Source organism: Bartonella sp. AA1HLJMS, from assembly GCF_042197445.1.
Taxonomy (GTDB): Bacteria; Pseudomonadota; Alphaproteobacteria; order Rhizobiales; family Rhizobiaceae; genus Bartonella.
This window is the reverse complement of record NZ_JBHIRW010000002.1, coordinates 1-115,343: the sequence shown is the minus strand read 5'-3', so window position 1 is coordinate 115,343 and position 115,343 is coordinate 1. Positions and strand designations below refer to the sequence as shown.

At 37.7% G+C, this 115,343-nt stretch carries 95 protein-coding genes, 1 other RNA gene and 2 pseudogenes (1 of these 98 running past the window's edge); 47 read left to right on the top strand and 51 right to left on the bottom strand.

Going from position 1 to position 115,343, the window contains the following annotated elements; all coding sequences use genetic code 11:
• Positions 1-310 (top strand): annotated as a pseudogene (locus ACFIQE_RS01665) (integrase); its annotated part reaches 133 nt to the left of the window's first position; the annotation flags it as partial.
• Between the two features lie 250 nt (positions 311-560).
• On the opposite strand, the gene ACFIQE_RS01660 reads toward ACFIQE_RS01665, so the two are convergent.
• From ACFIQE_RS01660 to gshB, 11 genes are all read right to left on the bottom strand, one after another.
• Complete coding sequence (locus ACFIQE_RS01660; protein ID WP_375632307.1) at positions 561-1,181, bottom strand: ribonuclease D; 621 nt, start codon at positions 1,179-1,181, stop codon at positions 561-563.
• Positions 1,174-2,568, bottom strand: coding sequence for a M20/M25/M40 family metallo-hydrolase (locus ACFIQE_RS01655; RefSeq protein ID WP_375611787.1), 1,395 nt, complete (start codon positions 2,566-2,568; stop codon positions 1,174-1,176). Before ACFIQE_RS01655 ends, ACFIQE_RS01660 begins: the two co-directional genes overlap by 8 nt.
• Before the next feature lie 83 nt (positions 2,569-2,651).
• Positions 2,652-3,527 carry a bifunctional DNA-formamidopyrimidine glycosylase/DNA-(apurinic or apyrimidinic site) lyase gene (gene mutM, locus ACFIQE_RS01650; RefSeq protein WP_375613328.1) on the bottom strand — a complete coding sequence of 292 codons (876 nt, stop codon included), beginning with the start codon at positions 3,525-3,527 and terminating at the stop codon, positions 2,652-2,654.
• Positions 3,528-3,798: 271 nt separating this feature from the next.
• Positions 3,799-5,046 carry an aminopeptidase gene (locus tag ACFIQE_RS01645; RefSeq protein WP_375707213.1) on the bottom strand — a complete coding sequence of 416 codons (1,248 nt, stop codon included), beginning with the start codon at positions 5,044-5,046 and terminating at the stop codon, positions 3,799-3,801.
• 177 nt (positions 5,047-5,223) lie between these two features.
• Positions 5,224-6,057 carry a cell wall hydrolase gene (locus ACFIQE_RS01640; protein WP_375621211.1) on the bottom strand — a complete coding sequence of 278 codons (834 nt, stop codon included), beginning with the start codon at positions 6,055-6,057 and terminating at the stop codon, positions 5,224-5,226.
• Positions 6,058-6,606: 549 nt separating this feature from the next.
• Positions 6,607-7,329 (bottom strand): phosphate signaling complex protein PhoU, encoded by a 723-nt coding sequence (phoU, locus tag ACFIQE_RS01635; RefSeq protein WP_375611791.1) that lies wholly within the window; start codon positions 7,327-7,329, stop codon positions 6,607-6,609.
• A 21-nt stretch (positions 7,330-7,350) separates the two neighbouring features.
• Positions 7,351-8,109 carry a phosphate ABC transporter ATP-binding protein PstB gene (pstB, locus tag ACFIQE_RS01630; protein WP_375611792.1) on the bottom strand — a complete coding sequence of 253 codons (759 nt, stop codon included), beginning with the start codon at positions 8,107-8,109 and terminating at the stop codon, positions 7,351-7,353.
• 51 nt (positions 8,110-8,160) lie between these two features.
• Positions 8,161-9,450 (bottom strand): phosphate ABC transporter permease PstA, encoded by a 1,290-nt coding sequence (gene pstA, locus ACFIQE_RS01625; protein ID WP_375611793.1) that lies wholly within the window; start codon positions 9,448-9,450, stop codon positions 8,161-8,163.
• The gene (pstC, locus tag ACFIQE_RS01620; protein WP_375611794.1) at positions 9,447-10,907 is read right to left on the bottom strand and encodes a phosphate ABC transporter permease subunit PstC; all 1,461 of its coding nucleotides are present in this window, start codon (positions 10,905-10,907) and stop codon (positions 9,447-9,449) included. Before pstC ends, pstA begins: the two co-directional genes overlap by 4 nt.
• Positions 10,908-10,982: 75 nt before the next feature.
• Positions 10,983-12,029, bottom strand: a complete 1,047-nt coding sequence (locus tag ACFIQE_RS01615; protein WP_375613323.1) for a substrate-binding domain-containing protein — start codon at positions 12,027-12,029, stop codon at positions 10,983-10,985.
• A 133-nt stretch (positions 12,030-12,162) separates the two neighbouring features.
• A complete protein-coding gene (gene gshB, locus ACFIQE_RS01610; RefSeq protein ID WP_375621206.1) occupies positions 12,163-13,110 on the bottom strand; it encodes a glutathione synthase in 948 nt (315 codons plus the stop codon).
• A gap of 87 nt (positions 13,111-13,197) precedes the next feature.
• On the opposite strand from gshB, the gene ACFIQE_RS01605 reads away from it, so the two are divergent.
• Entirely contained in the window at positions 13,198-13,992 is a 795-nt protein-coding gene (locus tag ACFIQE_RS01605; protein ID WP_375621205.1) for a molybdopterin-synthase adenylyltransferase MoeB, read from the top strand.
• 924 nt (positions 13,993-14,916) lie between these two features.
• On the opposite strand, the gene ACFIQE_RS01600 is transcribed toward ACFIQE_RS01605, so the two are convergent.
• On the bottom strand, positions 14,917-15,480 hold the full coding sequence (locus ACFIQE_RS01600; protein WP_375611798.1) for a c-type cytochrome: 564 nt from the start codon (positions 15,478-15,480) through the stop codon (positions 14,917-14,919).
• A 125-nt stretch (positions 15,481-15,605) separates the two neighbouring features.
• Here ACFIQE_RS01600 and ACFIQE_RS01595 point away from each other — a divergent pair, with 125 nt between their 5' ends.
• The 24 genes from ACFIQE_RS01595 (at position 15,606) to truB (ending at position 41,626) form a co-directional block, all read left to right on the top strand.
• On the top strand, positions 15,606-16,337 hold the full coding sequence (locus ACFIQE_RS01595) for a 3-deoxy-manno-octulosonate cytidylyltransferase (protein WP_375611799.1): 732 nt from the start codon (positions 15,606-15,608) through the stop codon (positions 16,335-16,337).
• Positions 16,334-17,197, top strand: coding sequence for a prephenate dehydratase (locus tag ACFIQE_RS01590; RefSeq protein WP_375611800.1), 864 nt, complete (start codon positions 16,334-16,336; stop codon positions 17,195-17,197). The genes ACFIQE_RS01595 and ACFIQE_RS01590 overlap by 4 nt, the downstream gene beginning before the upstream one ends.
• A 537-nt stretch (positions 17,198-17,734) precedes the next feature.
• A complete protein-coding gene (locus ACFIQE_RS01585; protein ID WP_375621204.1) occupies positions 17,735-18,142 on the top strand; it encodes a hypothetical protein in 408 nt (135 codons plus the stop codon).
• 1,584 nt (positions 18,143-19,726) lie between these two features.
• An RNA gene (gene ffs / locus ACFIQE_RS01580) (signal recognition particle sRNA small type) lies at positions 19,727-19,824 on the top strand.
• A 223-nt stretch (positions 19,825-20,047) separates the two neighbouring features.
• Complete coding sequence (locus tag ACFIQE_RS01575) at positions 20,048-21,988, top strand: DNA polymerase III subunit gamma/tau (protein ID WP_375707212.1); 1,941 nt, start codon at positions 20,048-20,050, stop codon at positions 21,986-21,988.
• A 14-nt stretch (positions 21,989-22,002) separates the two neighbouring features.
• The gene (locus ACFIQE_RS01570) at positions 22,003-22,326 is read left to right on the top strand and encodes a YbaB/EbfC family nucleoid-associated protein (RefSeq protein WP_375621202.1); all 324 of its coding nucleotides are present in this window, start codon (positions 22,003-22,005) and stop codon (positions 22,324-22,326) included.
• A gap of 30 nt (positions 22,327-22,356) precedes the next feature.
• Positions 22,357-22,962, top strand: coding sequence for a recombination mediator RecR (gene recR, locus ACFIQE_RS01565; RefSeq protein ID WP_375673811.1), 606 nt, complete (start codon positions 22,357-22,359; stop codon positions 22,960-22,962).
• Positions 22,963-23,031: 69 nt separating this feature from the next.
• Positions 23,032-24,060, top strand: coding sequence for a YeiH family protein (locus ACFIQE_RS01560; protein ID WP_375621200.1), 1,029 nt, complete (start codon positions 23,032-23,034; stop codon positions 24,058-24,060).
• 735 nt (positions 24,061-24,795) lie between these two features.
• Entirely contained in the window at positions 24,796-25,482 is a 687-nt protein-coding gene (gene tsaB, locus ACFIQE_RS01555; protein ID WP_375621199.1) for a tRNA (adenosine(37)-N6)-threonylcarbamoyltransferase complex dimerization subunit type 1 TsaB, read from the top strand.
• On the top strand, positions 25,482-25,973 hold the full coding sequence (gene rimI, locus ACFIQE_RS01550; protein ID WP_375611805.1) for a ribosomal protein S18-alanine N-acetyltransferase: 492 nt from the start codon (positions 25,482-25,484) through the stop codon (positions 25,971-25,973). Before tsaB ends, rimI begins: the two co-directional genes overlap by 1 nt.
• A gap of 31 nt (positions 25,974-26,004) precedes the next feature.
• Positions 26,005-27,381, top strand: coding sequence for a tRNA (N6-isopentenyl adenosine(37)-C2)-methylthiotransferase MiaB (gene miaB / locus ACFIQE_RS01545; protein WP_375621198.1), 1,377 nt, complete (start codon positions 26,005-26,007; stop codon positions 27,379-27,381).
• 160 nt (positions 27,382-27,541) lie between these two features.
• Complete coding sequence (locus ACFIQE_RS01540; RefSeq protein ID WP_375639981.1) at positions 27,542-28,666, top strand: PhoH family protein; 1,125 nt, start codon at positions 27,542-27,544, stop codon at positions 28,664-28,666.
• Positions 28,663-29,130, top strand: coding sequence for an rRNA maturation RNase YbeY (ybeY, locus tag ACFIQE_RS01535; protein ID WP_375611807.1), 468 nt, complete (start codon positions 28,663-28,665; stop codon positions 29,128-29,130). Before ACFIQE_RS01540 ends, ybeY begins: the two co-directional genes overlap by 4 nt.
• A 109-nt stretch (positions 29,131-29,239) precedes the next feature.
• Entirely contained in the window at positions 29,240-30,265 is a 1,026-nt protein-coding gene (locus ACFIQE_RS01530) for a hemolysin family protein (RefSeq protein ID WP_375630012.1), read from the top strand.
• Positions 30,228-31,862: an apolipoprotein N-acyltransferase gene (lnt, locus tag ACFIQE_RS01525; RefSeq protein WP_375707211.1), complete on the top strand. Its 1,635-nt coding sequence runs from the start codon at positions 30,228-30,230 to the stop codon at positions 31,860-31,862. The genes ACFIQE_RS01530 and lnt overlap by 38 nt, the downstream gene beginning before the upstream one ends.
• Before the next feature lie 148 nt (positions 31,863-32,010).
• Positions 32,011-32,424 carry a helix-turn-helix domain-containing protein gene (locus ACFIQE_RS01520; protein WP_375611810.1) on the top strand — a complete coding sequence of 138 codons (414 nt, stop codon included), beginning with the start codon at positions 32,011-32,013 and terminating at the stop codon, positions 32,422-32,424.
• A 130-nt stretch (positions 32,425-32,554) separates the two neighbouring features.
• On the top strand, positions 32,555-33,823 hold the full coding sequence (metK, locus tag ACFIQE_RS01515; protein ID WP_375613312.1) for a methionine adenosyltransferase: 1,269 nt from the start codon (positions 32,555-32,557) through the stop codon (positions 33,821-33,823).
• On the top strand, positions 33,820-34,521 hold the full coding sequence (locus ACFIQE_RS01510) for a tRNA (guanine(46)-N(7))-methyltransferase TrmB (RefSeq protein WP_375611812.1): 702 nt from the start codon (positions 33,820-33,822) through the stop codon (positions 34,519-34,521). Before metK ends, ACFIQE_RS01510 begins: the two co-directional genes overlap by 4 nt.
• Before the next feature lie 127 nt (positions 34,522-34,648).
• Positions 34,649-35,299, top strand: a complete 651-nt coding sequence (gene rimP / locus ACFIQE_RS01505) for a ribosome maturation factor RimP (RefSeq protein ID WP_375611870.1) — start codon at positions 34,649-34,651, stop codon at positions 35,297-35,299.
• Between the two features lie 47 nt (positions 35,300-35,346).
• The gene (nusA, locus tag ACFIQE_RS01500) at positions 35,347-36,978 is read left to right on the top strand and encodes a transcription termination factor NusA (RefSeq protein ID WP_375639482.1); all 1,632 of its coding nucleotides are present in this window, start codon (positions 35,347-35,349) and stop codon (positions 36,976-36,978) included.
• Entirely contained in the window at positions 36,979-37,614 is a 636-nt protein-coding gene (locus ACFIQE_RS01495; RefSeq protein ID WP_375630008.1) for an RNA-binding protein, read from the top strand.
• A complete protein-coding gene (gene infB, locus ACFIQE_RS01490; RefSeq protein WP_375630007.1) occupies positions 37,611-40,130 on the top strand; it encodes a translation initiation factor IF-2 in 2,520 nt (839 codons plus the stop codon). Before ACFIQE_RS01495 ends, infB begins: the two co-directional genes overlap by 4 nt.
• A 121-nt stretch (positions 40,131-40,251) precedes the next feature.
• Entirely contained in the window at positions 40,252-40,659 is a 408-nt protein-coding gene (gene rbfA, locus ACFIQE_RS01485; RefSeq protein ID WP_375639986.1) for a 30S ribosome-binding factor RbfA, read from the top strand.
• 4 nt (positions 40,660-40,663) lie between these two features.
• Complete coding sequence (gene truB / locus ACFIQE_RS01480; protein ID WP_375707210.1) at positions 40,664-41,626, top strand: tRNA pseudouridine(55) synthase TruB; 963 nt, start codon at positions 40,664-40,666, stop codon at positions 41,624-41,626.
• Positions 41,627-42,086: 460 nt separating this feature from the next.
• Here truB and ACFIQE_RS01475 read toward each other — a convergent pair whose 3' ends face one another.
• The gene (locus ACFIQE_RS01475; protein ID WP_375639495.1) at positions 42,087-43,715 is read right to left on the bottom strand and encodes an MFS transporter; all 1,629 of its coding nucleotides are present in this window, start codon (positions 43,713-43,715) and stop codon (positions 42,087-42,089) included.
• A gap of 312 nt (positions 43,716-44,027) precedes the next feature.
• On the opposite strand from ACFIQE_RS01475, the gene rpsO reads away from it, so the two are divergent.
• The 3 genes from rpsO (at position 44,028) to ACFIQE_RS01460 (ending at position 47,806) form a co-directional block, all read left to right on the top strand.
• Positions 44,028-44,297, top strand: coding sequence for a 30S ribosomal protein S15 (gene rpsO / locus ACFIQE_RS01470; protein ID WP_375611819.1), 270 nt, complete (start codon positions 44,028-44,030; stop codon positions 44,295-44,297).
• Positions 44,298-44,545: 248 nt separating this feature from the next.
• Positions 44,546-46,738, top strand: a complete 2,193-nt coding sequence (gene pnp, locus ACFIQE_RS01465) for a polyribonucleotide nucleotidyltransferase (protein ID WP_375707209.1) — start codon at positions 44,546-44,548, stop codon at positions 46,736-46,738.
• A gap of 72 nt (positions 46,739-46,810) precedes the next feature.
• Complete coding sequence (locus ACFIQE_RS01460; RefSeq protein WP_375630005.1) at positions 46,811-47,806, top strand: class I SAM-dependent methyltransferase; 996 nt, start codon at positions 46,811-46,813, stop codon at positions 47,804-47,806.
• A gap of 19 nt (positions 47,807-47,825) precedes the next feature.
• Here ACFIQE_RS01460 and hslU read toward each other — a convergent pair whose 3' ends face one another.
• Positions 47,826-49,136, bottom strand: coding sequence for an ATP-dependent protease ATPase subunit HslU (gene hslU / locus ACFIQE_RS01455; protein WP_375611822.1), 1,311 nt, complete (start codon positions 49,134-49,136; stop codon positions 47,826-47,828).
• Positions 49,137-49,718 carry an ATP-dependent protease subunit HslV gene (hslV, locus tag ACFIQE_RS01450; protein WP_375611823.1) on the bottom strand — a complete coding sequence of 194 codons (582 nt, stop codon included), beginning with the start codon at positions 49,716-49,718 and terminating at the stop codon, positions 49,137-49,139.
• Between the two features lie 221 nt (positions 49,719-49,939).
• Here hslV and ACFIQE_RS01445 point away from each other — a divergent pair, with 221 nt between their 5' ends.
• The 4 genes from ACFIQE_RS01445 to ACFIQE_RS01430 all read left to right on the top strand — a co-directional run bounded on the left by ACFIQE_RS01445 (position 49,940) and on the right by ACFIQE_RS01430 (position 54,474).
• Complete coding sequence (locus tag ACFIQE_RS01445) at positions 49,940-50,929, top strand: asparaginase (RefSeq protein ID WP_375637596.1); 990 nt, start codon at positions 49,940-49,942, stop codon at positions 50,927-50,929.
• Between the two features lie 122 nt (positions 50,930-51,051).
• Positions 51,052-52,050, top strand: coding sequence for a type I pantothenate kinase (gene coaA / locus ACFIQE_RS01440; protein WP_273790598.1), 999 nt, complete (start codon positions 51,052-51,054; stop codon positions 52,048-52,050).
• A 13-nt stretch (positions 52,051-52,063) separates the two neighbouring features.
• Positions 52,064-53,434 (top strand): M17 family metallopeptidase, encoded by a 1,371-nt coding sequence (locus ACFIQE_RS01435; protein ID WP_375621188.1) that lies wholly within the window; start codon positions 52,064-52,066, stop codon positions 53,432-53,434.
• Between the two features lie 152 nt (positions 53,435-53,586).
• Positions 53,587-54,474, top strand: a complete 888-nt coding sequence (locus ACFIQE_RS01430; RefSeq protein ID WP_375621220.1) for an NlpC/P60 family protein — start codon at positions 53,587-53,589, stop codon at positions 54,472-54,474.
• An 886-nt stretch (positions 54,475-55,360) separates the two neighbouring features.
• Here ACFIQE_RS01430 and mutT read toward each other — a convergent pair.
• From mutT to ACFIQE_RS01415, 3 genes are all read right to left on the bottom strand, one after another.
• Positions 55,361-55,774 (bottom strand): 8-oxo-dGTP diphosphatase MutT, encoded by a 414-nt coding sequence (gene mutT, locus ACFIQE_RS01425; RefSeq protein ID WP_375621187.1) that lies wholly within the window; start codon positions 55,772-55,774, stop codon positions 55,361-55,363.
• Positions 55,775-55,899: 125 nt separating this feature from the next.
• Positions 55,900-57,132, bottom strand: a complete 1,233-nt coding sequence (argJ, locus tag ACFIQE_RS01420; RefSeq protein ID WP_375707208.1) for a bifunctional glutamate N-acetyltransferase/amino-acid acetyltransferase ArgJ — start codon at positions 57,130-57,132, stop codon at positions 55,900-55,902.
• Between the two features lie 128 nt (positions 57,133-57,260).
• The gene (locus tag ACFIQE_RS01415) at positions 57,261-58,214 is read right to left on the bottom strand and encodes a peptidylprolyl isomerase (RefSeq protein ID WP_375621185.1); all 954 of its coding nucleotides are present in this window, start codon (positions 58,212-58,214) and stop codon (positions 57,261-57,263) included.
• Between the two features lie 435 nt (positions 58,215-58,649).
• Here ACFIQE_RS01415 and secA point away from each other — a divergent pair, with 435 nt between their 5' ends.
• The 4 genes and pseudogenes from secA (at position 58,650) to prmC (ending at position 63,978) form a co-directional block, all read left to right on the top strand.
• Positions 58,650-61,367: a preprotein translocase subunit SecA gene (gene secA / locus ACFIQE_RS01410; protein ID WP_375707207.1), complete on the top strand. Its 2,718-nt coding sequence runs from the start codon at positions 58,650-58,652 to the stop codon at positions 61,365-61,367.
• Positions 61,306-61,798: pseudogene (locus ACFIQE_RS01405) on the top strand (Fur family transcriptional regulator). Before secA ends, ACFIQE_RS01405 begins: the two are co-directional and overlap by 62 nt.
• Positions 61,799-62,038: 240 nt before the next feature.
• Positions 62,039-63,115 carry a peptide chain release factor 1 gene (gene prfA / locus ACFIQE_RS01400; RefSeq protein WP_375621183.1) on the top strand — a complete coding sequence of 359 codons (1,077 nt, stop codon included), beginning with the start codon at positions 62,039-62,041 and terminating at the stop codon, positions 63,113-63,115.
• Positions 63,112-63,978, top strand: coding sequence for a peptide chain release factor N(5)-glutamine methyltransferase (gene prmC / locus ACFIQE_RS01395; protein WP_375621182.1), 867 nt, complete (start codon positions 63,112-63,114; stop codon positions 63,976-63,978). The genes prfA and prmC overlap by 4 nt, the downstream gene beginning before the upstream one ends.
• On the opposite strand, the gene nrdF is transcribed toward prmC, so the two are convergent.
• Genes nrdF through nrdH form a run of 4 tightly spaced genes read right to left on the bottom strand, consistent with a single transcriptional unit; the run spans position 63,975 to position 67,715 of the window.
• Positions 63,975-64,949 carry a class 1b ribonucleoside-diphosphate reductase subunit beta gene (gene nrdF, locus ACFIQE_RS01390; protein WP_273722534.1) on the bottom strand — a complete coding sequence of 325 codons (975 nt, stop codon included), beginning with the start codon at positions 64,947-64,949 and terminating at the stop codon, positions 63,975-63,977. The genes prmC and nrdF overlap by 4 nt on opposite strands.
• A gap of 11 nt (positions 64,950-64,960) precedes the next feature.
• Positions 64,961-67,111, bottom strand: coding sequence for a class 1b ribonucleoside-diphosphate reductase subunit alpha (gene nrdE / locus ACFIQE_RS01385; RefSeq protein WP_375621181.1), 2,151 nt, complete (start codon positions 67,109-67,111; stop codon positions 64,961-64,963).
• Positions 67,093-67,491 (bottom strand): class Ib ribonucleoside-diphosphate reductase assembly flavoprotein NrdI, encoded by a 399-nt coding sequence (gene nrdI / locus ACFIQE_RS01380; protein ID WP_375621180.1) that lies wholly within the window; start codon positions 67,489-67,491, stop codon positions 67,093-67,095. The genes nrdE and nrdI overlap by 19 nt, the downstream gene beginning before the upstream one ends.
• Positions 67,491-67,715, bottom strand: a complete 225-nt coding sequence (nrdH, locus tag ACFIQE_RS01375) for a glutaredoxin-like protein NrdH (protein ID WP_005774163.1) — start codon at positions 67,713-67,715, stop codon at positions 67,491-67,493. Before nrdH ends, nrdI begins: the two co-directional genes overlap by 1 nt.
• A gap of 682 nt (positions 67,716-68,397) precedes the next feature.
• Here nrdH and ACFIQE_RS01370 point away from each other — a divergent pair.
• The 3 genes from ACFIQE_RS01370 to ACFIQE_RS01360 are packed head-to-tail and all read left to right on the top strand — an operon-like array spanning position 68,398 to position 70,951.
• A complete protein-coding gene (locus ACFIQE_RS01370; RefSeq protein ID WP_375621179.1) occupies positions 68,398-69,150 on the top strand; it encodes an ABC transporter ATP-binding protein in 753 nt (250 codons plus the stop codon).
• Positions 69,151-69,153: 3 nt separating this feature from the next.
• Positions 69,154-70,023 (top strand): metal ABC transporter permease, encoded by an 870-nt coding sequence (locus ACFIQE_RS01365; protein WP_375707206.1) that lies wholly within the window; start codon positions 69,154-69,156, stop codon positions 70,021-70,023.
• Positions 70,024-70,033: 10 nt separating this feature from the next.
• On the top strand, positions 70,034-70,951 hold the full coding sequence (locus ACFIQE_RS01360; RefSeq protein WP_375621177.1) for a metal ABC transporter solute-binding protein, Zn/Mn family: 918 nt from the start codon (positions 70,034-70,036) through the stop codon (positions 70,949-70,951).
• A 612-nt stretch (positions 70,952-71,563) separates the two neighbouring features.
• Here the strand turns inward: ACFIQE_RS01360 and ACFIQE_RS01355 are convergent.
• The 7 genes from ACFIQE_RS01355 to ACFIQE_RS01325 form a co-directional block, all read right to left on the bottom strand.
• The gene (locus tag ACFIQE_RS01355) at positions 71,564-72,610 is read right to left on the bottom strand and encodes a sn-glycerol-3-phosphate import ATP-binding protein UgpC (protein ID WP_375621176.1); all 1,047 of its coding nucleotides are present in this window, start codon (positions 72,608-72,610) and stop codon (positions 71,564-71,566) included.
• Between the two features lie 2 nt (positions 72,611-72,612).
• On the bottom strand, positions 72,613-73,464 hold the full coding sequence (gene ugpE / locus ACFIQE_RS01350) for a sn-glycerol-3-phosphate ABC transporter permease UgpE (protein WP_375613289.1): 852 nt from the start codon (positions 73,462-73,464) through the stop codon (positions 72,613-72,615).
• A gap of 10 nt (positions 73,465-73,474) precedes the next feature.
• The gene (gene ugpA, locus ACFIQE_RS01345) at positions 73,475-74,359 is read right to left on the bottom strand and encodes a sn-glycerol-3-phosphate ABC transporter permease UgpA (RefSeq protein WP_375707205.1); all 885 of its coding nucleotides are present in this window, start codon (positions 74,357-74,359) and stop codon (positions 73,475-73,477) included.
• 95 nt (positions 74,360-74,454) lie between these two features.
• The gene (ugpB, locus tag ACFIQE_RS01340; protein WP_375618067.1) at positions 74,455-75,789 is read right to left on the bottom strand and encodes a sn-glycerol-3-phosphate ABC transporter substrate-binding protein UgpB; all 1,335 of its coding nucleotides are present in this window, start codon (positions 75,787-75,789) and stop codon (positions 74,455-74,457) included.
• 962 nt (positions 75,790-76,751) lie between these two features.
• Positions 76,752-77,474: a glycerophosphodiester phosphodiesterase gene (locus ACFIQE_RS01335; RefSeq protein ID WP_375611843.1), complete on the bottom strand. Its 723-nt coding sequence runs from the start codon at positions 77,472-77,474 to the stop codon at positions 76,752-76,754.
• 169 nt (positions 77,475-77,643) lie between these two features.
• A complete protein-coding gene (guaA, locus tag ACFIQE_RS01330; RefSeq protein ID WP_375673822.1) occupies positions 77,644-79,200 on the bottom strand; it encodes a glutamine-hydrolyzing GMP synthase in 1,557 nt (518 codons plus the stop codon).
• A gap of 132 nt (positions 79,201-79,332) precedes the next feature.
• A complete protein-coding gene (locus ACFIQE_RS01325) occupies positions 79,333-80,619 on the bottom strand; it encodes an RsmB/NOP family class I SAM-dependent RNA methyltransferase (RefSeq protein WP_375639504.1) in 1,287 nt (428 codons plus the stop codon).
• A 467-nt stretch (positions 80,620-81,086) separates the two neighbouring features.
• Here ACFIQE_RS01325 and ACFIQE_RS01320 point away from each other — a divergent pair, with 467 nt between their 5' ends.
• Positions 81,087-81,233, top strand: a complete 147-nt coding sequence (locus ACFIQE_RS01320; RefSeq protein WP_273722522.1) for a hypothetical protein — start codon at positions 81,087-81,089, stop codon at positions 81,231-81,233.
• 179 nt (positions 81,234-81,412) lie between these two features.
• Here ACFIQE_RS01320 and guaB read toward each other — a convergent pair whose 3' ends face one another.
• The 3 genes from guaB to ACFIQE_RS01305 form a co-directional block, all read right to left on the bottom strand.
• On the bottom strand, positions 81,413-82,912 hold the full coding sequence (gene guaB / locus ACFIQE_RS01315; protein WP_375707204.1) for an IMP dehydrogenase: 1,500 nt from the start codon (positions 82,910-82,912) through the stop codon (positions 81,413-81,415).
• A gap of 150 nt (positions 82,913-83,062) precedes the next feature.
• Positions 83,063-84,634, bottom strand: coding sequence for a phospholipase D family protein (locus tag ACFIQE_RS01310; protein WP_375629995.1), 1,572 nt, complete (start codon positions 84,632-84,634; stop codon positions 83,063-83,065).
• 404 nt (positions 84,635-85,038) lie between these two features.
• Positions 85,039-86,424 (bottom strand): sigma-54-dependent transcriptional regulator, encoded by a 1,386-nt coding sequence (locus ACFIQE_RS01305; RefSeq protein WP_375611848.1) that lies wholly within the window; start codon positions 86,422-86,424, stop codon positions 85,039-85,041.
• Positions 86,425-86,677: 253 nt separating this feature from the next.
• Between ACFIQE_RS01305 and ACFIQE_RS01300 the strand changes: the two genes are divergently transcribed.
• The gene (locus ACFIQE_RS01300; RefSeq protein ID WP_375611849.1) at positions 86,678-87,037 is read left to right on the top strand and encodes a hypothetical protein; all 360 of its coding nucleotides are present in this window, start codon (positions 86,678-86,680) and stop codon (positions 87,035-87,037) included.
• Between the two features lie 276 nt (positions 87,038-87,313).
• Here ACFIQE_RS01300 and ACFIQE_RS01295 read toward each other — a convergent pair whose 3' ends face one another.
• Entirely contained in the window at positions 87,314-88,306 is a 993-nt protein-coding gene (locus ACFIQE_RS01295) for an SIS domain-containing protein (RefSeq protein WP_375621171.1), read from the bottom strand.
• 39 nt (positions 88,307-88,345) lie between these two features.
• Positions 88,346-89,236 carry a UTP--glucose-1-phosphate uridylyltransferase gene (locus ACFIQE_RS01290; RefSeq protein ID WP_375621170.1) on the bottom strand — a complete coding sequence of 297 codons (891 nt, stop codon included), beginning with the start codon at positions 89,234-89,236 and terminating at the stop codon, positions 88,346-88,348.
• A gap of 266 nt (positions 89,237-89,502) precedes the next feature.
• Here ACFIQE_RS01290 and ACFIQE_RS01285 point away from each other — a divergent pair, with 266 nt between their 5' ends.
• Both ACFIQE_RS01285 and ACFIQE_RS01280 read left to right on the top strand, forming a co-directional pair.
• Positions 89,503-90,762 (top strand): lytic murein transglycosylase, encoded by a 1,260-nt coding sequence (locus ACFIQE_RS01285; protein WP_375621169.1) that lies wholly within the window; start codon positions 89,503-89,505, stop codon positions 90,760-90,762.
• Positions 90,763-90,776: 14 nt separating this feature from the next.
• Positions 90,777-91,853, top strand: coding sequence for an SGNH family hydrolase (locus tag ACFIQE_RS01280; RefSeq protein ID WP_375621168.1), 1,077 nt, complete (start codon positions 90,777-90,779; stop codon positions 91,851-91,853).
• 162 nt (positions 91,854-92,015) lie between these two features.
• Here the strand turns inward: ACFIQE_RS01280 and ACFIQE_RS01275 are convergent, their stop codons facing one another.
• Complete coding sequence (locus ACFIQE_RS01275; protein WP_375621167.1) at positions 92,016-94,040, bottom strand: M3 family metallopeptidase; 2,025 nt, start codon at positions 94,038-94,040, stop codon at positions 92,016-92,018.
• Between the two features lie 548 nt (positions 94,041-94,588).
• On the opposite strand from ACFIQE_RS01275, the gene mgtE reads away from it, so the two are divergent.
• From mgtE to ppa, 3 genes are all read left to right on the top strand, one after another.
• The gene (gene mgtE / locus ACFIQE_RS01270; protein WP_375621166.1) at positions 94,589-95,965 is read left to right on the top strand and encodes a magnesium transporter; all 1,377 of its coding nucleotides are present in this window, start codon (positions 94,589-94,591) and stop codon (positions 95,963-95,965) included.
• Positions 95,966-97,230: 1,265 nt separating this feature from the next.
• Positions 97,231-99,057, top strand: a complete 1,827-nt coding sequence (gene typA, locus ACFIQE_RS01265; RefSeq protein ID WP_375702777.1) for a translational GTPase TypA — start codon at positions 97,231-97,233, stop codon at positions 99,055-99,057.
• Between the two features lie 68 nt (positions 99,058-99,125).
• Positions 99,126-99,656 (top strand): inorganic diphosphatase, encoded by a 531-nt coding sequence (gene ppa / locus ACFIQE_RS01260; RefSeq protein WP_273790629.1) that lies wholly within the window; start codon positions 99,126-99,128, stop codon positions 99,654-99,656.
• 53 nt (positions 99,657-99,709) lie between these two features.
• On the opposite strand, the gene ACFIQE_RS01255 is transcribed toward ppa, so the two are convergent.
• From ACFIQE_RS01255 to ACFIQE_RS01180, 16 genes are all read right to left on the bottom strand, one after another.
• Positions 99,710-100,024, bottom strand: coding sequence for a DUF167 domain-containing protein (locus ACFIQE_RS01255; protein WP_375621163.1), 315 nt, complete (start codon positions 100,022-100,024; stop codon positions 99,710-99,712).
• A 22-nt stretch (positions 100,025-100,046) separates the two neighbouring features.
• Positions 100,047-100,340, bottom strand: a complete 294-nt coding sequence (locus ACFIQE_RS01250; RefSeq protein ID WP_375621162.1) for a YggT family protein — start codon at positions 100,338-100,340, stop codon at positions 100,047-100,049.
• A gap of 327 nt (positions 100,341-100,667) precedes the next feature.
• Positions 100,668-101,228 (bottom strand): invasion associated locus B family protein, encoded by a 561-nt coding sequence (locus tag ACFIQE_RS01245; protein WP_273790632.1) that lies wholly within the window; start codon positions 101,226-101,228, stop codon positions 100,668-100,670.
• Positions 101,229-101,327: 99 nt separating this feature from the next.
• A complete protein-coding gene (locus tag ACFIQE_RS01240) occupies positions 101,328-101,849 on the bottom strand; it encodes an RNA pyrophosphohydrolase (protein WP_375621161.1) in 522 nt (173 codons plus the stop codon).
• Between the two features lie 39 nt (positions 101,850-101,888).
• The gene (locus ACFIQE_RS01235; protein ID WP_375621160.1) at positions 101,889-103,199 is read right to left on the bottom strand and encodes a S41 family peptidase; all 1,311 of its coding nucleotides are present in this window, start codon (positions 103,197-103,199) and stop codon (positions 101,889-101,891) included.
• A complete protein-coding gene (locus tag ACFIQE_RS01230) occupies positions 103,189-104,433 on the bottom strand; it encodes a murein hydrolase activator EnvC family protein (RefSeq protein ID WP_375702803.1) in 1,245 nt (414 codons plus the stop codon). The genes ACFIQE_RS01235 and ACFIQE_RS01230 overlap by 11 nt, the downstream gene beginning before the upstream one ends.
• Before the next feature lie 133 nt (positions 104,434-104,566).
• Entirely contained in the window at positions 104,567-105,049 is a 483-nt protein-coding gene (rlmH, locus tag ACFIQE_RS01225; protein WP_375702778.1) for a 23S rRNA (pseudouridine(1915)-N(3))-methyltransferase RlmH, read from the bottom strand.
• A 1-nt stretch (position 105,050) separates the two neighbouring features.
• Positions 105,051-105,437, bottom strand: a complete 387-nt coding sequence (rsfS, locus tag ACFIQE_RS01220) for a ribosome silencing factor (RefSeq protein ID WP_375646386.1) — start codon at positions 105,435-105,437, stop codon at positions 105,051-105,053.
• A gap of 111 nt (positions 105,438-105,548) precedes the next feature.
• Positions 105,549-106,142 (bottom strand): nicotinate-nucleotide adenylyltransferase, encoded by a 594-nt coding sequence (locus ACFIQE_RS01215; RefSeq protein ID WP_375621157.1) that lies wholly within the window; start codon positions 106,140-106,142, stop codon positions 105,549-105,551.
• 29 nt (positions 106,143-106,171) lie between these two features.
• Positions 106,172-107,428 (bottom strand): glutamate-5-semialdehyde dehydrogenase, encoded by a 1,257-nt coding sequence (locus tag ACFIQE_RS01210; RefSeq protein WP_375621156.1) that lies wholly within the window; start codon positions 107,426-107,428, stop codon positions 106,172-106,174.
• 45 nt (positions 107,429-107,473) lie between these two features.
• The gene (proB, locus tag ACFIQE_RS01205; RefSeq protein WP_375621155.1) at positions 107,474-108,613 is read right to left on the bottom strand and encodes a glutamate 5-kinase; all 1,140 of its coding nucleotides are present in this window, start codon (positions 108,611-108,613) and stop codon (positions 107,474-107,476) included.
• Between the two features lies 1 nt (position 108,614).
• Entirely contained in the window at positions 108,615-109,640 is a 1,026-nt protein-coding gene (obgE, locus tag ACFIQE_RS01200; RefSeq protein ID WP_375707203.1) for a GTPase ObgE, read from the bottom strand.
• Positions 109,641-109,813: 173 nt separating this feature from the next.
• Entirely contained in the window at positions 109,814-110,542 is a 729-nt protein-coding gene (locus ACFIQE_RS01195) for an RlmE family RNA methyltransferase (RefSeq protein WP_375621153.1), read from the bottom strand.
• A gap of 29 nt (positions 110,543-110,571) precedes the next feature.
• Complete coding sequence (locus tag ACFIQE_RS01190; protein WP_375629985.1) at positions 110,572-111,882, bottom strand: Ppx/GppA phosphatase family protein; 1,311 nt, start codon at positions 111,880-111,882, stop codon at positions 110,572-110,574.
• A 909-nt stretch (positions 111,883-112,791) separates the two neighbouring features.
• Positions 112,792-113,397 carry an invasion associated locus B family protein gene (locus tag ACFIQE_RS01185; RefSeq protein WP_273790643.1) on the bottom strand — a complete coding sequence of 202 codons (606 nt, stop codon included), beginning with the start codon at positions 113,395-113,397 and terminating at the stop codon, positions 112,792-112,794.
• Positions 113,394-115,343, bottom strand: a 1,950-nt coding sequence (locus ACFIQE_RS01180) for a Vomp family autotransporter (protein ID WP_375707202.1), incomplete at its 5' end; no start/stop codon positions are given. The genes ACFIQE_RS01180 and ACFIQE_RS01185, both read right to left, overlap by 4 nt.

Below are 115,343 nucleotides of genomic sequence, written 5' to 3'. Positions count from 1 at the left end.
TGGAAGCTTTATTGTTATATCTTTTATGAGCGCCACCGTAAAATGAACTTGGGTGTCGGTTTCTTTACAAAAAGCACATGAATTAGCAACACAAATATATTCCGTTTAGGGCGTTCTGTTTTACACGAAGAACGTAAATCCATTAAAAACATGAGGCAATGCGTAATCTCTATTATTTAACAGACATTGCTTTAAATACTTTTGAAAGTCGTAAAGCAGAATTAAAAATGATGGTAAAGATGAGATTTGGTTTTTACATTTACACATTCATATTCTCCCCCAATTAGGCTGTATACCGGTTTCAGAGATTTAAGTCTTCCAACCTACCGTATGTTTCCAGCCTCTCCTCAAAATTGCTTTGTTTCAAATAAAAGCTGTTACAAAAATAAAAAATATGGATTCGCAAAAGTATTTTTATTGCCTAAACTTCAAATGAAATAGCACTTAAGAATTTATTATAATTCTTATCAGAAAAGATGAGAGGATAAAACGCCCATAATGTACAAGCATTTTGTCCTCTCACATCAATAATTAACTCTATTTAAAAGCCAATTTTAAAGTTAGCTATGCGCAAAAATATCAACTTCCGCCCATCCTAAAAGATCAAGCCTAGCTCTCATAGGCAAAAATTGAAAGCATGCCTTGGCAACATTTTCTCGCTCTTCACGTCTTAAACGTTCTTCAAATATAACCTTTAAACGATGTAAATATAACACATCCGACGCAGCATATTCAATTTGTGCCTGTGATAACGTTTCTGCCGCCCAATCCGAAGATTGTTGCTGTTTAGAAATATTCACATTCAGCAATTCATTACAAATTTCTTTCAAGCCATGACGATCCGTATAAGTGCGCGTGAGTTTCGAAGCAATCTTTGTACAAAAAATAGCCTCTGGCATAACACCAAATGTATGCGCTAAAATAGCAAGATCAAAACGCCCAAAATGAAATATTTTGGTTATTGCGTTATCCTCAAGCAATTTTATCAAATTTGGTGCACTCTTTTGTTCTTTAGCAATCTGAATAACGTCAGCAGTACCATCTCCAGAAGAAAGCTGAACAACGCATAAACGATCACGATAGGGTTGTAATCCTAAAGTCTCGGTATCAATCGCAATGGCATCAGTTTTATAATTGTCTAAGTTTGGTAAATCACCTTGATGAACGCGAATCTCAGCCATTTACCCTCCTACTTGCTAAAGCAGCAAGAATACGCGCCCAAGACCGCTGCCCCTTATGAAACGATTTTAAATTATACTTTTCATTAGGAGAATGAATACGGTCATCAGCCAATCCAAAACCAACCAAAAGAGTTTCCATACCAAGAATTGACCGAAAATCTGCTACAATTGGGATCGAGCCCCCCATGGCTGTCAAGACAGCGGGCACTTCCCACTCTTGTGATAAGGCATCCTTCGCCTCCTTGATAAAAGATGAATCATCAGAAATCTGAAGTGCCGGAGAAGAACCGTGATTCTTAAATTCAACCTTACAATCAGCAGGAATTGAGCTACGTACATAATCACGCAACGCTTGGCGTATTTTCTCTGGATCTTGCTTATGCACCAAACGACACGATACTTTTGCACTCGCTTGAGAAGCAATAACTGTTTTCATCCCTTCCCCTTCATAGCCGCCACTAATACCATTAATTTCCATGGTAGGACGTGCCCATACAAGCTCTAAAATGCTCCGCCCTTTTTCACCAGCTGGAACGGAAAGTCCTATAGGACCAAGAAAATTTTCAGCAGTACAATTAAGTGCATTCCATGATTGTAAAATCTGTGGAGGTGTTTCTTCTACGCCATCATAAAAACCAGGAAGTGTTGCCCTATTATTTTCATCGTGAAGTCCTGCTAAGATTTTCGTTAAAATACGAATGGGATTAGCTGCTACTCCTCCAAAATAACCAGAATGCAAATCACGATTCGCTGCTGTGATAATAATCTCTTCTGCCATAATTCCCCGAAGAGAAAGAGCAATAGATGGTGTATCCGCATCCCACATTGACGTGTCACAAACCAATGCATAATCTGCCTTAAGTTCATCTGTATTTGCTTTTAAAAAAGGAATAAGGGAAGGAGAAGCACATTCTTCTTCTCCCTCAAATAAAACAGTAACTTTAATAGGAAGCTGCCCTGTTTCTTTCTTAAATGCACGACATGCTTCAATAAAAGTCATCAACTGACCTTTGTCATCTGAAGCTCCACGAGCACAAATAACTTTCTCTCCATCTCTCTCTTTTAAAGAAGGTGTAAATGGATCATCCTCCCATAAACTCAATGGATCAACAGGTTGAACATCATAATGTCCGTAAAACAGCACATGCAAACAATCATCTGAAGGTCCAGGATGATGCCCAACAACCATTGGATGCCCCGGCGTATCACGGCGTGAAGCCTCAAAACCGATGCTTTTTAAATCCTCCACTAACCAATCAGCTGCTTTACGACATGCATCCTTGTAAGCCGAGTCTGTAGAAATCGATTGAAAACGTAAAAGAGAAAAAAGGCGTTCAAGGCTCTTCTCTATATTTCCATCAAGATGTGTTAGTACTTTATTCAGCATAAAAAAACCTTTCAAGCCTTGTGTAATTATATTATAGATGCGATGACTTTAAGCCTCTTGTAAGATTTTGCAAGACACCTTATTCATTTTTGACATTGTGAGCAGTAAAAACTTGAACGTCCAGCCTGTAAAATGCGCATAATAGGCGCTCCACATTCCAAACATTGCTTGCCTTCTCGTCCATAAACTGAAAAAGCATGCTGAAAATAACCAAGCGAACCATCTATATGCATATAATCACGTAAAGAAGAGCCACCAGACAAAATGGCTTCAGAAATCACATTGCGTATATTTTGTGCTAAAGAATCTGCAAATTCACGTGCACGTGCCGTTTTTGATGCTAATGTAAATGCACCACGTTGTGGAGACAAACGACTCCGCCAAAGTGCTTCACAAACATAAATATTCCCAAGACCTGCAACAATAGACTGATCAAGTAAAACACCCTTGAGAGACATTTTTTTATTAACAAAAGCCTTTTGTAAATAACGACCAGAAAACGAATTACTTATAGGTTCAAGACCTAGCTTATTTAAAAGTGGATGTTCATAAAGCTTATCCGTATCGACTAAAAGCATAAACCCAAAGCGACGCACATCATTATAAATAAGACGATAAACGTCACCATTCTTTGTCTGAATATCCATGACAAAATGATCATGTTTAACTAATTTACTTGACGCTGAACAAGCTTTTCTTAAAAAATCATTCTCTATACGCCATGAACCAGACATTCCTAAATGGCTTAAAATCGTTTCATCCTGAGAAAGATGAAATAATAAATATTTCGCACGCCGACCAAGTTCTATAATTGTTCTGCCAATAAGGCGCTCAGAAAAAGCCTCAGGAAAAGGAAAGCGCAAATCTCTACGATTAAGTTTGACAGATACTATCTTTGCATCAGTTACAACGGACTCAAGTCCACGACGAACTGTCTCTACTTCAGGAAGCTCAGGCATTACTCTTCTTTAATAATTATACACTTTCCAATCGTATCACTGATAAATTGACTTCTTCCCCCCTCAAAAAACGAAGACTTCCTCTACATCTACTAAACAAATTCTTGATGAGTCGATTTTACTTGGATTCCTACTCATGTGAATCATTTAACTAAAGGCTTTATGGACAAACCCTGCCTTGAATATATACCACACACTCTAAAATACTTAACGTATCAATAAAGCTTACATCCCACCCCACCTCAAATGACCGCGTTTTATGGTAACAAAATTAAGCCCATTCACCCTTACGAAATACAGGAACTCTTACACCATCTTGGGTAATGCCATCTATGTCAATTTCACCAGAACCAATCATCCAGTCAATATGAATGACACTTTTATTCCCACCACGTGCTGCAATCTCTTCTGACGTCAATGATGCCCCATCTAAAAAGCATTTGGAATAACACTGCCCTAAAGCAATATGACATGCAGCATTTTCATCAAATAAGGTATTATAAAAAAGGAGGCCACTCTTAGAAATTGGTGAAGAATGGGGCACAAGGGCAACTTCGCCCAACCGGCTTGCACCCTCATCACTTTGCAAAACCTGCTGTAAAACTTCTTGGCCTGTTGATGCACGAGCCTCAACAATACGCCCGGCTTCAAAACGTACTTCAATATTATCAATCAGAGTTCCTTGATAGGAAAGGGGCTTTGTTGAGCGAACGAAACCTTCAACCTTATGAGCATGAGGAGTCGTGAAAACTTCTTCTGTCGGAATATTCGGATTGCAAATAACACCATTTTGAGCAACGGATGCACCACCATGCCATTCATGATCATCTGCCAAACCAACAGTTAAATCAGTCCCCGGCCCTGTAAAGTGTAAGGCAGAAAAACGCTGCTCATTAAGCCAAGATGACCATTTCTTCAAATGTGCATTATGAACAGTCCACGCCTGCACCGGATCTTCTCCTGTAACACGTGAAGCAGAAAAAATTGCATCGGCTAATTTTTTAATCGCCTCATTAAGTGGTAAAGAAGGAAACATTGCCTCAGCCCATCCTGCTGTTGGATAAGCAACAATCGACCAATTCATAGCAAAATTTGATATTTGCTTGAGTGCCGGCTGGTAAGCTATTGAAGTGGCTTTATTTAAACGTGAAACCTTATCAAAATCCTGATTGGAAAGGAGCAAAGGATTATCACCAACAATCGCTAAACGCGCTGCCCCATTTTCAAAAGCCTTTGCCATTCCCTCATAAAGCCAAGAAGGGGCACAATCAAAACTAGCTGTATGGGCATTTTCAAACCGTGTAAGCGATAACATATCATCACTAAAAATTGGTGTAATGACACCAGCACCAACCTTATAAGCATGATATGCAATACGCCGAACAAAAGGTAACGCTGAAACTGGAGCAGTTAAAACAAGATCCTGCCCCTCTTGTAAATTCAACCCCACTTTCACTGTAATTTCTGCAAGACGATTAAGCATTTCAGGCAAAATTGTCTCATGAATATCAAAGTACATTACCAATACCCTTCTTTAAATAGAATGCGTTCTTTATGTCGTCATATTATAAATTGTTTTTCAGATCCTTTGAGTTCGCTTTCTCTACGTATATTTATGCGTATCATTATCGCTAAAATTCACTTAATTCATAAACCGCAATGGGTATATAATCCTTCTTTGGTCATGAAAAACTTACTAGTTCCTGTGTCGTTTTTCTAACATTGCAACAATTGCATTTAACTGATCAGATGAAGGTAAAGCCATAATCGTTTTATTTTCCTCTTTCCTAGCTAGATGTTGAGGTGCATAGGCAGGGATAGGAACTTTATCAAGCTGTACCATAGCAAAAGGCGCAGGATGTGCCATCTTGGACTGTGCTACTTCTGTCGAAGGAGATGTACTTTTCTCTGCCTTTACGCCCCTACTCTCTAAGCCTTCATCTATAAAGCTTGGCGCATGACCAGAACGTTCTTGAGCAAAAGCATAAGCAACATCATAAGGGCGATTATTTGTAGGAACTTGAAGTTCTCCATCACGTGATCGTTTTTCATAAAAAGCATTTCCCCCTGCAACCTGAACATAATGCATGTTTTTATACGGAAAAGACAAACCAGCGGTATGAAAAAACTTAGCGTGTTTAACTTTCTTATCTCGTTCACCTCGTAAAACGGCATCAGCCGCCTCTCTTACACGAGCAACAGATGCTTTCTCCGTCATAGGACGCGTTAAAACACCAGGAGCAAACTGCCTATATTGACCAACAACACCACAAATCGTCTTAGGATAGGCGGTTGAATTAACACGATTCATAACAACCGTTCCAACGGCAATCATTCCTTCACGGCTTGTGCGATTTGATTCAAAATACATCGCTCGCATAAGACATTGACGCTCTGTCAATGGATATGTAACCATTTTTGTCTTATTATTATTTATTTTTCCAGCATCTAAATGACTTGAAGCACATCCCACAACAACTAACGGCGCTACACAACAGGTAACAAAAACATTCCAACGATTTTTTTTCATCTTATGCAACACATTCCTATAATCTCTGAGATATTCAAGTCTTGAAATGAGCTTTAAATGTATCTCTCAATAAAGTACATAGCTAATTGTTACCACTCAGTAAAATTTTAATACAAGAGGTAATCAAAAAGTATCTATGCAAAATAAAAAATAAAAAACTCTTAATTTACAGATCGATATTGTTATTCTTCATGGTTCAATATAGGCTATAATAACCCACACATTTCAATTACAATAAAGTAACACTATCCACTTCTTCTACATACGAAAAAATAATACAGATATCCCCTTTAATATAAAATTTTAACAAAATGATCTGAAAGGAAATTCCCCTAGAAAACTCCCCTCCTGCCACAATACGAGTGATGATATCATCTAATATACAAATATGTCAAACCAAGAGTTAACAATCTGCCATGCTTCTCTGAAAAAACTCTTTGTTGCTTCTTTGTGCTTTTCCATAAGATGGTTATCTTATTCTTTCTATAGCTGCATTTTAAGAAAATACTCATATATCTACAAACTTATTTTATACATATAAGAAAAATTTTAATCTATTTTCTTCTCACCTACCCCAACTTTATAAGTAAGGTCATCACGAGGACGATCAGAGGACATATGGTAACCCGTTATGATATAATGCAGCATTTCAGCAATATTAGTAACATGATCACCAATTCGTTCAATATTCTTTAAACAAAACAGTAAGTGCGTACAAACCGTAATATTGCGCATATCTTCCATCATATACGTCAAAAGTTCACGAAAAAGAGAAGTATACAAAGCATCAATCTTCTCATCACGCTCACGCACCGCGTCAACACGCTCTAATAGGCGACTCGTATAAGCATTTAAGACTTCTTTTAATTGATTGAGTGCTAAAGCTGTAATTGTTTCAAGCCCATGATAAACAGAAGCAGATTGACGTATTTCTGAAAGTGCAACAGTCCTTTTAGCAATGTTTTTTGCCATATCCCCAATCCGTTCAAGATCAGAAGAAATACGAATGGCTCCAATAATTTCACGCAAATCGACAGCCATCGGTTGGCGTTTGCAAATAATAGCAACCGCTTTTTCATCAATGTCACGTTCTGCTTCATCTAAAAACACATCATCGGCAATCACTGTCGTTGCAAGTTGAAGATCACTACTCACAACCGATGCGACAGAACGTTCAATCATCCTTTCTGCATGGCTCCCCATTTCTGTAATCCTTACTCTTAAATATTTTAGTTCTGCATCATAAGAACGGACAGTATGTTTCATAGACATATCTTACACTCCTCAATTCACCTATCCAAAACGCCCCGTAATATAATCTTGTGTCCGTTGCTCTTTTGGTGAGGTAAAGATCATTTCAGTCGCACCAACTTCTACCAAATGCCCTAAATGAAACATAGCCGTATATTGAGAAACACGTGCGGCCTGTTGCATGGAATGCGTTACGATAACAATTGTATAATTTTGCCGTAACGCATCGATAAGCTCTTCAATCCGTGCTGTTGCAATGGGATCAAGAGCTGAACAGGGCTCATCCATCAAAATAACTTCAGGACTAACCGCAATAGCACGTGCAATACACAAACGCTGTTGTTGTCCCCCTGATAAACTTGTTCCAAGATCATGAAGGCGGTCTTTTACTTCTTCAAACAAACCTGCCTGCCTCAAACTCTTTTCAACGACATCATGCAATTCAGAGCGTGTTTTAACTAAACCATGAATGCGTGGACCATACGCAACATTCTCAAATATAGATTTTGGAAAAGGGCTGGGCTTTTGAAAAACCATTCCAACACGAGCGCGCAATTCTACAACATCAATCCGTGTGTCATAAATATTCTCCCCATCTAAGGTAATAAGACCAGTTGTTTTAGCGCCTTCAATTGTATCATTCATACGGTTAAAACAACGCAAAAAAGTTGACTTTCCGCATCCTGATGGACCAATCAAAGCAGTTACTTGATGTTCAGGAATATCAAGTGTAATACCGTGGAGTGCTTCTTTATCTCCGTAAGAAACCTTCACATCCTGACCGCGCATTTTAATCTTCATTACAAAAATTCACCTTACAAAAATCTTATCAAAGCTGTTGTTTTATTAAAATTACTGGCGGCGTTCAAATCGTCGACGTAAAAAAACCGCAGAAATATTCATGATCGCAAGAAAAATCATCAATACAATAATAGCACCTGATGTCTTTTCAACAAAAGCACGCTCTGCTTCACCCGCCCACATAAAAATTTGAACAGGCAAAGCCGTTGCTGGATCCATGGGGGTCGTAGGAATATTAACAACAAAAGCAACCATTCCAATCAAAAGCAAAGGAGCTGTTTCACCCAAAGCCTGAGCGACTCCAATAATTGTGCCTGTTAAAATGCCAGGCGCAGCTAAAGGAACAACATGATGAAAAATCATTTGTGTTTTTGATGCTCCCAACCCCAAAGCTGCAGAACGAATAGAGAGAGGAACAGCACGCAGAGCAGAACGTGTTGCAATAATGATCGTGGGAAGAGTCATGAGCGCTAAAACAAGACCACCAACAAAAGAGGCTGAACGTGGTAATCCTAAAAAATTAACAAAAAAAGAGAGTCCTAAAAGACCAAACACAATTGAAGGAACAGCTGCAAGATTATTGATATTAACCTCTATAAAATCTGTAAATTTATTTTTGCGTGCATATTCTTCTAAATAAAGAGCCGTTGCTATGCCTATCGGAAGAGAAACTAATAAAACGATGCCTATCATATAAAGAGAACCAATGATCGCAACACCTAATCCCGCAGTCTCAGGACGACTTGAAGCGCCAAATGTAAAAAAACCAATATTAAATGTTTTATAAAGCGTACCATCATGCGCTAAACGCTTTATCCATTCTATTTGTCGATTAGAAACTTTACGGTTTTTTTCTGCTACACGCAGATCAATCTGTCCCTTATAAGCAGAATCAATATCCGCAGATGCCAAAACTTTAACTTTTTGCATTGTGCCAATCAGTTTTGGATTTTTTGTCACCATTTCACGCAGTTGAACACGGACACCATTTGAAAACATACGGTTAACGTCCAAAAGAGAGGCTCGATCATTTTGATTGATATTAAGTTTCTTCGCTAAAGCATTGCGTACAAGAAGTGGATAATTCGCCGTCATGAGCACTTGTGGTTTTGTTTTACGTTGACCACTTGGATCAATGATCTTTTCATCCAAATAAATCGATAATGTCATTTCACTTTGAAAAAAAGCTGTATAACCCTGACTAATGATAGACCATAAAAGCGTAAATAAAAAAAATAAACCAATAAAAATGGCAATCAAACCATAGGCACGAAAACGACGTTCAGCCCAATACCGACGCTTGAGACTAATATTGCGACGAGGAAAAAAATCTTCATTCATTCATATTGTTCCCGATATTTACGCACAATATAAAGAGCTAGAATATTCATCAAAAGTGTCATAACAAAGAGCGTCATCCCTAAGGCAAAAGCCACCAGAGTTTGTGGAGAATTAAACTCAAAATCACCGGTCAATTGATTAACAATCTTAACAGTCATCGTAGTCATTGCTTCGAAAGGATTGAGTGTTAAATTTGCTGCAACACCTGCCGCCAAAACCACAATCATTGTTTCTCCAATTGCACGCGATGCCGTCAACAAAATAGCCCCCATAATCCCTGGAAGCGCTGCTGGTATAACAACTTTTTTAATTGTTTCAGATTGCGTTGCGCCTAAACCATAAGAACCTTCACGTAAAATGCGTGGAACAGCCGTAATAACATCATCCGATAAAGAGGAAACAAAAGGTATCAACATAATTCCCATCACAACTCCAGCAGTCAAAACACTTTGTGCCATAATAAAACTAACCCCGTCTGAGAGAGAAGCAGAGAGATCTCGTAAAAATGGTCCCACAACCTTCAAAGCAAAAAAGCCATAAACAATCGTTGGAATGCCAGCAAGAACTTCTAACAATGGCTTCACAATTGCTCGCAATCGCGCAGAAGCATACTCCGCCATATAAAGAGCTGAAAATAGTCCTATAGGTACAGCAAAAAGCATGGCAACAAATGCAATATAAAGCGTACCAGCAAGAAGCGGTATTAGACCAAATTGTCCTACTTCATCGCTGGAACCGCTCGCGGAAAAACGCGGATCCCAAACTGTTCCTAAAAAGAAATTTGAAAAGGATACAGACTGAAAAAAGCTTACTGTCTGAAAAAGCATAGAAAGCGCAATGGCTATTGTTGTCAAGACTGCAACAATAGATGCACAAATCAATCCAATAATAATAAAAGATTCAACCTTATTACGGGCACGTTGATGAGGCGCAATTTGCATCATTCCACAGATAAAACCAAAGGACGCAATAGCAAAAAGAAAAACATAACCTATAAACTTAAGCTTTTCAGAAGAGAATACCCACGACTGTGCTATTTTGAACACATCATCCGATGCTTCATCGGATAAAATCAATCCCTTCGCGAGTAATTGTGCCTGCACTTCCTTATAGGAAGCGGTAGAAAGATTCCCCTCAAAGCGATGAATCTTTTTGACGAGACTTCGAAGTGTCTCCCAAAGTAGATCGTGATTTACAGGCTCTGTTACATGCGCACTATACGCCCCCAGCTCTCGAGAGGCATTATATTCTAAATAAATTGTACTCCCAGCATCCCAAACAATTAAAAAAATAAAAGCTGGAATAACAGTAATCAAAAATGTCCACCAGCCATAATAATACGCACGAGAATGCATTTTATGTTGTCTGTATTCAAGAATGCGTGCTCGCATATAAGAAATACAAAAGCCACAAAATCCAAAAATCAATAATAGCAAAACAATGAAGGAAATGCGCATTTTATCTTTCAGTTTTTATAAAAAAATAGCACCCAAATTTCCTATCTCAGAAATCCAACAAATTTTCCCTGCAAATTATTTCAATGTCATTACTCGACCAGCAGAAAAATCAGAACGCTGTGCTTGACGTTCCTTTTCAGGAGAAACAATCAAACCATATTCAGCCAAAGGACCCTCTGGACCAATCATTTGATCAGAAAGAAAAAAATCAACATACTCTCGCAAACCTGAAATAATACCTAAATGTGCTTTCTTAATATAGAAAAAAAGCGGACGAGAAACCGGATATTGTCCACTAGAAATCGTCTCAACTGTTGGCGCAAAACCGTTAATATCGGCAACCTTTAGTTTATCAGCATTATTTTGATAAAAAGACAAACCAAAAATACCAACCCCTGTTTTATTAGAAGTTAGACGCGCAAATGTTTCAGAATAATCACCATCAATATCAACCGCTTTTCCATCCTTACGTACCGCAATACAAGCAGTGTGTATCTCCTTATCATCCATTCCTAAAGACTTCATCACCTCAACTGCCCCACTCTCTTTACACCCCTTAGTAAGTAATTTTTCCTCAAAAACTTCACGTGTCCCATGCTTCTCCCCAGGAATATACGCTGCTATCGTCCAATCAGGAAGAGCACTATTAACTGCACTCCATTTCAAAACATTATTCGGTTGCAACTTTCCGTCTATAATAATTCGAGCAGCAAGGGCTTTATAAACATCTACTGGCTGTAATTTCCAATCAGGTCCCTTAATATCAGTTGCAAAAACAATGCCATCATACCCAATACGTATTTCCTCAACATCTTTTACACCAGCATCAAAACAAGACTGTAATTCACTCGGTTTCATTGCTCGCGAAGCATTAACAATATCAACAGTGTTCTCCCCAATACCACGGCAGAATTCCTTAATACCAGCTCCTGTTCCTCCCGATTCGATAACAGGAACCTTAAAATGGGGATAAATTTCTCCAAATGTTTCAGCAACAATCTTTTGATAAGGTAAAACTGTAGATGAACCAGTAATCTGTATTTGATCGCGCGCATTGCCTCCATTTGCTGACAGCAGTAGCGCAAAAATCAATCCCACTCCAATTGATAATACTTTGTTCATCTATAAACTCCCTAAAAATCGAAAACAAAGCCTCTTAACTTATATTATACGGTCATTCTAGTTCACATTTACAACATAACAAATATAAAAAACAACATGGATCATTTTTTTAAAACCATGTTTTTGTCCTCTGTCAAATAAATTCATTTGAACGCTTGAACTCAATAACATCCCAAAACAAATGAGCAACATCTGTACCGCAGAAGCGTTTAATTTCACGAATTCCCGTAGGAGACGTCACATTAATTTCTGTTATATAATCTCCAATCACATCAATCCCCACAAAAAGAAGACCGCGTTCCTTTAAGGCTGGACCAATGCGTTCACAAATTTCATAATCACGTTTTGTTAACTCCACATTTTCCGCGCGACCTCCAACATGCATATTAGAGCGCACATCTGTTTCTGTCGGAATTCGATTAATAGCTCCAACAGGTGTACCATCAAGCAAAATAATCCTTTTATCTCCTTTTCGTACTGCCTCTAAATAGCGCTGAACAATAAAAGGTTCGTGATAAATTTCTGCAAACATTTCTAACAATGATGCTAAATTGCGATCATCTTGTTTTAAATAAAAAATACCAGCACCCCCATTTCCATAAAGTGGTTTAACAATAATATCGCCAAATGTCTCTCTAAAAGCTGTTATTTCTTCAATATCTTTGGTAATTAATGTTTCTGGCATCAGATCAGAAAATTCAGTAACAAAAATTTTTTCTGGACTGTTGCGTACCCATGCCGGATCATTCACAACGAGTGTTTTAGGATGAATACGCTCTAACAAATGAGTTGTTGTGATATAATTGAGATTAAAAGGTGGATCTTGGCGTAAAAGAACCACATCCATATCTGTTAATTCCGTACGAGCAGGCTTTTCTAATCGATAGTGGCTTCCCTCTTTATCATGTACAATCAATGGCTCTAGTCGTGCAATCACACAACCATCGTATAGAGATAAACGATCTGGTGTATAATGGAAGAGAGAGTGTCCACGTTCTTGGGCTGCTAAAGCGAGTGCAAATGTCGTATCTCCTTGAATCCGAACTGTTGAAATATGATCCATCTGAATGGCAATTTTCATAAATAAATCCTCTCTATCCTAAAAGCAGACTGGTCTATGCATCATAAACTTAGTAAACAATAAAAGAACTATGACAAGAGAAAATTTATGACACAAGAAACAGATATAGAATTAAACAACAAAGAAATCGAACGCTATGCACGCCACATCATTTTGCCTGAAATTGGTGGTACAGGGCAACAAAAGCTAAAAAAAGCACGCGTTCTTGTTGTAGGCGCTGGTGGTCTTGGTGCTCCTGTCTTAACCTATTTGGCTGCCGCAGGTGTTGGAACTCTTGGAATTGTCGATAACGACATCGTTTCACTTTCCAATTTACAACGCCAAGTTATTCATAAAACAAATGCAATCAACAAAAGCAAAACAGACAGTGCTGAAACCACTATAAAAGCAATAAATCCCCATGTTGTAGTTGAAAAACACACCCTACGCTTAGATAAAAGTAATGTGGATAAACTGCTCAATGCTTACCACATCATTGTTGATGGAAGTGATAATTTTACCACTCGCTATCTTCTCGCTGATCACGCTGCCCAATGTAAAAAACCTTTAATAAGTGGTGCTGTAGAACGTTTTAATGGCTCATTAACCGTCCTTATGCCGTATAAAGACAATAATCCTCACTATCGCGATTTATTTCCCACCCCTCCTGCTCCCGATACTATTCCAACATGCGCTGAAGCTGGAATCATCGGTGTTTTACCTGGCGTTATTGGAACCCTACAAGCAATGGAAGTTATTAAAATGATCACAAACATCGGAGAGCCATTAGTAGGAAAGATTCTTCTCTATAATGGATTATTAGCGCAATTTAATATTATTACTTATAAACGCTCAAATTATAAAGAAAATACCATAGTTATTAAGAAGCTTGGAGAATCATGATTATGTCCTCTCTTCCACTAATTTTTAGCACTCTCGCAATATGTATTGAAATACTAATTAATTTTATCGCAAGTCATCGAAACATTGTAACCAATGAAACCTATTAAATTTATCACAAATATGGAAAACCTTTTGTGAAAAAATAATTCTCTATAATGGATTATCAGCATAATTTCATGTCATCGTCTATAAATGGACAGAGACTCGTGGGAACATAGCTGCTATCAATATTCTTGTGTAAAAAATTTTCGACGTAGATAAAAATACAATCAGCAGAACTCTATTCAACTATTTTAATATTCACACATAAAAATTGTTTCACATGAAAGTGCTTACTTCAAACCATAACCTATAAATAAATAATCTAAGTCACATTTTAGTGATCGATACTATAAAAGGTTAATGATCTGTCAGTACATCTCTAACCTCAAGAGAAAACGTCTATTCATCGAGCATCATAAAATGCAGCTTAGGATTATTGCACGTATAAGAACAATCAATTGTCTCTGTTCATAAGAAAAATACATGGGAATTGATGTAAAAGTACATGGGGATTTGTGTATAGAAGGATTGAGATAAACCTCATGGAGAGCTTTAATTATATAATTATTGCATTTAGAAGCAGAAAGCTGCGGCTCATAAATTGATAATCCTTCAGCAATAATTTCACAGACAAGTATATGTAGAAAAAGTGAAGCACACAAATCTTGAAAACCAATCCACAGACGACAGCGTAAAGAGTGCATTTTTATAAAAGATCTCTTTAAAATAAGCGAGTAAATATGCAATGTTAAATATGTTCTGTTTTGCGTGAGGGGCGTCCCCCCCTAACAAAACATCAATAAGAGCTCTTTTTATAAAACTGTGAAACTAAAATTACAAAAAAATCAGACTTCTTTCTAAAATTAACATCTATGGTATAAGTTAATTTGGCTCGTTCGCTTTATTATTATCCATTGGTAAAGGAACAGGATGATCGGATAAACTGCGTAAATAAAGCAAGAGATCGGCACGATCTTGGTCATTTTTAATTCCACGAAAAGACATAATGGTCCCAGGAAAAGCTTCACGTGGAGAATGTAAATAACGATCTAACGTTACAAAATCCCATTTTTGATCAGAATGAGCACGTAATGCCCGTGAATAAGCAAAACCTGCTGCTGATGCCAAAGGGCGGTTAACAATCTCCCAGAGAACTGGACCAACACGCCCTGCTTCATTGCGTCCAGATGTGTGGCATATGGCACATTGGCGAAAAACTTTACGGCCATTTTCAAAATTGCCTTGTTGAAGGCGGCTATTTAGTGATAGGGAAACATCAGGTGCTTTTTGTTTTTCTTGAAATATATCATTCTTGGCAACTGTATGATGATATTGGACTGATGTAGGATGATCGTAAACTATATTGCTGAGTGTGAAAATCCCCACAATAGCGACCAGCACACATAAACAAGCACAAATAAAATAAATAAATCTCGAGCGATTCATAAAAACTCAAATGTTCACGATTTTATTACCATTTTTAGTTTAAGCTTTTTCTTTATAACACACAACATCTTCTTTATAACACACAACATCATAAATGCATCACAGATGACATTGGGAATCTTACAATGGCTCTTGAAACAATTATTCTTATTCCTGCCCGTATGGGCTCAACCCGTCTTCCTCAAAAAGCTCTCGCTGAAATTGGCGGAAAACCGATGATTGTTCATGTCGCAGAACAAGCCAAAAAAGCTGGAATAGGACGTACAATCGTTGCAACAGATCATAATGATATCGCTAAAGCTGTTGCAGATTATGGGCATGAATATATCATAACACGAGGTGATCATAAGTCTGGATCTGATCGTATTTATGAAGCTTTAGTGCGCATTGATCCTGAACAACGCTACAACGCCATTTTAAATATACAAGGTGACTTACCAACAATCATGCCTCGTGAAATCATTCGTGCGCTACGCCCTTTAGAAAATAGCTTTACTGATATTGCAACCTTGGGTGCCAAAATCATTGAAGAAAATGAAACAAGAGATCCCAATGTTGTCAAAATCATTGGTACACCGCTTTCTCAAAATCGCCTTCGTGCTCTTTATTTTACGCGCGCCAAAGCACCTTATGGAGAGGGTCCTCTTTATCACCATATTGGAATATACGCCTATAGGCGCGAAGCACTTGAGAAATTTGTATCATTCAAACCCTCACCACTTGAGAAACGTGAAAAACTTGAACAATTACGTGCATTAGAAAACAATATGCGTATTGATGTGGAAATAGTCGATACAATTCCCTTAGGTGTAGACACACAACATGATCTCGATAGAGTTTGTGAGATTTTAGCATGAAAATACTTAAAAAAACCAATAAAATTTCTTTCCAAGGAGAATACGGCGCTAATTCCCATATTGCTTGCTCCAATATGTTCCCCAATATGGATGCTGTTCCCTCTGCTACTTTCGAAGACGCCCTTAATTTAGTGGAAAGCGGGAAAGCTGATCTTGCTATGATCCCTATTGAAAATACCCTTGCGGGACGCGTTGCAGACATTCATCATCTTTTACCACAGTCATCTCTTTATATTATTGATGAATATTTTTTACCTATCCATTTTCAACTCATGGTTTTGCCCGGCGTTACACATGACGAAATTAAAACCGTCCACAGCCATACGCATGCCCTTGCACAATGCCGAAAAATCATACGAAACAACGGTTGGAAACCTGTTGTTTCTGCTGACACCGCTGGAGCTGCAAAATTTATTAAAAAAAATGCTAAACGTTCACAGGCTGCCTTAGCACCTTTAATCGCAGCAGAACTCTATGGACTTGATATTATTGAAAGAGATGTTGAAGATAACCCTCATAATATTACCCGTTTTGTCATCCTTTCACGCTCCAAACGACATGTCCCCAAACCTCAAAATGGCGAAAAAATCATCACCAGTCTTCTTTTTCGAGTGCGCAATGTCCCCGCTGCTCTCTATAAAGCTATGGGAGGATTTGCAACGAATGGTATCAATATGACAAAATTAGAAAGCTATCAAATTGGTGGAAATTTCAATGCAACACAGTTCTTTGTTGATATTGAAGGACATCCTGAAGACCCGATGATGAAACTTGCCTTAGAAGAATTATCTTTCTTTTCTGCAGAACTGCGTATTATCGGTACTTATCCAGCACAAAACGATCGAACATCGTATATATAAAAGCAATTAAGCTGCTATCATTTTTTGTTGATATCAAAAAGCATCGTAAAAATTTCATAATGCAACGCATCTTGAAAGGGCTCATTTTTTCTACTCAACACCCTTCATAAACACTGAAGAAGAAAAAACAGCTCGTAATAGAATATATAAATTATTTTCATAATATTTTCTCACAAATTATATCATGATAAACCGCAATTCAACTCGTATAAAAACCAGTGTAAAAAAACACAGTAACCAAAAATAAAAACGCTTGTACCATCTATTTCCCTTTATATATTCAAAGAGAGCCTCTTGAGAAAAGTCATTTCCTCTGACAATATTCCAATAAAGATAACGAACTTCTAAATTAGCTCTCAAAACAATTCAAATTATTATACATAATAGAGCATTCGAATCTTTTAGATTAATATCATTCTAAACATGGTTTAAAACTAGAAAATGCAACTTAGCCCTGATTTTAGCGTTAAGTTTGAACTTGTATCTTTATAAAAACTGATTTATGATTCACCTCACGTTAGAAAAAAGGAGAGGATAATGAAAAAAGTCTTCACGCGAGGATTATTAGCCGCAAATATTCTCGCCTACTCTAGTGTTGCATTTGCTGGCTTTGGTGAAAAAAAATGGAATTTTGCGCGGGATGAAAGTGTTGTGATCACACCATCCTATACATTCCAGCAAGGAGTTGAATACTCTTGTAATACCTTTAAACCGAAGAAAGTATCCTTTACTTTATCATACTCTGCCCCTTCTGATTTAAACAAATTGAGAATTTTTGTTGATGATGAAAAGAAAATAACCCATGATAAAGAAAAGAAAATCTTTACCCTAAAAAATATAAAATCTCTTCATATAAGTTTTCCTTGGTCAGGACATTATATTTTTAAAAATATTACGAACAAAAAAGTTGTTGGAACAGATTGTGACACAGGAGGTTATGATTAACAATATTTCTATAACATCTAAATTTGAGTAGAGTTATTCTTTTTTTCAGGTGTTTTTTTCAAAATACGGCATAATGAGCTATTAAAACTAATCGCTGAAGAGGTATTTTATCCTAATATGACAAACCTTAAGCTGCTTATAAGGTTAGATATTAAAGAACTTTTGCGAAAACTAAAAGACTAAACTTAAATTGTTCTGTATTTTCTACTATCAGAACTATTTTTTTAATAAGAATATAACTTCTATCTTCGCAACTGCTTTATTTTAAGTAATATAAAGCACACCATACCCAAATCACTTAGATAAACAGAAAAGTAAAATTTGCTCTACAGATGCATTCCTCTCTGCACTTTAAGTCGTACTCATTCAGCTTTTTATAAAAATTATCTCGCTTTTCCCTCCTTATTAAAGAATATAATTATCTGAAACTATAAAATGTCGCTTATATCGAATAAGAACCATTTTTATGCTTATAAAATCAGTACCCCCTTATTTCTATAGCGTTTAATGTTGCATCTTCTCTTGCATGAGTACAGTCTCTTAAAAATATATGAAACCTTTTCTCAAATAATGAAAATTCATATATTGATCCATCTTGTGATAAACATCAATGTTTTTTAATTAAAAGAACAAGCACGCAAAAAAAGAGCGATAACATCTACTCAGTATTTATATACGTTAAAAGAAAAAATATTACATATTTGATATTCTCATTCACTATAGAAATGAGGTGGTTCTCTTATAAGATATTTAATATATTGACTTATCATTATAAGAGTTCGATTTTTTATACTGAATTACAACCACAAATAAAGTAAGATCCTCCCATCTTAAATCTCATATTGAATCAATTAAAATCATTTCCTTGAAAGTTACAAATGGGAGTGATGTGTGAGTAAAAACGATTAAAAAAGGAATAAAAATGCTTCTTATAAAGCCTCTCAAGTGCAAGGGATCGCAACATTGGGAGTTGTTAAGTAGTATGAGGGCTAAAATTTATACTTTGTATTAAGCATAAAGAGGGTAGCGCACAATGGATTTATACCTCAAGGGAAGCATGTATACTATTTATGAGTGGCGTTTGAAATATAGTTAAGAGTATTGAGCAATCGCTCTTTAAAAAACCTGTGAATGTATAACATTAAATGTATTCTGTTTGGGATGTTCTGTTTTGTATAGAGGAGCAACATCATTAAAGCAATATTTTATAATTATTTAAATAGCACTCTTCCCCCTAACTTTCGCATGTTAGCCAATTACATGATCTATATACTTTATTTGCTTCTTTAACTGTTGTAAATTTTTGATGATCCAATTTCGTAGTTTTAGAACAGATGTATCTATCCTAAAACTCTTACATGTTTCAGCGAATGAGATAATTATACATTCAGACTATCTTAAGCGAAAAAATATTTTCATACCAAATAAATATGCAGAGCTACTGCTATAAAAACTGGTAAATCCACAATCTCTTTGTTGTTTATATATCAATAAATTAAATGCAAAGGAAAATTCTTCGTCGTTCTTAGGATATTTTTCGTTTCTGATCTTGATTTTTCATTCCAAATCGACAATATGAGCTTGGGAGGTTGGTGGTGGACGAACTACTCGCCAACTGGGTCAGGTCTGGAAAGAAGCAGCCCCAACGAGTTCTGGTACGGGTCATCGTTCCAACCTCCTATTTTGCTGAAAAAATTATTTTTTATGCTGTCTTTTAGCGAGGTATTTTTAATCTTCAGAGCAGCATTTGTATGCAGTAAATAAAGGGGTTTTGTTATTTTTAAACAAATTGTCCCATAAATAATTTGATTAAGAAAAAATCCTTTTATATGAGACTACAGTATTGATCTATGCTTTTGTATTATCAAAATGTACGCATAAAGAACTTCGAAGTTGGAAATACTCATGGAAAATTTACCGGTAGAAACAGCCTATCGTGTTCTTGCTCGTAAATATCGACCCCAAAACTTCTCTGACCTCATTGGTCAGGAAGCTATGGTGCGTACTCTCACCAACGCCTTTGAAAAAGGTCGTATTGCACAAGCGTGGATGTTAACAGGGATTCGTGGCGTAGGTAAAACCACAACAGCACGTATTTTGGCACGTGCACTTAATTATAAAACAAAAGATATTGACCAACCAACAACTGTATTGGACTCTCTTGGTGAACATTGCACACAAATTATCGAAGGACGCCATATTGATGTTATAGAAATGGATGCCGCTTCTCATACGGGCATTGATGATATTCGTGAAATTATTGAACAAATACGCTATCGTCCTGTTTCTGCACGCTATAAGGTTTATATTATCGATGAAGTACATATGCTCTCAACACAAGCCTTTAATGGTTTATTGAAAACTCTTGAAGAACCACCTTCCCATGTGAAATTTATTTTTGCCACAACAGAAATTCGCAAAGTTCCTATTACAATTCTTTCGCGTTGCCAACGTTTTGATTTACGACGTATTGACTCAAAAGCTTTGAGTGCACATTTGCGTCAAATTGCGAAATATGAAAAGGTAGAAGTAGAAGATCAAGCACTCTCTATGATTGCCCGTGCTGCAGAAGGATCTGCACGTGATGCATTATCCATTTTTGATCAAGCAATCGCCCATAGCAATGGCAATGTTAATGCTATTGCGGTGCGTACAATGTTAGGATTAGCGGATCAAGCACGTATTATTGATCTTTTTGAATTTATCATGAGGGGCGATGTTGTCAATGCGTTACATGAATTACGCAGTCAGTATGAAGCAGGTGCTGATCCTCTTACTATATTGACAGAACTAGCCGATTTTAATCATCTGGTCACACGTTTACGTTTTACACCAGAAATAGTGGAAGATTTTTCTCTGACTGAAGAACAACGTTTAAGAAGTTTAGACTTTTCAAAAAAACTTTCCGTTCCTGTTTTATCCCGAAACTGGCAAATGTTACTCAAAGGTTTACAGGAAGTTAATCAAACTGCACGTCCTCTTCAAGCCGCTGAAATGCTTTTAATTCGTCTTGCTCACACGGCTGACTTACCAACTCTTGATGAGGCTTTAAAAAAGCTTACGCAAGAAAAAACGCCTCACACACTGGTTAAAAACTCTTCTCATCAAGAATCTACAAATGCAAATAATATAACAAAAGAAACAATGGTCGGAGCCCATGCTTCCTCGAGCGTTTCAAATACATTAGCCGATCAATCAGATTTAAAAACATCTTTGAAAAACCAATTAGATCATTCCTTACAACCAGAAAATTTAGTTGAAAATCAAAACCATGACAAAATTAACGCCCAAGAAGTAACAGAAATTCCAGAAACTTCTCAATCTACTGATCTTTCTGAAAAGATTGCAAATTTATCGCATTCTGTCACGCAAAAAACAGAAAAGATTACTGAACCTAAAACTCTCGTGATTAATTCTTTGCACGATATTGTTCAATTAGCCGAACAGCATAATGACGTTCCTTTCAAACTCCTTGTTAAAGAATTTGTTCATCCTGTTTCTTTTGAAGCTGGGCATATTACCTTGAGACTTTCTGAAAATACCCCACAATTTCTTGCTCATGATATAGAAAAAAAGATATCTCAATGGACTGAAAAACGCTGGACAATAACTTTTGTTAATGAAGGAGGTGGCCCAACCTTACAGGAGGAAAGTATAGCGATTCAAAAGACTCTTTTTTCCAATGCAGAAACAGATCCTGATATCGCGAAAATCCTCAATCATTTCCCAGAAGCAAAAATTGTCGATATTCGACTTAATAAAGAAGAAAATGATCTTGATTTACTCCCCAATACCTTTAAAAATGCTGATATTTTTAAAAATAAAAATGATATCAATGATGAATAAGGATACCTATTCCTATGCGTGAAATGATGAGCATGATGAAAAAAGCCAAAGAAATGCAAGAAAAAATGCAGAAGATTCAAGAAGAAATAGCTAATCTGCAAGCTGTGGGCACTGCAGGGGGTGGTCTCGTCCATATCACTTTAAATGGCAAAAATATTATAACAGCAATTCAAATTGATCCTTCATTACTCAAACCTGAGGAAGCTGAAATTCTTGAAGATCTCATTATGGCAGCTTATAATGAAGCAAGAACAAAAATCGAAGTCGCAATAGAAGAAAAAACCAAAAGTATGACGGCAGGGCTACCACTCCCATCAGGTTTCAAGCTTCCATTTTAATGAAACGGATTTTTCCCGTGGGACAAAAATATGTCTAAATACATTGCAGGACCTGAGATTGAACGTCTCATTCAGATTTTATCACGGTTACCAGGTCTTGGTCCACGTTCAGCGCGTCGTGCTGCGCTTCATCTTATCAAAAAAAAAGAGACATTGCTAGAACCTTTAGGAGCAGCTATACAAGTAGCTATAGAAAAAGTCGGCATTTGTTCTGTTTGTGGAAATGTCGATACCATTGATCCTTGTTCAATTTGTACAGATTTGCGCCGCGATGATACAACAATCATCGTTGTTGAGGATATTGCTGATCTGTGGGCTCTTGAACGCGCAAAAACTTTAGCCGCACGTTACCATGTGTTGGGTGGACGACTCTCCCCCTTAGATGGAATAGGTCCTGACGAACTCAACATTGCCACCTTAATACAGCGTGTTGTACAAAACCCTATTACGGAGATTATTCTTGCTGTAAATGCGACTGTCGAAGGTCAAACAACTGCTCACTATATCACTGATCAGCTTTCTAATTTTCCAGTTAAAATTACGCGACTTGCTCATGGTGTCCCTGTAGGAGGCGAGCTTGATTATCTTGATGACGGAACTTTAGCAGCAGCTGTACAAGCAAGAACAAATCTTTAAAAATTTCTTTCTCTTACTTGTTATCTCGTTTTATTTACTATCATTTCTTTTTATGGGGAAAATATCCAAGTGATAAAGAAAAAACTCTCACTTTTAAACGACTTTGGTCCTGGTATTCTAGTATGTTTACTCATATCAGCCTTAGCTTATGGCTTAGAAGTCGTAGAAAAACAGCTTTTTGGACAAGCATGGCTTGAAAGCCTTGTTTTGGCAATTCTTTTAGGATCGATTATCCGTAGTTGTTTTCCTTTGCCAACATATTTTCAAAAAGGTATCACCTTTTGTGCAAAAACACTTCTCGAAATTGCTATCGTTCTTCTAGGAGCAAGCATTAGCATTAACGCAGTCCTTTCAGCTGGCTGGAATTTGCTTGCTAGTATCATATTCGTGATATTCGTAACGATTATCCTGAGCTTTGCCATCGGCCGACTTTTCGGGCTTTCTACACATTTGGCAATGCTGGTCGCTTGTGGGAATGCTATTTGTGGCAATTCAGCTATTGTTGCCGTTGCACCTGTCATAAAAGCAAAACATGACGATGTAGCCGCGTCAATTGCCTTCACTGCTCTTTTAGGAATTCTTATTATTTTATTTTTACCCTTTTTACATCCATCTCTGAATTTGTCATTTAGCCAATATGGTGTGCTTGCTGGCATGGTTGTTTATGCTGTACCACAGGTTTTAGCAGCAACAGCATCTGTCTCTTTTCTAAGTGTTCAAATTGCAACAATTGTCAAATTAGTACGGGTTCTCATGTTAGGCCCTGTTATTTTTACTCTATCAATCATTTATCGCCGATCAGCACAAACACGCTTGCGTTTACATACCCTCGTCCCATGGTTTATCATTGGCTTTATTATCATGATGCTTGTTCGCTCAAGTGGTCTTATCCCTGAAAAGGCTATCAATCCCATCAAATTTATTGCCCAATTGTTTACTGTTATCTCAATGGCTGCACTAGGATTAGGTGTTGATATCCGATCACTAAAAAAAGCAGGATGGCGCGTCATTTTGGCTTCAACCTGCTCCATAATTATTCTCGGTATTTGTAGCCTTATCATGATACAATTGAATGATTTAAATCATATAACATTTTAAATGTACATTGATTATTATTTTTTCAACGTAGTATGCAATCAACCCAAAGTCCTCCTTATTATTAAAATCAGTTCTTTCATAAACCAGAAAAAATTCTAAAATACTGCTCATTATTCTATACAAAAAATTGAAAGAGCTGATATTTAAGTGAAAACTGTTAAATTTGCTTTTCAGTCCATAATGATTTGCAACGGGGTAGTATCGAAATACGTAACTCATGCAAAACAATGCCATTTCTTTCATCTGCTCTCATTACGCTGAGGTTTTTATATAAAGACGGATAAAATATATTCTTATTTGGAAAAAATGTGGGGTCATAACTTTTCCTCTTTTAAATTACTTTTACTTACTATGTAATACAAGTGGCATCATCGTACTATTTGATAGCTTAAAAGTTGTGACAATCCTTACATTTAAACGATTCGTGAAAGGAGTTTTTATTCTTTTCTTCAACAGTTTTGATTCATACGCTAACTCCGCTTGTAATATACAAGCTAATAACTTTAATTGTTTCACCATAAGTAGATTTAAAATAAGAGAGTCTTACAATACTCAAGATACTCATTCAAAAAGTGATAAAAATAAGGATTAAATCAACATCTCGTTCTATCCCATAAAAAGATATTGTTGCTTATTGGCACTAGTAACTTTCTTACAAATGAAATATACGATAATGAAAAGATTAAAAATACAGCAGGACTTTTATTTATCGTTTTATTCAACTAAAATATTTTTATGCTTATCCTTGCTATAGATACTGCTTCAATTTATTGTGCTGTTGCGCTTATTCGTCATAAATCTGTTATTGCGCGTATCAATGAGCGCATGAACAAAGGACATGCTGAAAAACTTATTGGGCAGATTACACAAATAATGAAACAAGCCAATATGACGCTTGATCAAGTTGAGCGTATTGCTGTCAATATTGGACCTGGATCATTTACTGGTGTACGTGTCGGTGTTGCAACAGCGCGCGCTTTGGCATTAGCACTTGAAATACCTGCTGTTGGAGTGAGTGCTCTTGAAGCGTTAGCAGCACAAGTCATAAACAATAAAAGTACAGCATCGGCAATTACTGTTGTCATTGAAGCAGGGAGAGGGATGTTCTACCATCAAAATTTTCATAATGATCTCACACCTTTGGGAGAGCCGGGATTAAAAACAATTGAAAATATCCTCGAAGATTTGCCCAAAAAAACCCGACTGACTGGCCCAGCTGCTGATGTCGTTGTGGAGCATATTAAAAACCATAAAATATACGAAAAAATTGTCCTAGAAAAAATCCCCTGCGAAGCGGCCGATATTGTAAACTATGCTTATCTTGCTGCAAACAAACAATCAAAAAATTCACCTCGCCCACTCTATCTACGCAGCGCTGATGCAAAACAACAAACCAATTTTGCTTTACCACAAAAAAAATAATGCCCAAATTTTCATTGACAAAAAAGAATTTTGGAATTGCTCCGCTACAAGTTAATGATAGTGCTTCTCTTCATCAAATTCATCAGCATTGTTTTACCCCTTCTTGGGAAAAACAAGCTTTTGATAATTTCTTAACAGATCACTCTATCTTCGGATACAAAGCTTTTCTCATTGATCACTCTGATCAAATTTTAGGCTTTTGCCTATGCCGTCTCATCCTTGATGAAGCAGAAATCATCACAATTGCTGTTCATCCTCATTATCGTCAAAAAGGAATTGGTACCTTTCTTATCGATCGTACAGTTCACCATCTTCACGACAAGGGCGCCATAAAATTATTCTTGGAAGTAGAAGCCACAAATCTTTCTGCTTTGAACCTTTATCAACGCTTTGAATTTCAAAAAATTTCTGAACGTCTTGCCTACTACGCGTCAAAAAATGGTCGTGGTGATGCAATTATCATGCAAAAAACTTTTAAGCAAATAGATTGAGATTTGTGTAAAAAACATTTACACATGCGCTATGAATAAAGTAAATCCTAAAAATACGCCTCCTGTTGCTCCTAAAAAGGTTTTTATCAAAACCTATGGATGTCAAATGAACGTTTATGATAGCCAACGGATGACTGATAGCCTCAGTTCGCAAGGCTATGTGACAACACAAATTCCCAATGATGCCGATCTTATTCTTGTTAATACCTGTCATATTCGTGAAAAAGCAGCAGAAAAACTTTATTCTGATCTTGGTCGTTTGCGCGTTATGCGTCAAGAGCGCACACCTGATAAACCCCTGATGGTTGGTGTAACAGGTTGTGTTGCACAAGCTGAGGGAAGTGAAATCTTGCGCCGTGCTCCAACAGTGGATCTTGTTATTGGTCCGCAAATGTATCATCGCTTGCCAGAATTGTTAGAAAAAGCCAAACAAGGGAAAAAAATTATCGAAACAGACTATGCTGTTGAAGATAAATTTGCTCATTTGCCGCCCCATAATAAACATGCAGTAAGAAAACGAGGTGTTAGCGCATTTTTAACAGTACAGGAAGGTTGCGATAAATTTTGCACTTTTTGTGTTGTTCCTTACACACGCGGTGCTGAAATATCACGGTCTGTCGAGCAAATTACCGAGGAAGCCCTTCAACTCATCGAAGCGGGTGTCAAAGAAATTACGCTGCTTGGACAAAATGTCAATGGTTGGCATGGACAAAGTGCTGATGGCAAAACTTGGCGTCTTGGTGATCTTCTTTATCATCTCGCAAAACTCGATGGTTTAAAGCGTTTGCGTTACACAACCAGCCACCCACGTGATATGGATGATAGCCTTATTGCCGCGCATCGAGATCTTGATATGTTAATGCCTTACCTCCATCTTCCTGTTCAATCAGGTTCAGATCGCATCTTAAAAGCCATGAACAGACAACACAAAAGCTCTCATTATCTTCATCTTATCGAAAAAATTCGAACCGTACGGCCAGATATTGCCTTTTCAGGCGATTTTATTGTAGGGTTTCCAGGAGAAACAGATGAAGACTTTGAAGAAACCATTAAACTTATTCAACAAGTACAGTACAGTTCAGCTTATTCTTTTAAATATTCCCCCCGTCCTGGAACAGTGGGAGCCACAATGAAAAATCATGTTGATGAATCTGTAAAAGATGCCCGACTTCAACATTTACAAGCCCTTCTCCTTGAGCAACAAAATGCGTTTTTGCGTTCTAAAATTGATCAAAAAACGAACGTTCTCATCGAAAAACCTGGACGTCACTCAGGGCAAATGGTAGGGCGTTCCCCTTGGCTTTTACCTGTTGTTGTCGATACAGAAGCCTCTACAGGTAGCGTGATAGAAATTCATATTAAAAATGCAAGCTCAAACAGTTTTGTTGGTGAAGTGACAAATAGATAAACATGCCTCTAATACCTTGTTCAAAAAATAAATATTTTGGAAAACTCTTTTATTTTAAAAGCAAATGATTACATCTAAAGCGTGCACTTTTTGTAAAAATTGTCTTTTATAAAGTTTACTTAACAAAATGTGCAATATTTATGTAGATATGGAGAATAGGCTGAAAGCTTCAACCGAAAAAATAAAGCGTATTAAAGAAAAAGTAAATACGTCCCTTGAAAAGGCTGATACCTTGAAACAAACAAGCGCTTCAGATGTGAGCCAAGTTGTTTTGATTTTCGAAAATAATAAATATGCAAAAGCAGTTTTTGGTAAATTTGACGAAAATCTCGCTTATATCGAAAAAAAACTCGAACTTAGTATTCATCCGCGTGGTAATGAAGTCTTAATCCGTGGAAATGTTTCTGTTATAAAACGTGCGCAATATGTATTGCAGCAGCTTTATGAACGTGCCAAAACACATCAAGAGCTCACTTTATCAGATATAAAAGGAGCGATTGCTATGGCAAATATACCAAAGAAGCAGAAAGAAGACACAATAACACACAAATCTGCAACGAAACGTATACCAGCTCGGTTGAGTACCCATAAAAAAATAATTCATGCAAGAACTCCAACACAAGACGCTTACATAAGTGCTATGGAGCATACTGAACTTGTGTTTGGTGTAGGACCAGCAGGAACAGGAAAAACGTATCTTGCTGTTGCTCATGCTGCAATGCTTCTAGAACGTGGTATCATTGAGCGAATTATTCTCTCACGTCCGGCTGTTGAAGCTGGAGAACATCTTGGTTTTCTTCCCGGTGATCTCAAAGAAAAAGTCGACCCATATTTACGACCACTTTATGATGCTCTTTATGATATGATGCCCGCTGAAAAAATAGAACGCATTTTAGCCTCTGGTGTCATAGAAATTGCTCCTCTCGCCTTTATGCGCGGACGAACACTTGCCCATGCTGCTGTTATTCTTGATGAGGCACAAAATACTACGCCCATGCAAATGAAAATGTTCCTCACACGTCTTGGAGAAGGAACACGTATGATTGTTACCGGTGACGTAAGCCAAATTGATTTGCCTACAGGGCAAAAATCAGGTCTCATTGAAGCAATTCGCATTCTTTCAAATGTAGAAAATATTGCAATTGTGCATTTTGATGAAAAAGATGTTGTACGCCACCCACTTGTTGCTGCTATCGTTCGTGCTTATGATCGTGATTCCGAAATACAAAATAAAAAAAAATCATTCGCATGCGATGCATTAAAAAATGAATTTGATTCATCATGATTATTATTGATATAATGATTAAAAGCGCAGGGTGGAATGATGAGAAAATGCTTTATAATATCACTGAAAAAGCATTAATGGCAACTATGCATCATGTTTCATTGGCAAATGTTGTAAGCGAGATTAGCCTGCTTTTTACGGATGATGAACATATGGCACAAATCAATGCACAATGGCGCAACAAAAACAAATCTACTAATGTATTATCCTTTCCTGCTTTTCCACTTAAAGCTGGAAATCGACCTGGTCCCATACTCGGTGATATTATTATTGCCCGAGAAACTGTTGTTTTCGAAGCAGAGAAAGAAGGAAAAACATTTCAAGACCATTTAACACATATGATTGTTCATGGTATCTTGCATCTGCTTGGTTATGACCATGAAACTGATGATGAAGCATATAAAATGGAAAAGCTCGAAAGAGAAATTCTTCAAAAGCTTTCCATAAAAGATCCTTACGCATAATTGTCTATCAATGATAAAATTTAACTTTTAAAATCAATATTACCAGCATACCATTTAAAGCCTCTTATTTATCTATTATAAAAAAGAAAGTCTAAAAGATTTCAAAACCATGGCAAACAAAATAAATGCACAAAATAATAGTCAAGCATCTTCTAATAATGAAAAAGACCCCTCTCAACAGACGAATCATACAGAGAAATATTCCCTGATGAATCATTTATTTTCATTCTTACGGGGTCGAAATTGTGCATCTACGTCACTGCGCGATGATCTTACCGTTGCACTCACGACTAACAATGAAAAAGATACCGCCCTCTTCTCACCTGAAGAACGTACTATGCTGCATAACATTTTACGCTTACGTGAAGCACGCGTGGATGATGTTATGATACCTCGTTCTGAAATCGAAGCATTAGAAATAAACACCTCTCTTGGAGAAACCCTTAAATGTTTTGCAAAAATTGGTCATTCTCGTATCCCCGTTTATGCTGAAACTTTAGATGATCCGCGCGGCATGATCCATATCCGCGATATTCTTAACTACATCGCTCGCTTTATTATCAACCCAACAAAAACCGAACAAAAATCCGATTTTCTTCAATTAAACCATACAGACTTGCATACTCCAATCGGTGAATTGGATTTGATCCGAACAGTTCTCTTTGTTCCCAGTTCTATGCTTGCAAGCAAATTATTAACACGGATGCAAACTACACGAACTCAAATGGCTTTAGTTATTGATGAACATGGAGGAACAGATGGTCTCGTTTCAATGGAAGATATTGTTGAGTTAGTCGTTGGGGATATCGAAGATGAACATGATAATGTCGACAATGCTATCGTACGTGAACCAAATAATAAATGGCTCGTTGATGCAAGAACTGAACTAGAAGATGTGGAGAAAGCTCTTGGTCCTGATTTTATCGTAGGGGAATATGGTGATGAAGTTGATACTATTGGTGGTTTGATCGTCTCAATTCTTGATCGCATTCCTGCTAAAGGTGAAATTGTCGAAGCTGTACCTGGCTATAGATTTCGTATTTTAGAAGCTGATAAACGCCGGATTAAACGATTGCGCATTTTTCGCATTCCCAAAAATGAGAATCTTGAGAACAATGCCATCCCTAAAGAATAGTCCAGTATTTTTAAACAATTTCATCGTTTTTTTGTTCTCTGTTACAGGCTGGAAGCGCCAAGCATGGATATTTCTGTGTGGTGCTCTTACTTCTTTTGCACTTCCACCCTTTTATTTAACGCCTCTTTGCTTTTTAACTTTCCCTCTCTTTATTGTTTTACTTGACTCAATACGGGCCACCAAAAACAATAAAAAACATTTTTTTACTTACGCTTTAAGCTGTGGAACCTTTGGTTTTAGTTATTTTATTTGCGGCCTTTGGTGGCTATGCAATGCTTTGTTAACAGATCCAGATTCTTTTGGTTGGGCAGTCCCATTAGCCATTTTATTCCCTCCACTCTACCTTTCTCTTTATTGGTTTTTTTCTGGTTTCATTGTCGGTTTATTATGGACAAAAGGAATAGCACGCTTTTTTGTTTTAGCCTTTGCATTAGGATTATCCGAGTGGTTGCGTGCGTTTTTATTCACAGGATTTCCATGGAATTCTCTTGGCTATACAGCCATGCCAACCCCAATGTTCATGCAATCTGATGCAATCGTAGGACTTTACGGAATGAATATTCTTGCTGTCTTAGCCTACAGTTTGCCAACTGTTTTATTAACGGATGAAAAAAAGAAAGTGGCACTTTCTCTTTGCTTATCACTTATATTCATTCACTGTGGTTTTGGGTTTTATCGTCTTCATACTATAGAAAACACAACTGAAGATCAAAAAAGTGCTTATTGGGTGCGCATTGTTCAACCGTCCATCCAACAAAATATAAAATTGCGTGATAATACACGAGAATCTATGTTGGAAGCACATATGAAGCTAAGTGCAACGCCAACAACCGATCAAAATTCAGAACCCGATTTTATCGTATGGCCTGAAGCTTCCGTTCCTTACCTTCTCTATGATAATTCATCTATCACAATGCGCATTGCCTCTCTTTTAAAACCTAAACAATGGGCTATTGTTGGAGCAATACGCGCCAGCAATGATCTACCTCATTCCCAAACACAATATTTTAATACAATTGCAGTCATTAATGCTCAAGGTAATATTTTAAATACTTCCGATAAACTTCATTTGGTTCCTTTTGGTGAGTATCTTCCTTATCAGAGTTTATTGGAAAAAATTGGATTGCGTACCCTTGCTGATAATATTGGTGGATATAGTGCTGCAAGTGTGCGCAAAATTGTTACAATGCCAAACGGATTTTCTTATCTACCCTTGATTTGTTATGAAGCAATATTTCCCCATGAAATGACTTTCAAAGGCTCCCCGCCTCAAGCAATTATTAATATTACAAATGATGCATGGTTTGGTGTAACACCTGGACCCTATCAACATCTTCAACAAGCACAGCTTCGTGCCGTTGAACTGGGAATCCCCCTCATACGGGCCGCCAATAATGGCATATCAGCTGTTATTGATTCTTATGGACGAATCGTTGTAGCTCTTCGACAAAATGCTGTGGGCATTATTGATTCACAAGTTCCATCATCCATTACCCCTATAGGAAGCAATGAATACAGAACTTTCTCTACTTTTATCTTATTCATCCTTATGCTATTGTGTCGTATTGGTTTTGGTTTTACAAAACAGCTTAAATGATTCAAGTGCCCTTTGTACGGTATTGTGTTGCGTGTACCAGTGATATTGGGAAAAAATATTACATATTGTTTTAATTATATGATAAATCAACTGCGCATAAATATGATGTTGGTTTAGAAGAAAAATGCTGGAAATAAAGAGTTGCATTATGACCGAAACTAGAAAAAAACCTGACCCTATAGATATCTATGTTGGAACTCGTATCCGTTTACGTCGTAATATTTTAGGACTCACTCAAGAGAAACTAGGTGAAAAATTAGGAATTACTTTTCAGCAAATCCAAAAATATGAAAAAGGAACAAACCGTATTGGTGCCAGCCGTCTTCAAGCGATAGCGGAAATTATGGATGTTCCTGTTTCTTACTTTTTTGATAAAGGTATTACCTCCCAACAAGTAGAGGGTTTTGCTGAAAGTGAACACAATTTTATAGACTTTTGTTCTAGCAGCGAAGGGATTCAGCTCATGCGCGCTTTTACAAATATATCTGATGCTAAAGTGCGTCGAAAAATTATTGACTTGGCAAAAGCACTTTCTGAGGAAGATTTGACAAATAAGTTATAAATTAAAATTATATCTTTTCTCTTTTATTCATATACATTTGCATTGACTATTTGCTGTAGAATTAGCAAATGGTGGCGACTTTAGTAAGCTATTGATTAAATCGTTGGTTTTCTTTTTTGAAGGAGTTCCTATGCCGCATCAAGATTATCTTTTTACGAGCGAATCGGTATCGGAAGGACATCCTGATAAAATTTGTGATCGTATTTCCGATGAAATTGTTGATATGATCTATAAAGAAGCTGAAAAGACTGGTACTGATCCATGGTTAGTACGCGTTGCCTGTGAAACTCTCGTCAGTGTCAACCGTGTTGTTATCGCTGGTGAAGTACGTGTTCCCGATACGCTATTAAAAAAAGATAAAAATAAAGAATTCATCTATGATGAAACTAGCTTTCCACTCATTAATCCTACACGTTTTCGTACAGCAGCGCGCCGTGCTATTCGTACCATTGGCTATGAACAAGCAGGCTTCCATTGGAAAACTGTTAAAATTGATGTTCTTTTGCGCCCACAATCAGCTGATATAGCAAGAGGGGTTGATAATGCTACGGATCGGCATGGTGAAGAAGGAGCGGGTGATCAAGGTATCATGTTTGGATATGCTTGCCGTGAAACACCTGATCTCATGCCTGCGCCAATTTATTATGCGCATAAAATTCTCAAACTTCTTGCCGCAGCTCGTCATAAAGGAGAGGGAGAAACTGGAAAATTAGGACCAGATGCTAAAAGCCAAATAACCATACGTTATAAAAATGGAAAACCGATAGAGGTCACATCCATTGTTCTTTCAACGCAGCATCTTGATGAAAGCTGGGATTCGAATAAAGTACGTACAGTGGTTGAGCCTTACATTCGCCAAGCTTTACATGACATTCCCATTGCAGCTCAATGCAGTTGGTATATTAACCCAACAGGAAAATTTGTCATTGGAGGCCCTCAAAGCGATGCCGGATTAACGGGACGCAAAATTATTGTGGATACTTACGGAGGTGCAGCACCCCATGGAGGCGGTGCTTTTTCAGGAAAAGATACAACAAAAGTTGATCGTTCTGCTGCCTATGCGGCACGCTATCTGGCTAAGAATATTGTTGCTGCTCATTTAGCAGAAAGATGCACCATTCAACTCTCCTATGCAATTGGTATTGCACAACCTTTATCTATTTATCTTAATCTTCATGGAACAGGAAAAGTCGATGAAAAGGTTATTGAAGAAGCCATCCGCAAAATAATGGACCTTTCACCTACCGGCATTCGAAAACATCTTGACCTCAATAAACCTATTTATGCGAAAACAGCTGCCTATGGTCACTTTGGTCGTAAACCAAAACACGATGGTTCGTTTTCATGGGAAAAAACTGATCTCGTGAAAACGCTTCAAACAATGATCCAAATCCCATGATTAAACATAATATACGTAAGAGTGAAGCATTTTTTGGACGCCGACAAGGAAAACAACTTCGAGACAGTCAGCTTACACGTATACAAATGCTTCTCCCCAGTTTGAATATTGATTTAAATGTCCCTCCTCCCTTAAACCTTACATCCTTATTTTCAAGCAAAGTAAGAGAAATTCGACTTGAAATCGGTTTTGGTGGAGGTGAACATTTACTTCATGAAATGGAATATTTTCCAAAAACCGGTTTTATCGGCGTCGAGCCCTTTATCAATGGCATGGCAAAAATATTATCGTCTCTTGAACAGCATCAAAACCATCAAAATCGTCTTCGCCTCTATAATGATGATGCTACACGCCTTCTTGATTGGCTCCCTGATAACTCGCTTGATGGAATAGACCTCTTCTATCCTGATCCTTGGCCGAAAAAGAAACACTGGAAACGACGCTTCATCAACATAAAAAATCTTAACCGTTTTGCTCGTGTTCTTAAAATAGGGAAATTTTTGCGCTTTGCTAGCGATATAGACAGTTATGTAAACTGGACTTTGTACCATTGTGCACAACATGATCACTTTGAATGGAAAGCAGAAAGCCCTCAAGACTGGAAACTCCCTTATCCACTATGGAGCGGAACCCGCTATGAAGCAAAAGCTTTACGCGAAGGACGAACGCCTGCCTATCTTACCTTTATCAAGAAATAAATGATCAAGCGCTTTTCTCATAAACAACTTGAAAAATTTTGAATTTAAGAGTATCAATAGTTAAATTCTTGGTCTTATGATGAAGAGTGGGCCGTTGGACCCGCTCTTTTTTAATATCATAAAACTGATGAAACCAACTTGGATAAAATGTATGAACGAAGCTGAAAAAATAAGCAATCTTGACGAACCGCGCCTGTTTGAAGAAGATGGTATCGAAGCACAGGTTGCTGCTCTTGTCATACCACTACTTAAACCTTTAGGTTTTCGTTTGGTTCGTGTGAAACTTCTTGGTCAAAATGGTTTAACACTTCAAATTATGGTTGAACGTGCCGATGGTTCTATGACCATAGAAGATTGTGAAACTGTTAGTCGAACAGTTTCTCCCCTCCTTGATGTACAAAATGTTATTGAACGCAAATATCATTTAGAAATCTCATCACCTGGAATTGATCGTCCATTGGTAAGAAAATCTGATTTTTTTCATTGGCAAGGGCATCTTGCAAAAATTGAAACCAAAATAACAATTGATGGGCGCCGAAAATTTCGTGGGACACTTACAAATATCACGCAAGATGGATTTATTTTAAACACTGATAAAGCTGCTTATGGAGAAGCCATGTATACCCCTATTTCCTTTTGTGATATCATAAATGCGCATTTAGTGCTTACCGATGAGCTTATTCGCGATGCATTGAAACAAAATAAAGATTTAAGTCAACAATTCATTGCCGAAGAGAACGCTAACGACTCTATACAGACGCTCAATTTCAAAAAATAATATCACTGGGAAATACCCATCGTGTGGCACAAAGAAGGAGAAAATTGATGGCTACAAGCGCTAACAGGCTTGAGATTCTGCAAATTGCAGATGCTGTTGCACGTGAAAAGTCAATCGACCGTGAAATTGTCATTTCTGCGATGGCTGATGCTATTCAAAAAGCAGCACGTTCTCGTTATGGTCAAGAAACCAATATTCGTGCTGAAATCAATTCTAAAACAGGTGAAATTAAATTACAGCGCCTGCTTAAAATCGTTGATGTCGTTGAAGACTATACAACGGAAATTACTTTGTCTGATGCTCTCAAACGTCAAGCAGAAGCAAAAATTGGTGATTTTTTTGCTGATCTTTTACCTCCTATGGATTTTGGACGTATCGCAGCACAATCTGCTAAACAGGTTATTGTACAAAAAGTACGCGATGCAGAGCGCGATCAGCAATATGAAGAATTCAAAAATAAAGTTGGTGAAATTATTTCTGGTACAGTTAAGCGTGTGGAATATGGTAACGTCATCGTTGATCTAGGGCGCGGTGAAGCTATTGTTCGCCGTGATGAATTAATTCCTCGTGAATCATTCCGCTATGGAGATCGCATTCGTGCTTTTGTCAATGATGTACACCGTGAAACGCGTGGTCCGCAAATTTTCCTTTCACGCACACATCCCCAATTTATGGTAAAACTTTTCACTATGGAAGTACCAGAAATTTATGATGGTATTATAGAAATCAAATCTGTTGCTCGTGATCCAGGTTCACGGGCTAAAATCGCCGTTGTTTCACGTGATGGTTCCATTGATCCTGTTGGAGCGTGCGTTGGAATGCGAGGAAGTCGTGTACAAGCTGTTGTTGCTGAATTACAAGGCGAAAAAATTGATATTATTCCTTGGTCGCCTGATGCGGCAACATTTGTCGTTAATGCACTGCAACCTGCTGAAGTTTCTAAAATCATCCTTGATGAAGATGCTGAACGGATTGAAGTTATTGTGCCAGATGATCAACTTAGCCTTGCTATTGGACGACGTGGGCAAAATGTTCGCTTGGCTTCGCAACTAACAGGATGGAACATTGATATTTTAACGGAAAAGGAAGAATCTGAAAATCGTCAAAAAGAATTTACTGAACGGAGTAAATTGTTTATGGAAGCCTTAGAGGTTGACGAAATGATCGGACAGGTTATGGCATCAGAGGGTTTTTCTTCTATTGAAGAAATCGCCTATATTGATCTTGAAGAAATCGCTTCTATTGATGGTTTTGACCATGATACCGCCGCTGAAATCCAAAGTCGTGCCCGCGAATATCTTGATCATCAAGAAAAAGAACTTGATGAAAAACGCAAAAAGCTTGGAGTTTCTGACGAATTGCGAACACTTCCTGGAATGACAAGTGCTATGTTGGTTGCTGTAGGTGAAGATGGTGTAAAAACAATAGAAGACTTTGCTGGCTATGCCGTTGATGATTTAGCTGGTTGGAGAGAACGTAAAGAAGGTCAAACACAGAATTTTTCTGGTATTTTAACCCCTTTTGACATTACACGCGCAGATGCAGAAGCTATGGTTTTAGCCGCACGTGTACAAGCAGGCTGGATAGACCAAGCTGATCTTGTTACAGAAAGTCCTGTAGAAGATGAAAATTCTGCAGAAAATGAAAAAACAGATGATTTGGATGTGGATACACTTTAAATGAACGAACGGACTTGCATTGTGACCCGAAAAAATGCTTCAGCACAAACGCTGATCCGTTTTGTTATTGGTCCCAATAACCAAATTGTTCCTGATCTTAAAGCGAATTTACCAGGGCGTGGCGTTTGGATTTCTGCCCATCACGCTGTTATTGAGAAAGCAATCAAACAGAAAGCTTTTCATAGAAATTTTAAAACAGATGTTGAGGTTGCACCAAATCTTGTGCATATTGTTGATACGCTTTTACTAAAAGCCGCTCTTTCAAGCCTTTCCATGGCACGAAAAGCGGGAGCAATTGTTATGGGAGCAACAAAGGTTGACGCTGCTATCCGCTCTGGTAAAGTTATTCTTGTACTTCATGCTAAAGAAGCAACAGAAGATGGGAAACGAAAAATTGCACAGGCCATCCATTCAATACAACAACAAACAAATCGGACTATAAAAACCATATCTTTATTTACAAGTGATGAAATGCGAGTGGCTTTTGGCTCTAATCCTGTAATGCACGCGGCCTTACTGGACACAAAAGCTGCTGAAGGATTTCTCAAAACAACATGTAAATTGATTAGCTATCGTGACGACAAGCATAGTAAGTCTAGTGAGATGACGGCACAAGCCGTGAAGGAAGTACAATGAGTGAAAATAACAACGACAAAACAACCGTCAAGAAGACACTAACTCTCAAGAGGTCTGTCTTGGAAACGAGCACGGTTAAACAAAATTTTAGTCATGGCCGTACGAAGGCTGTCGTTGTCGAAACCAAACGGCGTAAAATTACGCGACCTGATGAAAAAGCTGAAACCCTACAGCCCATTACAAAGCCGCATGTGGCCCCCCAGCGTTCTAAACCGCGTTTTGAGGGGAAAAAGCCTCAAGAATCTGTGACCAAAAGCAATCTTTCATCAACTGAAATGGAAGCGAGACTTCGCGCGTTAGAAGAAGCACATATCCAAGAAAAAATAACGCGAGAACAAGCCGAAGAAGAAGCAAGACGCGCTAAAGAGCGTGAAGAAATTTTACAGCAAGAAATTAAAGAAAAAGAAATACATCTCCAACAAGAAGAAGAAATATTGCCAGTACAGACTCCACCTGTTCCCCCTCTCATTGAACAGACAGATATTCCTATTGCGCCTAAACACACAACCGTGGTTGAAAAACGCAAAATAGATGACAATAAAGAGGAAGAACGGCATAGTCGACGTGCTAATCCTGCTAAGTCAGAAATACGTGTACCAAAAGTTGTCAAAGGAGCTGATGAGCGGAGACGTGGAAAGCTAACTCTGAATAGTGCACTGGATGAAGAAGGAACCGCACGTGGGCGCTCAATGGCTGCAATGCGGCGTAGACAGGAAAAGTTTAAGCGTGCACAAAATCAAGAACCAAGAGAAAAAATTTCTCGCGAAGTTGTTCTTCCTGAAACGATTACCATTCAAGAGCTCGCACAACGTATGACTGAGCGTTCTGTTGATGTGATTAAATTCTTGATGAAACAAGGACAAATGATGAAACCTGGCGATGTTATTGATGCAGATGTTGCCGAACTCATCGCTGTTGAATTTGGCCATACTGTTAAACGTGTTTTAGAATCTGACGTAGAAGAAGGTATTTTTAATATAATAGATAATCCTCAAAACATGCAGCAGCGCGCCCCTGTTGTAACCATTATGGGCCATGTTGACCACGGAAAAACTTCTCTTTTGGATGCTATTCGTAAAGCAAATGTTGTTTCTGGCGAAGCAGGAGGTATTACGCAGCATATTGGTGCCTATCAAGTAGAACAAAACGGTCAAAAAATTACCTTTATTGATACACCAGGTCATGCTGCATTTACCGCTATGCGTGCACGCGGAGCTCGTGTTACTGATATTGCTGTTCTCGTTGTAGCCGCTGATGATAGTGTTATGCCTCAAACGATTGAATCAATCAATCATGCGAAAGCTGCTGGTGTACCTATCATTGTTGCTATCAACAAAATTGATAAACCAGCTGCGAATGCACAAAAAGTGCGTACAGAACTTCTACAACATGAAGTGTTTGTTGAAACTATGGGCGGAGAAACTTTGGACGTTGAAGTTTCTGCTAAAACTGGTCAAAATCTTGATAAACTTCTCGAAGCTATCCTTCTTCAAGCTGAAATGCTTGATCTGAAAGCAGATCCTCAACGAACTGCAGAGGGCGTTATCATTGAAGCCAAATTGGATCGCGGACGTGGGTCTGTTGCAACAGTTCTTGTTCAAAAAGGTACATTACACCCTTCTGATATTATAGTTGCTGGAAATGAATGGGGTCGTGTACGTGCTTTGATTGACGACCATGGCCGCCATGTCAAAGAGGCCGTTCCCTCTACACCAATTGAAATTTTAGGCATGCAAGGAACACCACAAGCCGGAGATCGTTTTGCTGTTGTCACACATGAAGCAAAAGCGCGTGAAATTTCTGAATATCGGCAACGATTAGCACGTGATAAAGCTGTTGCGCGGCAAACTGGTTCGCGTGGTTCTCTTGAACAGATGATGACAAAATTGCAAACGACTGGTGTTAAGGATTTTTCTCTTATTATAAAAGGAGATGTTCAAGGATCAATTGAAGCAATCGCTTCAGCATTGGAAAAACTCGGAAATGACGAGGTTCGTGCGCGTATTGTACATTCTGGTGCTGGAGGAATTACCGAAAGTGATATTTCTCTTGCAGAAGCTTCTAACTCTGCTGTAATTGGCTTTAATGTTCGAGCCAATAAGCAGGCACGTGATTTTGCTAAAACACAAGGAATTGAAATTCGTTATTACAACATCATTTATGATCTTGTTGACGATATCAAGGCTGCTATGTCTGGATTACTCTCACCAGAACAGCGTGAAACTTTCCTTGGTAATGCTGAAATTCTAGAAGTCTTTAACATTACAAAAATTGGAAAAGTTGCAGGATGTCGTGTTACAGAAGGTAAAATAGAACGAGGAGCCGGTGTTCGCCTTATCCGCGATAATATCGTTATTCACGAAGGAAAGCTGAAAACACTCAAACGCTTTAAGGATGAAGTCAATGAAGTGCAAAGTGGTCAAGAATGTGGGATAGCCTTTGAAAATTATGAAGACATGCGTGCAGGAGACATCATTGAAACCTTCCGTATCGAACATATTAATCGCACATTATAAAATAATCCAATAACTTTACTCTGTTGTGAAATGAGAAAAGTTATTAGGTTTTATACACAATATCTCTTTTTCCTTATCTAAATGGTCAAAAAAGAGATCTTGTAGCAAGGATAAAACTTTGATGAAAAATGCAGGGACATCACAACGGCAACTTAGAGTAGCAGAGCAAGTACGTCATGCAATAGCGCATATATTACAGCGTGATATTTTGCTTGATGATATCTTAAAAGATATTGTTATTTCTGTCTCTGAAGTACGCATGTCACCAGATTTAAAAATTGCTACTTGCTTTGTATCACCTCTCAGCACTCTTAAAAATGCTTCTCATACCGATGTTGTTGATACCCTCAATAAACATAGTCGTTTTCTCCGTGGAGAAATCAGTCATGCGTTGCGACAAATGAAATATATGCCAGAACTGCGTTTCCGACTTGATAATAGTTTTGATAATTTTTCAAAAATTGATGCCCTCCTTCGCTCGCCTGAGGTTGCGCGCGATCTTCACCATAGTGATACAGATGAGGATTAAAGATATGGCGCGGCAACACAAGAAAAAGAGGCGTCCTGTTTCTGGCTGGGTCATATTTGATAAACCAAAAGGAATGAAATCAACAGAAGCTGTCTCACAAATCAAATGGCTCTTCCATGCTCAAAAGGCAGGACATGCGGGTACACTTGATCCTCTTGCTTCTGGTCTCCTTCCCATTGCATTGGGCGAAGCAACCAAAACCGTCCCTTACGTGATGCAAGGCAAAAAAACTTACCGTTTTCATATTGCTTGGGGGCAAGAGCGCTCAACAGATGATTTAGAAGGAGAAATAACGAAAACTTCTCTCATACGTCCAACACAAGAAGAAATACTTGCTCTTCTTCCTCAATATACAGGTGTTATTTTGCAAACACCTCCACAATTTTCAGCAATCAAAATTGCTGGAAATCGTGCCTATGATTTAGCGCGTGAAGGGGAAGTTGTTGAAATTCCGCCCCGTGAAGTGGAAATAGAAACTTTCAAGTTATTAGAAATGCCTACTAAAGAGCATTCTGTCTTTGAAATAACCTGCGGAAAAGGAACTTATGTGCGCTCTTTAGCACGCGATATGGGACGTGATCTCGGTTGCTATGGGCATATTGCTGATTTAAGACGTATTGCCGTCGCACCTTTTGATGAAGAAGATCTCATTACATGGGAGGAACTAAAAGCGGCCATTCCGCCAAATAAAAACACTACAGATGAGAATAATCGTTCTTTTGAAAAAAACTTCTCAACACTCGATGGGCTCTTAATTGACACAAGCGCCGCATTGGATTGCCTCCCTCACTATATCCTTAATGAAACTCAAGCACAGAGAATTATAAGAGGCCATTCTATCCTCTTAAATCATCACAAAGCAGCTCTTGATGAAGAGGAAATTTGTGTCCTCTATAAGGAACAACTTCTTGCTATTGGCACTCTCGACAAAGGTCTATTTAAACCAAAGCGGATTTTCACAATTTAATCGATTCTTTTCCCAACCACCTTTTGCGGAAAGATATTTTTCTCTATCAATTAAGAAAAATATGGTGCTTTTCATTGTCTATATTTACCGTATTCATATCAAAATTTAAGTCAGTGCTATAAGCTAACACCACCACACACTTTTTCCTCTTAATGTCGCAACAATCCTTGCATTTAAAGGATTCATAAAAGGCTTTTTATTTCTTTTTCAATCGTTTTTTACTCATACTTTAGTCCTCGTTTATAATGTACAAGCAAAGATATGGACTGATTTACTCTAAATAGATTTGAAACGAGAAAAGCTTAAGATTTTCAGAATCTATCACTCAACATGAAAAATGAAAAATAACCATTATAAATCAATTCATTAAATATTGAAACAACAATTTTTTTATGATTACGCTAACAAATTGATCGAAATAATATTAATATATGTAATATTTACAAAAACTGTTTTAACCCTAAGGGAGATGATCAGAGGAAACTTTTAAAAGCATCTCATTGGCTTGAGGTATTGTTTGGCGTTCAATCATACGGTGCACTCTTATACCGTTAGGAGCACAATTTAAATGACGCAGACGTTTATTGACTTCTGCATCCGCTTTTGTGCGACGATGATTATGGCGTAAATAATCTACCCATGTTGGCATATGATAAGCCTCTGTCCAATATTCAGGTCTTTCAAGATCTCGTAAAAGGACCCACTGACGCGCACCATCACGTAATCGAATATGGCGTCGACGCGTCATCACTTTGAGAAACTCTTCGAGTTCATTTTCATGAATTTGGTAATCAATCATTATCATGATCGGGCCACTTCTTGCTTTGAGGTCGAGTAATAATTCCGGCTCTCTAAAATGATCAAGAGGATTTAAATCTATCTGAGGAATTTCTTGAATTCTAAATTTTACCCCTGCAAGAGCACCAAAAATCAAGAATAAAGAACAAACGCTCAAAGCAATTGTTGGAGAATAACCATCAGCCAAAACTCCCCAGATTGCACTTCCAATAGCCATCCCCCCATAAGATGCCGTTTGATAAAGTGCTAAAGAACGTGCAACAACCCAGCGTGGTGTAGATAGTTGTACAGATGTATTAAACAATGATAATGCCAAAACCCAACATAACCCTGCAGGAAATAAAGCAATATGGCTTATAATCAGGGAACGGCTGATTCCCAATAAAAAGCAAGAAAAGGCAAAACCAATAAATGCACTTGCAATAATTGTTTCTGAACGAAAATGATGCCGTACAACTGCATTAATAATACCTGCGGTCATGGCTCCTAACCCAAAACAACCGAGCAATGTACCATAAAGAAGGGCACTTCCTCCAAGAACTTTATGTGCAACAATTGGCAAAAGTGCTAAAATCGAAATTGCTCCTATACCGAAAAGGAACGCTCGAACCATAATACTTAAGAGATTAGGTGACATCGCAACATAACGCAAACCATCTGAGACAGCTCCTAACAGCCTTTCTCGTGGCAATGAGTTGTTTTCATAATTCGACTTCCAGAAAAACAACGCACCAATAAGAGGAATATAGCTTATAGCATTAAACAAAAAAGCAGCCGATGCCCCTAAAGTTGCAATAATGGCACCACCAATAGCAGGACCAACACTCCGCATCAAATTAAAGCCAACACTATTCAAACTAACAGCAGCAGGAATATTTTCCCTGCTCACAATATCTCCTATCGTTGCTTGCCAAGAAGGATTATAAAAAGCTGTGCCACATCCAATCAAAAACGTAAAACATAACAAAAGCCAAGGTGTTAGAAATCCCATATAGGCTAAAACAGATAAACTCATCGATATGACCATCATCATAATCTGTGCACACAACATAATTTGACGCCGATTAAAATTATCAGCTAATGCCCCTGCCATCAAAGAAAACATAACAAGTGGTAATGTTGTGGCACTTTGAACGAGCCCAACCATGGAATGCGAAGAACTAATCAACGCCATTAACCACCCTGCTCCAACAGCCTGTATCAGCCCCCCTAAATTAGAAATAAGAGTAGATGACCATAAATTTCGAAATACCGAATTACGAAAAAGTTTTAATGTTGAAATGCTCTGCATCTTTTTCCTCCAACGGTATTTATCACTTTTGTTACCACATACACGCTCATAATCTTTGTATCAAAAGGATGCATAATTCTTTAAAAAACTTCTCATAAAACTCTATTTAAATCAATATTTCAAAACAAAAGCTTTTATTTAAAGAAAGACTTCAAAATGCTGTCAAGGACTAGTATTTTAACCTTCTTTCCTATATAAGAACGAAAATGGGTAAGAGTCTTCGACTTTTCCTGTTTTCTCACAGACCCTTGCTGAACGACATCTCGGCTATGGGTGGCTTTATGTTTCTTCGTTTTTGGAAAGGATAATACGATGTCGATTACAGCTGAACGTAAAAAAGCTCTTGTCGCAGAATACGCAAACAAAGTTGGTGATACAGGATCACCAGAAGTGCAAATTGCTGTACTTTCTGAACGTATTTCTAATTTAACAAACCACTTTAAATCTCACAAAAAAGATAATCATTCTCGTCGTGGTCTTTTGAAGATGGTATCTCAACGTCGGCGTCTTCTTGATTATCTTAAAGGAGTTGACCAAAATCGTTATCAGACACTTATAAAGAAATTAGGTTTGCGTCGCTAAAAGAAAAATGGAAGTGGTATTTAAAAAACACCCATTTTTTCAACGTGTTGCTTTTAATTAAAAATTTTAAAAACTGATAAGTTATTATGGGATAGAACTGCTCATCGTTTCGCATTTAAGCAGTTTACTTCTCTTTTCTTGCAACAAAGATAAAAAGTATGTTGTCCACCCCAGATCTTGGAAGTATGCTACGCAAAACCAGAATGTGAGCAATCAAAGATTTAAACACTGGTCATTAAGGATAAAAAATGTTCAAAACGCACAAGATAGAAATTGAATGGGCCGGGCGTCCGCTCACCCTTGAAACAGGGAAAATAGCGCGTCAAGCTGATGGTGCAGTGATTGCTACCTATGGAGAAACGATTGTCTTAGCTACCGTTGTATCGGCCAAAATCCCAAAACCAGACCAGGACTTTTTTCCACTCACCGTTAATTATCAAGAAAAATCCTATGCTGTTGGTCGAATACCTGGGGGCTATTTAAAACGTGAAAGTCGACCAAGTGAAAATGAAACTTTGGTTTCACGTTTGATTGATCGCCCAATTCGTCCCCTTTTCGTTGAGGGATATAAAAATGATACACAAGTTATTGTTTCCGTTATACAGCATGATCTCGAAAACAATCCCGATATCCTTGCGATGATTGCATCTTCTGCCGCATTGACCCTGTCAGGTGTTCCTTTCATGGGGCCTATAGCCGGTGCCCGCGTTGGCTATTGTAATGGACAATATATTCTTAATCCTCATATCGATGAAATGCCTGAATCAAAACTTGATCTTGTTGTTGCTGGAACAGAAAGTGCTGTTTTGATGGTTGAATCAGAAGCACAAGAATTACCGGAAGATATCATGTTGGGGGCCGTAATGTTTGGTCACAAAGGCCTTCAACCTGTCCTTGATGCCATTATAAAGCTTGCTGAAGTTGCTGCAAAAGATCCTCGTGATTTTGTTCCTGAAGATCTTTCTGAGCTTGAAAAAGCGATGCAGAAAATGGCAGAACAGGATATACGAAAGGCTTACACAATTACTGATAAGCAAGAACGTTATGCTGCAATTGATGCACTAAAGACAGAAATCCTCAATAAATTTATGCCAGAACCAGAAAAAGACTGTCAATTTAGTGCAGATCAAATTGCAACCGTATTTAAACAGTTGCAAGCAAAAATTGTTCGCGGAAACATTCTTGATACCCAAAAGCGGATTGATGGGCGCAATCTTTCTACCGTACGCCCTATCCAATCAGAAGTAAGTATTTTATCCCGCACACATGGATCAGCACTCTTTACCCGCGGAGAAACACAAGCGATTGTCGTTGCAACATTGGGAACTGGTGAAGATGAACAATATGTTGATTCTTTGACAGGAATGTATAAGGAAACATTCCTTCTCCATTACAATTTTCCACCATTTTCAGTGGGTGAAACGGGACGCCTTGGTTCTCCAGGTCGTCGTGAAATTGGACATGGCAAATTGGCATGGCGGGCAATTCACCCCATGTTACCAACGAAAGAATCTTTTCCTTATACCATTCGTGCTGTCTCAGAAATCACTGAATCCAATGGCTCTTCTTCTATGGCAACGGTTTGTGGAACCTCACTTGCTCTTATGGATGCTGGTGTTCCTCTAGCACGCCCTGTTGCTGGTATTGCTATGGGCTTGATTAAAGAAGGAGAACGCTTTGCTGTTCTTTCTGATATTTTAGGGGATGAAGATCATCTTGGAGATATGGATTTTAAAGTCGCAGGAACAGAAAATGGTATTACTGCCTTGCAAATGGATATCAAAATTGATGGTATTACCGAAGAGATTATGAAAATCGCGCTTGAACAAGCCAAAGGTGGACGAATCCATATCCTTAATGAGATGGCGAAAGCTTTAACCAGTGCACGTGCTGAGCTGAGTGAATTTTCTCCACGAATCGAAGTTATGAATATTTCTGTCGATAAAATCCGTGATGTTATCGGCTCTGGTGGTAAAGTTATTCGGGAAATCGTGGAACAAACTGGAGCAAAAATTAATATTGAAGATGATGGTACCATTAAAATTGCTTCTGCTGATGCTAAAACCATTGAAGCAGCAAAACGTTGGATCCATTCTATTGTCGATGAGCCTGAAGTTGGTGCTATCTACCAAGGAACAGTTGTAAAAACTGCAGAATTTGGTGCATTTATAAACTTCTTTGGTTCTCGTGATGGACTCGTTCATATCTCTCAGCTTGCATCAGAACGCGTCACCAAAACAACAGATATTGTAAAAGAAGGTGACAAAGTTTGGGTTAAATTAATGGGCTTTGATGAGCGTGGAAAAGTTCGGTTATCAATGAAGGTTGTTGATCAAACAACCGGAAAGGAAATCACCGGTGATAAAGCGATGAATGAAGAAAAGTGCGTGGATGAAAAAAAACAACCTGAAAATAAGCGCCGCCGTAAGAAAGAAGAGTAAGTTTTTCCTCTTATCGTATCATGAAATGCCATCCCAACATTGGAGTGGCATTTTTCTTTGAAAGAGTCATATGTGTTATTATTTTTGCCTTTTGAAAATCATGAACTCCCGTATCCTGATCCAAACCAGTGTTGGCTAAGTTTTGGTTTAACAGAAATCCCAGCTCCAGAATGGGCACAAAATTTAAAAGTTATTACGCCTTGGCGACCAGATTTTTTAAAATTTGTCGATACTCAATTTCACTGCTCTCCTCAAATAGATAAAACTTTCAGCTATGATGGTGCATTTTTACATTTGAGCAAATATCGTGGTTTGAACCAAAATTGTTTTCTTGATTTATTAGAGTGCGTTAAACCCAATGGATGGATTGTAATCAGTGGGGATAAAATTGCTGGTGCTGCTTCAATGATAAAATGGGTCAAAACAATTGTTCCCATCACCAATAAATTGTCTAAAAATCATGGTCTTGTATTTTGGTTGCAAGTTCCTCAACAAATTGAGAGACATAACATTGCGCAATTGCGCTCACCACCGCTCACTTTTGGTAAATTTCAAACCACTTCTGGTATGTTCTCACACGGACGTATTGATCCAGGATCTGCTGCGCTTGCTTCTTATATGCTCAAAATTATTTCTGGAAAAACGGCTGATTTTGGTGCTGGATGGGGTTATCTTTCTCACGTTGCGCTTGAAAGAAGTGAAAAACTCACCGCTCTCGACCTTTATGAAGCAGACTACAATGCTTTGAGAGCAGCAAAACAGCACCTTAAATCCATAACAGCTCCTTTTCCAATTCATTTTTATTGGCATGACCTTGTACATGAACCTATCACAAATCTATATGACACAATCATTTCAAATCCACCGTTTCACACACAACAAACAACAGATGTTTCATTAGGAAAAAATTTTATTATAAATGCTGCAAAGTGCTTAAAGCCAAGCGGCAGTCTGCTTTTTGTTGCAAACCGCCACCTGCCTTATGAAACATTATTAAAAAATATTTTCCGCACAGTGTTGATACATGAACAAGCCCATGGTTTCAAAATTATCGAAGCACGCAGATAAACAGAACAAGCAATAACTTTCAAAGAATAAAACGTGAAAGATCGATATCAGCAGCAAGCTCGCCAATAGATTTTCTCACATAAGCAGCATCAATTTTAAACGATGTTCCAGCTTTATCAGGTGCAGTGAAAGAAATCTCATCCAAAACGCGCTCCATCACTGTTTGCAAACGACGTGCCCCTATATTTTCAATCCTTGCATTTAAATCTACAGCAATATCTGCTAAAGCATCAATTGCATCATCGGTAATTTCCAAATGAACCTCTTCTGTTGCCATAAGAGCAATATATTGTTTAATCAAACTAGCTTCTGGTTCCGTTAGAATGCGCCGTAAATCTTCCCTTGTTAAAGGGTTCAGCTCCACACGGATGGGCAAACGTCCTTGAAGTTCCGGTAATAAATCAGATGGCTTGGAAACATGAAATGCACCTGAGGCAATAAAAAGAATATGATCTGTTTTGATTTGCCCATATTTTGTAGCAATTGTTGTTCCTTCAACCAAAGGCAAAAGATCCCGTTGAACGCCCTCACGCGAAACCGCAACACTTGCTCCACCATCCCTAGTTGCAATTTTATCAATCTCGTCGATAAAAACAATACCGTCATTTTCAGCAACACGAAGCGCCTCTTGAATAATTTGCTCCTGATCAAGGAGTTTTTCAGATTCATCATCAATGAGCGGTTTAAAAGAATCCTTTACTGTCGTCTTACGGACTTTTGTACGACTGCCCATTTTGCCCAAAATATCTGATAAATTCATAATACCCATTTGTGCCCCAGGCATACCAGGAATATCAAAGGTTGAAGCACTATTGCTATTATTATCGGCGACTTCAATTTCAATCTCTTTCTCATCCAATTCACCTTCACGCAATTTTTTACGAAAACTATCACGGGTAGCAGGACTTGCTGTTTTACCAACAAGGGCGTCTAAAACCCGCTCTTCAGCATTCACGTGAGCCTTTTCTTTTATTTCATCCCGTTTCTTTTCACGCACAAGAGAAATGGCAATTTCAACAAGATCTCGAATAATTTGCTCAACATCACGTCCCACATAACCAACTTCAGTAAATTTCGTCGCTTCTACTTTCACAAAAGGTGCTCCAGAAAGTTTTGCTAATCGACGTGCGATTCCTGTTTTACCAACACCTGTTGGCCCTATCATTAAAATATTTTTTGGCATAACTTCTTCACGCATCGGCTCATCAAGCTGTTGCCTACGCCACCGATTGCGCAATGCAATAGCTACAGAGCGTTTGGCATCATTTTGGCCAATAATAAAACGATCAAGTTCAGAAACAGTCTCACGAGGGGAAAATACAACACACATTTAAATAGCTTTCTCTAAAGAAGATAATTCTGCATCCAATGTTTCAATCGTAAAATGATCATTGGTGTAAACACAAATTTTAGCGGCAATAGCCATAGCTTTACGAGCAATAGTTTCTGCATCTAAATCCAAATCCATGAGTGCACGCGCTGCTGAAAGAGCAAAATTTCCTCCAGAGCCAATTGCCATAACCCCATCTTCTGGTTCTAAGACATCACCAAGCCCTGTTAGAGCCAAAGTTACTTTCTTATCAGCCACGAGCATCATTGCTTCGAGACGACGCAAATAGCGATCTGTTCTCCAATCTTTTGCAAGTTCCACACAAGCACGCATAAGCTGATCAGGATATTGTTCAAGCTTTGTTTCCAATCTCTCCAGTAATGTAAAAGCATCTGCCGTAGCACCAGCAAAACCAGCAATAACCACTCCGTTCTTTCCAAGACGACGCACTTTACGTGCATTGCCTTTCATAATTGTCTGTCCAAGAGAGACCTGACCATCCCCGGCCATCACGACTTGTCCACCTTTTCGTACCGTAATAATTGTTGTACCATACATTATGTCTGGCTTATGTTCTGTCATAAGGAAACTCCTTAATATTAACTTTACTTTTTAATATTGATTTCTTTTCATACAATGTAAAACTCAATTACTATTGTCCTATTTAAGAACATATACAGCAAAACACAATGATTCAGCATAACTCAATTTGTTGAAAATTGGAAAAATGATATCATTGTTGTCAATGTAAATTACTGCTAAATAGCTTTATATAAACAGTTTGTGCTTTTTAGAGGAAAATTATGAAAAAAATAGCCATAGGGACCTTAGGTGGAACAATTGCAATGACTGCTGATAGTTTTGGTCACATGCAACCGACTTTAACTTCAGATAACCTCATAAAAAGTGTTCCTGATTTAAATAACGTTGCTGATATTCATGCACAAACATTAATGCAAATACCAAGTGGATCTTTATCGTTTCAAATGCTTTTTGAAATAATTAAGTGGGCAAAACAACAAATAAACGCTGGTGCAGAAGGTATTGTTTTAACACAAGGGACTGATACTCTGGAAGAAACAGCTTTTTTTCTTTCTCTTTATTGGAAGGAAGCCGAACCACTCATCATAACCGGCGCTATGCGCATGCCTCATGAAGCAGGCGCCGATGGCCCCGCAAACATTTTAGCAGCCACTCGTGTCGCAGCAGCCACACAAAGTCGTAACAGGGGCGTTCTCGTTGTCATAAATGATGCAATTCATTCACCTTATTGGCTCTATAAAAGCCATACCGTCAAAGTCGAAACATTTCAATCAGGTCTTGCAGGTGTTTTAGGAACTATTTTAGAGGGAAAACTTATTTATTTCAATGATCGAAAATTTTTTCCGACAACGTTTGATCTTCCCCAAAACCATGACCATCAAATTGCACTGCTCTATTCCTCTTTATCATCTGGTGCACAATTAATGAAACTATGCCTTGAAAGTGGGTATTATGCTGGAGTTGTTATTGCTGGTTTTGGTGCAGGACACTGTAGTTTTCAAGAAGCAGACCTTGTACAACAATATGCACAAAAAATACCAATCATTATTGCTAGTCGTTGTTGTAATGGCTCAACAACTCGTATAACTTATGGCTATAAAGGCTCCGAAATTGATATGATTGCTTCTGGTGCTCTCATGTCTGGTTATTTATCAGCCGTAAAAGCGCGTCTACTTTTATGGGCTTTTTTGGCGCAAGGGCACTCATTAGCACAAATCCGTGCAAACTGGAATGACTGGACTATAAGTTAATGAAAAATGATCTATTATCTTAAAAGAAGAGAGCATGCAAAACAAAATTTATATGAAAATAAAGCCGCTCATCTGTCTACTCTTAATCAATTGCTGCTGCAAAAAAATCTCGACAAATACAAATGATTGATACGACTATACAAAAAATTAATCAGAAAGATAATCTGGTCAAATCCGTTTCTGACCGATATTCACCCTATCGTGTTTTTACTGCACAAGAATGGTCAGAGTTTCGTGAAGACACACCTCTTACTTTGACTTTTGATGAAATTAAGCGTTTACGCTCTATTGATGATCCTATCGATCTTAAAGAAGTCCAACGCATTTATCTTTCTTTATCGCGTCTGTTATCATGCCATGTTGAAGCAGTACAGGAACTTTTTCACAAACGTCAGCAGTTTCTCCATCAAGAAGAGAGTAGAAAAACGCCCTTTATTATTGGAATTGCTGGTTCTGTAGCTGTAGGAAAATCAACCACGGCTCGCATTCTTCAAGAACTGTTGAAACGTTGGACATCTAGTCTTAAAGTTGATCTAATCACAACGGATGGTTTTCTCTATCCTAACGCAATCTTACAGCAAAAAAATCGTATGAATCGTAAAGGATTTCCTGATTCCTATGACATTAAAAAACTGCTGTGCTTTCTTTCGGCTATAAAAGCAGGTATCGGAAATGTTCGTGCCCCACTTTACTCACATATGACCTATGATGTTCTAGAAAATCAGACAATTACCATTGATCGTCCTGATATTTTAATTGTTGAAGGTATTAATGTATTACAAGTCAGTGATCTTCCTAAAGATGGAAAAGCTATTCCTTTCGTATCAGATTTTTTTGATTTTTCAATCTATGTCGATGCCGAAACAGAAGTCATTCGTCACTGGTATTTGGAGCGCTTTAAACGTTTGCGTAAAACAACTTTTCAAAATCCTGAATCCTATTTTCATCGTTATGCCCACCTCAATGAAAAAGAAGCCTCAAAAATCGCTGAGGATCTTTGGCAAACGATTAATTTAAAAAATTTACAGGAAAATATATTGCCAACACGACCACGGTCCAATCTCATTCTACGAAAGGGAAAAAATCATTTGGTCGAATATGTCGCACTTAGACGACTATAAGGATCTCATAACTATGCACCACCACATTCATTTTACCTCAACGCGTATCGATAACAGTTGCCCTATCATATTGGTAAACCAAAGAACTCTTGCCAACTTATCACTTGATGCGTCAACAACAGCATGGATAAAAGTTAATGACTTTACTGGTAAAGCAGGACAAATACTCTTTATTCCTCACGAAACGGGGCATTTAAAAAAAGTTTTATTTGGAATTGGCAATGGTAACGATCCTTTTATCACAGGACTGCTTGCTCAAAAGCTTCCTGCTGGTCAATGGCATTTAGAAGGTACAACCTCTGATGAAATAAATACCTATCTTGGATTGGCATTTGGTAGCTATCAATTTAATCGCTATCGTCAAAATTCTTCTTTCAAATCATTATCTATCCATGTCAATGAGGCGATTGATCTCAATGAGCTCCAACGAATTTATGAAGCTGTCTTTTTCGTCCGTGATCTCATTAATATTCCAGCCAATGATATGAACCCTGATACTCTCGAAAAAGAAGCTCGAAAACTAGGAAAAACCTACGGTGCTCATATCAAAAGTATTTGTGGAGACGATCTCTTAATCCATAACTTTCCGATGATTCATGCTGTAGGACGAGCAGGCAGCACTGCACCACGACTGATTGAGTTACTCTGGGGGCAAGAACATCATCCTAAAATAACGTTGGTGGGCAAAGGCGTAACTTTTGATACTGGAGGTCTCGATATTAAATCAGCCAATAACATGTTACTTATGAAAAAAGATATGGGGGGTGGAGCAAACGTTTTGGGATTGGCTAAACTTATCATGGATGCAAAATTGCCTTTCCGTTTACGCGTTTTGATTCCAGCTGTAGAAAATGCAATTTCTGGGAATGCTTACCGACCAGGTGATATTCTCAAAAGTCGTAAAGGTTTAAGTGTTGAAGTAGGTAATACAGATGCTGAAGGGCGCCTTGTCCTTGCCGATGCACTCGCCTATGGTGATGAAGAAAGTCCACAATTCATGCTTTGTATGGCTACTTTAACAGGGGCAGCGCGTATAGCACTAGGACCAGATCTTCCCGCATTTTATTGTAATGATTCAATATGGGCACAACAAATTTCTGAATCTGCTCACGCTGTCTTTGATCCTCTTTGGCAAATGCCCCTTTGGAAACCTTACCAAGAGATGTTATCATCACCAATTGCTGATCTTAACAATGTAACTGGAAACAGCTTTGCTGGTTCTATAACAGCTGCTTTATTTCTTAATTCTTTTGTTGAAAAAGCTGAACATTTTGCGCATTTTGACCTTTATGGATGGGTTCCAAAAGAAAAACCAGGATACCCTATTGGTGGATCAGCACAAACTATTCGTGCCCTTTATAATATTTTTAAAAATGAATTTTGACACAAATATCCACAAAAATGGACAATTTTGCAGCTTAAAGAATAATTGATCTTACACTGTGTTCTTAGTTTTGTTTGAGGATAAAAACCTTACCAATAGAGTTTTCATGAGTTTGTTTAAAGGTAAGAAGTAACAAAATGGAAAGCAAAAAGATGATCTCTAAAGACCCAAGACTTCATGCATTCAGAGATGATCTAGCAGATCAACGTCTTGAAACAGAAATTACAGCTCAACGCTTTGTTCAAGGTGAAAAAAGACGTGTTAATACAGCGGTCGCTGGACTTTTTAAAGAAAATAGTAAAAAAAGTGAAAGACAAACAGAATGCTTATTGGGAGAAGAACTTCTCATTTTTGAACAAGGGAAAACATTGTCGTGGGGACAATCACTCAAAGATGGTTATGTCGGTTATATTGATACAAAAGTTCTTTGTACATCAACCATAAAACAAACGCATGTGGTTTCAGTACCACGCACATTTAAATATTTACACGCTGACTTACGTGGACCAATAGTATCCCCATTATCTATGGGAAGCAAAGTCAGTGTTGTTGATGAAATTGAAGTCCGTGACACAATGTATTCTATTCTTGAAAATGGAACAGCAATCATTACGAGTCATCTCAACCCCATTGGACGCGTATATGAAGATTATGTCACAGTTGCAGAAACCTTTATCCGTACACCTTATCTTTGGGGTGGTGTCAGCGGTTTTGGAATTGATTGTTCGGGACTCATTCAGCTCTCTATGATGATGACCGATCAAATAGTTTTACGTGACACCGATATGCAGCAAGAAACTATAGGCAGTCCTCTTACAGATACTGATAAACTTCAACGAGGCGATTTAATTTTTTGGAAAGATCATGTTGCTATTATGGTTGATCACGCAAATATTATTCACGCAAATGGTTTTTCTATGGACGTTATGATTGAGCCCTTGGAAAAAGCAATTACGCGTATCGCTAAAAAAAATCAATATCCCATCGCAAAACGCCGTCCAATTCAAGAAACTTCATACATGCCTCCTATAAAAAATTAATTGAATGTTTTATTATTACAATATATTGATTTATAAGGATAATTTTCCATCATTCACTCTGCGTCAAGCATTCTAAATATCGTAAGATTTTTTATTTCAAATCTGTTTTTATGTTGGATCAATCAAAGCCGCTTGTCTGTTCATCACAAGCGGGATTGATGTATAAGTAAAAATGATTACGAAAAGAAAAATATCCCTTCTGAATGCTCTCAAATGCCAAGAGCTATCGTAACTAACATTGGAACTAGCTTACTCCTTCATAAGCGTAAAGATAGTGGCGCTCAATAGATTTTATCTTATAAAGTTTTACCATTATACCATTCACGAGTGCCGGCACGAAATGGGCTTTGGAATATTGCGAGATGCCTCTTTTAAACAACCCCGCAAATATGCAACACAATGGCGTTCTATATTACGTAAGGGATATGCCCCTCTTAATCAAAAGCAATATTTTTTGAAATTTTTCCTATTATCGATATCTTACGAAATAAATACTCCTAATATCTCTCGGTGCCTCCAAGACAATCTCTCAATAATAATCGCGAAAAGTATAAATCCATTATCTACCACCATTTTTATGCTTATGAAGCGTGCAAAGGCATCATTATACACTTTGCCAATTCTCAATGTTGCGATAACCCTTGGCTATTGGAGAGTGTTCTTTCAGCACGTATTTTATTTCTTTCTTAAATAATTTTATCCACATGAATCTCCCCGCTTGGAACGTGCAAAAGAATGGTTTTGATTAATTTAACATAAAACAGATTTGAATGAGAAAAATTTTTACGACTCTGGACTTCCCCATGCAACATAAAAAAATTATAAATTATCATTATAACTCAATATATTAATTTATATTTAAACAATATTTCCTTCTTATAACACATTAAAGAAGGTGATTTTTCAATACCTGAACCAATGGTTTATCAGCATCAGGCATAGGGTATTTATCAAGATCATTAATAAAAACCCATTCTAAATTTTGCCCTTCTCGTCCTTGCGCAACGCCCTCATAATGGTCACAAAGATACAATGGCATTAAGAGATGAAATGTTTTATAGCTATGGCTCGCAAACGTTAAAGGGTGTAAATTATTTGGTTGAACATAAATACCAAGCTCTTCCTCTAGTTCACGAATTAATGATGCTTCCGGAGTTTCACCTTGCTCAACCTTGCCACCAGGGAACTCCCATAAACCAGCCAGTGATTTTCCTTCAGGACGCTGTGTAAGCAAAACACGATTATTCTGATCTAACAGTGCACATGCAATAACAAGAAGAATGGAACTTTTCATACACATATCACTCCCCAATAGGGAACATAAAGATAACTGACTTTTCTATCATATCCCCTCTGCTCCTAAAAGAGCTCACATACCCCATTTGCTCTGAAAAATAATAAACTGTTAAATATAAAGTGCATCCATTAACTTCTGTAATCGCTATTGATCATAACGTACTCTTTTGTTAAATCGCAAGACCAAACCGTCGCCGTACTCTTACCCAAACCGATATCAACACGAATCGTGATGTGTTTACCTTGCATATAAGTACCTATTGTCTCTTCACAATACTCAGGATCTCGTACGCCATTCACGGCCACACGATGCTCACCAAACCAAATCGTCAATAGATCACGATCGACTTCAACACCGGCCTTCCCAACTGCCATAACGACCCGCCCCCAATTCGCATCTTCACCGGCAATAGCCGTTTTTACGAGCGGTGAATTTGCAATTGATAAAGCAATAGTTTTAGCTGCATTATTTGTTGTAGCACCCACCACATTAACCTCAATTAAATGACGAGCACCTTCACCATCACAAACAACTTGTAGTGCAAGTTCCTGCAGAAGTGCACTCAAGTGCTTTGAGAATACTTGATAACGCGGATCTGTTTTACATCTAATGCAGGGAAAATGTTCTTTCCCTGTCGCAAACAACATAAGCGTATCTGAAGTTGAGGTATCGCTATCAACAGTAATTGAATTGAAAGAACCCTCAACTGCCTCTGATAACATGGATTGGAGTGCATCCGAAGAAATGGTAGCATCACTAACCACAAATGACAGCATTGTCGCCATATCGGGTGCAATCATACCAGCACCTTTTGCAATTCCATTAATGGTAACACGCTCTCCCCCACAGTCAAAAGTGCGCGTCGCAAGTTTTGGAAATGTGTCCGTTGTCATTATGGCTTTTGCAGCTTCCAACCAATTTCCCTCTTCTGCTGTCTCTGTCATACCTGGTAAAAGATTGACAATACCCGATGCATCCATTGGCTCACCAATAACACCCGTAGAAGCTATAAAAATTTCATCTTCTCTAACCTTTAAAGCGTTCGCTGCTGCACAAATAATTGCATCGGTTGTGTGCTTTCCTTTGCTTCCTGTAAAAGCATTTGCATTTCCAGAATTCACAACAACACCCCTTGCAACCCCATGAGGAAGCGATGCACGACAATGCTCTACAGGTGCAGATGGACATTTTGAACGGGTAAAAACACCGGCTACACTCACTGGCTTATCGAATATGATGAAAAGAAGATCTGTACGATCTTTATATTTAATCCCAGCTTCAGCTGTTGCTATCCGTACACCAGATAATGGAGAAAGCTCTTGGATCTTTTGAGGAGACAAAGGAGAGATTTTCAAAACCACAATATGCCTTCTATAAAAAATGAAATGATTGCAGATCAATAACCTCTCATAGAAAACTGCTAGGCTTTTTGAACAAAACTAACCTAGCAAATTATCTATTAAAGAGGCTATCTACTTATTTTTCCTAGCTATTCCGTATCTTCTTCATCAGATGTCTCATCGGGAAGTAGCGTCCCATTTTGATGAAGCGATTCCATGATTTTTGTAACATTAGGATCAGGGTATTTCACATCTATCTTGCTACGCAAATCAACAATCAGTTCTTGATAGCGCTTTTTTATTAGCTGTGTCCGCAACATCTCTTTAACATCATCAAATGCAGGCGGTTGTTTTACACGACGATCTTCTAATTTAATAATATGCCAACCAAAAGGACTTTCAACGGGTTGTTTTGTGTATTCGCCAACTTTCAAACCAAATGCGGCATCTTCAAAAGGCTTGACCATTTGACCATGGCTAAAATAACCAAGATCACCCCCAACGGCAGCAGAACCATCTGTTGAACTTTTCTTTGCAATCTCTTCAAAATTTTCGCCTTTATTTAAATGCTTAATGATAGCTTCTGCTTCTTTTCTCGTTTTGACCAAAATATGACGCGCTTTAACCTCATCCTCTTTAGGTAAAGCAGCAACTTCTTGCTTATAAAGAGCTTCCAAATCAGTATCCGATATTTTATCAACAATCGCCTGTTTAAAATAAAGCTGTTGAAGAACATTGTCACGCATGACTGCCATACGTTTATCGTAAGCTTCTGTCTTATCAAGACCTTTGCTTCTTGCTGCTTTTGCGAGGGCCTGCATATCTAAATAAGCTTTTAGAACCATCATACGGCGTTGTTCATCAGGAAAACGTGCTAAATTAGGATTTATTTCAAGCGCTAAATCATCCAATTGGCCTGCTGTAATATTTTTCCCATCAATAACCGCCATAACATGAGAAGGAGAAACGGCTTTTTCAGAAGTTTTCTCTAAAGTCTTTAAATCACTCGACGATGAATTCAAACCTTCTTGAGCACTCACCCCTAAACTTGTACTTGCCAATAAAGTTGATGCTAAAAAAAGCGTGATAAAGTTAAATTTCATAAATATACTCCTTAAAAATGAAGGCAGGTTCAAGATTCCAATTTTCTTTACCATAACACTTTAATCTTTAAACATAGAGAAATAAATTAGTAATTTTATTTTAAAAAAGTATAAAATTATCCTTTTATCTCAGTTTCTCCAATCCTATCTAATGCAGATGAAAAACATGATAATAGAGAAAAATGACATATTGTATCTTAAATTACTTTGTATTGTATCAGTTAAATAGCATACTTAAAGTTGACATAAAGCGCTTAGCCTCTTATCTCTACTTTATAATTAGAGTGAAAAATTGCACACCAGCAAGTATAATGGTACCATCTGCATTTCATGATGTCACTAATGATATCAGATAATTTGAAGAAAATGTAGAGTATGGGGAGAGCGTATGAATTACCCAACAAGAGTGACAACAATTAAAAGAAAGGGCCAGAGATGGTCAGTTTAGGTGTTTTTGCCCGTAAGTTTTTTGGTTCAGCTCATGAGCGACATCTCAAAGCACTCCGCCAAAAAGTTGCACAAATTAATGCTTTGGAAGAACAATTCGTAAAATTAAGTGATGAGCAGCTTTACCAAAAAACAGATGCCTTTCGTAAACGTCTTAGTGAAGGTGAAAGTGTTGATTTGCTCTTACCAGAAGCTTTCGCGACTGTTCGTGAAGCCGCAAAACGTGTTTATGACATGCGTCCTTTTGACGTGCAACTTATTGGTGGAATGGTCCTTCACGACTGCGGCATAGCTGAAATGCGTACTGGTGAAGGTAAAACATTAATGGCAACTCTACCAATTTATCTCAATGCATTGGAAGGTAAAGGCGTTCATGTTGTGACAGTAAACGATTATCTCGCCAGTCGTGATGCTGAAACAATGGGGAAAATTTTTAGTTTTCTAGGGCTTACAACAGGCGTGATTCTTCATGATCTTGATAGTGATGCCCGCCGAGAAGCCTATGCATGCGACATCACCTATGCCACAAATAATGAACTAGGTTTTGATTATTTGCGTGATAATATGGCTTTCGATCATAGTCAAATGGTCCAACGTGGACATCATTACGCAATTGTTGATGAAGTTGATTCGATTCTTATTGATGAAGCCCGTACCCCCCTTATTATTTCTGGTCCTCTAGAAGATCGTACTGACTTCTATAACCTTATTGATACATTTATTCCTGCCTTAACTCCAGAAGACTATGAAATAGACGAAAAACAAAAAACAACGACCTTTACCGAAGTTGGTACTGAAAAAATTGAAAAAATGCTCGAACAAGCTGGGCATCTTAAAGGTGAGAGTCTTTATGACATAGAAAATGTCGCTATCGTTCATCATGTCAATAATGCTCTAAAAGCTCATAAACTCTTTGCTCGCGATAAAGATTATATTGTTCGCAATGATGAAATCGTTATTATTGACGAATTTACAGGGCGAATGATGCCTGGGCGGCGTTATTCTGAAGGACTTCATCAAGCGTTAGAAGCTAAAGAGCATGTTGTTATTCAACCAGAAAACCAGACACTTGCTTCCATCACTTTCCAAAATTACTTCCGTATGTATAGGAAATTATCTGGCATGACTGGAACTGCAACAACAGAAGCCGAAGAATTCAGAAATATTTATGGTCTTGACGTTGTCGAAATCCCTACAAATTTGCCAATACAACGTATTGATGAAGATGATGAGATTTATCGAACAGCAGAAGAGAAATATCGGGCAATTGTGCGTGATATCCGTCAAGCTCACGAAAAAGAACAGCCTATTCTTGTTGGAACAACCTCTATTGAAAAGTCAGAACAATTGGCAGAGCGTTTGCGAAAAGAAGGCATTACCGATTTTAGAGTCTTAAATGCTCGCTATCACGAACAAGAAGCATATATCATTGCGCAAGCAGGAGTTCCTAGAGCTCTCACCATTGCAACCAACATGGCAGGACGCGGTACGGATATACAGCTTGGTGGTAATGTTGAAATGCGCATCCGACAAGAGTTACAGGATATCCCAGAAGGTCCAGAGCGGACAGCTAAAATTGAAGAAATAAAAAAAGATGTTCAGAAGCTTAAAGAAAAAGCTTTAGCGGCTGGAGGGCTTTACGTTATCGCTACTGAACGTCATGAAAGCCGTCGTATTGATAACCAACTTCGTGGACGTTCTGGTCGCCAAGGCGATCCTGGTCGCTCAAAATTCTTTCTCTCTCTTCAAGATGATCTTATGCGTATCTTTGGCTCTAACCGTATGGATGGTATGCTGCAAAAACTTGGATTGAAAGAAAATGAAGCTATTATCCATCCATGGATTAATAAAGCCCTTGAAAAAGCACAAAAAAAGGTCGAAGCACGAAACTTTGAAATTCGTAAAAATCTGCTAAAATATGATGATGTCATGAATGATCAACGCAAGGTTATTTTTGAACAGCGTATGGAGGTCATGAACGCAGATGATTTATCAGAAATGATCCTTGAAATGCGTAATGAAGTCGTAGAGGATCTCGTAGAGGCTTATATTCCTTCAGGGACATATTCTGAAAAATGGGATGCAAAAACTCTTGAAGAAGAGCTTCAACAACTCTTTAATCTTGAGCTTCCAGTGGAAGAATGGGCAAAAGAAGATGGAATTGCCGAGGAGCAAATTCTAGAGCGTGTATCAGATGCTGTTACAAAACTTGAAAATGAGCGTACTGAACGATATTCTCCAGAAGTTATGGCTTATTTTCACAAAGCAGTATTGCTCGAAACTATTGACACGTTATGGCGTGAACATCTGGTAAGTTTAGACCATTTGCGTTCTGTTGTGGGTTTTCGTGGTTATGCACAACGAGATCCACTCAATGAGTATAAGACCGAATCTTTTGAACTCTTTCAAAGTATGCTAAGAAATTTGCGCCGGATTGTGACTTCTAAACTTATGCGCTTTGAAATTATTCAACAAACTACCGATCCGTCCCTGCCGGAACAAACTGGTGCTGATTCTTCTGTTTTTAATGATCAAAATCAAGAAAATACTCCACCATTATGGGCACGATCACAAGAAAATAGGTTTGTTAATCCACAAGACCGTGACCCCAATGATGTAAGCACATGGGGAAAAGTTGGACGCAATGAACGTTGTCCTTGCGGTTCAGAGAAAAAATACAAACACTGTCATGGAGCCTTTGTTTGAAAAGCAAACAGTGAACGATGAATAAAAAGCGAGACTATGAGCAAGAATTGCGCACAGCTGGTTTAAGAGTAACGCGCCAGCGGCGTGTTATTCTTGATATTTTGACTGATACAAATGATCACCCCAATGCATTTGAAATTTTTCAGCGTGCAAACAAAATAGATTCGAGTATTTCACTCTCAACAGTTTATCGAACCATGAAAATATTAGAAGGAAATGGAACAATTCACCGCCATACCTTTAGTGGTGGTCCATCTCGTTTTGAGCAAGCAGATGGGCAACATCATGATCATCTCATTGATATAGAAACAGGACAAGTTATCGAGTTTCATTCTGATATTATTGAAAAACTGCAGGAGGAAATTGCAAAATCCCTTGGCTATGATATTGTTCATCATCGTCTTGAACTTTACGGAAAAAAAAACTCTTAAAAAGATGATTATATGCCATGAGATGAAGATATCTCAGATAAATCGAATTTTATAAAAATTTACTTTTAAAATATAATAGTTTTCATTGGCAAAAAAGTTTTTCTGCTCTATTACCCCTTTTGGTATGATGCTATACAATAATTCATTGCCAGTGTTATAACAAAAAAACTGTTATAATGAGAAATGTTGCAACAAAATATTATAAAAAATTGTATTATGAAAAATTAGGCCAGTATTATCATGGTTTCTTTGCCACAAGATCGCATAAAACAGCTTGAAAAGCGCTTTGAAATAATTGAAAGCCAAATGACAACCAATCCAAATGCTGAAACATATGTCAAATTAGCTTCTGAATATGCAGAACTACAACCCGTTATTACCTCTATACGCGCATTAAATGCTCTTTACGAAGAGATTACAGAATTAGAAACGATTATCAACGATAAACAAACAGATATAGAGATGCGTAATCTTGCCCAAGAAGAGCTATCATCGTTATATAAAAAAGTAGAGCAATTTGAAAAAGAACTCCAGATTCTGCTTTTGCCTAAAGATGTTGCTGATGAAAAAAGCGCTATTATTGAAATTCGAGCAGGAACGGGTGGATCAGAAGCAGCACTTTTTTCCGGTGATCTTTTTCGCATGTATGAACGTTATGCCCATGCTCACCATTGGAAAGTAGAAGTTATTTCACTCAGTGAGGGGGAAGTTGGCGGATATAAAGAGATTATTGCTAGCATTTCAGGAAAAGGTGTTTTTTCTAAATTGAAATATGAATCAGGTGTCCATCGTGTGCAACGCATCCCTGAAACAGAGACAGGTGGACGTATCCATACATCTGCTGCTACCGTTGCTGTACTTCCAGAGGCTGAAGATATTGATATTGATATTCGTCCTGAAGATATTCGTATCGACACAATGCGTGCATCTGGAGCAGGAGGACAGCATGTTAATACAACGGATTCAGCTGTTCGTATCACGCATATTCCAACAGGAATTATGGTCGTACAAGCAGAAAAATCACAACATCAAAACCGAGCACGAGCCCTTCAAATTTTACGGGCACGCTTATTCGATATCGAACGACAAAAAGCGGAAAATGAACGTTCAGCTTCCCGTAAGAGCCAAGTTGGTTCTGGTGATCGTTCAGAACGCATTCGTACCTATAATTTTCCACAAGGACGCATCACGGATCACCGTATTAATCTAACCTTGTATAAGCTTGATCGCATTCTAGAGGGAGATCTTGATGAACTTCTTCATGCACTCATCTCAGATCATCAAACAACACTGCTGATGGAAATGGATAATAATTGAGCAAATATTCTTTCAAGAATGTTATCCAACAAATGCAAGAAAAATTGCGCACGAAAGGGATTGCTGAAGCCGATCTCGATGCGAGAATACTCGTTGAATGGATAACAGGAATAAATGCTGCTGAAAGAATTTCTAAACCAGATATGCATCTATCTTCTGAGCATATTATACAAATAGAACAGGCTTTACAACGCCGTATTGCAGGCGAACCCATTTACCGTATTATAGGAGCACGAGAATTTTATGGTATATCTTTTACGTTGTCTCAAGAGACGTTAGAACCTCGCCCTGATACAGAAACGCTGATAGATCTTGTTCTCCCTTTTCTCCAAAAACAGATCAAAAACTCGAGAAAAATAACACTCCTTGATATGGGGACAGGAAGTGGCGCCATTGCCATTGCCATTCTTAAACAAATTCCACAATCCTATGCAGTCGCTGTCGATATTTCTGAAGATGCCCTTAAAACAGCGACAAAAAATGCAAAAAATGCTGAAGTAATACATCGCTTCACACCTCTTCTTAGCGATTGGTTTGATTCTGTCACTGGTCACTTTGATTTTATTGTTTCCAATCCACCTTATATTCCCGCAAAAGATATCAAAAAACTTGCAAAAGAAGTGCGCTTACATGATCCATTGCGCGCTCTTGTCGGTGGAAAAGATGGTCTTGATTTTTATCGAAAGCTCGCCCATGAAGCAGCCAACTACTTAAAAGAAAACGGCACTATCGCTGTTGAAATTGGTTACTCTCAAGAAAAAGAAGTATGCAATTTGTTTGAAACAAATGGCTTTCAATGTTTAGAAATGCGCAAAGACCTCAGTGGAATACCCCGCGCACTTCTATTTGCATGCAAACATTAAAATTCCCAATCATCATCCGTAGTAGCAACCGCCTTGCCAATGACATAAGAAGAACCTGCCCCTGAAAAAAAGTCATGATTTTCGTCAGAGTTTGGTGATAAAGCTGCCAAAATAGCGGGATTAACACGACAAACCTCAGGGGGGAAAAGAGCTTCAAAACCTAAATTCATTAAAGCCTTGTTAGCGTTATAATGAAGAAAAATTTTAACATCTTCTGTCAATCCAAGCGCATCATAAAGATCTTCAGTATATTTGCACTCGATGTTATAAAGATCAAAGAGCAGGTTAAAAGCAAAATCTTTAATTTCTTGTCTTTTGGCTTCATCAAGCTTTGCAAAGCCCAATTGGAATTTATAACCTATATAATAACCATGGACTGCTTCATCACGAATGATTAGTCGAATAAGATCTGCTGTATTGGTCAACTTAGCGCGACTGGCCCAATACATGGGCAAATAAAAACCAGAATAAAATAAAAAGCTTTCCAGCAAAGTCGAAGCAATTTTTTTCTTAAGTGGATCATTTGCTTCATAACGCTCAAGTACTAATCTAGCCTTTTTCTGCAAATGAATATTTTCTTCTGACCATCTAAACGCATCATCAACTTCTACCGTCGAACAAAGGGTTGAAAAAATAGAGGAATAAGAACGTGCATGAACCGCTTCCATGAAGGCAATATTCGTCAAAACTGCCTCCTCATGCTCTGTTATCGCATCAGCCAGAAGCGAAATGGCTCCTACAGTGTTTTGAATTGTATCGAGAAGCGTTAGTCCTGTAAAAACACGAATCGTTAGCTTGCGTTCTTCATCCGTTAAGCTTGACCATGAGGGAATATCATTGGAAAGTGGAACTTTCTCAGGTAACCAAAAATTCCCAGTTAAGCGGTTCCATACTTCAAGATCTTTCTCATCATGTAATCTATTCCAATTAACAGCACACACAACAGGATTTTTGGTTGTAATCTTTGTCATATGATGATCTCCTATAAACTGCACGAAACACAGCCATCAACTTCTGTTCCACTTAATGCTACTTGCCGTAATCGTACATAGTAAATACTCTTGATACCCTTTTTCCAAGCATAAATTTGTGCGCGGTTAATATCACGTGTGGTCGCTGTATCAGGAAAAAATAATGTTAATGAAAGACCTTGATCAACATGCTGTGTTGCAGCAGCATAGGTATCTATAATTTTTTCAGGACCAATCTCATAAGCATCTTGGTAAAAATTCAAATTCGTATTATCCATATAAGGAGCGGGATAATAAACGCGCCCAATTTTTCCTTCTTTGCGAATTTCAATTTTTGAAGCAATTGGATGAATGGAAGAAGTGGCATGATTAATATAGGAAATAGATCCCGTAGGTGGAACTGCCTGCAAATTGCGGTTATAAAGCCCATACTCAATAACTAATTTTTTGAGTTCCTGCCAATCCTTTTGATCTGGAATAACAATATTATTCCGTGCAAAAAGCTCTTGCACAAGCGGAAATTGCGGTTTCCATTCTTTTTCAATATATTTTTCGAAAAAACGTCCATCTGCATAAGCTGATTTTTCAAACCCTGCAAACATTTCTTGACGTTCGTGCGCAATTAAATTGGAAGCCCGTATGGCGTGATATGTCACAATATAAAAATAGATATTGGTAAAATCAATCGCTTCTGGAGACCCATAATAGATCTGCTCACGCGCTAGAAACCCATGCAAATTCATTTGTCCCAAACCAATCGCATGACTTTCAGTATTGCCTTTCGCAATGGAAGGCACACAAGCAATATTGCTCATATCCGAAACAGCAGTAAGAGCACGAACAGCAGATTCCACGGTCTGTCCAAAATCAGGACTTTCCATTGCATTGGCAATATTCATGGATCCAAGATTGCAGGATATATCACTTCCAATCGTGCGATAAGTTAAATCTGTCTCCAGTTCACTCGCCTCACTCACCTGCAAAATTTCTGAACATAAATTGCTCATACTTATGCGCCCAGCTATCGGATTCGATCGATTAGCAGTATCCTCAAATAAAATATAGGGATAACCGGACTCAAATTGAATTTCCGCTAATGTCTGGAAAAAAACGCGTGCATTTATTTTCTTTTTACGAATCTTTGCATTATCAACAAAAGAACGATAATGCTCCGTTAAAGAAATATCGCTAAAGGGCTTACCTGTCACACGCTCGATGTCATACGATGAGAAGAGATACATATCCTCATTATTCCGTGCAAGCTCAAAAGTAATATCAGGAATAACGACACCAAGCGAAAGCGTTTTAATTCTAACTTTTTCATCAGCATTTTCACGCTTTGTATCCAAAAACTTCATAATATCTAAATGATGAGCATGCAAATAAACAGCTCCAGCCCCCTGTCGTGCCCCAAGCTGATTGGCGTAAGAAAAAGAATCTTCTAAGAGTTTCATCACCGGTAAAACACCTGAGGACTGATTTTCTATTTGCTTAATTGGCGCCCCTGCTTCCCGCAAATTCGTTAAACAAAGCGCTACACCTCCACCACGTTTTGAAAGCTGCAAAGCCGAATTAACCGAACGACCTATCGATTCCATATTATCTTCAACACGTAGCAAAAAACACGAAACCAATTCACCTCGTTGTTTTTTCCCAGCATTTAAAAATGTCGGTGTTGCCGGTTGAAAACGTCCTGTAATAATTTCATCCACAAAACTTTCAGCAAGAGCTTTATTCCCTTGTGCCAAATATAAAGCTACAAGACAGACGCGATCTTCATAACGTTCAAGATAACGTTTCCCATCAAAAGTTTTCAGTGTATAGCTGGTATAATACTTAAATGCGCCTAAAAAGGTAGGAAAACGAAACTTAAATGCATAAGCACGTTTAAAAAGCTTTTTAATAAAAGAAAAATCATAAAGCTCAAATAAAGCTTTTTCATAATAACCTTCTTCTATTAAGTAATCTATTTTTTCCTTCAGGTTATGAAAAAAAACTGTATTTTGATTAACATGCTGAAGAAAATATTGCCGCGCAGCAAGCCGATCCATATCAAATTGAATATGACCATTTTCATCATAAAGATTAAGCATCGCATTCAACGCATGATAATCAGTAATCTGATCCGATTTCTGCGATTGTCCTATACCAATTGTTTCCAAAATCTTTCCAATCCCTTTTTTACATAAATAACGTCTTCATCAGTTCCACGCAGCTCAAAACGATAAAGGCAAGGTACACAACATTTTTCAGCAATAATTTTACTTGCTAGATTATAATAGCGACCAAAATTACGATTCCCACCGCCAATAACACCACGAATTAATTTTCGGTTCTCAGCTTCATTAAGAAACTGGACAACGGCTTTCGGCACGGCCCCTCTTCCTTCGCCATCTGCATATGTAGGAACAACCAATACATAAGGTTCACCAACCAATGCAGAAGGCTTTTTTTTATCAATTTTGAAGAGTCGTTGCCCAAGCTGCGAGACAAAATGTTCTGTATTACCCGTTGCACTCGAATAATAAACAATAAGCCCCATTAAGCACAAAGACCACTAATCATATCTGGTCTAAAACCAGACCAATGATTTTCACCACAAACAACGACAGGAACCTGACGATACCCCAGAGATTGAACAAAACTGTATGCTTGTTCATCACAAGAAATATCAACAACACGATAATGAATGCCTTTTGCATCAAAAGCGCGGCGTGTAGCATCACATTGGACACAAGATGGTTTGCTATAAATAGTGATCGACATTTTCTTCAACTTTCACAATTCCAAACAATCAACCCTGAAAGGTCAATCTAATAATTTTATAGGTACTCAAGAATAACAAAAAATAGAAATTGTACGCAAAACATGTGGTTATTTTCAAATAATACACAGCTTCCTGAACATAACAGAATTCCTCTCATCAAATAACTTCAAACACTATGATGAGAATAAGCGATTATTCTACAACTTAAATGGCAAAGCCCCCTAGTTATAAAACAATCTTTTGCTTGCATTACAATTCCCTCCTGCTGTCTAAAAAACTAATGTTCTAAACTACCGTTTTTCAAGAGCTCTGTTTGCTCTTTTACGGCAAAAATCAATTACAAAAACGAAAGGAAATCCTTCCAAAAGAGACCCTTCAGTAAAAATACTGCTATACCTTTGGCCAATAAACTCTTTACAATAATGGAAATAACTTAGATACCAAACGAAACACACTAACACCCTCTCTTGTGCTTATTTAGAATCACCAATCATTTTGATACTATATATAGTATATACTCTCTCTCTTTCGTCAAGGTGAATTCAATTATTATTTTTAATTTTCCACGATCTTCCCACTAAAATTTTCAGTACTCAAAACTATGTAATAATATAACATTTTGTTGACAAACGTTATATTATTACATAGTTTCCAAAATAATAAGTAACGATGGTAAAAAATATGGATCTGTACTTCAATAAGACAACATTAGGCTATAGGAATAGAATAGCAATAAAGAACTTTTCAGCAAAGTTAAAAGCTGGTTCATTGGTTGCAATAACAGGTGATAATGGCGCTGGAAAATCGACACTGCTAAAAGCCATCGCCGGATTGATTAAACCTCTTAAAGGAAAAATTACAAAACCAAAAAAAAGCCGCATTGCTTATCTTGCTCAGCAATGTGATGTGGATAAAACATTTCCAATTGATGTGAAAACGCTTGTAAAAACAGGACTGTGGTCTTTTTGTGGATTATGGAAGAATCAGCGCCCTTATGATTCTAAGATTCAAAATGCTCTTAAAATGGTTGGGCTTACAGAACTCGCACCCCGTTCGCTTGAAACATTATCAGGCGGGCAATTACAACGCGCTCTTTTTGCACGTATCATTGTACAAGATGCCAATATTATTTTACTTGATGAACCTTTCAATGGTGTAGATCATAATACCCAAAAAGACCTTCTTGCTCTGATCACATACTGGCAACAGCAAGGACGCACAATTCTCACCGCACTCCATAACCCTCTCATCGTGCAAGAATTTTTCCCCCAAATGATTCAAATTGATCAACAAAACGCCTTTTATGGAGAAACAACACAGTTTTTAAACAACACCCTTCATCACGTTATGCCACCTCTCACATCCAATTCTTTCCCTATTAGCGCACAAAAACAAAATCTTCTCATCAATGATCCTCTCTTTCTTAGGTTATAAGACGTGTATACATTTTTTCTTGCCCCCTTTGTTGATTTCCAATTTATGCAAAACGCCCTTATCGGTTCTATTTTTCTGTCTATTAGCGCTTGTCCTGTTGGTGTATTTTTGATGCTCCGTGGAATGAGCTTGACAGGAGATGCTATCTCTCATGCCATTCTTCCTGGTGTTGCAATTGCTTTTCTGATTTGTGGTTTTTCCCTCATATCTATGACACTTGGTGGCATCTTCGCTGGTCTTATTGTTGCTTTAGCAACCATTTTGATTTCACGAAACAGCTTTCAGAAAGAAGATGCATCCATGACCGTCTTTTATCTTATTGCACTCGCAGCAGGTGTTATTATTATCTCACTGAAAGACTCAACAATTGAGCTGCTTCATCTCTTATTCGGATCGGTTCTTGCACTTGATGCACAAGCCCTTTGGTTAATCGCTACTATAATGCTGATTACACTCTGCAGCCTTTGTATTTTTTGGCGTGCACTCGTTTTAGAAAGCTTTGATCCCCTCTTTTTTAAATCACTCTCTCCATTGAGTAAATATATTCATATTTCATTGCTTGGACTTGTGGTGTTGAATCTGGTTGGAGGCTTTCAATCACTAGGAACATTACTTTCCGTTGGTATTATGATGATTCCAGCCATTACAGCCCGTTTTTGGTTTTCACGGCTAGTCCCTATTTGCGCGCTTTCCACTCTTTTTGGAATCATTTCTAGCGTATGTGGTCTCCTGCTTTCTTTTCATCTTTCACTTCCCTCCGGCCCTGCTATCATCATTGCCGCAGGATTTATTTATCTTGTTTCCTGTTTGATAAGTCCACGTGGCTTTATTGTAACATGGTTTCCCCACCTCTTTTATACCTCCTCACTTTAAGGAAAAAAATGTGCCTAAGTTTGCTCAAAAATTTGTTCTTCTTGGAGCTTTATTGCTTGCCCTTTCTCCATTTTCTGCTTCTGCACACAATAAAATCAAAGTTGTTGCGAGCTTTTCTATTCTCGCAGATCTCGTAAAAAATGTAGGAGACAACCATATCTCTATGACCACTTTTGTAGGTCCAAATGCGAATACCCACACTTATGAACCTACCCCCCATGATGCTCAGGCTCTTAGAAATGCTCAAATTATTTTCATCAACGGGCTTCATTTAGAAGGATTTATTGATCGCCTCATTACAGCAAGTGGGACAAAAGCACTTCTTGTCGAAGTTAGCGCTAACATTCCTTCCCTCAAAATGAAAAATCAAGAACATAATGCCCATCACCACCACAGCGTTATTGATCCACACGCTTGGCAAACAATTCCCAATGTCAAAATCTATGTGAAGAATATCGCTGCTGCTTTTTGTAAAATCGATCCACAATCCTGTACCAGCTACAAAAAAAATGCCGAAACCTACATCCAAAAACTTAAAATAGCACAAGATACCCTGAAAACAAAAATTGCTGCCATTCCTAAAGATAAACGTATCATTATCACATCTCATGACGCGTTTGGCTATTTTGCCAAGGAATATGGTTTTACTATCCTTGCCCCTCAAAGTGCTTCAACAGAAGCTGAAGCAACCGCAGCCGATGTTGCCAAGCTTATCCAACAAATTAAAGCGAATAAAGCAGCTGCCCTATTCGTTGAAAATATCTCTAATCCCCGTCTCATAAAACAGATTGCAAAAGAAACAGGTTTAACAATTGGTGGAACACTTTATTCTGATGCATTGTCAAACAAAAATGGCCCTGCAGCAACTTATCTCGATATGATGGAACATAATGTAAATACCATCATTGATGCTATCACGAAACCTTAAAAAATCTTCTACGAAAGAGAGAAGAAAAAATTCATAAAATCATAGATCTATGATTATGTTACCAATAATACTCAATCCTCATGATTGGTGACAATGATATAAAACAAAGTTGATTTTACAGAAAAAATTTATACCCTATAGATGCTAAAATGGATCAAAGTTAAGATATAAGGTGCATAGTGCCATCATCTATGAATAATTTTCTCTCTCTATTTTTCTTATTCATTCTTTATAAGATACATAAATTATTACATCAGGAAATAGATAATAATAGATTGTTTTTTATTGATAAAGTACCTTTCTAAATGAGAAGAAATATGGTTAATAAATGGTTATTATCTCTTGATGTTTTTCTACAATGAAAAGAACTTTATTATGTTTGATGTTTGAAAATAATATTCTTCTTATAGACCATAAAAGTGCAAGATTTCATTATACGAGCGTTTCGAATATTCTCAACATCATGTGACAATGAACCATTACCAAAACTTTTAAAATTTTATTTTTAATCTCATCGGTTATACTCTGATTTTGTGAATGTAATCGAGAAAGTCAAAATACAACATTATCATGACGCAGCATAAAAGAGAGTCGTATCACATCAATTAATGCTTACTTATTATTTGTGCGCTTTCCTGTGTTTTTATTAAAAGTATGAAAATTCTGATGAGCAACAGTGAAACTTAGTTTTTGACCATAGTCGTGTGTCAAGCGTTCTTTTATTTCAATCGTAAAGATGATACCATTCCAACGCGTTAAAACATGGCAACCTGTTCCAATAAGCTTGATAAGCTCAATTTTTGTGTGAAAGACAGGCCCTTTATCTGGATGTTGGCCCAATAAGATTATTTCAGGTCTGAATGCTAAAAGATCAGTTTCTTCACCATAAGAAAATGAATGCCCTAAATGTTGTTCTAAGACATGGCGATCAAGAAAATTCATAGGAGGAGAACCAATAAAATCAGCAACAAATGTTGTTGCTGGAGTATCGTAAATTTCCATTGGTGTTCCAATTTGCTCGATAGCTCCTTTATTCAAAACGACTATTCTATCAGCTAATGTCATAGCTTCTAGTTGATCATGGGTAACATAGAGGCTCGTTGTTCCTAATGAACGCTGTAGTGTTTTTATTTCAATACACATTTGCGCCCGTAATTTTGCATCAAGATTTGAAAGAGGTTCATCAAAGAGAAAAACACGGGGTTGACGTACAATCACACGCCCCATTGCAACACGCTGACGTTGTCCTCCTGATAATTGTCGTGGTTTACGATCAAGAAATGGTTCTATCTCCAAAAGCTTTGCAGCATGTGCGATACGTTTTTTAATTTCTTCTTTAGGAGTTTTACGATTTTTAAGACCATATTCTAAGTTTCCACGAACTGTCATATGGGGATAAAGGGCATAATTTTGAAAAACCATAGCGATATCACGATCAGCTGGTTCACGATCATTGATACATTCGTTATCAATGCATAATTCACCTGAGGTAACTTGTTCAAGTCCTGCTATAATACGTAATAAGGTCGATTTTCCGCACCCTGAAGGACCGACAAGAACAAGAAGTTCTTTATCGGCAACAGTTAAGTTTAAATCATCAATGACCAGAATGCCGTTGTCATACTGTTTTTTTATATTTGATAACTGGATTATGGCCACAATTACTTCTCCGTTTCAATAAGGCCTTTGATAAAAAGCCGCTGCATGAAGATAACAACAAGAACAGGAGGAACCATGGCAACAACCGATACTGCCATGAGTATATTCCATTGAGGATCATGTTGAAGTGATTCGACAATAAGCTGTTTTAAAATAATAAGGATCGTTTGATGATTTTGATCCGTTGTGATGATAAGAGGCCAGAGATATTGTATCCATCCATAAATGAACATAATGATAAATAAAGCAGCGATATTGCTTTTACTAAGAGGAAGAAGAATATCCTTAAAAAATTTAACTGGACCTGCACCATCAACACGTGCCGCCTCTAAGAGTTCATCTGGAACAGTCAAAAAAAACTGGCGAAATAAAAATGTAGCGGTTGCAGATGCAATAAGTGGAATAATCATTCCACTATAGGTGTTGACCATCCCCAATTTTGCAACAATCTCATAGGTTGGAAGAATACGAACTTCGACAGGGAGCATCAATGTAACAAAAATAAGAACAAAAGCAGTTTTTCGGAAGGGAAAGCGCATGTAGATAATTGCATAAGCAGACAAAAGTGAAATAATAATTTTTCCAACGCTAATCCCAAGAGCCATAATGAATGAATTCATTAAGAGTGGCCAGAGATTGGGCAAACCCAGCTGTGCAAGGCCATCACCAAAGATTGTTTTATAATTTTCCAGAGCATATTTCCCAGGCAAAAGAGGAAGTGTTCCTGAGTTAAATGCTGCTGAACTATGAGTTGATGCAATGATAGCAACATAAACTGGAAAGCAAATAATGATAATACCAACAATGAGAATAATATGGGTTAGAAATTTCAAAACAGGGCGATTTTCAACCATAATTTGTTTCCTAATATTGTACACGGCGCTCAATCCAGCGAAACTGGATAAACGTTAAGACAATAACCATAAACATCAATATTGTTGATTGTGCTGCTGATGCACCGATTATTTGATTTCTAAAGCCATCGTCATATACTTTATAGACGAGGATGCTCGTTGCACGCGCAGGACCTCCAGAAGTTGTATTATCAATAATACCAAAAGTATCAAACATAACATAATTGACATTGACAATAAGAAGGAAAAACGTCGTTGGTGAAATTTGCGGGAAAACCACTGTCCAAAATCGTTTAAAGGGACCAGCACCATCAATGGCGGCTGCTTCTATTTGAGAACGCGGAACAGACTGAAGACCTGTAAGAAAAAAGAGAAAATTGTAAGAAATTTGTTTCCAACTAGCCGCAATGACAATAAGAATCATTGCTTGAGTGCCATTAATACGATAATTCCATAGCACCCCTATTTTCTCGAGAAAAAAAGGGATAATTCCGATGGTGGGATGAAAGATAAACAGCCACAATATACCTGCCAATACTGGAGCAACAGCATAGGGCCAGAGCAAAAGCATTGTATAAGCCTTTTTTGCACGTATGACACGATCAACACAGACAGCTAAGAGAAGTGATATTGTCATTGAAGCGACAGTAACTGAGATGGAAAATACTGCGGTTGTAAGAAGCGATTGCCGATAAGTAGGATCAGAAAGAACGGTTAGATAATTCTCAAAACCAATAAAGGTTGTTGTAAAGCCAAAAGGGTCTTCACGCTCAAAAGATGATTTTATTGCTTGCGCAGCAGGCCAAAAGAAAAACAAAAAAGTCACAAGAAGCTGAGGAAAAAGCAATCCGTAAGAAAGTAGACTATTTTTAAAATATGCATGTTTTTCTTGCATTCGTAGGGCTCTTTAAATGTAGAGACTTTAAAAAAGTAAACAAAAAGGACTCAACCGTTTTTGTTGAGTCTTTAATGTTTAACAATAAAACGAAATTAATGATTAGATCTTTCAAATTCACGCAAGAGTTTATTTCCACGTTCAACGGTCTCATCTAAACCATCTTTCGGCGTTTTTGAACCACTAAGAACAGCTTCCAACTCTTGATCAAGAATGGCACGAATTTGTGGTAAATTACCAAATCTTATCCCTTTTGAGTTAACTGTTGGTGGATTAAGATTAATCTGTTTGATAGCTATATCCGCACCTGGCGTTTTTTCATAGAAATGTTGTTTTTTGCTCAATTCATAAGTCGCTTTTGTGGTTGGGAGATAACCTGTTTCCTGATGCCATTTTGCTTGATTTTCTGTTTTTGAAAGAAATTTAAGAAAAGCGGCTGCCCCTGCATATTCCTTTGGAGTATGTCCCTTAAACGCCCAAATAGAAGCTCCCCCAATAACTGAATTTTGTGGTGCTCCTTCTGTATCCTTATAGTACGGTAGCATACCAACCCCCACATTAAACTGCGCTTCAGAAACAATCCCAGCATGTGATCCTGAAGATTGCATAAAAATTGCACAATTTTGTGCCATAAACATTGGTGTTGAATCTAATGCACCTGCTGGACCACCGTAACGGAAAATACCTTGATCAGACCACTTTTTCAGGTCAGTCCACATACGCACTTGTAAAGGTCCATTAAATGTAAGTTCTGAATCAAGTCCTTTGAAGCCATTTTCCTTCGTTCCAAAAGGAACATTATGCAACGCTGAAAAATTTTCTATACCAATCCATTGAGCGGCATAAGCCATTGTAAAACCACAAGTCGCCGCTTTAGTCTCAAGAATTTTCTTGGAAAAGTTTTCTATATCTTGCCATGTTCTAGGAGGCTGTTCTGGATCAAGCCCTGCTTTTTTAAAGATATCTTTGTTATAATAAAGGATGGGTGTTGAAATATTAAATGGCATAGAGACGATACGTCCCTGTTCATCGGAGTAATAACCACTAATAGCAGGGAAATAATCTGTAGGATCAAATTCTTGTTTTGTATCAGCCATAAGTTGATAAAATGGGTAGATTGCGCCTTTTGCAGCCATCATAGTTCCAGTACCAACGTCATAAATTTGAGCAAGTACTGGCTGTTTCTTTCCACGAAATGCTGCAATGAGTGAAATCAATCCCTCTTCATATTCACCGCGAAATGAAGAAACAACTTTATACTCAGATTGACTTGCATTAAAATCGTTAATGAGACTTTCAGTTTGCTTTCCTAATTCACCACTCATAGAATGCCAAAAGCTGATTTTTGTCTGTGCAAAACTTTCTGTCATCCCCGCTGTGGACATTATGATAGCAACCGTGGCCGCTATGGAAAGATAAAAACGACTCATGCTTCACCCTTTCTGAAGTGATGGAATACAAACTACCCCTAAATTTATAGTATTACACATGAACATGCTATGACTGTTTTATTTCAGAAACATATTCTCTCATTTAAACAGGAACCACTTAAAGGTCAAATGAATTTGTTTAAATTTATTTATTTTCTTTTATAAGCTTTCTTATGTATTCACGAAATACGCGTTTGTAACTATCTGAAAAAAGTGAGATGGCTTAAATAAGCAAAGTCACTTGGTAAAAAGATATGGATCGTAAATATCATTCAATGACTATTTTAATATCTGGATTTACTTTTTTAAAAAGAATTGTTTATTCTTTTATTATTTGTCTTATAACTTTCGGCTTATAACTTTAACACGATGCTGCTACTGAATTTAAAGAAGAGACAAATAGAATTTTTTAAAATTAAGAAAATCATTTTGAAGCGCTTAATAGTCTCTTTCCCTGTAACAAGGTCACACCCCTCACGCAAAACAAAATGACACTGTATGACCAATTTCCATGCTGTTAAAAAATCTTTCAATACATCTACATTTCATGATAGAACCTATAAAATAAGCCCTAAAGCCTCTCCATTAAAGTATATAAGACTTTTTGTATGCCATCATTTTTACACTTCATAAAAGTGCAAAACGACATCATCATGTGCGACCCTAATGCTTAAACAAGCCTTGCATTTGAAATATGTTAAATGAATATTTTTATTCTTTTCTCAATCATTTTTTATCCACACTCCAACCCTGCTTGTAATGTTCAAACGAATGATTTTGATTGATTCATTGTAAAAATATTTTAAATAAGAGAATCTTACGTATTAAGGTCTCTTACTCACATGAGTAAAATATTAATTATGATTATAATCAATGTATTATTGTTATATATTAGATAATTTTTCTTCTTTCATTACGCTAACTTTATGAAGATATATAGTTCCTTTTGTGTTGATGTATTTTTACCTTTGTGCACACAATTGTAATGCGAGATCAGGTTGATCTGTCGTAATATAATGTACAGGCATATCAAGCCAATATGATAACCGAGCTTTTCCATTAATTGTCCATACCCCTACAGTAAAACCAGCCTCAAGAGCAGATTCAATAAAGTTCTGTGAAACAATAGAGCCATCTAAACTTAGATCAGAATAACCTAATTGCTTCCATTCAGAAAAATGACGGTACATATCACCTTCAAAATTATCAACACATGGACCAGATGGTATTCCTGCTTCAATAAAAGGACGAAGGATAAAAGGATCAAAACTAATTGCAGAAACCCGTTCTGATAAATTTCGGCTTTTTATTAGCGCAAGCGCTTTTTGGGATAATATTGTTTCGCGCTCCACTTCACCGCATGTCTTGATTTCAAGATGCAATGCAACATTCGTTGGTGCTAAAAGATCAAGCACTTCTTCTAATAAGGGAGGTGCTTCTTGGCTTCCTTTTACGCAGAGTTGTTTGCGCGTTTCATTATCAATGTCGTGAATATACCCCTTTTTTCCAACCAATTGGTCTAGACGGAAGTCATGAAAGACAACCACTTCACCGCTTTTCAGCAAATGAACGTCGCATTCAACTTCATCAACACCTAACGCTATAGCATTATTAAATGCCGAAAGGGTATTTTCAGGATAAAGATGAGCTCCTCCACGGTGTGCAACAATTTTTTTCTCAGACATGCAAAATCCCACACTTCTCAATTTTAAACGATATTGACGTACAGATTGCCAGATAAAGGCTTATATCATATGAAAATACACAATCATTTTTAAATGATTTTTTCTACACTTTTCGAATATCAAACCCTCAGTCATATTTTATTCTTAAAAGACTTATCCTTCATTTTAATTATTCCCATTCAATAGTACTAGGAGGCTTTGAGGTTACATCATATACAACACGATTAATCCCTCTAACTTCGTTAATAATACGTGCTGCTGTCTTACTTAAAAACGCCATATCATAAGGATAAAAATCAGCAGTCATTCCATCTACAGATGTGACGGCGCGAAGAGCACAAACAAATTCATAAGTGCGACCATCCCCCATCACGCCAACAGTTTGAACAGGAAGAAGAACAGCAAAAGCTTGCCAAATTTCGTCATAAAGACCAGCTTTATGGATTTCCTCAAGATAAATAGCATCTGCTTCACGTAAAATTTCTAATTTTTCACGTGTTACAGCACCTGGACACCGAATTGCAAGGCCGGGACCTGGAAAAGGATGGCGACCAATAAACTGCTCCGGTAGCCCTAACTCTCGCCCTAGCGAGCGAACCTCATCCTTAAAGAGCTCACGCAACGGTTCTACAAGTTTCATCTTCATCTGTTCTGGTAGCCCACCCACATTATGATGGCTTTTAATGGTTACCGTTTCACCAATAGCAGACACACTCTCAATAACATCTGGATAAAGTGTTCCTTGTGCTAAAAACTCTGCACCTCCTATTTTTTTAGTTTCTTCTTCAAAAACTTCAATAAAAAGGCGACCAATCGTTTTGCGCTTTTTTTCTGGATCTGTCTCACCTTCTAAAGCATTAAGAAACACATCAGCAGCATTAACGTGAATAAGCTCTATATTATAGTGATCACGAAAGAGCGTGAGAACTTCTTCAGCTTCATTCTTGCGCATCAGCCCATGGTCTACCAAAATACATGTCAGTTGATCTCCTATGGCTTCATGAAGGAGTACCGCTACAACAGATGAATCCACTCCCCCTGAAAGACCACAAATCACACGACTTTTCCCAACTTTTTGTCGTATCGTAGCAATTGCCTGCTCACGATAAGAAGCCATTGACCAACTACCTTTAATAGCAGAGATCTTATGAACAAAATTTTGCAAAAGTTTTGTACCATCCGGTGTATGGATAACTTCAGGATGAAACTGTACCGCATAAAAATATCTTTTCTCATCAGCAATAGCCGCATAGGGAGCTCCTTTTGAGGTTCCTATGACACGAAAACCTTCTGGTAAAGCTGCCACACGGTCACCATGGCTCATCCATACTTGATAACGAGAACCTTTTTCCCACACTCCATCAAAAAGGGCACTCTCTTCTTGTACTTCCAAAAAAGCACGCCCAAATTCACGCTCATGTCCAGCTTCAACCTTTCCTCCAAGCTGAACACACATGACTTGTTCACCATAGCAAATACCCAAAATTGGAACACCCGCCTCAAAAATTTCCATTGGAGCACGCGGAGAGCCCTCATCAATAACGGAATAAGGACTCCCTGATAAAATAATAGCTTTAGGATTTATGCGGCGCACAGCTTCTAAAGCCAATTGAAAAGGAGTAATTTCACAATACACTCCCATTGCTCGTACCCGTCGTGCAATAAGTTGTGTAACTTGTGAACCAAAGTCAATAATAAGAACAGTGTCTGGATGTGATATGCTCATAGAAAACCAATCAACAATTATAAAAGAAAACTCATGAGAGTTATGATTCAATCTTTCTCTTTTCACAAGCCTGTTTTCTTAAGAAAAAGATTATTCTTGTAAAGTTTATGATAAAAAGTGCAAAAATATGGATCAATGTTTTTTTTGCAACACAGATAAAAAGAACCCATCTGTTTGTGTTGTGGCCGGCGACAAAGTAAGTCCATAATTTGAAAAAACTGGTTGCACAGGAGAAAAACTAAAATGTTTCTGCCAAAGCGCTGGCATATCTATTGGAGAAAAATGAGAATGTTGTTGAAGGAAATGGGAAATTTGTTCCTCATTTTCATCTGTAAAAAGAGAACAGGTAATATAGATTAGGCGCCCATTTGGCTTAAGATAAGCTATCGCTTCATTCAAAATATCCCTCTGTTCTGTTTGGCGTTGTTTCACTTGTTCTAATGTTAAACGCCATTTCGCATCTGGACGACGACGCCATGTTCCTGTCCCACTACATGGTGCATCTAGTAGAACTCTATCCATCTGGCCTATTAATGGCTTCAATTCTTCTTTTTGTGCTCGTGTTTGTACATTACGAACACCAGCACGTCGAAGACGATCAAAAATAGGAGCTAGGCGCACTTTATCAAAATCATAAGCATAAATTTGCCCACGATTGTTCATATCGGAAGCTAAAGCTAATGTTTTGCCCCCAGCACCTGCACAATAATCTAATACCTGCATGCCCTCTTGCGCTTCCACAAGGTGAGCAACAATTTGAGATCCTAAATCCTGTATTTCAAAGTGTCCTTTTTGAAAAGCTGGTTCCACTTGAACATTGGGATGACGATTAAACTTTTCAATCGGTGCAATTCTTAAAGCTTGCCCAAACCATGGAAAAGATTTAAGTTTGGTTTTTGCTAATTCTTTCAGCACCTTTTCTGGTGTTGCCTTTAGGTTATTTACCCGTAGGTCTAAAGAAGGACGCGTTGCTAACGCAGCCGCTTCAGTGATCCAATTATCACCAAATAAAGGACGCAGATGCGCTTGACACCATTGCGGAATATCACCACGAATATAGTCTGGAGCATCCACTAATTGCTGACCTTGCCACGATTTACGCTGTTTAGCCCCTAATAACTGCGGTGCAAACCGATCTTCTGCCAACTCACCGTCAATTTGCTCCAGCGTCATTTTTCCAGAATCTAATAAGGCACCAAAAACGATATCTCGGATATCATCACTCTCCATACGCCATTGTAAAGAATAACGTCGTCTTAAAACATCATAAACGATTGTACCAATAGCTGCACGATCACCTGCTCCAGCAAAGCGATGAGAAAGACCCCAATCCTTTAAAGCTTCTCCTACTGGGCGATGCTTCATTTCTATCTCTGTGAGAACATCTATTGCTGCTTGCAAACGCCCACCTAATCGCATTCATTTCTCCCATTAAAATAATAAAATTTTAAATCATCTAAAAAAATAATATTATCGCCTTCTTGCCAATGAAACCTTCTCAACGCCATAAAAAATTTACATTCAATATTAAAATGATCTGATCATACTTTTTTATAAGATCCAATTTAGAGTATCTAAATTTTTCCTTTCATCTTCTGCCCATTCGTTTTTTATCCTTCTACCTCTTATACTAAAAGATACGTAGCCATCCATAAAAAACTTATTTCCGCCATGCATTACGAAAAAAACAAACTCTTTAATTTATTTGCGTAAAATAAAGTTTACGAGGATTGTCTGAACAATAGAAAAAATCTTCTCATAAAATTAAACAAGCTCATCTTACGTTCAACAAAAAATTAACTTTTTAGAAAATGCTTGGAACCACTATTTGGCATGACCGTTTTTACTCTAATGGCAACTGCCAGACAATTTTAAAGGAGAAAATAATGACTTATAATAATGGAAAAACAACTTCGTCTAAAAGCCGTCATAATACAATGCCCTCAAACAACGGAAAGAAATCCGTCCAAAGTGATCAGACAAACACTCGCCAACGTGCGTCAAAGACTGGACGGAAGACAACAAAAAGCTAATTCTAATTTTATATAACTTATTTCATATAGTCTTAACAGAAAGGATTAGAGTTTTAACCTCTAATTCTTTCCTTTTTGGGATTATTACACCAAATTACAAACAGAAAAAAGCGCAGTCTCTCTTTCTGGTTCTCGGAAAATTTTATATTTATGCAATATGATATTAGGCTCTTGTATCTTTAAACTGGCCCACGATAATTTGGACTCTCTCGTGTGATAGAAACATCATGCGTATGACTTTCATGGAGTCCCGCATTCGTAATACGTACAAACGTTGCTTTTTCACGAAACTCTACGAGATCTTTTGCTCCAACATACCCCATCGAAGCACGAAGTCCACCAGCAAGCTGATGTAGAACTGATGCTATAGGACCTTTATAAGCCACCTGCCCCTCCACACCTTCAGGAACCAACTTAAGTTCATCACGAACATCATCTTGAAAATAGCGATCTGCCGATCCTCGTGCCATAGCACCAACAGATCCCATGCCGCGATAAGCTTTAAAGGATCGTCCTTGATAAAGATAAACTTCGCCAGGACTTTCTTCTGTACCCGCTAAAAGAGAGCCAATCATAGCAGCACAAGCCCCACCTGCTAAGGCTTTAGCAAAATCACCCGAAGCTTTTATCCCCCCATCAGCAATAACGGGAATGCCCGCTTTTTCAGCAACTTCTGCAGCATTCATAATGGCTGCAAGCTGAGGAACACCAACACCTGCAACAATTCGCGTTGTGCAAATAGAACCAGGACCAATCCCAACTTTTATAGCATCCGCACCACTGTCAATCAAAGCCTGTGTTGCTTGAGCAGTCGCCACATTACCAGCAATAATAGCTGGAGAAAACGTCATTTTTTTAATATGCTCAACAGTGTCTAATACACGCTGAGAATGTCCATGTGCAGTATCAATTACTAGAATATCAACGCCTGCATCAATTAATCGTTCAGCCCGCTCAAACCCATCGTTCCCTACACTACTTGCAGCTGCAACACGCAAGCGACCTTGTGAATCTTTGGCAGCGTTTGGATTTAATTTTGCTTTTTCAATATCCTTAACTGTTATCAGTCCGACACAACGATTCTGTTCATCCACAACTAATAATTTTTCAATACGATGATGATGTAAAAGATACTTCGCTTCACTGAGTTGAACATTTTCACGCACTGTGATTAAATTTTCATGCGTCATTAATTCATAAATTTTTTGTTTAGGATCCGATGCAAAACGCACATCCCTATTTGTCAAAATGCCAACAAGCCGTCCAGCAGTTTCACCTTTAGCACCATTTTCAACAACCGGAATACCGGAAATACCATGAGAGCGCATCAAAGATTTTGCTTCTTCAAGTGTTGCATCTGGTCCAATGGTGACTGGATTAACAACCATACCAGATTCAAACTTTTTTACTTGGCGAACTTCTTCTGCCTGCTCTGCAGGAGACATATTACGATGAATAACCCCAAGACCACCAGCTTGAGCCATAGCAATTGCCAAACGCGATTCTGTTACCGTATCCATTGCCGCAGAAAGCAATGGCAAATTGAGCTTAATATCCGCTGCAATGCGCGTACTGAGATCCACTTGACTAGGCATAACAAGAGAATGACCGGGTTGTAAAAGTACATCATCAAAAGTCAGTGCCAATGCACCTGTCCCCGTTTCAACAATCTTTGCCATATCAAAATTCCTTTTATAATAAAACACCGCAAGAAGCTTTAAAATACAACTGCGGTTCTCATACATGGTAGATTGGCAAAAAATTATGCCATGCTACAAACAAAATGAAAAGAAAAATAAATATTTTTTTTAAGTGTGGTTTATAAAAATTTACAATTGTGATTCAATAGGTAACCAACTTATTATTTTTGCAAATGCGCGACGCCAAAAATTGCTTTCTGGCTCATAGTCAATGCTATATTTTTTTTCATTTTCAATAAAATCCCAATAAATACGATTATTATCACCAAGACGCAGATGATAGCTCATTTCCCCTGTGGTTTCTTCAGAAAACAACAAATCTAATCTTGCTGTAATGGGAGCACATTCAAAAAGAATGCCCATTTCTGTATTTAATGATGCTGATCTTGGATCAAAATTTAAAGATCCAATAAAAGCTGTTTTACGATCAATTAAAAAAGCTTTGGCATGTAAACTTGCCTTACTCGATCGAAACAATCGTAACCCATGAGTATTGCCTTCCGCTTTTAATTCATAAAGATTAACACCACTTTTCAACAATGCCTTACGATAAGGTACATAACCACCATGCACTAATGCTACATCAGTAGCAGCTAAAGAATTTGTCAGAATTTTGACATCAACACCCTTTGAAACCAAATTACTAAAATTCTGCGTGCCAACCTTACCAGGAACAAAATAAGGTGACGTAATCTGAACCGTTTTTTGGGCATTTCCAATAACCTTTGAAAGTGCCTTCATAAGCCAATTGCTTGCTTTTTTACGCAATGCTTTTTCTGGAGGGTCAGAAAGAACAACAACTTTGTCTGCTAAAAATAACCGCTTTCCTGTTTGGATAAAACAATTAAAGTTAATGTGCTCTTTGACATAATCTAAATAAACTTTTGCAACCTTGGAATCACGAAACTTTCGTAATTTATCTTTCCAATAGCTAAGATCACTTGCGCTTTTAGGAACAACCAAAGTATGAATTGGCAAAACAACAGCACTATTCCAAAAATCATCAAAGATACTTTCTACCTTTTTAACAGAAGGACCGATTAACATCAAATCTAAATCTCGAAAATGGGATTCTTTACCAGCATCAAAATAAGAATCTGCAAGATTACGTCCTCCTACAAAAGCAACCCTGCCATCAACAATAAAAGCTTTATTATGCATTCTACGTGTTACAGTAATTGCCCGTAATATAATTTCTAAACCACGGCGTAAACCACCTTTACGCGATCGCCCTGGATTAAACATTCTCACCTCAATATAAGGATGTTTATCTAGTGCAATATAAGCTGGATCACGTGCCTGAGCATTAATATCATCCAAAAGAAGCCGTACCCGAACCCCTCGATCAGCTGCCTCAACTATTTCACTTAATAATAGGCGCCCCGTTAAATCATCATCCCAAATATAATACATCAGATCAAGGCTACGCCCAGCCTCTGCAGCTCCTATTGCACGAACACAAAACGCATCCAAATTGCTGATAATGAGGGAAAGGGCATCTTTATCAATCCCCAATCCATTTTCTTTCTCAGCTAATTGACTGACGATACGATCAAGCTTAGTTTCATCTTTCTGAAGAGGTAACGCATAAGAACATTTCCCCCTAGCATTTTTCACAAAACGCCCATAGGTGTAGATTGCCAACATAGATGCAATAAAAAAAAAGAGGACAAAACCAATAACAATCTGTAAAAGAGTCAAAGAGGGCAAACTTTCTATTTTAAACTATCACATCATCAGTAATGCAAACGATAACACTAATCACTTTATCTTAATCGTATAGCAGATAAAATGCCACTTCTTGCTTAAGAGAGTATAAATTTAATATTGATGATACAAAAATTTTAGCGGTAGTATTTAAAAGTTTTTAAAAATGCTTCTCTGTTTTAATAAATGTAAACTTAACTAAAATTGTATAAATTGAAACAAACGATTAAAATAGTCACATAAAATTTATATTTGATTTAAATCTACAAAATCATCCTCTATAGATAAATTTTACAATAAATGATTATTTTCTTCAGCTTTCCCCCACGGACTTTATCAAAATCCACTCTATTTTTTTGAAACGCTTGCTTGTCATGAAGAGAAATTTGTTATGAATTTTACTTTCGTTCTTGATTTCTTATTGCTCTCAATTCTTCCATTTTTCTATAAAGTGTAGAGCGACCAATATGAAGGCGGCGCGCAATCTCACTCATATGTCCTTTATAATGTTTAATCGCTTTCTCTATAATATCATGCTCCATTTCTGCAAAAGTACGTACATGCCCATCAGTATTCAAAAATTTTATCGATTCTTGCTCATTATCTTCTTGCATATTACCCTCAATGATATTGGGAACATTCATTAATGAATTTCCCATTAATTGCGGAAAATCTCGAACAGTTAATAACGGTCCTTCACTGAGTAAAATCGCACGAAATAAAAAGGTTTCAAGCTCATTTCTATTGCCAGGCCAATCATACTGCATAAGCAAGGAAAGAGCAGAGCCTGCTAAACCATGGACATGTGATCGCCCTGTTTCTGTGATAATGCGATCAATCAAACGTTGTGTGATCTCTGGAAAATCATCCCTTAATTCTCGTAAAGCAGGAACGCTAATAGACAAGTGAGAAAATTGTTCAAACAAACTATGCAAAAAAAAGTTCTCATTAACCAAGTCCTTTAAACGCGATGTTGAAATAGCGATGATCCGAAAAGGAAAAAAATCTCCTTTTGTATCCCTTTCCCTTTCTTTAAGGTAATGAGCAAACCGTTTTTGCTGTATGGGCTCAAGTCGATCAATATCACAAAGGCAAAGTGTCCCTTTTTCAAGAGAAGAAACCAATGGTAGGAATTCTTTAAACCACTGCTGATTTTCTTCTTCTGGATCAACGATGGCTGAACATTGAAAGCGAACAAAAACACCCTCCGAAAATAATCCCTCATGATGAATAATCCGAGCTAATGTCTCACGTCCTGTTCCAGCTTCTCCCTCTATCAAAAGATTCTGTAAAGAAGTTGCTGCTTGTCTCGATTGTTCTAATACTATCTGCATAGCTCTACTTTTTACGCAAAGATCAGAAAACCGTAAATGATTCTCTTTTTTTCGCCGAATATCTCGAACCTCATGCTCCAAGGCAGAAATAAGAGCAAGGATATCCAAAGTAACTCTTACACGTAATAATGTTACTGGATGGATCCAATAATCAATAGCTCCAGCTGTTAAAGCTTTCTGGAGTAAATGCTGATTCTCTTGTTGTGCTATAACGACAATAGGAACAGAAACACCAGCAACTCTAATCATTTTAATCAAATCGCTCACACTCAAATCACTCATAACGACATCAAGGAGTGCAAGCACAATGTTTTTACGCCTGTGTAAAAGATCAATCGTACGGAGACCATTTTCTGCTTCAATGACACGATAACCAAAACCTCGCAGCATAGAAGAAAGTTCTATACGTCTTCCATAATCTTCACTCGCAACAAGAATGGGACCAACCATAATGTCAATAATCTCCTTTGAGACTACTTAGCAGCTTAATATAAAAATTGTTGTAAACCATAAGAAATATTTTACCTCTTGTGTTTCACTTACGAAATTCATCAAGCTGTCAATTAAATACAACATTAAGGCATTTTTTTCCATTTTTTTGCTTTTTCATTGATTTTTATCAAATTTTTCATATTGACTCATGGGGTAATTTAATAATGTTATAGAAACTAGAGAGCAAAATAATCTAAATAGAGTGCAATAAATGAAACATACCTATCATATTTTATGTCTTACAATTACCGCCTTGCTGTTAAGTGCCTGTAACTTTTCGCGATATTATAACTCAAATATGCCAACTGGAATTGATGGAAAATGGGTTGATGAGAATGGTATTATTTCTTCTTTCCACAATGGTGTTTTTGAAACGCATGCAGCAGATACAGAAGAAAAACTATCAGAAGGAGCATATAATTATCTCAATGCCCAAAATATAGAAATTGAAATACGCTCTATTCTCCGTGGAACAATTTCTAGAGTCAATTGTACAATGTCATATGACGCCACACAACTTCTCTGCACCTCACATACAGGAGCACAGTTTTTCCTTAAGCGGAAATCTTAACAAAGTACAAGGGAAACCTCTCTTAAGAACAGAGGGAGCACACACATTAAGCAGGAGGCGATATCCTTTCTCCTCCTGATAGAAAATCCTCTCTAAAATACGCAAAGAGGCTGGTATAATCTTTACCCTGAAAATTTTCTAAACATTATGAAATGCGTAAAATAATCATTTTCTTCCACAAAATATCAGTAAAGCCACCTCACAATAAAATTGTAACTTTGTATCCTGCAATCTATTTCAACCTAAAATAACATTTATTTGATAGGGAACTTTAATCTAAGCAGCTCCAATGCGCAAAAGATCATGAAAATGAACAATTCCTATCGGTTTTTTATCTTCAACCACAAAAAATGCACCAATCTGATGATCATTAATAAAAGCTGTTGCTGCACCAACAAGTGTATTTGGCTTTACAACTTTAGGAGCTTTGGTCATCACATCGTCAACATTAAATTTTGATAAATTAAAATGAATGTTACGTGCAAGATCGCCATCAGTTACAATTCCGATTAGTTCACCTTCTTGATTCACAACACCAACACAACCAAAATGTTTTTCCACCAAAACATTCATCGCTTCAGTCATAGCTGTTCCCTGCATAACCAAAGGAATATTATCACCCTCATGCATAATATCACACACGTATTTAAGGCTTGCACCAAGAGAACCACCAGGATGATATATTTTGAAATCCGTTGCGGTAAAACCACGCATTTCTAAAAGAGAAACCGCTAATGCATCTCCCATTGCCAATTGCATAATTGTTGAAGTTGTAGGGGCTAAACCATGGGGGCAAGCCTCTTCTATCTTTGGTAATAATAGCACAATATCAGCTTGCCGTCCTAACACAGAGTGCTTACTTGATGTCATCGCAATAAGGGGAATACGAAAACGCGCCGCATAACTCATAATACCACTTAACTCTTGAGTTTCACCAGACCATGATAAAGCAAGAATAACGTCATCAGAGCCAATCATACCAAGATCACCATGATTGGCTTCTGCAGCGTGCACAAAAAAGGCAGGTGTTCCAGTTGAGGCTAAGGTTGCTGCAATTTTTGTCCCTATATGACCACTTTTTCCAAGGCCAGTAATGACCACATGTCCACGCGCATTTCTAATAGTTTGAACAGCCGCTTCAAAAGAAGAAGAAAGACTTTCCAGCAGAGCTTTTTCAAGAGCTTCAAGCCCCTGCTTTTCACTAGCAAGTGTTTTAAGCGCTGATGCTACTGCACCTTGCAAAGCCATATGAGGAGACGGTATTGTCATAATCAAATTCGATCAATAAAATTAAGTGAGAGATCTATATCACTTTTCAACATTAATGGTTTCCAGTAAATTTTTCAATGAAGCAGAAACGTGGCTGTGCATATCAGCGCGTGCCAAAGAAAATGCAACGTTGGCTTCAATAAAACCAGCTTTAGAACCGCAATCAAAAGTGCGCCCTTTTACTTGCAAACCCCAAAAATCTTGCTCATTTGAAAGCCGTATCATAGCATCTGTTAATTGAATTTCATTTCCTGTTCCCCGTTCTTGAGTGGAAAGAATATTAAAAATTTCTGGCTGCAAAATATAACGTCCATTGATGTACAAATTTGATGGTGCCGTTCCTTGTGCCGGTTTCTCTACCATTTTTGTGATTTCAAAACCATTTGCAATCTGTTTGCCTTTCCCAACAATACCATATTTATGTGTTTCTCTAGGATCGCATTCCTGAACTGCTATAATATTCCCCCCACCCACCTTTTCATAAAGGCTCATCATTTCAGAAAGACAGCCCTTTTTCGCCTGTATCAACATATCGGGTAATAATAAAGCAAAAGGTTCCCCTGCAACTAATTCACGCGCACACCAAAGAGCATGCCCTAATCCCAAAGGTTGTTGTTGCCGAGTGAAAGAAGTTGACCCTGGTAATGGCTGTAAACGGTATAAGTGTGCAAGATCTTCTTTCTTTCCACATTCAGCAAGTGTCGTGTATAATTCAACTTGCGCATCAAAATAATCCTCAATGACTGCTTTGTTACGTCCAGTCACAAAAATAAAATGCTCAATACCAGCTTCCCTCGCCTCATCCACAACATATTGAATAACAGGTTTATCAACAACTGTTAGCATTTCTTTAGGAATCGTTTTTGTCGCAGGAAGGAAACGCGTACCAAGACCTGCTACTGGGAATACTGCTTTCCGGATTTTACGCACACTCACCCTCCTCAATGAATTCATATAACTTTTTTGTTTTATTTATCATATGTTTTTACGAAATGGTAAAAAAGATATCTTATTGTTTTGATTATCATTATAATGGGCAATCAAAAATGTAAAAAGAGTCTGAGAATTTATTGAAAGGATTAAAACGAATTATTTATTTCAGTTTTTTCCTCTTCTTGATCATATTATCGATTAAACTAAATACAAAATAAAGTTATTGCACATCTAATGAATTGAATATTAATGGGGATTTCAAAATGCAAAAAACAGAATTGAAGACTTTCTCTTTTTTAGAAGAGAAGTCAATAGCTTGGAGAACTCTTTTCACTGTCTCTGCCGTTATTTTTTCTGCTTTTTTTATGTTTTTTATATCCCTTTCATATGCTGATAGCGGATTTAAACACTGGATTAAAGAATTTAAAAAAATAGCTATTGCTCACAATATTACCCCTTCTACGTTTCATATGGCGTTTAAAGGTGTTAATGCCATTGATCCTGAAGTTCTAAAAAGCGCCGCATACCAACCGGAATTTGTTGCTCCTTCCTGGAACTATTTCGATAATCGTGTCCATGATATCGCAATTGTGGAAGGACGGCGCCAAGCAAAAAAATGGAACAAATGGCTTCTTCAAATTGAAGAACGTTTTGGTGTTGACCGTAATATTCTGCTTGCTATTTGGTCAATGGAAAGCAATTATGGGAAAATTTTAGCCAATAAAAGTGTAATGCGTGATGCCATTCGCTCACTTGCAACCCTAGCCTATGCCGATAAAAAACGCGAAAAATACGCATATACACAGCTGATTGCTGCTATGAAAATTCTACAAAGTGGTGAAATTAAACGCTCTCAACTCACTGGATCTTGGGCCGGAGCATTGGGACATACACAATTTATTCCAAGCAGTTATCTCGCCTATGCTGTTGATATAAATCAAGATGGACGGCGTGATATCTGGAACTTTGTTCCAGATGCTCTGGCTACTGCTGCTAACCTTCTCCACAAAAATGGCTGGCAACCTAATCTTATTTGGGGAGTAGAGGTAAAAGTGCCACAGGGGAAAAACCTTCCTGAAGGCTGGTATTCCTTTGAACAATGGAAAAAATTAGGTGTAAAACACGCAAATGGGCACCCTCTTCCTACATCAGCTGAACAAGCAATATTAAAATATCCAGATGGAGCAAAAGGACCTATATTTTTAGTCACAAAAAATTTCTTTGTTCTGAAACATTATAATAATGCAGATCGTTATGCGTTTGCTGTTTCCCTTCTTGCTGATCGTATTGCTGGACATCTTGGATTAGTGCATGATTGGCAAAGACCTTTTCAGCCTATTACCTTCCAAGAGTGCAAAGAACTGCAATCTCGCTTAAGTGCATTGGGATATTATAAAGGAGATATTGATGGACAAATCGGAACAGCCTCTCGCAAAGCAATCAAAGCTTTTCAGCTGCATTACGGTCTAAAAGAAAATGGATATCCATCATCTCAAGTGCTTTTTATCCTTCGCAAACAATAATGGAGACTAAGGTTTTGTCTTCTTTTCGCCTGATATACTTGACATTATTGCTGTTTTCACTTTCTATTGTGGGGATCTTACAGCCATCTCCAAGTAAAGCAACGAACTTCTTCAAATGGTTATCACAACAAAACAAACAGACACAGCAGCCACCGCAAATTATAGAACAAAAAATAGACAAGCCGCAAAAAAAAATCGTAACACAAAAAAACATACAAAAGCTAAAAAATGAGAATGCAAAACGCATTCTTGTTGTAGGGGATTTTGCAGCCTCCGCTGTTGCCGATGCACTTAAAAAGTTTTTTATAAATAATAGCGATATCGTTATCATGAACAACACAATACCAGCTTCCGGCTTAGTTCGAACGGATTATTATTCTTGGCAAAGCAATATTTCTAAACTCATTGACCAAAATAGCCCCGATGTTATTATCATGATGATCGGTGCAAATGATAATCAACCCATCACAGTCTCTCATAACATGATTAACACAGATCAGTCAGAATGGATACGCATCTACAAACAAAGAATTATCGAAATTACTGAAAGTCTTCACGCCTCTGGAAAATCATGGATATGGATAGGTCAACCTTCTTTTGGAAATGACCTTTTGACACAAAAAATGAAAATTTTTAATGCGCTCTATAAACAAGAAACAGAAACAGCAGGAGGGTATTTTCTCGATATCTGGAGCGGCTTTAGTGATGAAGAAGGAATTTTTTCTTTTTCAGGCTATGATATTAATGGAAAAACAACCAAATTACGCACCAATAATGGCATGCATTTCACCCCTGAAGGAAAGAAAAAAATTGCCTCTTATTTAGAAAAACCATTGAAAAATATTTTAAATTTTCACGCCTTTTCTCATGAAAATTCATACTCAACCGATAAAGCTATTCAAAAACTTATACAAGAATCAGAGAATCAAGAGCGGAGTAAAATTATGCGTCAGCTTCCAATGAGCCTCGATGATATGGTACAAAAAAACACTCACCTTTTAGGCAAAAGAAAGTCAAGTTTTATAAAAAAATCATGGTTTCCACCAAATGGGCATCAAAAAGATCGAGCTGATAATTTTTCTTTCCCATAATGTCTATTTAAAATACAAAATCTATTTTCCTCTATAAACAAAAAGCGAATAAGATAAAAAACTCTGTTTACAGAGCTATAATGAAGAGAAAATTTGCATAAATCGCAACTGTACCTTTCGAATAATATGAAAACGGCATGGTGTTAACCATACCGTTATATCTTATAGTCCACGTTTGTTAATCATTGCCTCTGGTAAAGGCATTCGTCCCCGAAAAGCTTTATAAAGCTCCTCTGGATCACGACTTCCTCCAGCGGAGTAAATAAAACGTTTCAACTTATCAGCAAGCTCTGAATTAAAAACATCTCCCGTTTCTTCAAAAGCTTGAAAAGCATCAGCATCAAGCACTTCCGACCACATATAAGAATAGTAACCAGATGCATAACCATCTCCCGCAAACACGTGCATAAAATGTGGGGGACGATGACGCATAATAATTGTATCAGGCATTTGCAGCTTTTCTAATTCTTGGCGTTCAAACACTGTTGGATCAGTGACTGTTTCGCCTTGATGAAAAGCCATATCCACTAAAGCTGATGAGATAAATTCAACGGCAGAAAATCCTGCATTAAATGTCTGTGCTACTAAGACTTTATCTATCAACTCTTGTGGCATAGGATGACCTGTTTTTGTATGTATAGCATAAGATTTTAATATCTCTGGTACTGTTAACCAATGTTCGTAAAGTTGAGAAGGTAGCTCAACAAAATCACGTGAAACAGATGTTCCCGACACAGATGGCCATGTGACATCAGAAAGCAAACCATGCAATGCATGTCCAAATTCGTGGAAAAGCGTACGTGCATCATCAAGTGATAAAAGAGCAACTTCCCCTTTAGGTGGTTTAGCAAAATTACAAACATTGTAGATAATAGGCTTTTGTCCGCCATCCAATTTATGTTGTGATTGCAAACTACTCATCCACGCACCGGAGCGTTTTGAAGAACGCGCAAAATAATCACCAATAAAATGCCCAAGTAGACTTCCATCAGACTTTTTTACTTCCCACAAACGTGCATCAGGATGCCAAAGTGTAACAGCGTTTTTTTCTTCAAATGTAATGCTAAAGAGTTTTTCGGCTACCCCAAAAGCCGCTTTAATCATAAGATCAAGCTGAAAATAATATTTAATCTCAGCGCTATCGAAAGAAAGTTTTTCAGTGCGAAGTCTTTCAGCATAATAACGCCAATCCCAAGCAGCTAAAGATTCATTGCTGCCCTGATTGTTGGCAAAATTTTGTAAGTCAATTTGCTCAGTAGAAGCTTTCGCTCTTGCGCGCTTCCATACAGGCATAAGCAAATCCATAACGGAATCAACACTTTTAGCCATAGTATTATCGAGCTTCAAATCTGCGAAAGATTTATATCCCAATAATTTAGCCTGCTCATCTCGAAGCGCAACAATCTCTACAATAATTGTTTTATTATCATTCTTGTTATTATTTTCACCACGTTTAGCCCAAGCTTGGAATGCAACCTCACGCAAATCACGACGATCAGAGAATTTTAAAAAAGGTTCAACAATCGAACGTGCTAGTGTTAATGCATACGCTTCTTCATTGCCTCTTTCACACGCAATTTCCTTCATTGAAGCAATGAGATCTTGCGGTAAACCAGATAAGTCTGTTTGTTTTAAAAACAGAATCCATTCAGCTTCATCATTTAAGACATTTTGTCCAAAAGTAGCATTTAAAAAAGCAAGTCTTTCATTAATTTCCAAAAGCCGTTTCTTAGCTTTTTCATCGAGTTTTGCCCCATGACAAACAAACTTTTTCCACCATAATTCAAGAACACGTGTTGTTTCACTCTCAAATGTGCCCAGCTGCGACTGTTTATAAAGTACATCTATTTTCGCAAATATCCGCGCATCCATCATCATTTTTGAAGAATAACGAGAAAGTTTTACAACGAACTCTTGCTCTAGCTGTTGAATTAATACATTCGTATGAGCACTGGTGCGTAAGAAAAATATTGAACAGACACGATCAAGCGCTTTGCCGCAAAGCTCAAAAGGCTGCAAAAAATTCTCAAGCGTTGGTGGTTCTTGCACCATCGCAATTGCCTCTAGTTCTTCTTCTGCTTCTTGAAGTGCCTGTTCAAAAGCGGGTTTAAAATCTTCGTCACTTATAGAAGAAAAATCAGGAAGACCTGAAAATCCCTTCCAGTCCAGCACTGCTGCTTTTGTCATAATACTTTATGTCTCCATTATAAATTTAAACTGTAACAATTATCTTTACGACACAAATTGATAACATACTAAAACTATTTCGTGAGTTTCAAAACTACCTTTCAAAACGCTATTGAATAAAAAACCTGAAAATCGTAAAGTTCTTTCATTCAAACCATATTATATTGAAGCAATAAAGATTATTCGCTCGCACATCACAATAGAATTGCATATTAACAAAAACACTTGGAGAAAAGCATAATCTCCACTCTTTATAAAATATTGCTGTAGATTCTTTTGAAAATCGCAAACTGCATTAAAGAAATGATGGTAAAATCAGAACTGATTTTTACATTTACGTTTTTATATTATCCTCAAATTAAGCTGTATTCTCGTTTTAGTGATTCAGAAACTTGTTTATAACTTACAATTTACCCTTGACTTTACTTCAAATATTAACAATTGGGAATATAGCTGGGGAGTTTTTTTAAATCTTCCATAAACTTTTGTTTTTATCTCATCTATTATCTAGATTTACAACTCTCCAACTCTTCAGGAGGTACTTTATCATGACTGAAATCAAAACGGCCTTCGACTTCAAAAATTTTTCTCCTGAAGCTCTCGCTGAAAAGTTAAAGAACCAGCATTTTGCAGACTCTATTGATATCATCAATGAGCTCGATATCATGGAACGTGTAACTATTCTTAGTCTTCTGCCTCTTGATTATGTTATCGAACTTTTTGATAAACCAGAGCTTGAGCAACCTGCTGCCATCCTAGAACTTCTCCCTATAAATCGTGCTGTTGAAATTCTTGACGGCATGTCTGCTGATGCTGCTGCAGACGTCTTTCAAGAAATGAATAAGAAAACCCGTACACGACTTTATGCCTTGCTTAACCCCTTAACGCGCGCTGAACTTAAAAAACTCACCAGTTATCCTGATCATACAGCAGGAGCACTGATGACAACAGAGTTTATAGCCGTTCCTTCAAACTGGACCATACAAAAAACTTTGGATCACATTCGTGAGGTCGAGCGAACACGTGAAACAGTTTATACCAGCTATGTAATTGACCCCAAAACAGGTACTCTTCTCAAAGCTGTTTCCCTGCGTAACCTTATTCTTGCCTCACCTGATGAACAAATTCTTAATGTCCCTACCCATGACTCGCCCATTACAATATCACCTTTCACACATCATGAAGATATCGCACGCCTTTTCCAGCGCCATGATCTTCTCTCTGTGCCTGTAGTTGATGAAAGTAACCATGTCATTGGCATTGTAACCGTTGATGACGTGCTTGATACTATGGTCGATGAAATGAATGAAGATGCCTATAAATTTGGGGGTATGGAAGCACTTAATAAGCCCTATATGCAAATTAAGTTTCCTGAAATGATGAAAAAACGCGGAGGCTGGCTCGCTTTACTCTTTATCGGTGAAATGCTGACAGCAAGCGCTATGCAACATTTCGAAACAGAACTCGAAAAAGCGATTATTCTTACACTGTTCATACCTCTCATTATGAGCTCAGGAGGAAATTCCGGCTCACAGGCTACATCCCTTATTATACGTGCATTGGCTTTACGTGAACTCACGTTGAAAGACTGGTGGAAAGTGATCATTCGTGAAATTCCAACAGGACTATCCCTTGGTCTCTTACTAGGAATTATTGGTGTTACGCGCATTGCTCTTTGGCAAAAACTAGGTATCTACGACTATGGCCAACATTGGATTGCTATTTCGACAACAGTGGGTACAGCTTTAGTTGGAATCGTTACCTTTGGTTCTCTTTCTGGATCTATGTTGCCTTTTATTCTTAAAGGTTTAAAATTTGATCCAGCAAGTGCTTCTGCTCCTTTTGTGGCAACTTTAGTAGATGTCATGGGCATTATAATCTACTTTTCTGTAGCTTCTCTCATTTTGTCAGGAACTCTTCTTTAAACATGTAAAGTAAAAACTCTTACTTATGGAAAAATCTTGTCATGTAACCTAAGATTCTTTCCATAAGAGAATAAGCTTTATTATTTATTTTCTAGCACACCGCTCTATAGATAATTTATTATTTTTTTGAATAACAGCTCCGAATAACGTAATTTTACCTCATCATAAAGCTTCTCATATTAAATCGATTAAAGTCATCTTCTTGCCAGTCACAAACGAGATCGGTGTATGGCTAAAAACTATTCAAGAAAAAATAAAATACTTCTTATATCCTCTCTCTCGTATCAAAAACTGGCGCAATATTGACAGCTGAGAAAGAATAATAATGATGATACTCAACAGGCTTTATATTTCTTCACAAAGGCGTTAATAGTATACTATTCGCGTATGTTATATCATTTATGAGCCCTATCATGGAATGGATGTAGTGTACGTTAAGTAATCTCTCTTAAGTACATAAATATGCAACAAAAAGTATATTCTGTTTAAAGTGTTCTGTTTGGCATGAAAAGCATACTCCTATTAGAGAGTGCAATTAACAAAAGTGTAAGGCAATGCACTATCTCCATGGTTTAAAAGATATTACTTTAGATGCTTTTGAAATCATAAATTGGATTAACGGCAAAGATGGGAATTTTCTTTGGATGCCTTCATATTCTTTCTAAATAAGACTGTATTCCGAGTTCATAAATAAATCAAACAGATATAACTCTTGCCCTAATCTGGCATACAAAAGCTAGAACTTCTTATAAAATTCTTAATCTTCTCAATATTTACCTCAAATACACGGTTGCATTAGATCTGGATTTTGATTGACAAGTTATGGAATAAGAAAAAGCTTTATTTAGAATAAAAATATTGTAAAGTTGTCAATAAATTGGCTATGGATTAAGAGATATTCCGGATTTTTATCAATCTCTTTGCAAAACAACAACAACAATATCGCTAGCTTTATACTTACTTACTCTTACAAGAATTCATATAAATTTCTTGTGTCATATTGATAAAAATCAAATTGACTGTGATTTTTGGGATAATTTTTAGCTCGAGAATAGAACATACGTACTATAAAAAACTTTTACGAAGCTTCAGAAATTGAAGCTCAATAGAGCCTTAAAGACTTGGATAAATAGTTTTGCCATAAAAATATTGCCTCCATCTTCCAAAATTATAAAAAAACATGTAAAAGGTTTTTTAATAGTCAGGCAAAGAATGTAAAGACTTTGCCTCAAATGAAATTTCATTAAACGAAAAGAAGAAAATTTATGCAATTGCGTAACATTGCCATCATTGCCCACGTTGACCATGGGAAAACAACGCTTGTAGACGGGCTTCTCAAGCAATCAGGAAACTTCCGTGATAATCAGCGTACAAGCGAACGTATGATGGATTCAAACGATATTGAGAAAGAACGCGGAATTACAATCCTAGCGAAAGTGACATCTGTTGTTTGGAAAGATACTCGAATTAATATTGTTGATACACCAGGACACGCTGACTTTGGTGGAGAAGTTGAACGCATCCTCAATATGGTTGATGGAACCATTGTACTTGTTGATGCTGCTGAAGGACCAATGCCACAAACAAAATTTGTCGTTGGCAAAGCATTGAAAGTAGGATTGCGCCCTATTGTTGCTATTAATAAAATTGACCGACCGGATGCACGCGTTGATGAAGTCATTAATGAGGTTTTTGACCTTTTCGCTGCTCTTGACGCAACCGATGAACAGCTTGATTTTCCTATTCTTTATGGATCTGGACGCGATGGATGGATGGCTGAAGCCCCAGAGGGACCAAAAGATCAGGGATTAGGTCCTTTATTTGATCTTGTGACGCAGCATGTCCCTTCTCCTAGTGTAGCAGAAGGACCGTTTCGCATGATTGGAACTATTCTTGAAGCGGATCCGTTTTTGGGACGAATTATTACAGGACGGATTCATTCTGGCTCTCTAAAACCCAATCAAAATGTCAAGGTTCTTGGACAAGATGGAAAACTTTTAGAAACTGGGCGTATTTCAAAAATTTTAGCATTTCGTGGCTTAGAACGGCAACCTATTGAAGAAGGAAGTGCTGGTGATATTGTTGCGATTGCAGGTCTACAAAAAGGTACCGTTGCTGATACTTTCTGTGACCCTACTGTCAATGAACCCCTTACTGCCCAACCAATTGATCCTCCTACTGTTACTATGAGTTTTCTCGTCAACGATAGTCCCCTTGCTGGAACTGAAGGCGATAAAGTAACAAGTCGTGTCATTCGTGACCGATTGTTAAAAGAAGCAGAAGGCAATGTCGCTCTTAAAATTGAAGAATCAGCCGATAAAGATTCTTTCTACGTTTCAGGACGAGGAGAATTACAGCTTGCAGTTCTCATTGAAAATATGCGCCGTGAAGGATTTGAACTTAGTGTTTCACGCCCACGTGTTGTTATGCAAAAAGATGAAAATGGAATAACTCTTGAGCCAATCGAAGAAGTTGTTATCGATGTTGATGAAGAATATTCCGGTACTGTTGTACAAAAAATGTCTGAACGTAAAGGCGAAATGGTGGAATTACGTCCTTCTGGAGGTAATCGTGTCCGCCTTGTCTTTTATGCACCAACCCGAGGACTCATTGGTTATCAATCTGAACTTTTAACGGACACACGTGGTACAGCAATTATGAATCGCCTTTTCCATGCTTATGAACCTTATAAAGGAGACATTGCTGGTCGTGTTAATGGTGTTATGATTTCAAATGACAACGGTGAATCTGTCGCTTATGCTCTTTTTAATCTTGAAGATCGTGGACCTATGATCATCGATGCGGGTGTGAAAGTCTATCAAGGTATGATTATTGGCATCCACTCACGAGATAATGACTTAGAAGTCAATGTCTTAAAAGGGAAAAAACTCACCAATATGCGCGCTTCTGGAAAAGATGAGGCCGTAAAGTTAACGCCTCCCATTAAAATGACATTAGAACGCGCCTTATCGTGGATACAAGATGATGAACTTGTGGAAGTAACCCCTAAAAATATTCGTCTCCGCAAACTCTATCTTGATCCTAATGAACGTAAACGTTTTGAAAAAACACGTACATCAATTTCAAGTTAATTTCATAATCTCTTTGGTAAAATATTTAATTGTATTGAGCCTCACTATATTCCAGAAAGGATGTCTCTATGAATATTAAGGAAATACCCGTAGGCAAAAATCCACCAGAAGATATTAACGTTATTGTGGAAGTCTCCCTTGGTGGTCAACCAATAAAATATGAGATGGATAAAAAGTCGGGTGCATTATTTGTTGACCGTTTTCTTCATACATCAATGGTTTATCCTGGAAATTACGGTTTTGTCCCTCATACGCTTTCAGATGATGGTGATCCTATTGATGTCCTTATCTGTAATACCCGTCCACTTATGCCTGGTTGTGTTATCAATGTTCGCCCCATCGGAGCTCTAATGATGGAAGATGATGGTGGTAAAGATGAAAAAATTATTGCCATTCCCACTACAAAATTAACAAAACGCTATATCAATATTCATGACTACACAGACTTGCCTGAGATTACACTTAAACAAATCGAACATTTCTTCAAGCATTATAAAGATTTGGAACCTGGGAAATGGGCCAAAATTGAAGGGTGGCGTGATAAAAACTTTGCTCATGAATTAATTAAGCAAGCTGTTGAACGCAATAAAAAAATATAACGATTTTAATAAAATAAAGCCTATTTAAAAATAGGCTTTATTCTTTATTTTTTCTACGAGATGCAATCTCTAAAGGATTGCCATATCTGCTGTAATTCTTCTAAATGTGTCGAAAAGTAAAGTTGTTTGTAGCGAGATGTTGCGCCGCTTTTCAGAGAAATAGAAGAAGCTGAAATCTTCCACTGCTTCGCAAGAAATTTAATGAGAGCTTTATTCGCTTTTCCATCTTCAGGAACAGCACGAAGGCGTATAACCAGATATTGTTTTTCACCATCCCTACATTCAATCCCTATTATTTTGTCAACGGATGATTTGGGAATGAGATATACAAACAAAATCAAGTTATTTTTATCAACTTGATAAAACATGTATTCGCCTCAAGTAATATTTCTATACATATATGTTTGCGTAAACGCGCCACATGAAAACACGAATAAAATAAATAATAATGAACACTACAATAGGTGAAATATCAATCGTTCCCAAATTTGGTAAAATTTTCCGGATACGGCTTAGAACGGGATTTGTAAAACGATATAGAAAGCTTCCTATCAAAACAACAAAGCGATTGCGTGAATTTATGATATTAAAGACATAAAGCCAAGAAAAAATGACACTAGCGATTAAAATATCAATATAAATCTCAAAAATCAAATCAATCGTTCGAAGCAATGCATAAATCATGCGTCATCCCTTTCAATCAAGGAAACAGAAGAGCGTATAGAAAACCTTCATTAAAGCAGGTCTGTGTATCAAAAAATGGTTTTATATTTCAATACTCTTTTTTCTTGAATAAAAACCAGACATCTAAATTCTTCATCTCTCTATTTAATGACGATGCAGTTAGAAAACAAATATCAAAATTAAAAATAGCACATAAAATAGAAGAAACGGCAAAAAATCTGAATATCCCTTATAGGATTAATCTTAAATCTCATCGTTTTAATTATTAATTATAAAAAAACAAACAAACTAAAAACGGCCTTTTAAAGGCCGCTTCTAGTTCTAAAATTATTTCTGCAAAGCAGTCAAACGATTAAGAGCACTACTAAAACCATCTAGCTGAACAAATAAATCATTCAAAGCTGGTTCACCTGCAGCAGCAATTGTCATTGCCAACTTTAACTGTTTTCCAGAACGTAAAGCTGCTACGTGATTTTTGTCAAAAACGACAGGAACCACACAACCTGCTGGTACACAAGTCCGGATACCGGTTTCGATAACAGCTTTTCCCTCATCAACTTGTAAACGAACAGGCTTAGAAACCAAAATGCCAAAAGGAACTGTTAAATTACCAGATACAACACCCTCAGCATCGAGAGTAAGGCCCATAGCCACAACAACACGCCCCTGCTCATTCACTTCTTGACGGTGCATAAAACAAATTCTTTTCCCTTCTTGTATACCACAGTTAATAGTCCACAAACCGTAGGTTTCAGTCAAAGAAGAAGCTCCATTTGGCAATGTCGCTGCCGCATCTTTTGATGCAGGAGGCTTTGAACTTGTTGCAAATGCAACAGATGAAATACTCAAGAGAGTAAAAACTATAAGTAAATTAAATAACTTTTTCATTTTATATTCCTGTTCTTTACATAAAAGATAAACATGTTTATTATTTATTATAATATAAAGCATCTTAATAAAAAAAGCTTTCTCGTAATCATATAGCTTTTATAATGGTCTAAGGCTACCTCGAAATTCGCTGACAACTTTCGTATAAACGTGCTTTTTAAAAGAAACAGCAATCAACGGAAGGGTTTCTAGATCAATCCATTTCCATTGATCGAATTCCGCTTTATTGCCATCTGGTGGCGGATTAATCGCAATTTCAGAAAGCTTTCCTGTAAACTGGAAAGCAAACCATTTTTGTATTTGCCCACGATATTTATTTGTTAATGTGCACCCAATAAGTTCTTGTGGAAAATCATAATGGAACCAATTTTGTGCTTCTTTAATCAACTTCACAGATCGAATACCCGTTTCTTCATAAAGTTCACGATATGCTGCATCTAATGGTTTTTCATTTTCATCAATCCCTCCTTGAGGAAGCTGCCAACGATGAGATATTTCAATATCTGCATGAATGGGCATCATTAAACGACGCCCAACCCACACTTTACCCTCATGATTAAAAATAACAATCCCAACACATTTGCGATATGGAAGAATCTTCAAATTAATACCTGCATCCATTTAATATTCCTCAAAATCGCAAGCTATAGATATCAATTCTCACTTTAATACATCCTTATTGGGATCTGGTGGAAATGCTGCATTTGACATTTCACCTCGTAACAGTTTATAGGCCTCATTCAATTGAATATCATCTTTAGGGTCTTTGGGAACAAAAGCAGCTGAACCAGATCCTTTATTACTTTCTCTTTTTCCTTTGATATGTCCTTTTAATGCAGACTCACCAACTTTTACATCATAACCTTTATATTTTTCAGGGAGTGGTTGCTCTACAATAATATCAGGCGTAATCCCTGTTCCTTGAATAGAAGTGCCTGATGGCGTGTAATAAAGTGCTGTTGTTAAGCGTAAAGCCCCATTTTCACCCAAAGGAATAATTGTTTGAACAGATCCTTTACCAAAAGACTGCGTCCCTAAAATTGTTGCACGACGATGATCTTGCAATGCACCCGCAACAATTTCAGAAGCACTTGCTGAACCACCATTAATAAGAACAATGAGCGGTTTTCCATTGATGACATCACCTGGCTTCGCATCAAATCTTGTCACATCACTCTTTTTGCGCCCACGAGTCGACACAATTTCACCCTTATTGAGAAAAGCACTCGAAACATTAACAGCTTGATCTAAAAGCCCACCCGGATTAAGCCGCAAATCAAGGACGTAACCTTTTAGCTTATCTTCAGGAATTTTAGATTGGATATCTTTAATTGCCGCTAGAAGATTATTTAATGTCTGTTCAGAAAACTGGATAACTCTTAAATATCCAATATCACCCTCAACCCGATATTTCACCGCTTTTACTTTGATAATATCACGAACAATCTTCACTTCAAATGGCTTATCAACGCCAGAACGAATAATTGTTAAGGTAATTGGTGTTCCAGGAGCACCTCGCATCTTATTAACAGCTTCATTCAATGTTTGACCATTCGTTTGTACATCATCAATTTTTGAAATAAGGTCTCCTGCTAGAATACCTGCTTTTGAAGCGGGAGTATCATCCATTGGTGAAACAACTTTAATTAAGTTTTTTTCCATAGTGACCTCAATACCAAGACCTCCGAACTCTCCTTTCGTAGAATCCCGCATATCCTTGGCTTCTTCAGCATTCAAATAAGATGAATGAGGGTCCAGTGATGTGAGCATGCCATTGATAGCGTTTTCAATAAGCTTTTTATCATCTGGAACTGTAACGTATTGCATACGCACACGCTCAAAAACATCGCCAAATATAGCTAGCTTTTTATATGCATTATCTTCATTATTCGCAGCAACAGACTGCACCATAATCATTGAACAGGCGCCGAGCAATACCCCAGCGACCAAAAGAATAACTTTACGAATCATTTTGGCTCCTTCTTATTTTTTCAGTCTGCCACCAAGGAGTTGGATTTACAGGTTTTCCCTGCTTTCTAAACTCAATGTAAAGCATTGGAGAAGTTTTTCCTATATCCAATGCAACACTGTTTGAAATAAATTGCATCTCCATTATACCCAGAGGCTCACCTGAAAGAACAAACTGCCCCTGTTTTACATTAATTCTCGACATTCCAGTAAGAATGATATGATAACCATTTCCAACATTGAGAATGATTAAATGTCCGTAAGAACGAAATGGCCCAGCAAAAGCAACAAAAGCATCTACAGGTGATATAACAACAGCTCCTGACTCTGTTTCTATCGTTTCACCAAAGCGCGTAATCTGCGAACTTTTATTAGAATGACGTATTCTTTTTCCTGAAACAGGAAAAAGTAAAGAACCTTTTCGGCTTTCAAAATTGGACTGTTCTAACAATTGCAAACTTTTCCGTACCTGTACTGATGCATCAGAGCTAAATTTTGACTGGCGGTCGAGCTCTAAAATCAATTCTTCCAAAGACTGCGCTTTTTTAGCAAGAGCAATATTTTTTTGTTGCTGTTCTGTAAGTTCTTTTTCTGATTTTTTTTGTAGTTTGTTTTTTTGGTCTAATAAAAGCTCTAGACGTTTTCGCTGCTCTGCTTGATTTTGCAGTTTTGTCTTTAATGCCTTATATTCCGTAGTAATGGAATTACTCAAATTGGTCAACTCCTTGAGTTTTTCTGTTAAATCTCGCGTTTTCTCTTGCATCTGAGGAATAACAGTACCTAATAAAACAGAACTACGTATAGAAGCCAATGCGTCCTCTGGCTGTATCATAAGAGCAGGAGGCGGATTCAATCCCATACGCTCCAAAATTGCAAGAACTTCCGCAAATTCAGCACGACGATTTTTTAAACTTTGATAGACTTGTACCCGCTTTTCTATCATTTTTTTAAGCTTTTCTTCCCTTTTAGCAATATCATCTGCTACTATACGTTCTTCTTTAGCCGCCTTTATGAGTGCATCACTCAAAACACGTTGATCTTTTTTTAAATGCTCAACTTGATGCATAAGAAAAGCAACACGCTCACGCGAAAGTGTAATATTTTGGCGAATTTCTCCTAATTCTTTATGGACTTCCGTACTCCTCATTGTATCTTCCGCATGCGATACAGAAAAGCAAAAAAATATACTCAAGAGCAGAATGACAAATATGACGCACTCCTCATATAAATATAGCATCTTTCTATGAAGAAGCTTTTTCATTTGCAAAAACCATGACACCTCATCGTATACATTAGAGATGCTTTAAATGGTGTCAGCTAAAACAATATTAATAAACATATAAATAAGTGCTAAAAATTGAACAAAAATATTAAAAACGATGATACGGATGATAATTTTCAATTGTTACAGCGCGGTAAAGTTGTTCTGTAAGAAGAATACGTGCAATTTGATGTGGCCACGTCATCAAACCAAAAGATAAAAGAAAATCAGCACGCTTCCTTATTTGTTCATTATGCCCATCAGGTCCTCCCAAAGCAATGACGACATCTCGAATGCCCTCATCACGATAACACCTCAATTTTTCAGAAAAAGAAATTGACGAAATCGATTCTCCACGCTCATCTAACACAATTAATCGACATTTTTCAGGTAAAAATTCAATAAGTTTTCTCCCCTCTTCCTCCATACGTTGATAAACTGTTTGAGCACGACTTTCTGGTATCTCTTGTAACTTTTTTAAATGAAAGCCTACATCTCCAGAAATTTTAGAAAAACGATCCAAATAATGCTGAACTAATTTTTGCTCCGCCCCACTTTTCATACGACCAACCGCAAAAATAGAAATTTGCATTTTAATGATCTCCGAAGAGAAGCAAAGCCGTATCGTTTAAATCCGGCGTCATCCATATTTTTTCTAAATTATAAAAAAGACGAATTTCTGGACGAAAAAGATGAACGATAATATCACCTGTATCAATCAATACCCAGTCACCTCCAGCAAGCCCTTCTACACGCGCAAGCCCCTGCCCACTATCTTTCCAAGTATGCAATAAATGATCAGCAACAGACGATACATGACGCTGCGAATTTGCTGAAGCTATGACCATATAATCAGCCAAAGATGACTTCCCTCGAATATCAATAGCAACAATATCTTCTGCTTTTGTATCTTCTAAACTCTTGAGAATAACTTCAAGACTCTCACTAACAGAAAAAACTTTTTTTTCTTTTGAAGGCATAATATCGTAAGAGTGTTTGTGTGCAACGTTTTTCAGATCAATATCCTTTCTTATCGTTGTGGAATCTAAAAAAGAGACTTCTCTAAAGAGAAGCAGAATCTTATGAAATGTTCAAGAAAAATCATTCTTCTTCAAACGAAGGTTTGTTGAAGATTGAAAAGATAAAGGTCCATGCAAATAAGTCCAAACTGGTGGCTTGATAAAAGGTAATCGCTTACTTTCTCTCTCATCCAAACGAAAACGGCGATAAATATGTGCCATAGGAGAGGAAAGTGCTGACCGATTGCCTAAAGGACGATCAATAATCGCAATAGGAAGCATAGAGACGATATCATGCCATCGATACCAATGATGTATCGTCGCAAAACTATCTGCCCCCATAATCCATACAAAATTTACGCCACTGTAATGAGTAAGAATATGAAAAATCGTATCTACTGATACTTTGCTCCCTATAGCCTGTTCAAAACCTGTTAAGCGAATTTTTGGATGGTCAATAAGTTTAAAACTTAATTGCATTCTCTCCTCTAAAGAGGGTAACTGTGTACAATCCTTTAAAGGATTTCCTGGAGAGATCATCCACCATAACTGATCAAGATGCAAACGCCGAATGGCAATTTTTGCAACAAGAAGATGCCCCGCATGCGGTGGATTAAAGGAACCACCAAAAAGACCCACAACATTAGATCTTTCAACATGTGGCATACAATTTTTCCATGGAAAAAATGGTGTTCTCAAGCTCTAACCTGACCATTTCCTTTAACGTGATATTGAAATGATGTTAGCTGTTCAACACCTATGGGACCACGTGCATGCATTTTTCCTGTTGCGATACCAATTTCCATTCCAAAACCAAATTCACCTCCATCAGCAAATTGTGTAGATGCATTGTGTAATAAAATAGCTGAATCTAAATGATTAAAAAAATTCTTCACCACTTCTAAATCCTCAGCAATAATCGATTCCGTATGTCCTGATGAATAACGCTTGATATGAGAAATGGCTCCCTCAACACCCTCAACCGTTTTAACAGAAAGAATAGCATCAAGATATTCATGCGACCAATCTTCTTCAGAAGCTAATTTGACATCTGGCATAAGAAAAACAATATCTTCTGTGGCACGAATTTCACACCCCTTTTCCTGTAAAGCAGTTAAAACAGGAAGAAATTTTTTTAATGCTTGGCCGTCAATGAGAACTGTCTCAACAGCACCGCATATCCCTGTTCGCCGCAGCTTTGCATTTAAAACAATATTGCGTGCCATATCTAAATCTGCCGATTTATCAATATAAATATGACAAAGTCCCTCCAAATGAGCAAAAATTGGAACACGTGCATCAGACTGAACGCGGGCAACAAGGCTCTTTCCACCACGTGGTACGATCACATCAATCGCTCCATCCAATCCTTTGAGCATTTCCCCAACGGCAGCACGATCTGTCGTTCCAACCATTTGGATGGCATCTTTAGGTAAACCAGAGCGCTCTAAACCTTGTACCAAAGCTAAATGAAGAGCATGAGAAGAATGAAAGCTATCCGAACCACCGCGCAAAATCGCAGCATTGCCAGCTTTTAAGCACAAAGCACTCGCATCAACTGTAACATTTGGACGACTTTCATAAATAATGCCAATCACACCAAGAGGTGTTCGTACACGACTTATATGAAGCCCATTTGGACGCGTCCATTCATCCATCACTTGCCCAACAGGATCAGATAAACGAGTAACTTGGCGAACACTATCTATCATTGCACGTAAACGCAAATCATCTAATTTTAGCCGATCAATCATTGCAGCTTTCAAATTATTCTGAGCAGCATTCTCTAAATCTTGACAATTCGCCCGTAAAATTTCATCTGACTGAGCCTCTAGACTTAAAGCGATCATTTCTAATGCATTGTTCTTTTGCTCAGAAGAAGCAACGGCCAACGCTGCAGCGGCATAGCGTGCTTTTTGTCCCATATCTTTCATTTGTTCTTCTAAAGTCATCGTAACATCCACTCTGCCAAAACAATAAAAACAAAAGTAACTTTTTTAAACAGTATTGGTCAAGCAACGTACAATCATATCATTACGATGCACCATAGCAGAGCGCGCCTCATACCCAAGAATAGCTTCGATTTCTTTACTTTTATGTCCTATAATGCGTACAGCCTCATCTTTGTCATAGCTTACAAGTCCACGCGCAATCTCAACTCCATCTGTACCAATAATTGCAACCGTATCCCCACGCTGGAAATTTCCCTCAACGCCAATAACCCCTGCAGCTAATAATGATTTTCCTGATTCAAGAGCCCTAATGGCTCCTTGATCAATCGTCAAAACACCAGATGGATCTAAATGACCAGAAATCCATGTTTTCCAAGCATTGACAGATTTCTTACTTGCCGCAAAAAAACTCTTGCGTTCACCTTTGTCAATTGCAGCAAGGGGATTCATACGCTTGCCTGAGGTGATAATCATCGCCGTTCCAGCAGCATTAGCTATTTTTCCGGCTTCAAGCTTAGTCTTCATTCCTCCCCGTGAAAACTCTGAAGCAGCAACATCTGCCATTTTTTCGATATCATGCGTAATGGATGCAACAAAAGGTATAAATTCAGCCGTAGGATCACTATGGGGAGACTTTGTATAAAGACCATCAATATCGGATAAAAGTATTAAAAGATCTGCCCTCACCATTGTTGCCACACGTGCAGCTAAACGATCATTATCACCATAACGAATTTCAGTTGTTGCAACAGTATCATTCTCATTAATAACAGGCACAGCTCCCAAATATAAAAGCATCTCAATCGTTGCACGTGCATTGAGATAACGCCTTCGCTCCTCCGTATCAAATAAAGTGAGCAAAATTTGGCCTGTTTTGAGCCCATGTTGAGCAAGCGCATCACCATAGGTTTTTGCTAACTCAATTTGCCCCAAAGCAGCACATGCCTGACTTTCTTCCAATTTCAAAGTCCCCTTAGGAAGCTGTAGCAATGTCCTTCCTAAAGCAATAGCGCCTGAAGACACCAATAATATCTCTACGCCTTTTTTATGCAATTCAACAACATCATTGATCAAGCTTTTAAGCCACTCAACCCGTAAACCTGCCTGAGGATCAACCAAAAGGGCAGATCCAATCTTGACCACAATACGTTTATAGTGTGTAAGTTTTTGCGATCCAACAGCCATCTCAATCAACCTTGCTATCCCCACTGATCTCCTCTTTGCGTGACATTTCAATAATATGTGCACCAGCACGCAGCACATTTTCTAAACCTTCGCGGCTAACCGCAGAAAACATCATAACAGGTTGATCCGTTACTTTTTGCAAAGCTTCCCGTTTAGCTTCACGCTCTTCAATCGTTAGCGTATCTATCTGGCTTAAAGCAACAATTTCAGTTTTATCACTTAGATTATTTCCATATGCCTCAAGTTCATGACGCACAATTTGATATGCTTTTGCAACATCTTCTTCTTGAGAAGAAATTAGATGAAGCAGTACGCGACAACGTTCCACATGTCCTAAAAAACGATCTCCAATTCCCACACCTTCATGCGCTCCTTCAATTAATCCTGGAATATCAGCCAAAACAAATTCACGACCATCAATACGTACAACACCAAGATGAGGATGTAGAGTGGTAAAAGGATAATCTGCAACTTTTGGTTTTGCAGCCGTTACAGAAGCTAAAAAAGTTGATTTTCCAGCATTTGGTAAACCAACAAGCCCCGCATCAGCAATTAACTTCAAACGAAGCCATATTGCACGCTCTTCTCCAGCCAAACCTGGATTTGCACGACGCGGTGCCTGATTTGTCGATGTTGTAAAGTGAAGATTGCCAAAACCGCCATTCCCTCCTTTTGCAAGGCGATAGCGCTGTCCCACTTCCGTTAAATCACAGATTAACGTTGTATTATCTTCTTCAAAAATTTGCGTCCCAACCGGAACTTTAAGGATGACATCATTACCCTTCTCACCCGTCATATTACGCCCCTTGCCATGCCCCCCTGTTTTTGCTTTAAAATGCTGTTGGTAGCGATAATCAATCAGCGTGTTAAGCCCATCAACAACAAGAGCCCAAACATCACCACCCCGTCCTCCATTCCCTCCATCAGGCCCCCCAAATTCTATGAATTTTTCACGACGAAATGATACTGCTCCAGAACCTCCATTACCAGAACGAATATAAACTTTAGCTTGATCAAGAAATTTCATTGGAAACACTCACTGAGGAATCAATCTCTTTACCTCTATAGGCAATACATTAATTTTACCAGTTTTTCATCATTGATAACAGAAAAACTGTCACTATCGCCGATAACTCTTTGAGAAAAAAATCATCACATCTAAATAGGTTAAGTAAAGTTAAGTCTTCTTAAAAGAAGGCGCTATTCTTGTATTTTTGTTTTTCCCTTAAATTCAAGTGCTAGAAGATAAAGCTCTACTGATTCTGATCGGCTTGCGGGTGGTTTAACATGATAGACTTTTTTAAAATGCTGTTTTAGTATCGTAAGAAGAGTGTTTTCTGCTCCTCCTTGAAAAGCCTTTGCTAAAAAATGTCCCCCAGGCTTAAGAACCGAAAGAGCAAAATCAGCCGCAACTTCACATAAATAAATCGTTCTTAAATGATCCGTCTGACGATGACCTGTTGTTGGCGCTGCCATATCAGAAAGAACCACATCCGGTTTTGTCCCTAAAGTTTCAATTAATTTCTGCGGTGCATCTGTATGCAAAAAATCCATTTCCAACATGGCAACTCTAGGTAATGGATCAACATGTAAATAATCAATACCAATAACGCTAGGATCCTCATCACTTGACCCTACTATACGCTCAACCACCTGACACCAGCCCCCAGGTGCTGCTCCTAGATCAATAACCTTTTGACCTTTTTTCAAAAACCTATAGCGCTCATTAATTTCAATGAGTTTATAAGCCGCACGCGAACGATAACCATCTACTTTTGATTGATGGACATAAGGATCATTCAGATGCCTCTCTAACCATCGTCGTGATGAAGCTTTAATGGTTCCTGCTTTCTTTTTTACGCGCTGATATAATTCATGTGACCCTGAACCTCCATAGCCACCTCTTGGTGTTTTTGTTGTTTTTTTCATCGTTATTCATTGTCTCCATATTTAATTCTCTAACGCTTGAAATCTCTGCTCTTTCTATGACGACACCATACTCCATCGCGTAACATCAGCTCTATCAAAATTCCTTCCCTTAATCCACGATCAGCAACTCTTAAACGCTGACTTGGCCAAACTTCCCGAATAACATCTAAAATTGCACAACCAGCTAAAACTAAATCTGCTCTCTCGCGTCCAATAAAAGGACTTATGACACGTTTTTCTATATCCCATGATAATAGGCGTTGTGTCATAAGTGTAATGTCTGCATCATTCATCCAAATGCCATCCACTTTTTTCCTATCATAACGCTCTAAATTAAGATACATTCCTGCTAAAGTCGTAACCGTACCGGAGGTTCCCAAAAGATGAAACTTCGAACCTTGTGCTAACTCTCCTAATTTATGACGATCTGAAAAATTATTTAATAACCCTCGCACATAGCTTTTCATTTTTTCAAAATCGTCTAAGCTAATATCATTCCCTCCAAAACGTTCAGCAAGCGTAACAACACCAACAGGAAGAGAAGTCCAAGCGATAATTTGTCGAGCTAAACGAAAAGAACGCTTTTGAGAAACATCCAGTAGCACAATTTCTGATGATCCTCCTCCGATATCAAAAAGCACAATTGCGTCAGTATTTGGTTCAACAAGTGTACTACACCCTGTAACAGCAAAACGCGCTTCTGTTTGCCGATCAACAATTTCCAATTCAAGACCTGTCTCCTCCAAAACACGCTGAATAAAATGTCTACCATTTTCTGCAGAACGACAAGCTTCCGTTGCAATCAAGCGATAACGCTTAATATGCCTTTGTTTTAGCTTTAAATGACAAATCTTTAATGCTTCAATCGCACGATCCATAGCTTGTGTATTAAGAAAACCGTTATTTATTAAACCTTCTCCCAATCGTACAATACGAGAAAAAGCATCAACAACACGAAAATATCCAGGTTTACTGGGAGATGCGATAAGAAGACGACAATTATTTGTTCCGAGATCAAGTGCCGCATAAAGAGGTGGAGATTTTACTGGATGGAACCGTCGAAGAAAAGGTGCTTTGAGTTTTTTTGTTTTTTGAGTACCTATCATTATCTGATTATGAAACTCAAAAGCTGTCTCAGATTGAACAAAAACCTGTTTCTGTTCATAATGTTTTTTTCTCTGTTGTCTCTTTATATCAACAAGGACAGAGTATGCCTCTGTTCGTGACAATGCAGAAAGATTATTTGTATTACTGCCGCACTGATCATACAACTGATCTGCTTTGGTATCGTATATTTCTCCTCGCTTTAACTCTTTTGAACCATAATTTAACGGGGTCATGTCCCTTATCCCTTGAGCGTTCCCCCAATAAATAAACGCGAAAACTCTTCTGCTCATTCCTAAATAAAGCAATAATGCAGCATCAAATGATATATACAAGAAATCATTCTTTCTTTTTCTATCATTAAAATTTTCTACACTAACATCATTCAGATTTTTGTATAATCTTTCGGTTGTTTCCGTGAAATCATGCATCTCTTTATGAACTTAAAACTATAAATTAATCGTTTACGTTCACATCAATTTTTATAAATTATGCTCTTTTCTTGATACCATTCACACGGAGCACACCTCTATTGTAACAAACCTACACTATCATACTATTTGCTGACTCTTAAGGTTACAACAACCTATACATTAGTACGGTTTATAAGAAAAAATTTTTTTAATCTCGTTATCCACACACGAGCTTCGTCTGTTATATGCGATGAAATGGCTTTGATTATGCTGGAATAAAAGTTCTGTAGTACCACAAAATGCAATTACAATAGCTGTTATTTTGTGAATACCAATAAAAACCATCATTCAAAAAAATCTCTAGAATTATAAATTTATCTGAAAAATATTAATGCATAATCAGACCGCTTTAAAAATCCATTTGAAGCTTAAAAAAAGAATTTAGTCTACTCATTATTGTAAGGAATAAATCGAGTATTTCTCATCTTTTTTACTTTTAATAACTAACGAAATCATTCTTTAAGCATTACGGGAAACACTAACTTGATTTTCTATTACATATAAAGAACTTACTGTGACTTTATATTCATAAAACTCTCACTCTTTCCAACAAATCACCTCGATATCATATTATATAAAACTTCTTACTTATTTGACCTTATAATTTACACTCAGAAATATAATACAACAATTTATGGAAAAATGACTCTTGTTAAAAATACTCGATGGATTCTAAGGACGGAAAGAATTAAGTGCTGCATTTAACCCTTTAAATGGTACAGTAAAAGAAAATACCTTACCTTCTTTAGTTTTATAGGAAATACGTACCTTATTGTTCTGCTCTATTTGTTTAGTCAAAACCGGCCCTACAGGTGATTGTGCCAAACAAACCGTTTCATTACATTGCGTATAATTAATAAGAACAGGTTTTTTAACATCTTTTACAAACATTTGAATCGGAACATTTATATCAGAATTTGGCAATGTTCGAAAAAGCATCACTGCTTGACCACTTGTCGTAGAAACAAGAGACCAACTAAAAATGGTATTTCCTTCTTGATCATGAACCGTCTGTGTTACATTACATATACCTTGCTTATGTTTAAGCTTTTGTTTTTCGTCACAAATCAAAGTCCAATCATAAAACTGCATAATAATTCGACGTGTTTCGCCAGGTTCTCCCTTAGGTATCGATAAGTGCGGTGGATGCACTGTATAAATATTATTGTTCTCGTTGGCAAAGCTTTCGCTCTTGCCTATTAAGGCAAGAGCAAACAGCAGAACCTTTACTAACATACTTCTCGTTTTTACAATAACAGCCATTTTTTCTATTATCATCTCAACCTCAGAGTAATTCCAGCGCCTATTCCCCAATGACCTCCAGCACTTGTCACAGATACATTCGAGCGAATATTTCCATCTTCAGATGTATAACCAGCACCAATAGCAAGTGCAGATTGACTGCGCCATAAACCACTCCCAAATGAAACACTTAAAGATCCTGGTATATCATAGTAACGTAAGTTGGACACCGCTAGACCAATAGCAGCAGCTTGTCTTGCTTCTTTCCGAACATCCTGAATAGCATAATTCAATGTCTCAAACTTCATATCCGTATAGGATTTCGACTCGTTAACACCATCATTGACAAGACCACTAACTTTCTCATCCGTATACTTATTGGCATCTTCAAGAACTATCTTCATCTGCTCTTCAGTATAATCATGCAACTGACCGCCATTAACAGCTTGCTGAGAACCTGTTTCAATCTTGCCTGCCGCTACATTGTCTATCATAACAGGTTCGCTGTCATTGCCTCCTACTAACGTAATACTATTGGTCTTTTTCCCATCACTATCTTTATCATAGTTAACAACGCCATCTGTTACGGCTACTTCAATATCTTTCACATGTTGATCTATCGTATCTACTTTGTCTTCAACCTCTTTTACCCTCTCATTCGTGCTCCAAAGCTGACCACCATTAACAACTTCTTGCGAGCCTTCTTCTATCTTACCATCCAATACATTCGTAATCTTACTCGACTTACCATCATGCTTCGCATCATACGCACCTTCTTTTTCATTCCAATTCAAACCATTGCTCGCCACATTCTTCTCAACATCATGAATACGCTCGTTGATACTCGTCATACCGTCACTGACACCATCAAAAGCTCCTGCTACATCATGATAGATCTGCTTTTCTGACGAACTACCATCAGAATTGAATTGCGCAACCTTGAATTCCGGAGCCCTCCATTCGCCACCTTCATAGCTAGCTCCTCCTCCTAAATACATCGCTAGCGTCTGATGCAAGGAATAAAGCTGAGAACCATTCACCGCTTCCGTCGAGCCTTCAGAAAGTGTTCCAGCTTTCACGCCAGAGAGACTACGTGTATCACCATTCATGTTTGCAATTGTGATTGCACTACCCTCTTTTTCACCACCTATCTTGATTACCTTCGTAGCATCATCCTGCTTAACAAGACTATCTCCTACAACTTTATTAATCTCATTCTGAAGCTCTTTATGAATATTCGTGAATGAATCACCAACACCAGCAAAGGCAGACGCAACATCATCATAGCTCTGCTCTTCAACGGCACTACCATCTTCTTTGACGATCTTAACTTTGAAACTTGGAGCACTCCATTCGCCACCTTCATAGCTAGCTCCTCCTCCTAAATACATCGCCAGCGTCTGATTCAAGGAATAAAGCTGAGAACCATTCACTGCTTCCGTCGAGCCTTCAGAAAGTGTTCCAGCTTTCACGCCAGAGAGACTACGTGCATCACCATTCATGTTTGAAATTGTGATTGCACTACCCTCTTTTTCATCACCTATCTTGATTACCTTCGTAGCATCATCCTGCTTAACAAGACTATCTCCTACAACTTTATTAATCTCATTCTGAAGCTCTTTGTGAATATTCGTGAATGAAGCCCCTACACCAGCAAACGCTTTGGCAACATCATCATAACTTTGCTCTTCAACAGCACTGCCATCTTCTTTGACGATCTTAACTTTGAAGCTTGGAGCACTCCATTGACCTTCCTTATATTCAGCGCCACCACCTAAAGACTTCGCAACACCGCTCCCTAGTGCATATAGCTGGTTACCCGCTACGGCATCACTTGAGCCTTTAGTTATAGATCCATTGGAAAGCGATGTTATCTTGCTGCTTGCATTCTCTTCACCATGCGTCGCTACAAACGCACCTTTAGACTTATCCCACAACAAGGCGTCAGCCTGAGCAGTGGTAATTTCATTGGTAATCTCTTT

What these genes read in the sequence shown, in the direction of transcription:
- ACFIQE_RS01660 (WP_375632307.1), bottom strand. Translation starts at nt 1,181, where the DNA reads ATGGCTGAGATTCGCGTTCATCAAGGTGATTTACCAAACTTAGACAAT.
- ACFIQE_RS01655 (WP_375611787.1), bottom strand. Translation starts at nt 2,568, where the DNA reads ATGCTGAATAAAGTACTAACACATCTTGATGGAAATATAGAGAAGAGC.
- mutM (WP_375613328.1), bottom strand. Translation starts at nt 3,527, where the DNA reads ATGCCTGAGCTTCCTGAAGTAGAGACAGTTCGTCGTGGACTTGAGTCC.
- ACFIQE_RS01645 (WP_375707213.1), bottom strand. Translation starts at nt 5,046, where the DNA reads ATGTACTTTGATATTCATGAGACAATTTTGCCTGAAATGCTTAATCGT.
- ACFIQE_RS01640 (WP_375621211.1), bottom strand. Translation starts at nt 6,057, where the DNA reads ATGAAAAAAAATCGTTGGAATGTTTTTGTTACCTGTTGTGTAGCGCCG.
- phoU (WP_375611791.1), bottom strand. Translation starts at nt 7,329, where the DNA reads ATGTCTATGAAACATACTGTCCGTTCTTATGATGCAGAACTAAAATAT.
- pstB (WP_375611792.1), bottom strand. Translation starts at nt 8,109, where the DNA reads ATGAAGATTAAAATGCGCGGTCAGGATGTGAAGGTTTCTTACGGAGAT.
- pstA (WP_375611793.1), bottom strand. Translation starts at nt 9,450, where the DNA reads ATGAATGAAGATTTTTTTCCTCGTCGCAATATTAGTCTCAAGCGTCGG.
- pstC (WP_375611794.1), bottom strand. Translation starts at nt 10,907, where the DNA reads ATGCGCATTTCCTTCATTGTTTTGCTATTATTGATTTTTGGATTTTGT.
- ACFIQE_RS01615 (WP_375613323.1), bottom strand. Translation starts at nt 12,029, where the DNA reads ATGAACAAAGTATTATCAATTGGAGTGGGATTGATTTTTGCGCTACTG.
- gshB (WP_375621206.1), bottom strand. Translation starts at nt 13,110, where the DNA reads ATGAAAATTGCCATTCAGATGGATCATATTTCAACAGTTCGGATTCAA.
- ACFIQE_RS01605 (WP_375621205.1), top strand. Translation starts at nt 13,198, where the DNA reads ATGACACAAGAAACAGATATAGAATTAAACAACAAAGAAATCGAACGC.
- ACFIQE_RS01600 (WP_375611798.1), bottom strand. Translation starts at nt 15,480, where the DNA reads ATGAATCGCTCGAGATTTATTTATTTTATTTGTGCTTGTTTATGTGTG.
- ACFIQE_RS01595 (WP_375611799.1), top strand. Translation starts at nt 15,606, where the DNA reads ATGGCTCTTGAAACAATTATTCTTATTCCTGCCCGTATGGGCTCAACC.
- ACFIQE_RS01590 (WP_375611800.1), top strand. Translation starts at nt 16,334, where the DNA reads ATGAAAATACTTAAAAAAACCAATAAAATTTCTTTCCAAGGAGAATAC.
- ACFIQE_RS01585 (WP_375621204.1), top strand. Translation starts at nt 17,735, where the DNA reads ATGAAAAAAGTCTTCACGCGAGGATTATTAGCCGCAAATATTCTCGCC.
- ACFIQE_RS01575 (WP_375707212.1), top strand. Translation starts at nt 20,048, where the DNA reads ATGGAAAATTTACCGGTAGAAACAGCCTATCGTGTTCTTGCTCGTAAA.
- ACFIQE_RS01570 (WP_375621202.1), top strand. Translation starts at nt 22,003, where the DNA reads ATGCGTGAAATGATGAGCATGATGAAAAAAGCCAAAGAAATGCAAGAA.
- recR (WP_375673811.1), top strand. Translation starts at nt 22,357, where the DNA reads ATGTCTAAATACATTGCAGGACCTGAGATTGAACGTCTCATTCAGATT.
- tsaB (WP_375621199.1), top strand. Translation starts at nt 24,796, where the DNA reads ATGCTTATCCTTGCTATAGATACTGCTTCAATTTATTGTGCTGTTGCG.
- rimI (WP_375611805.1), top strand. Translation starts at nt 25,482, where the DNA reads ATGCCCAAATTTTCATTGACAAAAAAGAATTTTGGAATTGCTCCGCTA.
- miaB (WP_375621198.1), top strand. Translation starts at nt 26,005, where the DNA reads ATGAATAAAGTAAATCCTAAAAATACGCCTCCTGTTGCTCCTAAAAAG.
- ybeY (WP_375611807.1), top strand. Translation starts at nt 28,663, where the DNA reads ATGATTATTATTGATATAATGATTAAAAGCGCAGGGTGGAATGATGAG.
- ACFIQE_RS01530 (WP_375630012.1), top strand. Translation starts at nt 29,240, where the DNA reads ATGGCAAACAAAATAAATGCACAAAATAATAGTCAAGCATCTTCTAAT.
- lnt (WP_375707211.1), top strand. Translation starts at nt 30,228, where the DNA reads ATGAGAATCTTGAGAACAATGCCATCCCTAAAGAATAGTCCAGTATTT.
- ACFIQE_RS01520 (WP_375611810.1), top strand. Translation starts at nt 32,011, where the DNA reads ATGACCGAAACTAGAAAAAAACCTGACCCTATAGATATCTATGTTGGA.
- metK (WP_375613312.1), top strand. Translation starts at nt 32,555, where the DNA reads ATGCCGCATCAAGATTATCTTTTTACGAGCGAATCGGTATCGGAAGGA.
- ACFIQE_RS01510 (WP_375611812.1), top strand. Translation starts at nt 33,820, where the DNA reads ATGATTAAACATAATATACGTAAGAGTGAAGCATTTTTTGGACGCCGA.
- rimP (WP_375611870.1), top strand. Translation starts at nt 34,649, where the DNA reads ATGAAACCAACTTGGATAAAATGTATGAACGAAGCTGAAAAAATAAGC.
- nusA (WP_375639482.1), top strand. Translation starts at nt 35,347, where the DNA reads ATGGCTACAAGCGCTAACAGGCTTGAGATTCTGCAAATTGCAGATGCT.
- ACFIQE_RS01495 (WP_375630008.1), top strand. Translation starts at nt 36,979, where the DNA reads ATGAACGAACGGACTTGCATTGTGACCCGAAAAAATGCTTCAGCACAA.
- infB (WP_375630007.1), top strand. Translation starts at nt 37,611, where the DNA reads ATGAGTGAAAATAACAACGACAAAACAACCGTCAAGAAGACACTAACT.
- rbfA (WP_375639986.1), top strand. Translation starts at nt 40,252, where the DNA reads ATGAAAAATGCAGGGACATCACAACGGCAACTTAGAGTAGCAGAGCAA.
- truB (WP_375707210.1), top strand. Translation starts at nt 40,664, where the DNA reads ATGGCGCGGCAACACAAGAAAAAGAGGCGTCCTGTTTCTGGCTGGGTC.
- ACFIQE_RS01475 (WP_375639495.1), bottom strand. Translation starts at nt 43,715, where the DNA reads ATGCAGAGCATTTCAACATTAAAACTTTTTCGTAATTCGGTATTTCGA.
- rpsO (WP_375611819.1), top strand. Translation starts at nt 44,028, where the DNA reads ATGTCGATTACAGCTGAACGTAAAAAAGCTCTTGTCGCAGAATACGCA.
- pnp (WP_375707209.1), top strand. Translation starts at nt 44,546, where the DNA reads ATGTTCAAAACGCACAAGATAGAAATTGAATGGGCCGGGCGTCCGCTC.
- hslU (WP_375611822.1), bottom strand. Translation starts at nt 49,136, where the DNA reads ATGTGTGTTGTATTTTCCCCTCGTGAGACTGTTTCTGAACTTGATCGT.
- hslV (WP_375611823.1), bottom strand. Translation starts at nt 49,718, where the DNA reads ATGACAGAACATAAGCCAGACATAATGTATGGTACAACAATTATTACG.
- ACFIQE_RS01445 (WP_375637596.1), top strand. Translation starts at nt 49,940, where the DNA reads ATGAAAAAAATAGCCATAGGGACCTTAGGTGGAACAATTGCAATGACT.
- coaA (WP_273790598.1), top strand. Translation starts at nt 51,052, where the DNA reads ATGATTGATACGACTATACAAAAAATTAATCAGAAAGATAATCTGGTC.
- ACFIQE_RS01435 (WP_375621188.1), top strand. Translation starts at nt 52,064, where the DNA reads ATGCACCACCACATTCATTTTACCTCAACGCGTATCGATAACAGTTGC.
- ACFIQE_RS01430 (WP_375621220.1), top strand. Translation starts at nt 53,587, where the DNA reads ATGATCTCTAAAGACCCAAGACTTCATGCATTCAGAGATGATCTAGCA.
- mutT (WP_375621187.1), bottom strand. Translation starts at nt 55,774, where the DNA reads ATGTGTATGAAAAGTTCCATTCTTCTTGTTATTGCATGTGCACTGTTA.
- ACFIQE_RS01415 (WP_375621185.1), bottom strand. Translation starts at nt 58,214, where the DNA reads ATGAAATTTAACTTTATCACGCTTTTTTTAGCATCAACTTTATTGGCA.
- secA (WP_375707207.1), top strand. Translation starts at nt 58,650, where the DNA reads ATGGTCAGTTTAGGTGTTTTTGCCCGTAAGTTTTTTGGTTCAGCTCAT.
- prfA (WP_375621183.1), top strand. Translation starts at nt 62,039, where the DNA reads ATGGTTTCTTTGCCACAAGATCGCATAAAACAGCTTGAAAAGCGCTTT.
- nrdF (WP_273722534.1), bottom strand. Translation starts at nt 64,949, where the DNA reads ATGACAAAGATTACAACCAAAAATCCTGTTGTGTGTGCTGTTAATTGG.
- nrdI (WP_375621180.1), bottom strand. Translation starts at nt 67,491, where the DNA reads ATGGGGCTTATTGTTTATTATTCGAGTGCAACGGGTAATACAGAACAT.
- nrdH (WP_005774163.1), bottom strand. Translation starts at nt 67,715, where the DNA reads ATGTCGATCACTATTTATAGCAAACCATCTTGTGTCCAATGTGATGCT.
- ACFIQE_RS01370 (WP_375621179.1), top strand. Translation starts at nt 68,398, where the DNA reads ATGGATCTGTACTTCAATAAGACAACATTAGGCTATAGGAATAGAATA.
- ugpE (WP_375613289.1), bottom strand. Translation starts at nt 73,464, where the DNA reads ATGGTTGAAAATCGCCCTGTTTTGAAATTTCTAACCCATATTATTCTC.
- ugpA (WP_375707205.1), bottom strand. Translation starts at nt 74,359, where the DNA reads ATGCAAGAAAAACATGCATATTTTAAAAATAGTCTACTTTCTTACGGA.
- ugpB (WP_375618067.1), bottom strand. Translation starts at nt 75,789, where the DNA reads ATGAGTCGTTTTTATCTTTCCATAGCGGCCACGGTTGCTATCATAATG.
- ACFIQE_RS01335 (WP_375611843.1), bottom strand. Translation starts at nt 77,474, where the DNA reads ATGTCTGAGAAAAAAATTGTTGCACACCGTGGAGGAGCTCATCTTTAT.
- guaA (WP_375673822.1), bottom strand. Translation starts at nt 79,200, where the DNA reads ATGAGCATATCACATCCAGACACTGTTCTTATTATTGACTTTGGTTCA.
- ACFIQE_RS01325 (WP_375639504.1), bottom strand. Translation starts at nt 80,619, where the DNA reads ATGCGATTAGGTGGGCGTTTGCAAGCAGCAATAGATGTTCTCACAGAG.
- ACFIQE_RS01320 (WP_273722522.1), top strand. Translation starts at nt 81,087, where the DNA reads ATGACTTATAATAATGGAAAAACAACTTCGTCTAAAAGCCGTCATAAT.
- guaB (WP_375707204.1), bottom strand. Translation starts at nt 82,912, where the DNA reads ATGGCAAAGATTGTTGAAACGGGGACAGGTGCATTGGCACTGACTTTT.
- ACFIQE_RS01305 (WP_375611848.1), bottom strand. Translation starts at nt 86,424, where the DNA reads ATGGTTGGTCCCATTCTTGTTGCGAGTGAAGATTATGGAAGACGTATA.
- ACFIQE_RS01300 (WP_375611849.1), top strand. Translation starts at nt 86,678, where the DNA reads ATGAAACATACCTATCATATTTTATGTCTTACAATTACCGCCTTGCTG.
- ACFIQE_RS01295 (WP_375621171.1), bottom strand. Translation starts at nt 88,306, where the DNA reads ATGACAATACCGTCTCCTCATATGGCTTTGCAAGGTGCAGTAGCATCA.
- ACFIQE_RS01285 (WP_375621169.1), top strand. Translation starts at nt 89,503, where the DNA reads ATGCAAAAAACAGAATTGAAGACTTTCTCTTTTTTAGAAGAGAAGTCA.
- ACFIQE_RS01275 (WP_375621167.1), bottom strand. Translation starts at nt 94,040, where the DNA reads ATGACAAAAGCAGCAGTGCTGGACTGGAAGGGATTTTCAGGTCTTCCT.
- mgtE (WP_375621166.1), top strand. Translation starts at nt 94,589, where the DNA reads ATGACTGAAATCAAAACGGCCTTCGACTTCAAAAATTTTTCTCCTGAA.
- typA (WP_375702777.1), top strand. Translation starts at nt 97,231, where the DNA reads ATGCAATTGCGTAACATTGCCATCATTGCCCACGTTGACCATGGGAAA.
- ppa (WP_273790629.1), top strand. Translation starts at nt 99,126, where the DNA reads ATGAATATTAAGGAAATACCCGTAGGCAAAAATCCACCAGAAGATATT.
- ACFIQE_RS01255 (WP_375621163.1), bottom strand. Translation starts at nt 100,024, where the DNA reads ATGTTTTATCAAGTTGATAAAAATAACTTGATTTTGTTTGTATATCTC.
- ACFIQE_RS01250 (WP_375621162.1), bottom strand. Translation starts at nt 100,340, where the DNA reads ATGATTTATGCATTGCTTCGAACGATTGATTTGATTTTTGAGATTTAT.
- ACFIQE_RS01245 (WP_273790632.1), bottom strand. Translation starts at nt 101,228, where the DNA reads ATGAAAAAGTTATTTAATTTACTTATAGTTTTTACTCTCTTGAGTATT.
- ACFIQE_RS01240 (WP_375621161.1), bottom strand. Translation starts at nt 101,849, where the DNA reads ATGGATGCAGGTATTAATTTGAAGATTCTTCCATATCGCAAATGTGTT.
- ACFIQE_RS01235 (WP_375621160.1), bottom strand. Translation starts at nt 103,199, where the DNA reads ATGATTCGTAAAGTTATTCTTTTGGTCGCTGGGGTATTGCTCGGCGCC.
- ACFIQE_RS01230 (WP_375702803.1), bottom strand. Translation starts at nt 104,433, where the DNA reads ATGCTATATTTATATGAGGAGTGCGTCATATTTGTCATTCTGCTCTTG.
- rlmH (WP_375702778.1), bottom strand. Translation starts at nt 105,049, where the DNA reads ATGCAAATTTCTATTTTTGCGGTTGGTCGTATGAAAAGTGGGGCGGAG.
- rsfS (WP_375646386.1), bottom strand. Translation starts at nt 105,437, where the DNA reads ATGCCTTCAAAAGAAAAAAAAGTTTTTTCTGTTAGTGAGAGTCTTGAA.
- ACFIQE_RS01215 (WP_375621157.1), bottom strand. Translation starts at nt 106,142, where the DNA reads ATGCCACATGTTGAAAGATCTAATGTTGTGGGTCTTTTTGGTGGTTCC.
- ACFIQE_RS01210 (WP_375621156.1), bottom strand. Translation starts at nt 107,428, where the DNA reads ATGACTTTAGAAGAACAAATGAAAGATATGGGACAAAAAGCACGCTAT.
- proB (WP_375621155.1), bottom strand. Translation starts at nt 108,613, where the DNA reads ATGGCTGTTGGATCGCAAAAACTTACACACTATAAACGTATTGTGGTC.
- obgE (WP_375707203.1), bottom strand. Translation starts at nt 109,640, where the DNA reads ATGAAATTTCTTGATCAAGCTAAAGTTTATATTCGTTCTGGTAATGGA.
- ACFIQE_RS01195 (WP_375621153.1), bottom strand. Translation starts at nt 110,542, where the DNA reads ATGAAAAAAACAACAAAAACACCAAGAGGTGGCTATGGAGGTTCAGGG.
- ACFIQE_RS01190 (WP_375629985.1), bottom strand. Translation starts at nt 111,882, where the DNA reads ATGACCCCGTTAAATTATGGTTCAAAAGAGTTAAAGCGAGGAGAAATA.
- ACFIQE_RS01185 (WP_273790643.1), bottom strand. Translation starts at nt 113,397, where the DNA reads ATGATAATAGAAAAAATGGCTGTTATTGTAAAAACGAGAAGTATGTTA.